The following is a 114,110-nucleotide window of genomic DNA, read 5'->3' as shown; positions in this document are numbered from 1 at the left end:
ATCGCGTTGAGGACACGGAGGCGCAGCACGCTGGCCTGGAGCAGGGAGTAGACGAGCAGGGCGCTGCCGCCCCACCCGAGGATGTCGAGCCAGTGGTCGGCGAGCCAGGTCACGCGCGGAGACTACTGCTGGCCGGCGCCGGGCGGGGCATCCACGACGAAGGGCCCTCCCGGTGGTGCCGGGAGGGCCCTCGCGATCTGGATCAGCGCAGCGTCACGGCTGCACCGAGAGCCGCATCGCCTTCGAGCGCGAGCCCTGGGTGGTCGCGTCGCCGAGGTACTTGACCCGGATGCGGTGCTTGCCCCTCTTGAGCTTGGGCAGCCTGACCGTGACCTTGCCGTTCTTGGCCGTGACCAGGGTCAGCTTCTTCAGCACCTTGGTGCGGTCCATGACCTTGATCTGGCCGACCGGGCCGGTGACTCCCGGCACCATGACCGTGATGCCGACCTTGACCCGCTTTCCCGGCTTGACCCGGGTCGCCGACAGGGTCGCAGTGGTCGTCGAGGTCATCTTGGGGACGGTCACCGCCGCCGCGGCCGCCGAGCCGTCGGTGAAGCCGGACTTGGAGGCCAGCACCGTGACGGCGATGTCCTTGCCGGCGTCCTCCGGAGTCAGGCGGTAGCTCGCCGAGTTGGCGTTCGGAATCGGCGCACCGGTCCGCAGCCACTGGTACTTGAACGTCGGCGACGGTTGCGACCAGGTGCCGGGCACTCCGGTCAGCGTGTTGCCGACCTGGGGGATGCCGGTGATCGTCGGCTGGGCGGTCGCCTGGAGCGCGCCGCCGGCCGTGGCACCCACTGCATTGCTGACGGTCACACCGTCGGTGAAGCCGGACTTCTTGCCGGTCACCCGCAGTGAGACGATCCGGTTGAAGTCGCTCACCGTCAGGACGTACGTCGTCCCGGTCGCGCCGGCGATCGGCTGTCCGTCGCGCAGCCACTGGTAGGTCGTCGACACGTCCGCCTGGTTCCAGGACGGTGGGGTGCTGGTCAGCGTGGCGCCGACGCCGGTCCCGGTGGGGGCCTGGACCTCGGGCGGTGCAGTGGCCACGAGTCGGGCGTCCACCACGAAGGACGACTGAGCCGAACCAAGCACCGTGTTGTTCGCATCGAGCGCGGTGACCTTGAACGGATAGGTGCCGGTGCTGACGTTGTTGGTCAGCGCGTAGGCCGTGGCCACGGTCTGACCGGTCGCAGCGAAGCCGCCGGCCGGCGAGCTGACCTCGACGTTGTACTTCACTGCGCCCGGGAAGTCGCGCCAGGTCAGCACCGGGCCGTTCGGCGGCTGCGCGCCGCCGGGGGCGGGGGAGGTGATCTCCAGGATCCCGGAGCCGACCGTGAAGCGGCCCACGGGATTTCCGTCCGGGTCCACGTTGCCGCCCCACGACCACGGTCCCGGGTTGCCGTCGGTGTCGATGCGCTGCACGCGCCAGACGTAGGGCGTCGGGGAGACCGGGAGCGGCACGTTGTGGGCGTACGCCGTCGTCCGGACGTTCTTGGTGAAGACGCGGTTGGCGGTGGAGAAGGTCGTGTCGTTGTTCTTGTAGACCTCGACCTTGTACTCCGCCGCGAAGGGCTGGGCCTGCCAGCGCAGGGCCACCGTGCCTGGAACGGAGGCGCCGTCCACCGGCGCTGTGAGCTCCACGCGGGGACTGCGCTTGGTGAAGGTCTTGGTCTCCGACCACGACAGCCGCCCGTCGTTGTTCGTCAGGTCCTGCGGGCTGCCCTTGGAGTCGATGGCCTGGACCCGCCAGTAGAGCGTGCCCTCGGGGTAGAGCCGATCGAAGGCGGTGTAGGTCGCCTGGTCGACGATCCTCTCGTCGACCAGCGCGGAGCCGGTGCCGAAGGACTCGACGTCGTCGACCTGGATGCGGTAGAGCATCGCCGATTGCGGGCGGTCCTCGCCGGTCTGGGCCCACTGGGTGGAACGGTTCGTGTCGAAGTAGTCGTTCCAGCTGAACGTGATCTCAGTCCTGGTGGGATCGGTGCTGGTGAGACCTTCGACCTTCGGAGAGGTCTTCGTGAAGGCGTGCTGTGCCCTGCCGATCGCCGAGATGGGGCTGGGGGCGCAGTTGTTCACCTTGCGGCACGGCCTGATGTGCCAGTAGAGAGCCTCGCCCGCCTCGGTGTCGGGATAGGTCCACCACCGGTTGTCCAGCGCGGGGGCGTACCGGGTGTTGGTCGTGGCTGGGATCGCGTTGCTGGGTTCGAGGAGGTTGGTGAAGTTCGAGTCACGGCTGACGTAGACCATGTAGTAGGACGTGTAAGGCTGCGCCTTCCACTTCAGCACCGGGGTGGTGGGCACCACGCAGGGGCCGCTGAGCGGGTTGCACGGGGTCTTGGTCGCCGGGTTGTTGGGGTCGAGCTCACGACCGCCGATGGCCAGCGCGTGCTCGGAGGTGACGTCGACCTCGGAGACGGTGAAGCGACCCTCAGGGCCTGACGCGAACTCCCCACCGCTGCTGTTGACCGCGGTGACCTGCCAGTCGTAGGTGCCCGGCAGCAGCAGCCGGTCACCGATGTCGGTCATCGCGTTGTAGGGCATCGGCTGGTTGAAGAGGTCCTGGCCAGCGGCATGGCCGAACCAGATCTGGTTCGAGTCCATCGCGTAGCCGATGTTGACCTTGTAGCGCACGGCATCCGGGTGGGGCTGCCACGTGAGCGACGGTGCGGTCTGGAACGGACCGTTGCCCGTGACGGGCCTGAGGTAGTCCCCGGAGCTGGCCGGTGGCGCGGGCGGGGTGCCAGTGACCGAGAAGCTGCGAGTGTGGCGCACGGAGCTGATGCCGTCGGCAGTCGTGGCGTTGAGCGCCCAGGTGTAGGGATTTCCCGACGCAGGGAGCGGAGTGGTGCCGTCCACCGTGTAGGAGGTGGCGTAGGTCTTGACCGTGTCGACCTGGTTGCCCTGGTTGTTGTAGACCGTGATCGAGTACGACTCGGCCCCGGGTGCGGAGTCCCAGGTGAAGGTCGGCACCGTCACAGTGGCGCCGTTGGCAGGCTCCATCCCGGTGATCTGAGCCGGGTTGTAGAGGAACGCCTCGGTATCGCTGTAGATACCCTGGATGCCAGGTATGTCACCGCCGCCCGGCTTGGTGAAGGGCCGGTCCAGCGGGCGGACGTGCCAGTAGTTGATGGTGCCGGGGGTGGGCTCACAGTCCTCGTTCTCCCGGAAGGCCGAGGGGATGCCGGTGGTGTTGATCGCGAACATCCCCGGCGTGTAGGTCGTTCCGGCAGTCCGACATGACCGGGTGGAACCCTCGGAGAATCCTGGCGTCGTGCTCACCTGCAGCTCGTACTCGGACGCGTGCCGCACGGAGGTCCACTCGAAGTAGACGGGGTTCTCCACCGTCTCGGCGCCCGGCTCCGCGGGGAAGACGGCTTGGGGCTTGTCGGGCCAGGTGCGGTTGAAGTCGTAGAGCGACGCCGTCCACGGGGTGGGCTGGTTGTCGAGGTCACGAGCCCTGACACGCCAGTAGTACTGGTCGTTGTCGTAGGACACGGGAGGTGAGTAGCGGGTGCCCTGAATGCCGGTCTCGGACTTGAGGATGTTGGTGAAGTCCTGGTTGAGGGCGACCTCGACGTCGTAGGACTTGGCGCCCGGCACAGGCTCCCAGTCGAGCACGACGTCCTGGAGCTCGAAGTTGGGGCTCGAGGGCGGCGCCGTGATGACCGGGGCTGGCAGAGGTCCGACGATGAAGCGCGAAGCCGGGCTCGGGAACGAGTTGAGCCCGGAGCCCTTGCTCGCCGTGACGCGCCAGTAGTAGTCGGCCGGGTTCGCCGTCGTCCCGGCCGGCAGTGCGTCGGGAACGACGAGCGAGGTCGAGCTCGTCGTGTAGGGCGTCGCGCCGACGAAGTCGGCGTCGCCGTCCACCTCGACGATGTAGGACGTGGCGCCCGGGGACGTCGACCAGGTCAGCAGAGGGGGCTGCGAGGGTTGCGAGAGGGTCGTGTTGTCAGCCGGGGAAGCGGGCTGCGGCACGGCCACCGCTGGGGTGCCGAACTGGGAGATCGCCCACGGCGAGTCCTCGTTGGCTGCGTTCCTGGCCCGCACCCGCCAGTACTTGTCACCCGCGGGGAGGTTGGCGGTGGGCACGTAGGTGTTGTTCACCGTGCTCACGGTGGGAGCAGGGATCGACGCGGGAGAGCCGAAGTTGGGGTCGTCATCCACCTGGAGCTCGTAGCGCGTCGCGCCGGCGACGTGGTCCCACGAGAGCACCGCCGTCGCGTCGTTGGGTTGCTGCACGGACAGCCCAGTCGGCGACGCCGGCGGGACTGCCGAGGCGTCCGCCAGGGGGCCCAGCGTGGTCAGCACCAGTGCGGCCACGGCCGACAGGCCCGTCGCGGTCCCGACGCGTGTGCGGTCAAGTCGCTGCATCATCCCGAAGATCTCCCCTGGTGGGTGTGGCTCAGACCTCGCCACGCTAGGTGTCCGAGCGCGCGGCGCGGGACGAATTCACCCGCCCCTAGTCATAAAGGACTAGTAGGTCGGACCGATCGGTCGCCGGTCGGCCGATCGCAGCCGGAGCGCTACGGTGAGGCCATGATCACCGCCATCGTCTTCGTGAAGGCCGACGTCGCGCGCATCCCCGAGGTTGCCGAGGCGATCGCCTCGCTCGACGGCGTCAGCGAGGTCTACTCCGTCACCGGCCAGATCGACCTGATCGCACTGGTGCGGGTGCGCGAGCACGAGGACGTCGCCACAGTGGTTGCTGACCAGCTCAACAAGGTCGAGGGCGTGACGGAGACCGAGACACACATCGCCTTCCGCACCTACTCGCGCCACGACCTCGAGTCCGCCTTCAGCATCGGGCTGGACTGAGGCACTCAGCGCACCGGTCGGTGAACGGGCGAAGGCAGTCGCTGCTCGTCGAAGGGCACCAGCGACAGGCGGGACTGGTGCGCGGCGTCGTAGAGCGCGAGGTGTCGGGCCGCACCGCCGAGCGGGCAGACCCACTCGCCCTCGACGTCGACGAGACGTACGCCCGGTGACTCGAGCCAGCGCAGGACCTTCTCCGACTCCTCGGCCGTCGCGGCCGGCACGGGTCCCGGAGCACCACTGACGGTCTCCGCGCTGGCGGTGAGCTCGCGGACGTACTGATGGGCGTCGGCCCCCGGCGGGATCACGCCCGCAGCCGCAAGACGACCGTGGCGCACGACGTGGACCGACCAGCGTCCGCTGTCCTCGCGGCGGGCCGCGATGATCTCCGGGCACCGGGTCAGCGCCGAGAGCCTCTGGGTGCGGGCGGCGGCGCGGACGAACGTGGCAAGCCGGTCGCGGTGGACGCCTGCCTCCTCGAACCGCTCGTGCTCGGCCAGCGCACTCATCCGGGCGTTGATCGTCTCGACGACTTCCTGCGGGCTGCGCAGCAGGGTGTCGCGCAGCTGGCGCACGACGGCGGCGTACGTCGTCTCGTCGGTCGAACCGTCACACGGGGAGAGGCACCGGCCCATCTCGGCCAGCACGCAGGCCGTGCCGGTCGGGATGCGCGGCATCCGCCCGCTGCACTGGCGGACGGGGAACGTCTCGTGGAGGGCGGCGAGGCACTTCTCGGCCGTCTTCTTGGAGGAGAACGGGCCGAGGTAGTCGGCGTCGTCGTCCAGCACGGTGCGCACCAGGGAGAGGCGCGGCCACGCCTCGCGGGTCAGCTTGAGGAAGTGGACCTTCTCGGGGAAACGCGAGCGGCGGTTGTACTTCGGTTTGTGCTCGGCGATCAGCCGGAGCTCGCGGACCTCGGCCTCCAGCGGTGTCGCGCACTCGATGCCCGTCACGGTGGCCGCCAAGCCGACCATCTCGCCCATCCGGGTGCGCGTCTCGGAGGCCGTGAAGTAGGTGCGGACGCGGGTGCGCAGGTCGCGGGAGGTGCCGACGTAGAGGACTCGTGAGCGGTCGTCGCGGAAGAGGTAGACCCCCGGGGCGTGGGGGAGCCCCTCCGCGAGGTGACGCTTGCGCCGCTGGGCGGTGCTGACGCGGGAGGAGAACGTCTGCAGCTCCTCGAGCGTGTGCACGCCGAGGCCACCGAGGCGCTCCATCAGGCCGTGCAGCACGTCGACCGTGGCCCGGGCGTCGGACAGCGCGCGGTGGTTGGGCGTCGTCGAGGAGCCGAAGAGCGCGGCCAGCGAGGACAGCTTGCAGTTGGGCGCGTCGTCGCGGGTGATCACGCGGCGGGCGAGCTTGGCGGTGTCGAGGACCTCGAGCTTCGGCCACGGCCGTCCCTGTTGACGGGCGAAGTGCTGGAGGAAGCCGACGTCGAAGGGGGCGTTGTGGGCCACCAGCACGCAACCCGCGGCGAACTCCAGGAACGCCGGCAGGGCCGACTCGATGGAGGGAGCGTCATGGACCATCGAGTTGCTGATCCCGGTCAGCACCGCGATGAAGGCGGGGATCTCCGCGTGGGGGTTGACGAGCGTCTGGAACTCACCGATCACCTCACCCCCGCGCACCTTCACCGCGCCGATCTCGGTGATCATCGAGCCGGCAGCAGCCGATCCGCCGGTCGTCTCCAGGTCGACCACGCAGAACGTCAGGTCGCGCAGGGGCCGCCCCAGCTCGTCGAAGCTGCGCTGCGCCTCCCAGCGGGACGTCTCCCGCGTCGGGCGGTGGGCGGTGGTGCTCATGGAGGACGACGCTAGACGTGGGTTCCGACAATGGCGTGACGGCGCGCGCACTACGCTGACCGTGCCCCACGTTCACGCCCGCCGACGCAGGACCCCAGCCAGAGGAGCACCCCGTGGCCGACCAGACCGCCGACCTCCGCGTACCCGCCGACGGCGAGCGGTGGCGCTGCGCCGGCTGCGGCAACCTGACCCGGTTCGACGTGACGCGCACCCGTCGCACGACCGAGTACTGGCACTTCGACCTCGCCGGTGAGCACCAGGTGGAGGAGGAGACCCTCCGCTCCGAGGAGGTCGAGGCGGTCTCGTGCCGCTGGTGCGGCCGCTCCGACGCGATCGAGGTCGTCGACCGGGCTTCGGCCGACACCATGGCCGACCCGGCTTCCGATTCCGCCGTCGGCTGACGGGTCGTCCGTGACCGACCCGGCGTCGCTGCCCGAGCGGCTCCGCCTGCGCGTGGTCGCGTTGGTGTCCGCCGTGCTGCCGTCGGTGGTGCCCGTGCCCCCGGCCTTGCGCAAGATCGCCGGCTTCGCGCCTGCGCGCCGGGCCCGGCTGGGCGGGAGCGCCATCTGGGCCGCGCTCGCCGACGACGACTTCCGACACCACGCCGCCGTCCAGGTGGCTGCACTTCCGGTTGCGGACGACGATGCCCTCGACGCCGCGGCCCGCGCCTGGCTCAGTCGCGAGGACGGTTGGGAAGCCGTCGTGGCCGACGCCTCTGCGGCCCTCTCCGACGACGAGGCCCGCGACGACCAGGACCGCGCCGAGCTGGGTCGGCTCACCGCGCAGGTGGCCGCGCTCCAGGCCGAGCTCGGGACGCTGCGGGCCCAGCACCGTGAGGAGCTCGACCGCGCCCGAGCCGACCACAAGGTGCTCCGGCAGCGGCTGGGGGAGACGCGCAGCGTGCTCCGTTCCGCGCAGGAGGAGCGCGATGCCGCGTGCGCCGAGCGCGACGAGGCCGTGGCGGCCGCCAGGACGGTGACCGCCGCAGCCGAGGCCGACGTACGCCGTCTGCGGTCCCAGCTCGACGAGGCGGAGGCCGCCGTGGCGGCGGGCCGCCGCGACACGCGCAGCGAGCGCGACGCCGCCAGCATCCGCGCCCGCCTGCTCCTCGACGCCGTCGTCGAGTCGGCCACCGGCCTGCGCCGAGAGCTCGGCCTCCCCGCAGTCGTCGGGGCGCCCGGCGACGCCGTGGAGGCGGGCCTGGCCGGGGTGGAGGCCGCTCCGACCTCGAGCGGCCCCGCCACCGCGGCGTCGCTCGAGCAGATGCTCGGCCTGCCCCGGGCCCGTCTGCTCGTCGACGGCTACAACGTGACCAAGGCCGCCTGGCCCACCGCGAGCCTGGAGGCCCAGCGCAGCCGCCTGGTGGCGGCCCTCGGGCCGGTCGTCGCCCGGTCCGGGGCCGAGACGACGGTCGTCTTCGACGCCGCCGAGTCGAGCGCGCGCACCGTCATGCCGGCGCCGCGCGGCGTGCGCGTGGTCTTCAGCCCGGAGGGCGTCATCGCCGACGACGTGATCCGCCAGCTCGTCGCGGCCGAACCGCGCGGTCGGGTGGTCGTCGTGGTGAGCGACGACCAGGCCGTGGTGCGCGACGTCGTACGCGCGGGGGCCCGTGCCGTCCCGACGTCGTCGTTGCTCGGGATCATCTGACGCCCCAGCCGGGCGGAGACACGCCGGCCGACGACACGCCGAGGACCCGCTGTCGGTGGTCCCTGTCACCGTTCAGGACATGACGACACGGATCGACTGCGACACCTGCGTGGTGCGCGGACTGCACTGCCACGACTGCGTGGTGACGGTGCTGCTGGGGCCGCCGCCGGAGCTGACCATCGACGACGACGAGAGGGTGGCGCTCGACGTGCTGGCCTCGGGTGGCCTGGTGCCGCCCCTGAGGCTGGTGGAGCCCGTGGCGAGCCCGGTCGTGGAGTCGGCCTGAGACACATCTCGTGAAGTTGGCCGAAGATTGGCGGGGCCTGCACCTCCGGTCTAAGGTGTGGGCTGACGTCCGTGGCAGTGGGTCACCAGGCCCGCGCGGGCGTCGCGCCGAGTTGTCGACCGCACCCCCGCACCACCCGTGGTCGACGAACCGGGGAACCAACCTTCCCCCTGGGGTGAATCCCCTGCAAGGCGCACGGCGCGAGCGGTGCGTGGAGCAGGGGTAGGACACGTCGTGCCGAACCCGTCAGCTCACCCGGTAGGCGTACGACACCCTGAGGGAGTACCCCCGCTCGTGGCTCACACCCGCAAGCGAGCTGGCGCGACCGTTCTCGGCCTGACCGCGATCGCCGCCATCTCATTCGTGCCCGCGACCCCCGCGCAGGCCGACCCCGACATCAAGGACGTCAAGGTCCGCGTGGACCGCCTCTACCACGAGGCCGAGGCCGCCCAGGAGCGCCTGCACGACGCGAGGCTCGACCTCGCCGACCTGCGTCGTGACCTCGCCGGGCTGCGGGCCGACCAGGAGCGCCAGGACGAGCGCCTCGACGCCGTGCGCGACCAGGTCTCCGGTGCAGTGGTGCGCCAGCTCGAGGGCGAGGGCATCTCGACCGTCGGCCAGATCGTCGTCTCCGAGGACCCCGGCTCCTTCCTCGACACGCTCTCCACGATGTCGTCCTTCAACGACCTCCAGTCCTCGCTGCTCTCCGACTACGACACCGAGCTCGAGGCCCTCGCCATCCGGCAGGAGGCGACCGACGCCCGCGCTGACGAGATCGCGGAGCTCACCGAGCAGCTGAGCACCGAGAAGGACACGGTCGACGACAAGCTGGCCGAGGCCAAGGAGCTCCTCGCCGACCTCGAGGCCGAGGAGCGCGAGCGCGTGCTCGCCTCGCGCGGCAGCTCCACCCGGGTCCCCGCCTCCGTCCCGGCCTCGGGCCGCGCCGCCGCGGCGATCCAGTACGCCATGGCCCAGGTGGGCGACGCCTACGTCTACGGCGCCATGGGCGAGAACGCCTTCGACTGCAGCGGGCTCACCATGCGGGCCTGGGCCCAGGCCGGTGTCTCGCTGCCGCACTCCTCCAGCGCCCAGTTCGGCTCCGGTCCGCGCATCGCTGCGAGCGACCTCCAGCCCGGCGACCTGGTGTTCTACTACAGCCCGATCAGCCACGTCGGGATGTACATCGGCAACGGCATGATCGTGCACGCCGCCAATCCCGGCACCGGTGTCGCTGTCGCGGGCCTCCACTCGATGCCCTACGTCGGCGCGGTCCGTCCTGGCTGACGCACCGATCTCGAAGGCCGGTCGCCCACTCTGGTGGGTGGCCGGTCTTTCGCTGTTCGTGGTGGCCGCGGTCGTGGTCGCGCTGGTGCAGGGCGGGCGCCACGACGTCGAGCCCGCGACCGTGGACGTGCCGCGGGCGAGCCCGCGCGACGCGGCCGAGGCGCTGGCGAGCCTCGTGGACGGTGTCGGGTCGCGGGACGCCGACGCTTTGGCGTCGCTCGCGCCCGCCGGGAACGCCGTCGTCGGTGAGCAGCTCGCGGGGATCGCCGGCACGGCAGCCGCCCTCGACCTGCGCGCGGTGTCGGCGCGCTACGTCGACCAGGTCGGGACCGTCGCGAGCGACGGGAGCTGGTCGGGGACCGTCGACCTCACGTGGCGAGTCGCGCGTCTCGATGCTGCACCCGCCCGGGCCGAGGTGGTCGTCACCTTCGTCCCGGACGACGGTCGGCTCGCGGTCGCCGGCTTCAGCGCCGGCGGCGCCGCGCGCGTGCCGTTGTGGCTGCGCGGCCGCCTTGCCGTGGCGACGGCGCCCGGGGTGCTGGTCATGGTGGACGGCACCGGCCGCCAGGCAGAGGCGGAGGCGGAGGCGGTGCTGCGTCGGGTGGAGCGTGGCATCGACGTCGTGCGCCGCGTGCTGCCCCAGCGCATCGATCCGGTGGTGGTCGAGGTCCCTGCCAGTGCAGGCGACCTCGACGAGACGCTCGGCGTCCGGCCCGGCACCTATGCCGGCATCGCCGCGGTGACGGCGCCGGTCGGGAAGGCCGCGGAGGGGCCGGTGCACGTGTTCGTGAATCCCGACCTCACCGCCGGCCTGCGTCGCGCGGGGGCCCAGGTCGTGATGAGCCACGAGCTGGTCCACATCGCCACCGACGCGGTCCGCAGGCCCGTCGAGCCGTGGCTGCTGGAGGGGTTCGCCGACTACGTCGCGCTCCGCGATGCTCAGCTGCCCGACCGAGTAACCCTCGGGCGGGCGATCGAGGCGGCCCGGCGCGACGGCGTACCCTCGTCGCTGCCGTCCAGGGACGACTTCGACACCCGGGCGCGCGACCTCCAGGCCCGCTACGAGGAGGCCTGGCTCGCGTGTCGCGTCCTCGCCGAGCGTTTGGGAGAGCCACGCCTGGTGGCGGCGTACGAGGGGGCCTCGCGCGGGGTGCCGCTGGACCGTGCACTGCGACAGGCCGGGCTGTCCACGGCCGAGCTGACTGCGCTGTGGCGAGCCGAGCTCCGGAGGCTCGTGGGGTGAGGCCCGGAACGCGCTGAGGGCGACCGGTGACCGGTCGCCCTCAGCGTGGTGCAGGTGGTGCTGGTGCCGTACGACCGCCGATGCAGACCTCACGCCGCTCCGGCAGTCGCGCCGGCCGGGCGTGCGCCCGACCAGGATCGTGGTGGCGGTCGTCAGCCCTTGAAGACCCCGGCCGGGATGAGGAAGAGATCGCTCACTGCCAGGCCGAAGAAGGTCACGCCAGCGATGATCACGATGGCGATCATCGCCACCATGAGGCCGTACTCGACCGCGGTGGCTCCGCGCTCGTCGCGCTCGGGTGTCCTGAACAGGATCACGATGCTTACCTCCTGTGGGAATGCGAAGGACCGGCGTCGTGGCAGTGCACGACGCCGGTCCTCCGACGTCACAGCGTCGGCTGGATCAGAGCGAGCCGGCGATGTTGTTGAACAGGGCGTTGAGGTTGTTGCCCAGGAGGGTGACGGCGCCGATGATGACGATGGCGATCAGCGCGACCATCAGGCCGTACTCGACGGCGGTGGCGCCCTCCTCCTCGTCGCGACCGATGAGCATGAGGGTGATGAACTTCTCGATCATGATGTTTCCCCTTGATGTCTGTGTGATGAGTCTCGTTCCGAGTCCACGAGGACCCGTCGAGGAAGACTCTGCCAAGATCTCGAGCTCGCCGAATCGGGTGATCGGACCCGCCTGCGTAGTCCCTTGTGACTATCTCGAGACCACCCGCGAAGGGCGGGCGCGGCACTGGTCGGAGAAGTCCGGGCGTGGGTCAGAAGCGTTGCGGCGTGGCGTGGTCGAGGAGGCCGAGCCGCATCGCCGTCACCAGCGCCTGGGCGCGGTTGGCAGCACCCAGCTTCTGGTAGATGTGGGTGATGTGGGTCTTGGCCGTGGACTCGCTCATGAAGAGCGAGCCGGCGATCTCACCGGTCCCGAGGCCGTCGGCGAGGAGCGCCAGGACCTCCGCCTCGCGACCGGACAGCCTGGGGGGTGCGGGCGAGGTCGCGCGGCGCATCACCGCCTGGCTGAGGCCGGCGCACAGGAACGTGCGGGGCGCCACCGCAGCATGCTTGGCGGCGCTGACCACCTCGGTCGCACGCGTGTCCTTGCCGACGAAGGCAGACGCCCCGGCCTCCATCGCGGCAAAGATGCGGTCGTCGCCGGCGTGCATGGTGAGCACCACCACCCCGGTGGCGTCGCTCGTCGCGCGGATCGCGCGCACGACGTCGAGGCCGCTCCCGCCCGGCATCTGGAGGTCCGTGACCACCACGTCCGGCTCGAGGTCCTTCCAGGCGGCGATGCCCTCCTCGACGCTGCCCGCCTGGCCCACCACGGTCATGTCGGCATCGCGCTCGAAGGCACGGGCGAGGCCCTGTCGGATCAGCTCGTGGTCGTCAATGAGCAGCACGGTGATGGCCATGGGCGATCTCTCCTTCGGGGGGTGCGGTCGGTGACCGCAGGCTGACGACGGTTCCGCCGTCAGGTCGTGGTGCGACGTCGAGCTGGGCGCCCACGCCGACGGCGCGCTCGCGCATGGTCTGGAGTCCCCAGTGGTGCTCGCGCGGGCCGGCGTTGCCGACTCCGTCGTCGGCCACCTCGAGCCGCAGGGACGATCCGTCGGAGTCGAGGGTGACCCAGAGGTTGTCGGCCTGCGCGTGCTTGCGCACGTTGCCGATGGCCTCCTGGGCGACCCGGAGCACCTCGGTCGCGGTCCGAGGCGGCAGGGGAGGCCCCGACTCCGCGAGTGACAGGTGGACCCGGAGCCCCGTGGCGTGGCTCACCTCGCGCGTGTAGTCGGCCAGCGATGCCGCCAGGCGTCCGTCGGTGACCTCGTGGCGCAGGTCGAAGATCGAGAAACGGATCTCCGACACCAGCCGGGTGATCTCGGCACGGAGGGCGGATGCCAGCTCGCGGGTGTGCTCCTGGTCGCTGACGGACTCGATCTCGTCGACGATGTAGCCCAGGCCGACGATCTCCTGCGCCACCCCGTCGTGCATCTCCCGTGCGATCCGGTTGCGCTCCTCGGAGGTCGCGAGGGCGCGTACCTCGTCGAAGAGCACGGCTGTGTCGAGGCGCAGGGCGAACTCGTCGGCCACCTCGACGGCGCGCTGGTCGAGCTCGGGAGTCCAGCGCGGCACGCCCACGAGGACGCAGTAGCCCAGCACCTGCTGGGAGCCGCGCAGGGGCACCACGGCTGCGCCCGGCGTGCGCTCCCGCTCCGGCAGCTCGATCTCGGCCGCCAACCGGGCGACGTCGTCGCGTCCGTTGAGCGGCCGTAGCGTCTCGTCGGGATCCACCACGAAGACGGTCGACCGCGCACACCCGGTGGCCCGCCGCATGGCGGCCTCGAGATCGCTGGCCAGGGCGGCGCTGTCGAGGCCCAGGTTGCCTGAGCTCGCCAGTCGGTGGATCCGCGCCATCAGCCGGTGCGCGGCGGCGTACGGCGCCTGTCGGGCCGCCATGGTCCGCGTGGCGCGGGACTGCAGGCTCGCGAGCAGGCCGACGCCGATGCCGATCGCGAGCCAGAGCACGGCCTCGCCGGAGCGTCGTAGCGCATCGGACGCAGGGTCGGCTGCGACTGTCGCTGCGACCGTGAGGGTCGACACGAGGGTCACGTTGAGGGTGGTGACCAGGCCGTGGCGGACTCCGGCAGCGATCGCGGGCACGGCGAGGTAGGCACCGAGGTCCGACGTCGACCGGGCGGCGACGAGCAGCGCGGTCACGGCCACCGCCTCGGCCACGGCATGCCAGTGCACCGGCCGGTTGCGGTTCATCCACTCCAGCAGCGAGGTCACGGCCGCCGCCAGTGCGAGGACCACGATGATGGGCGCGGACTGGACGAAGACTCCGTTGCTGAGCGCAGTGCCGGTGGCCAGGGCCAGGGCGAACACGCGGACGGCCGTCGTCGTGCGCCAGGCCGTCAGCGCGGGGGTGGGCGCGCTTGCCTCCTGCGTCACGGTGGGGGTCATGGGGCGGATCACATGTTCGAGAACGTCTCGGCCATCTGGATGCCGGCCGGGCCCATGATCACGATGAACAGGCAGGGCAGGATGAAGAGGACGAGCGGGATCATGATCCGCACCGGCACCTGCTGTGCCTTCTCCTCGGCCCGCTGGCGTCGCTTGGTGCGCATCTCCTGGCTCTGGATGCGCAGGACCCGGGCGATCGGGATGCCGAGGCTGTCGGCCTGCACCATCGCGCTGCAGAAGGACTTCAGGTCCGCCAGCGACGTGCGGTCGGCCATGGCCCGCATGGCGTCGGTGCGGCCCACGCCGAGCTGCATCTCCTGGAGCAGACGCGCGAACTCCTGGTTCAGCGGTCCCTCGCCGTTCTTGGCCACGCGGCTCACGGCGGCGTCGAAGCCGAGGCCTGCCTCGACGGAGATCGTCAGCAGGTCCATCGCGTCGGGGAGCGCGTTGCGCATCAGGTTCTCGCGCTTCTGGCCGGCGTTGTAGAGCAGCACGTTCGGGAGCACGTAGCCGAAGCCCGCGGCCAGGCCGGTCGCCAGCACCACGCGATAGAAGGGCCAGCCCATGCCGAGGAGGTAGAGAAAGCCGAGTCCGCCGAAGAGCGCCAGCCCGAGGACCTTGAGGCCCAGGATGCGGTTGACGTCCCAGGCCGGCGGGTTGCCCGCGATGTTGAGCCGGTACTGGACCTTGCGGGCGGTGTCGGCGCGGACCATCTTGCGGCCCAGCCCGACCATGCGCTCGCCCAGGGGTGCGATGACCCGCTCGGCGAAGGGCCGCTCGATCTCCTGCTTCAGCACGCTGGGTGCGGAGTCGAGCGCCTGCACGGCGGCGACGGAACGAGCCACGCCGCGGCGCTCGGAGGTGATCACGCCGATCACGGTGAGGGCCAGGATCATCGCGGCGCACAGCAGCGCTGCGCCGAGCATCAGGGTCATCGACATCTCAGACCTCCACCTTCGCGAGCTTCGACATGGCGAACGACCCCAGGCCGAGCAGGAACGTCGCTATGGCCAGCAGGACGAATCCCGGGACGGTCGTGTAGAGCAGGGCGATGTAGTCGGGATTGACCATCATCATGTAGAGCCCGATGAGCGGAGGCAGACCCGTCAGGATGTAGCCCGACAGTCGACCCTCGGCGCTCAGCGCCCTGACCTGGCGGCGCAGGTACTCCCGCTCGCGGAGCGTGTCGGCCACCGTGTGCAGGATCTCGGCGAGGTTTCCGCCGACCTCGCGCTGGATGCGGATCGCCATCACGATCCACTGGAAGTCCTCGCTGTCCATGCGCTGGCCCACCCCCTCGAGAGCGTCGGTGATGTCGACGCCGAGCCGCTGCTCGACGAGGGCGCGCCGCAGCTCCCCGGCCATCGGCTCGCTCCCCTCACGGACCACGCTGTCGACCGCCTGGGGGAGCGACAGTCCGGCCTGGAGGCCGCCGGCCATGAGGCCCAGTGTCTCCGCGAGCTGACCGTTGAACTTGCTGAGCCGGCGCGAGTGACGGAACTTGAGGTAGACCCAGGGAACGACCGTGCCGAGGGCGAGACCGAGGACGGCGAGTCCGGGCCCGCTGAGCACGAAGCCGACGAGCGCAGACCCCACGGCGATGCCGGCGTGCAGGAGCAGCCACTCCGACGCGGTGAGCGCGGACCCGGCTCCCGCCAGGCGCTGGGAGATGCGGGTCTCGAGGTCCGCGGAGACGACGCGGTCGGTGAGCGCGACGGCCGAGCCCTTGAGGTCCGCCGTCGCGTCCGACTTCCGCTTCCCGCCGTTGCCCTCGCCGCCGAAGTAGGCGTCGAGGCGACGGTCCGCGGACGACTTGTTGGGGCCGCCGAGGGCCACGACCAGGATGCCGCCGAAGCCGAGCGCCAGTGCGACCGCCCCGAGCATCATCCCGGGGGTGCCGACGAGAGAGCGACCGGAGTCCACGAGGTCGGGACCGGCCGGGGCGGCGCCGAGGGAGATGAAGGCCGAGTCGGTGTACGTCGCATCGGCTGCATCGACGCTCACGCCGAGGTTGACCTCGCTGGAGGCGTCCTCGGGGCGGTCGAAGGTGACCAGCAGCTGCTTGGCCAGCGCGTCGGCCTGGGCGGAGAACACCGCGGACAGGGCGTCCTGCTCGGCCGGGATCACCTGACCGCCGGTGTCCTCGGCCAGCGCCGACATGGTCTCGGCATTCTTGGGGTTCGCGAGCGACACGACGTCGACGACCACGCCGCCATCGGTGGCGTCGTTGCCGACCACGTCGAGCGTCGTCGAGCTGCTGGTGTCGCCGCCGTCGGAGAGCACGAGGAGCGAGCGCGAGCCCTCTGCGCCGACGAGGTCCAGGCCCTCGGCGATGCCGTCGTAGACGGCCGTTCCCTTGCGGAGCTCGATGTCGGCGAGGGCGGTCCGCACGGACTCGTGGTCCGTGGTGGGCTGCACCACCGTGCCGAGGTCACCGGCGAAGGCGACGAGCCCGATCCGGATGTCGTCGGGGGCGGAGGCGAGGAAGGTGTCGACGGCGCTGGTGGCCGCGGCGAACTTGTCGCCCTGGCGCATGCTGTTGCTGGCGTCGAGCACCAACACGGTCGTGCGTTCGACGTCGCCGGCCGAGATCAGCTTGGCGGTGGAGTCCACGGCCCTGCCGTCGACCTCCACCCGCACGGACGAGGCGTCCACGTCGCTGTCGCCCGGGATGCCGTCGACCGCGAGCACGAGCGACACCTGACCGTCGACGGACTCGACATGGTCGATGTTGACCTCGTCCTCGGCGTGGGCGGGGAGCGCGGTGCCGAGCGCGAGCAGCACGCCGACCGCCAGGGTTGCTGCTGCTCGGGTGGCGCGTGGCGGCCTCATCGCAGGGTTCCGCCCGTGGCGAAGATGGCGGGGTCCACGTGCACGCCGTGGTCGGTCAGGCGCTCGAGGAAGCGGGGACGCAGGCCCATGGACTTCAGGCCACCCTGGAACCTCCCGTTCTCGTCCACGCCCGCGGCGTAGTCGAACATGAACACGTCCTGGGTGGTGATGATGTCGCCCTCCATGCCGACGATCTCGGTGATCGCGGTGATGCGACGGGTGCCGTCCTTGAGACGGGTCTGCTGGATGATCAGGTCCACGGCGCTGGCGACCTGCTCGCGGATGGCGCGCACCGGCAGGTCCATGCCGGCCATGAGCACCATGGTCTCCAGGCGGGCCAGGGCGTCACGCGGCGTGTTGGCGTGCAGGGTCGAGATCGAGCCGTCGTGGCCGGTGTTCATCGCCTGGAGCATGTCGAGTGCGGCTGCGTCACGGATCTCACCGACGACCACCCGGTCGGGTCGCATGCGCAGGGAGTTCTTCACCAGGTCGCGGATGGTGACGGCGCCCTTGCCCTCGATGTTGGCGGGACGCGACTCCAGGCGCAGCACGTGGTCCTGTCCGAGCCGGAGCTCGGCCGCGTCCTCGATCGTGACGATGCGCTCGTCGTCGGGGATGAAGGACGAGAGCACGTTGAGCGTCGTCGTCTTCCCGGAGCCGGTTCCTCCCGAGACCAGGATGTTGAGGCGGCCCCGCACGCAGCCCTCGAGCAGGCCGGCCGACGCCGGGGTGAGGGTGCCGAAGTTGATGAGGTCGTCGACGGTGTAGGGGTCCTCGGAGAACTTGCGGATGGTCAGCTTGGACCCGTCGAGCGCCAGCGGCGGGATGATGGCATTGACGCGGCTGCCGTCGGGTAGGCGGGCGTCGCACATCGGGCTCGTCTCGTCGACCCGGCGCCCGATCTTGCTGACGATCTTGTCGATGGTGCGGCGCAGGTGGGCCTCGTCGGTGAACGACGTGTCCACCCGGACCAGCTTGCCCTTACGCTCCACGTAGATGTCCTGGTAGGAGTTGACCATCACCTCGGACAGGCTGGAGTCGCGCAGCAGGGGCTCGATCGGTCCGTAGCCGAGGATGTCGTCGGCGATCTCCTGCGAGACACGGGTGCGGTCGGCGGACGACATCGGGATGTCGGCGTCGGCGATGGCCGTCTGGAGGGCCAGGCGCACCTGCTGCTCGAGCTCGGACTGCGTCATGTGGGCGTCGTACAGCTTGGGACCGAGGGACTCGACGAGCCGCTGGTGCACGATCCGCTTCAGGTCCTGGAACGGGTCGGACTTGGGCGAGGCAGGCTTGCGCCGGGCCTCACCGCCCGACGGTGCGGCGGTGGTGGCGACCACGGTGGTGGGCGCGCCGGGGGCAGCGCCGGGTGCCGGCGGTGCGTCGTAGGACTCGGGTGCGCGGCCGCGTGCTGCGGCCAGTCGGTCTGTCAGGCTCACGTCAGCCCCTCCTGAGGCGGAGCCGGGAGCCGCTGGACTTCCGGCTGGACGGGTCGGCCGCGCCGTCGCCGGCGGCGCCGAGGGTGTCGGTCACGTTGCGGGAGAACGCGACCAGGGCTTTGCTGTTGGGGTGTCCGGGGTAGGCGCTGACCAGCGCCTCGCCACGGTTGACGGCTGCGAGCACCTCGCGGCTCGACACGAGCGAGCAGTCCGCCTTGAGGTCCAGGGTCTTCTCGTACTCGTCGGAGGTCAGGCCCACCTTGCCGTCAGCACGGTTCAGCACGAACTTCCACGTGGCCTTCGGGAAGTTCAGCATGTCGAGCGTGCTGGTCGCGAGCTTGAGCGCCTTCAGCGACGGGATGTCGAGGGTGCCGACCAGCACGATCATGTCGGACCGGTCGAGGGCACACAGGGCGTTGTCGTCGAAGACCCCGGAGGTGTCGACGACCACGAAGTCGACCATCCGGCGCAGCGCGTCGAGCAGCCTGCCGATGTCGTCGACCGAGGCCTGGTCGGGGGAGTCGAGGCGCACCGGCGCAGCGACGACCGACAGGTTGTCGGAGTGGTGGGTGAGGATCGTCGCGATGCCCTCGGCGTCGATGACGCCGTTGAAGCCGACGAGGTCGTTGATCGTGCGCTGCGGCGTCAGCTGGAGCATGATCGCCACGTCGCCGCTGTTGACGTCGAGGTCCACCAGGCACGTCGAGCGTCCGCTGGTGGACAGTGCCACGCCGAGGTTGGTCGCGACGAGGCTCTTGCCGACGCCGCCCTTGGTGGAGAACACCGTGATGACCTTGCCGCGCGGTGCGTCCGCCTCCGCCTGCGCGACGGCTGCGGCTTGCGCGACCTCCGCCGCGACCTCCGCCCGCGCCGTCTGCGCGGCCGCCTGCACCTCGTCCATCAGCGTCTGCCCGATGGCGTTGGCCACGCTGCGCGCACGCGCCACAGCCGTGGTGATGCCGGCGAGGTCACGCGCAGCCACGACCTCGCGCATGCCGCTGCGCAGGGCCAGCGAGAGCGTGTTGCTGTCGATGTCGTTGCGGAGCAGGATCACGCCCAGGTCCGGACGGTGCACCCGCGCCCACTGCGCCAGCTCGGCTGCCGCGTCACCCGGGACCGAGGGGCCTATGACGACGGCGAACTCGTTGGCCGTGGTGCGGATGTGCCCGTCGAGACCCTCCACGTCGGCGAAGGCCACCGACCCGTGCAGCATCGCTTGGAGGATCGCCCGTTGGGCGCCGTCGGGCTCGAGGACGGCGGTCACTGCCGTACGCCCCTGAAGAGCTCGGGGAAGATCGTGCCCAGCGTGGCGCCGGGGCCGTTCTCCACCTTGGAGTCGTCGGTGAGGAGCGCGAAGTTGAGCTCGGTGTTGCGGTCGGCCTGGATCAGTCGCTCCGCCTCGTCCTGGGTGACGGCGATGGTGAGGATCGTGCGCGCGACCTCCTCGGTGGTGGCTCCCTCCTCGCCTTCGACGGTGCGCGAGGTGACGCTGGTCGTCCCGACGCCGAGGACGGGAACCCGCGTCAGCACGATGCGGGTCACGCTGCCGAGCTTCTGCTCCTGGTTGTCCGGCAGGAGCGCGACCGGATCCAGGGCGGTGGCGAAGACCGCCACCTCGTTGCCGGGGTTGACGAAGCCGGCGACGCGCTCGAAGTCGGTGAGCTCGACCGAGATGGCCATCTTGTCGTCGGGGATGACCAGGCTCTGGGTGTCGCCGAGGCTGCCGAACTTCTTCGCGATGAGCTGCTCGCCGGGGTAGATGGTGCCGATCGCGACGAGGTCGGAGATCGAGGAGGTGGACGAGAGGCTGCCTTCGACGACGTCCGCGCGGCGGACCTCGGACTTCTCGATCTTGCCCGCCTCCTGCGCATCGGAGACCGACTCGCCGGTGTCGATCGTCTCGGTGGCGACGAGCACCTCGACCAGCTCCTGGTCCTGGGTGGCGCGGGCGTCGATGCCCTGGACGTAGAGCACGATCATGGCCGTGCCGGCGAGTGCGATGAGGGCGGCGACGAGGAGGAGTACTGAACGGCGAGCCATGGTGCGGTCCTTCGCGGGGGTCGTGGGACCCCCACGGTCGGAGATCCCGGGCGCGCAGGTGGTTCCAGGGTCATGCGTGAAATCGGCCCCGGAGCCCTCCCAGCGATGCGAATCTAGAGGCGCGTCGCAGGGGTCGCGGGCTAAACCGCACAAACCACCCGGAAGTGGCCCCCGTGCCACCCGAAATGACTATCCGGGCATGGTCATTCCCGGTGCCGGCCGCTCACCGAACGGCCCGGCTCACCCGAGGTAGAGCGCTTCGATCTCCGCACGCGCCTCGCGCACGACGACGTTGCGCTTGAGCTTCAGGCTCGGCGTCAGCTGGCCGCCGTCCTCGGTCCACTCACCCGGCAGGATCGTGAACTTGCGGATGGCCTCGGCCTTCGACACGGCCTTGTTCGCCTCGTCGACGGCGCCCTGGACGGCCGCCACGAGGTCCGGGTCGTCGAGGAGGCCGCCCACGTCGCCGGACTTGCCGTGCTGCTCGGCCCAGCCGGGGAAGGTCTCGCGGTCGATCGTCACCAAGGCGCCGATGAAGGGCTGCCCGTCGCCGACCACGAGGCACTGGTCGACCAGTGCGTGCGCCCGCAGACGGTCCTCGAGGACTGCCGGAGCGACGTTCTTGCCGCCCGCGGTCACCAGGATCTCCTTCTTGCGCCCGGTGATCCGCACGAAGCCCTCGTCGTCGACCTCGCCGACGTCACCGGTGTGGAACCAGCCGTCCTGGTCGATGGCCTCGTGCGTCGCGGCGTCGTTGCCCCAGTAGCCCGCGAACACCTGGCCGCCCTTGAAGAGCAGCTCGCCGTCGTCGCCCACGCGCACGCTGGTCCCCGGGATCGGGCGCCCGACAGTGCCGATCTTCTGGGCGTCGGGCAGGTTGACGGTCAGTGCGGCCGTGGTCTCCGTCAGGCCGTAGCCCTCCAGCACCGACAGCCCGATGCCGCGATAGAAGTGGCCGAGCCGGTCGCCCAGCGGCGCGCCGCCGGAGACGGCGTACGCGCAGCTCCCACCGAGTGCCTGGCGCAGCTTGCCGTAGACCAGCTTGTCGAACACGGCGTGCTGGGCCCGCAGGCGCAGGGGGACCTTCGTGCCGTCGAGCGCGCGCGACCAGGCGATCGCGACGTCGGACGCGCGGTCGAAGACCTTGCCGCGGCCGTCGGCGGTCGCGCGCTGGGACGCGGTGTTGAAGACCTTCTCGAACACGCGCGGGACGGCGAGGATGAAGCTGGGACGGAACTCGCCCAGGTCGGCGACCAGGTTCTTGATGTCGGAGCTGTGCCCGAGCCGGGCGCGGCTCTTCACCGCACCGATCTGGATGATGCGCGCGAAGACGTGCGCCAGCGGCAGGAACAGCAGCGTGGAGGCCTCGTCGGTGTCGAAGAGGTCGGACAGCTCCTCGACCGCGACGCCCAGCTCGAACATGAAGTTGCCGTGCGTGAGCATGCAGCCCTTGGGTCGGCCGGTGGTGCCGCTGGTGTAGATCAGGGTGGCCACGTCGCCCGGGCCAGCAGTCGTGCGCCGCTGCTCGAGGGCCTCGTCGGAGACGTCTGCGCCCAGGCGCGTCAGCACGTCGACGGCGTTGTCCTGGAGCGACCAGACGTGCTGCAGCTCAGGCAGGTCGTGGGCCTGACGCGCCTCGCGGACGCGAGCGAGGTGGTCGGGGCCCTCGGCCACGACCGCACGGGTGCCGGAGTCGTGGAGGATCCAGCCGATCTGCTCGGCCGACGACGTCTCGTAGATCGGCACCGTCACGGCACCGGCGAACCAGATGGCGTAGTCGAGGAGCGTCCACTCGTATCGGGTCTTCGACAGCAGTGCGACGCGGTCGCCCACCTCGACGCCCGCGGCGACGAGGCCCTTGGCGACCGCGCAGACCTCGTGGTGGAACTGGTCCGCCGTGACATCGATCCATCCGTCAGGAGTGGCCCGGCTGAAGACTGCCGTGGTGGCGGCCTCCCGGGCGTTGGTGACGACGTCGTCGGTGAGGTTCCCCGTCGAGGGGATGGTGAGGGAGAGCGGCGTGGAGAACTCACGCACGATGGACCTCCTAGCTGCGGCCGAGTGCGGGCACGAGCATAGGGGTGCGGCTCCGGTACTCCGCATAGCCGGGCAGCTCCGCGGCCAGCAGCGCCTCCTCGCGGCGCGCCCGCGTGACCTGCAGGACGACCAGTGCCACGAGCACGACCCACGGCCACGGGCCGGCGTGACCGAGGCACAGGCCGACGACGTTCAGCAGCTCCGCGGCGTAGAGGGGGTGACGGACGCGGGCGTAGGGACCGTGGGTGACCACCTCACGGGCCTGCGGGACCACGCTGATGTTGGTGCCGAGGGCACCCAGCGCCCACAGCATCGCGGCCAGGCCCACCCCGAGCACGACCGCCGCGAGGGACTCCCGCAGCGTGCTGGCGACCAGACCGTCGGAGACGAGGGGGATCGCGAAGGGTGCGGCGGTGCCGGCGAAGGCCACGACCCACGACGTCCAGCGGCGGTCGGTGCGGTCGGTCGGCGTGCGCCGGAGGTAGGCCCACACCAAGAGGACGTAGAACGCCATCGTCAGCACCGTGACCACCGTCGACAGCGGTGAGGTCAGCAGGTCGTCCTGCGCCAGGTGTGCGGCGTTGAGGAGGAGGAGGCAGGTGAAGAGCACGACCGCGAGGATGCGTCCGGGATCTGTTCGCCGCACAGGCTCGGTGGTGCTCACAGTGTCTACCTCTCTGGGCGGGAACGACCAGACGGAGGTTAGTGCGCTCCGACGCGGTGAGGGGACGTTTCGCCCCAGCCCGCCGCGCGATAGGTTCACCGCATGGCCGAACAGACCTCCTCGTCGATCACGATCGATGCTCCTCCGGCCGACGTCATGGCCGTCATCGCCGACTTCGAGTCCTACCCCGAGTGGGCCAAGGGCGTGCAGGTGGCCGAGGTGACCGAGGCCGGGACCGACGGCCGTGCCGAGCAGGTCTACTTCTCCCTCGACGTCTCGCCCATCAAGGACGAGTACACCCTCGCCTACGACTGGGACGCCGACCGAGAGGTCACGTGGACCCTGGTCGAGGGCAGCATGCTCAAGGCCCTCGACGGCGCCTACACGCTCGCGGACCGGGGCGACGGCAGCACCGAGGTGACCTACCGGCTCGCCCTCGACGTGAGCATCCCGCTGATCGGCATGCTCAAGCGCAAGGGCGAGAAGATCCTCATCGACACCGCGCTGAAGGGCCTCAAGAAGCGCGTCGAGTCCCTCTGACGCCCGGGTCCGGCGTGCGGATCCTCCTCTTCACCGGCAAGGGCGGTGTCGGCAAGTCGACGCTCGCCGCGGCCACGGCCTGCCGCAGCGCGGCCGCCGGCCACCGCACGCTGGTGCTGTCCACCGACGCTGCCCACTCGCTGGCCGACGCGCTCGACGTCACCGCCACGGGTGAGCCGACGGAGGCCGCACCCAACCTGTGGGTGCAGCACGTCGACGCCCAGGAGCGCTTCGAGCGCTCGTGGCGCGACATCCAGGGTTACCTGCTGAGCGTGCTCGACGTGGCCGGCGTCGATCCCGTCGCCGCGGAGGAGCTCACCGTCATCCCCGGGGCCGAGGAGGTGCTGGCCCTGCTCGAGGTCCGGGCGCAGGCGCGGACGGGGGAGTGGGACGTCCTGGTCGTGGACTGCGCCCCGACGGCGGAGACGCTGCGCCTGCTCGCGCTGCCCGAGGCGCTCGGCTGGTACATGGCGCGGGTGCTGCCCGTGGAGCGCCGGGTGGTGAAGGCCCTCAAGCCGGTGCTGACGCGTGCGGCCGGCGTCCCGATGCCCGGCGACTCGGTCTTCGACGCCATCGAGCGCCTGCACGCCGAGCTCGACGACGTACGCACGCTGCTGACCGGCCGCGACGCGTCGGTGCGCCTCGTGCTGACCCCGGAGTCGGTCGTGCTCGCCGAGGCCCGTCGTGCCTACACCTTCCTCACCCTCTTCGGCTACACCGTCGACGCGGCCGTCGTGAACCGCGTCTTCCCCGCGGGCGGGGCCGACCCCTGGCGCACGACGTGGGTCGAGGCGCAGGAGCGCGTGCTGGCCGACGCCGCGGACTCGTTCGCCGGGCTCGACCTGCGCACGTCGGTCTATCGCGACGTCGAACCGGTCGGGCACGAGGAGCTGCTCGACCTGGCCTCGGCCGTCTACGGAGGCGACGACCCGCTGTCGAGGTCGGCCCGACGCCCACCCCTGGACGTACGCCAGGAGGCCGGCGGGCGCGTCCTGGCGCTGCCCCTGCCGCTGGCGAGCCGGGACGACGTACGCCTCGCGCGCAAGGGCGACGAGCTGGTCGTCTCGGTCTCGTCGTATCGTCGCCTGCTGACGCTGCCCTCCGGGCTGGCGCGGCTCCGCGTGGCGGGGGCGCGGGTGCGGGACGGGGAGCTCCAGGTCAGGTTCGTCGACGAGGAGACCACGTGAGTGAGCCGGGGGACCCCCATGAGGTCGGGTCGTTGGGCGAGGAGGCCGCCAAGCTCCTCGGCGCCCTCTCCGGGTGGGCGCGCGAGCACGCCGGCGACGCGGGTGAACAGCTGTCCGGCCTGGCGGCGCACGCGGCCGAGTCGGCCCACGACCTCAACGACCACCTCGCCACCGGTTCCGCCGAGTGCACCGTGTGCCCGCTGTGTCGCACTGTCCATGCTGCTCGCCAGCTCGGGCCCGAGGTGACCTCGCACCTGTCGGCCGCGATCGCGTCGCTGGTACAGGCCGGCGCCGCGCTCCTGGCCACCGTCGAGCAGCACGCCACCGAGACCGAGCACGGCTCCGGCAACGGCGTCGAGCACATCGACCTCGACGACGGGTGGCCCGAGACCTCGGGCGACCCGTCGTGACGGGGTCGCTCAGCCGGTGAGGCGGGTGCGGCGCAGGCCGCCGTCGCACGATGCGCCCAGCGCGCACTCGGACTCGGCGTTCGAACCGCTGGTGCGCGTCGAGAGGTACTTGATCACCAGGTAGTTGTTGGAGTTCAGGCCAATGGGGTCGAGGCCGGCGAGGTAGGGGTTGCCCGCGCACAGCCCCGTGGTGGAGTGGTGCTTCTCCTTGGCGCTGAAGTGATAGCCGCACACGACGGCGGAGACGAGCTTGTAGACCGGGAAGACCGTGTTGGTGCCGGACCCTGAGGTGGTGTCCTCGCTGCACTGGGGTGCGACGCAGAAGACCGGGAAGATGCTGATCTTCTGGGTGTCGACGAGGTACTTCCACGAGTCGGCGATGTGGCCGGCGTCGAGGTTGCCCGGGTCACCGCTCATGCAGGTCTCCGAGCCCGAGGGCGCGTTGGGGCAGGCGTCCTCGAGCACCACGGTGAGGGAGCCCGGGGTGTTGGCGTTCGCCTGCCCGGGGATCACGGTGACGCGGTCCTGGCAGCCGTCCTTGATCTGCTGCTCGAGCAGCGTGGTGGCGCCGCCGCGCTCCTCGGGGCAGTCGAGGGTCCACCAGTTGCCGGGGCTCTTCGGCTTGGGGCACTGGGACGGCGACATGGTGCCGTTGCCGGGGTAGAAGATCTGGACGAAGGTCCCGGGAGTGCTGTTGCCGACGGCCGCGGAGCAGAGGGCGAGCGGTCGCACGTTGTCACCGGCGCCCGGAGCCACGTCGACCGTCGCCTGGGAACCACGCTTGGTCGTCACGGTCTTCGCGCCGCCGAAGACCCCGGCGAAGCTGGCCTTGGTCGTGCCGGAGTTGGCGAAGGTGACGTTGACGACCTTCAGCTTGGGGTCGCAGGTCACCTTCCAGGCGGTGGCGTCCTCGGTCCAGCTGGCGTCGGGGTAGTTGGCCTTCGCGACCTTCACGGCAGCGGCGCGCGCGGCGGCCACCGCGACGGAGTTCGAGCGGATCGCGTCGCACGAACCCGGGAACTGCGTGAGCGCCTGCGCGCCGGCGAGCGCGCCCGCGTCGGCCGCCTTCTGCAGGTTTCGGTTGCTGACGTAGGCCGCACCGAGGTCGACGGTGAAGGCCGACAGGCCGATCAGGAAGACGGCCAGGATGCCGACGAGGACCGCGACGGCCCCCTGGTCGTCACGACGCGGATCGATCACTGGTACTCGCACTGGAACTCCGCCTGACTGGAGAGGGTCACGGTCTTCGGCACGACGGAGCCGGGCAGCGGCCACGGGATGAGGAACTTCGAGGCGACGGTGGCGCGCACCACCATGTTCTGGCCGAAGGCGCTGCCCTTGCAGGTCGAGCCGACACCCGAGGGATAGGTCACCGCGAAGGCGCTGGTCTGCGACTTCGCGATCGCGGTCGAGTTCCACTGGGCGGTGGCCACGGTCACCGGGTTGTTGCCGGTGTCGACCACGCCCGCCCGCGCTCCGGCGCGCACCGAGTTGTCGAGGGCGAGCTGCTGGGCGAAGACGAGCCCGAAGTTGACGATGCCCGCGATCACCATGAGGAGGGGGATCACCACGAGCGCGAACTCCACCGCGGAGGCACCTCGCTCGGTGCGTCCGTGCGTGTGTGTGCGCCTGCGCATGGGTCCCCTTCCGCGGAACTGTCCGTCTGTCACCGTACGAGCCGGTGGTCCGGCTGTCGCTGGATTGACGGCACTCGGGGGGTCTCATGACGGAAGATGGTCAGAAGTGACTAGACCAATGACCCGATCGGCCCATGGAGCGGGTGCGCGAGGATGAGCGGCATGAGCGAGGGCGTGGTCGTCGGGGTGGACATCGGAGGCACCAAGGTGCTGGCCGGCGTGGTCGGTGCCGACGGCACGGTGTCCCGCGCCGCTCGGCGTACGACGCCGGGGCGACGGGTGGTCGCCGGCCAGGTCGAGGACGCGCTCGTCGCGGCGGTCCTCGACGCGGCGGGTGGGAGCCCGCTCGCGGGACTGGGGGTCGCCGCCGCCGGCTTCGTGGACTCCCGCGGGGAGCGGGTCATGTTCGCCCCGCACCTGCCGTGGCAGGGGGAGCCGCTGCGCGACCTGCTGGAGGCACGTCTGGGCTGCCCGGTGCGGCTCGACAACGACGCCAACTGCGCGGCCCGCGCCGAGGCCCACCACGGCGCGGCCGGGGGAGCATCGTCGGCGCTGATGATCACCATGGGCACCGGCATCGGCGGGGCCGTGCTCGTCGGCGGGGAGGTGCTCCGCGGCGCCAACGGCATGGCCGGCGAGTTCGGGCACATGCAGGTCGTCCCGGACGGCCAGCCCTGCGAGTGCGGACGTCGAGGGTGCTGGGAGCAGTACTCGTCCGGCAACGCACTCGTCCGCAACGCCCGCGCGCTCATGGCCGAGCAGCCATCGGTGCTGTCCGACATGAGCGGGGGCCACCCGGACCGCGTGACGGGACCGATGGTCACCGCGGCGGCCGAGGAGGGCGACCTGGTCGCGCGGCGGGCGTTCGCCTCAGTGGGGGACTGGCTCGGGGTGGGCGCGGCGAACCTCGTCGCCGCGCTCGACCCCGAGGTGGTCGTGATCGGCGGCGGCGTGTCGGCGGCCGGCGCCAAGCTGCTGGACCCGGCCCGGGCAGCGCTGCGGCGTACGCTCGTGGGCGCCGCGCACCGCAGTGTCCCCGCCCTCGTCGCCGCCCGTCTCGGGCCCGAGGCGGGGATGGTCGGCGCGGCGCTGCTGGTGGCCCGGTCTCAGCCGCGCGGGTAGCCCGCCACGAGCTCGAGCGCGAGCTGTTCGAGGAAGAGGCCGACGTCGGTGACGATGCCGCGGCCGCGGCTGGTGCCGTGGTCGACGATCCGGGTGACGGTCGCCGGGTCGAGGTCGACGCACACGAGCGGGACCGATGCCGGCAGGATGTTGGCCGTGGCTACCGCGTGCAGCTGCGCGGCCATCATCAGGCAGTAGCCCACGTCGCGGATCTCGGCCCGCATCGCGCGCTGGCCGGCGACCACGTCGGTGTGGACGTCGGGCAGCGGGGCGTCGTCGCGCACCGAGCCGACGAGCACGAACGGCTTCCGGCCCGTGACCAGTGCGTGCATGATCCCGCTCGTCACGGTGCCCTCGTCCACCGCCGCAGCGATCGAGCCTGCCTTGCGGATGGTGTTGAGGGCCCGCACGCGGTGCTCGTGTCCGTGATCGCCGCCCTGGGTGGACACCTCGACGCCGATGCTCGTGCCGTACAGCGCTTGCTCGATGTCGCGCGTGGCGAGTCCGTTGCCGGCGAAGAGCACGTCGACGAAGCCGGCCCGGACGAGGGCGACCAGCGCCGGGACGGCCCCGGTGTTGACCACCCCCGGTCCGACGACCCACAGCAGCCGCTTGCCGTCGGCCCGCGTCTGCCGCATGCCGTCGGCGACCTGGCGCACCAGCACAGCCTGCGGGCGCTCGCCCGCGAGCTCGGCCCCCACGGTGGCGAACGAGTCGGCCACCTCGTCGCGGCTCGGCACCGCCACCCGGATCCCGGCTGTGCCGACGACGACACGCATGCCGGTGCGCACGTCTGTCATCGGGACGGTGCGGACCCGCAGCCCCGGTGTCGAGGAGTCCACGACGAGCCCGCAGTCCATCTCGGGGTTCTCGACGTCGTGCCACGCTCCGTCGATGTGCACGCGCGTGTCGAGGTTCGTGGTGGCGTAGAAGCCGTCGGGCAGCACCCCGTCACGCTCGGCCGGGCGCGTCGACGCCTCGGCGAGGCTCATCGGGTTGACCCCACGGGTCTGCAGGCGCATCAGGAGGCGCTGGAGCGACTCGTCGTCGTCGGCCTCGACGGTGATGCGGGCGCTGCTGGGGTCGTGGGCCTCGTGACCGACCTCGAACTGGTCGAGGACGTAGTCGCCGCCGTAGTCGCGGATGTCGTCGAGGATCCGCGACAGGATGCCGGTGTCCATGAGGTGGCCCGTGACCTCCACCGTCTCCTTCGCCCCCACTGTCGTGACCCTACTCCCGGTCCGCTCCTGCGTGACCGTCCGCCGGTGGGCTGCTCCACCTGGGCGGCGAGTGCTCAGACGCGCGAGCCGTCGTCCCACGGGTCGCGCCCGCGCGGCATCTCGTGGACGAGGTAGGCGAACCCGCCGACGAACCACCCCACGAGTGCCCAGCCGACCAGGGGCGTCACCCACAGCGAGAACAGCGCGACCACCAGGGCGAGGAGGGGGGCGACGAAGACGCCTGCCCAGGCCAGCCCGCGTTGCCAGGTCCGGGGGACCGGGAAGGGCGGCGGGGCTGGAGGGCGGAAGCGCTCTGCCTCGGCGACGGCCTGCTCGCGGGCCTCGACCTCGTCGTCGTCGACGAGGTCGTCCGGGAGAGGTGCGTCGGCATCGGCGCCGCCCGGTGCCTCGGTGTCGGGGGCCGGGGAGGGGCCGGCGGACGAGGACCCGGACGCGTCGTCGTCGGGCAGGACGACGCGCTCGCCGTAGTTGTCGACGATCTCGCGCCACACCAGGTCGGTGCGGCTCTCGTCGCCTGGCGTGGTCACGCTGCCACGGTACCCGCACCCCGGAGGGACACTCGGGTGGTTTCGCACCGCGAACCTGGTCGGAAGTGGTGCACACTGTGCGCGTGAGGATCCCCTTCCGTAGCGCCCAGGAGGCGCCCCTCGACCCCGCACTGGTCGCTCCGATGTCCCGCGCCGCCAGGCCCGAGCTCACCGGCGGGCGCCGCATCGGCGTGCTGGTGCAGCACGGCTTCACCGGCAACCCGGTCTCCATGCGGCCCTGGGCCGAGGACCTCGCCGCCCGCGGCTACGCGGTGGAGATGCCGTTGCTGCCGGGGCACGGGACGCGCTGGCAGGACCTCAACAAGGTGACGTGGGCGGACTGGGTCGCCACTGTCGAGGGCGCGCTCGACAAGCTTGCGGCGGAGAACGACGCGGTGGTCGCCGTCGGGTTGTCCATGGGTGGTGCGCTGTGCCTGCGCCTGGCGGCCGACCACGGCGACCGGCTCGCCGGGATCGTGATCGTCAATGCCGCCGTCGACACGCTCCGCAAGGACGTCAAGCTGTTGCCGGTGCTCAAGCACCTCGTGCCCGGCTTCCCCGGGATCGCCAACGACATCAAGAAGCCCGGAGCGGACGAGCACGGCTACCCCACGACGCCCCTGAAGGCGGCCGCGTCGATGTTCGCCGGCTACGCCGAGCTGCGTCGCGACCTGCCCCGGATCACCATCCCGGTGCTGTTCTTCCGCTCGGCCCAGGACCACGTCGTGGACATCTCGTCCTCGCGTGCGCTCAACGCCGGCCTGTCCTCGAAGGACTTCGAGGAGCGCGTGCTCCAGGACAGCTATCACGTCGCCACCCTCGACAACGACGCCCCGCGGATCTTCGCGGAGTCGGCGGAGTTCATCGAGCGGGTCACCGCCGAGCAGCAGGGATAGTCTCGGCACGTGCTCTATTGGTTCCTGAAGTGGATCGCCCTCGGGCCGGTGCTGCGACTCGTCTTCCGGCCCAAGGCCTTCGGCGTCGACCACGTGCCGGAGGAGGGTCCGGCGATCCTCGCCAGCAACCACCTGTCGTACGCCGACTGGCTGTTCATGCCGCTCACGCTCAACCGGCGCGTCACCTTCGTGGCCAAGGCGGAGTACTTCACCTCGCCCGGCGTCAAGGGCTGGTTCCAGAAGAAGTTCTTCTCCGGCGCCGGCCAGGTGCCGATCGACCGCTCCGGCGCCAACGCAGCCGAGGGCGCCATGAGGTCGGCGATGAAGATCCTCGCCGAGGGCGACCTCTTCGGGATCTACCCCGAGGGCACCCGCTCGCACGACGGCAAGCTCTACCGTGGCAAGACCGGCGTCGCCCGGCTCGCGCTCGAGACCGGCGCACCGGTGATCCCGTGCGCGGTCGTCGGCACCGACGTCGTCGCGCCGGCGGGCAAGGTCTACGGGTCGTGGACGCGTCCGGTGGTGCGGTTCGGCAAGCCGCTCGACTTCTCGCGCTACGCAGGGATGGAGAACGACCGCTACATCCTGCGTTCGATCACCGACGAGATCATGTACGAGATCATGCGGCTCTCGGGTCAGGAGTACGTCGACCTCTACGCCAGCAAGGCCAAGGAGCTCGACAAGGAGAAGGCCCGCAAGGCTGCCGCCGAGCAGGCCGAGCGTGACAAGGCCGGCAGCGGGCCGGAGCAGAAGGCGTCCTGAGCGCCCACGGAGGGTTGCCGGCAGCCCAGCCGCGGACCGACTCGGCCTTCGCCGTCGAGGACCGGCTCTACGCGGCGCTCGCGCTGGTGCGCGTGGTGGTCACGCTGAACATGGTCGGCCTCAACGCCTACCGCCGCGACAACTTCGACCACCCCACCGTGGCCCTGGCGATCGTGGTCGCGCTCGTCGTCTGGACCGGCGCCGCCATCTGGCTCTACCACGACCGTGCGCGGCGTACGCCTGCCCTGCTGCTCGTCGACCTCGCCATCGTGCTGGCGGCGATGGCGGTGACGCCGTGGGTGAAGTCGCCCGACTTCAACGCCACCATCCCCGGGTTCTGGGTGATGGGCGCCCTGCTCGCCTGGGCCATCCACTGGCACTGGCGCGGTGGCCTGGTCGCCGCCGTCCTCATCGCGGCAGCCGACCTGCTGCCGCGCTCGGAGGTCGACCAGGGCAACTACGGCAACGTCTTCCTGATCCTCATCGGCGGGCCGATCGTCGGCTTCATGTGCGCCTCGCTCCAGCGGATGGCACGCGAGCGCGACGCCGCCGAGCGCGCGGCGGCGGCCGCGGAGGAGCGCACCCGGCTGGCGCGAGCGGTGCACGACGGGGTGCTCCAGGTGCTGGCGATGACGCAGCGGCGCGGGGCGGCGGCCGGAGGAGAGTGGGCCGAGCTCGGCAGGCTCGCGGGGGAGCAGGAGCGGAGCCTGCGCTCGCTCATCCGCCAGCAGGACACGGTGCCGCAGGTCGCGGGCGGTCGGGTCGACCTGGCCGGGGCGTTGGAGGCGATGGCGACGGCGCACCCGGTGCGGGTCGAGGTCGCCACACCGGGAGGTGCGGTGCTCGTCGACGCGCACGTGGTCTCCGAGACCGTCGCGGCCGTGCGCGCCTGCCTCGACAACGTCGCGGCGCACGCTGGCGACGGCGCGAGCGCCTGGGTGCTGGCGCAGGCGGGTCGTGACGAGATCACGGTGTCGGTGCGTGACGACGGCCCCGGCATCACCCCGGGCCGCCTCGGGCAGGCGGCGGTGGAAGGACGGCTCGGCGTGGTGTCGTCGATCACGGGCCGCATCGAGGAGCTCGGCGGCACCGCGACGGTCCAGAGCGGGTCGTGGGGCACCGAGTGGGAGCTGACGGTCCCGCTAGCGTGAACGGGTGACCATCCACCCGGGCCATCCCTTCCCGACCCCCGACGACCCCGTACGCCGCCTGCGCGGGCGGATCGGCGCAGCGGTCTCGCTCTGGACGGCCGGCACCTCCGACGACGACCGGGCCGGGCTGACGGTCTCGTCGTGGCTGGTGGCGGGTGGTGAGCCGGGTCGGGTGCTCGGCCTGCTCGACCCTGACGCCGATCTCACCGACGCGCTGCTCGGCACCGGGCGCGGGGTCGTCCAGCTGCTCGGCTGGCCGGACCGCGACCTGGCCGACGTGTTCGCGGGCACGGCGCCGGCGCCCGGGGGCCCGTGGCGGACGACGGGCTGGGAGTGGACCGACCACGGTCCGCGCCTGGCGCACGCGACCACCTGGGCCACGGTGGAGGTCGAGCAGGACGTCGCGGTCGGGTGGTCGCGGCTGGTGACCTGCGTGCTGCGCGAGGTCGTGGTCGGCGACGATGCCGATCCGCTCGTCCACCGGCGAGGACGTTACGTCCCTCCCGAGTAGGAGGTCTACGATCGTCCCGATGCCGGAGGGGGAGCCATGGTGAGGGTGATGGTGGTCGACGACCACCCGATGTGGCGCGATGCCGTCGAGCGCGACCTGCAGGCCGCCGGCCACGATGTCGTGGCGGTGGCCTCCAACGGCCGCGAGGCGATGGCGCGCTTCCCGGCGTCCGCGCCGCAGGTCGTCGTGCTCGACCTCCAGCTGCCGGACCACAGCGGGGTGCAGGTCACGAGCATGATGCTCGAGCACGACCCGACCGCGCGGGTGCTGATCCTCTCGGCGAGCGGCGAGCAGGCCGACGTCCTGGAGGCGATCAAGGCCGGTGCCACCGGCTACCTGGTGAAGTCTGCGTCCAGCGCCGAGCTCATCGACGCCGTCACCCGTGTTGCCGACGGCGACACCGTCTTCACTCCCGGCCTCGCCGGCCTGGTCCTCGGGGAGTTCCGCCGCATCGCCGACGGTCCGGCCGACGACCCGCGCGACCAGCTCACCGAGCGCGAGACCGAGATCCTCAAGATGGTCGCCACCGGCATGAGCTACAAGCAGATCGCCGCACGGCTGGTGCTCTCGCACCGCACCGTGCAGAACCACGTCCAGAACACGCTGCGCAAGCTGCAGATGAACAACCGCGTCCAGCTCACCCGCTGGGCCATCGAGCACGGCCTAGACGAGGGCCCGGCCTGACGCCGGGCCGTCTGGACGGTGTCAGCCGACGCCGGCGCTCGCTACCGGCAGCGGCGCGCTCGCCTCGGAGCTCGCCTCCGAGCTGGCAGCACTCAGGCCCAGCACCGTGAGCAGTGTGGCCAGGCACGAGAGAACGAGTCGGCGCATCTGTCTTCACCCCCTACCGCGACCCCTGATCCGGGGACTGTCTCCACCTGAACACCGGCGCAGAAGTGGCTCAACCCCGATATGGGGTACGCCCCGGGTCGGTGCGACTCTGCGGGTAGGTTGCGGCGGCAGGCGTACGGCGGCGCGGGGGAGGACGACATGGACGGCACGGCACCGGAGGACCTCGTCGAGCGCTACCTCGCCCGGATCGGCCTGGACGCCCCCCCGGCGGTGGGGCTGGCCGGGCTGCAGGAGCTGCACCGTGCGCACGTCGCCCGGATCCCCTACGACAACCTCTCCACGATGCTCGACCGGCCCGACCCGGCCGATCCGGCTTCGGCCGCCATGAGGGCGGCGTCCGGGGCGCGCGTCGGCTACTGCTTCCAGCAGAACGCCGCACTGGAGACGCTGCTGACGGCGCTGGGGTTCGCAGTGAGTCGCCGGCACGGCCACGTCTGGACGCGGCCCGAGGACGAGCTCGGCACGCGTCTCAACCACCTCGTGCTGGTCGTGTCGGGGCTGCCGGCGACCGGCAATCCCGGTGGTCACTGGTGGGCCGACGCCGGTCTGGGCGAGGGCTTCGCCGAGCCGCTGCCCCTCGTGCGGGGCGAGCACGAGGTGGACGGCTGGACCTTCCGCATCGGCGCCGGCTTCGGCGCTCAGGCCGCCGGGCGTCCCACCGGTCCTGCTGCGTGGACCTACCACCACTTCCCGGACGGGATCCTGCGCGGCGTCGTGGTGACGTCGCGCGACCACTCCGAGCACGCCGTCGCCGAGTCGCACCGCTGGTTGACCACGGCCGACGAGTCGCCCTTCCGTCGCTTCGTCGTGGTGCAGCGCATCGAGCGGGGTGTGCAGCGGGCCGTGCGCAACCTCGTGCACCACGTGACGACCCCGACGGGTCGTGAGGCGCGCGACCTGACGACGTACGACGACTGGCGCGGCGCGCTGGTCGACGACCTCCTGCTGCCCGTGGCCGACGTGACCTCGGAGGAGTGGTCCGGCCTGTGGGCGCACGCGCTGGCGTCACACCGCGCGTGGGACGAGGCGGGCCGCCCGTGACCCCGTCCTCCGTGCAGTGGCGCCGGGCGACCTCCGACGACGTGGTCGCGCTGCGCGACCTCGAGCGCGTGGCGAGCCGCGCCGGGCTCGCCCACGTCTTCGGCGACCTGCCCTACCCCGACGACGACGTGCTGGTGCGATGGGTGCTGCTCCTCGACGACCCGGAGGTCGTCGTCGAGGTGGTCGAGGGCGACGCCGGGCTCATCGCCCTGGCGGCGCACGACGGCACCAGCCTGCGCCACCTGGCCGTCCGGCCGGACCACTGGGGCAGTGGCCTGGGGCGCGAGGGCTTCGCCCGGGCCGAGGCCGCCGGTGCCCGCCGGCTGTGGGTGCTGGCGGACAACGGCCGGGCGCGGGCGCTCTACGAGTCGTGCGGGTGGCGGCCGAGCGGCGCGAGGCAGGAGTGCCCGTGGCCACCCTTCCCCACCGAGCTCGAGTACGCCGCTCCCTAGGATCGAGCCATGCCGGAGACCAGGCACGACCCGCTGCTGGAGATCGCCGACGACCTCTACGCGCTCCCGCTCGCCGACTTCACTCCCGCGCGCGACGCCCTGGCCAAGGAGCACAAGGCCGACAAGGAGCTCGCTGCGGCGGTCAGGGGCCTGCGGAAGGCCTCGGTCGCGGCCTGGGTGGTGAACCTGCTGGTCCGCCGCGATCCCGACCAGGTCGACCAGGTGCTCGCCGTCGGCGTGGCCCTGCGTGACGCCCAGGACAACCTCGACGCCGCGCAGCTGAAGGAATTCACGAAGCAGCGTCGCCAGCTGACCGCATCGGTGACCACCACCGCGCGGCGGATGGCGCGGGAGGAGGGCGTGAAGACCACCCAGACGGTGGCCGACCAGGTCGAGGCGACGCTGACCGCCGCCATGCTGGAGCCCGACGCGGCGAAGGCGGTGCGCAGCGGGCTGCTCGTCACGGCCATCTCCGCCACGGGTCTCGGCGACCTCGACCTGGGCGGTGCGGTCGCCGTGCCGGAGGCCCTCGGCTTCAGCGCCACCGCCCGACCCGCGGCCCCGCCGGACCCCGCGCGCCGGCCCCAGCTGCACGTCGTGCCCGACCCGGACGCCGACAAGAAGGCGCGGGCGGCCGCCGACGCGCGCGTCGCCGAGGCGCGCGCGGCGTTGGGGGAGGCGGAGAAGGAGCACCGCTCGACGCGTCGCGCGGTCGAGAAGCTGCGGGCCCGGACCCTGCAGCTCCAGGCGGAGATCGACGAGCTGCGCGCCCGGATGGCCGAGCTCGAGGCCGAGGTCGAGGAGGTCGACGACGAGCTCGACGAGGCGCAGGCGCTGCAGGAGGAGGCCCAGGAGGCCGTCGACGCGGCGACGGACGAGGTGGACGCCGCGCGGGCGGCGCGCGAGCGCCTGTAGCGATCGTCCTCGGCTACTCCGCCCAGCCCTTCGCGCGCTCGACGGCCCGGCTCCACAGGGCGTACGACGCGTCGAGCGCCTCGCGGTCGCCACCGGGCTCGAAGCGCCGGTCGAGCGCCCACGTGTCACGCAGGTCGTCCGTCGAGCCCCACACTCCCGTGCCCAGCCCGGCGAGGAAGGCCGCGCCCAGGGCGGTGGTCTCCACGATCTCCGGTCGCTCGACCGCCCGACCGACCTGGTCGGCCTGGAACTGGCAGAGCAGGTCGTTGGCAGCCGCACCGCCGTCGACGCGCAGCGTGGTGAGCTCCGGCAGGGTCTCCAGCACGTCCCGCACCTCGAAGGCGATGGCCTCGAGCGTGGCGCGCACGAGGTGGGCGCGGGTGGTCCCGCGCGTGATGCCGATGATCATGCCGCGCGCGTGCGGGTCCCAGTGGGGGGCGCCGAGGCCCGTCAGCGCCGGCACGAACACCACGCCGTCGGTGTCGTCGACGGTCTGCGCGATCGCGGCGGTCTCGGCTGCGTTGCCGACGATCTGCAGGCCGTCACGCAGCCACTGCACCGCCGACCCGGTCACGAAGATCGCGCCCTCGAGGGCGTACGTCATCTCACCCTCGGGGGAGCGCCAGGCGGCGGTCGACAGGAGCCCCGCGTCGCTGCGCACGACCGAGGAGCCGGTGTTGGTGAGGATGAAGGAGCCGGTGCCGTAGGTGCACTTGGACTCGCCGTCGTCGAAGCAGGTCTGGCCGAAGAGCGCCGACTGCTGGTCGCCGGCGATGCCCGCGATCGGCAGCGACAGGCCGAGGAAGGACTTCGGGTCGGTGGGCGCGACCTCTCCCCAGTTGGGGACCAGGTCGGGCAGCGCGTCGCGCGGCACGCCGAAGAGGCCGCACAGCTCCTCGGACCAGTCGCCCGCCTCGAGGTCGAAGAGCAGGGTCCGGCAGGCGTTGGAGACGTCGGTGACGTGCCAGGTGCCGCGCGTCATCCGGGCGATGAGGTAGGAGTCCACCGTGCCGACGGCGTACCGGCCCGACTGCACGAGCGCCCAGGTGTGGGGCTCGTTCTCGGCGAGCCACATCAGCTTGGTGCCGGAGAAGTAGGGGTCGAGACGGAGGCCGGTGAGCTCCGCGACGCGGTCCTCGTGGCCCTCGTCGCGCAGCCGGTCGCAGATCGAGGCCGTGCGCCGGTCCTGCCAGACGATGGCGCGGCGCGGGGAACCGAGCGTCTCGCGGTCCCAGAGCACGATCGTCTCGCGCTGGTTGGTGATGCCGACCGCGGTGAGCTCGGAGCCGTCGACCTTGCCGAGCACCTCCCGGGTGGCCTCCAGGGTGGCCTGCCAGATCTCCTCGGCCGAGTGCTCGACCCACCCCGGCTGGGGGAAGTGCTGGCGGAACTCCTGGTAGCCCTTGGCCTGGATCCGACCGTCGGAGGTGACGACCACGGCGGTGACTCCCGTGGTGCCCGCGTCGATCGCCAACACGCTCATACGGCGTCCTCCTCGCCGCGGATGATCGCCAGGATCCGCCGGTCGATCCACTCCGGGCGCGCGCCGGGGCCGACACGCATCTCGTGGTTCTGCGACCCGACCCACATGTGGAAGCTGTCCTTGCCGTCGGCCTTGGCCAGCGCCTCGAGCTCGATCATCAGCGCGTCGTCGACCGGCACCTGCTCCTCGGGGGTCGACGCGGTCAGGTAGAGCTCGTTGAGGTCGACGAGCCGGGCCAGCTCGGTGACGGGATCGGTGTGGTCGTCGACGCGCAGGTCGACCGCGACGTCGTCGTGACCGCCGTAGCCCGCCCCGTCGCGCACGACGAGCAGTGCCGCCGACTGTCGCCCGCGGCTGTCGCCGCCGGCGTCGTCGCCGGCGGCGAGCGCCTCGAGCAGGCGCCGCTCGAGCGGGTGGTCGGCCGAGGCGAGCCAGGCGCGCTCCACCGCCTCGACCACCTCGGGCCCGGTGAGGATGTTGCCCTGGATGGCGTAGCCACCGCGCTCGCCGCTGCGACCGGTGGTCCCGCCGGCCCACGCGAAGCACTCCGAGCCGGTCCACGTCGCCGCGTTGCCGTCGGAATCGACGACGCCGACCTGCCGGTGCTCGCGGTTTCCGTCCTCCTCGAGCAGCCGGTCGAGGGCGACCTGCGCGGTGGCCCCCTCGTCGAGGTGCGCGAGGGCGAGGTACTTGTAGGCGATGTTGGCGTCGGCCTGGGTGGCGATGGCGCCGACTCCTGCGGCCGCTGCCGGCACCGCGGAGCCCACGGCCAGGAACTTGGAGGCCACGGCGACGCCCCAGGACTCGCCGTCGTCGGACCGGGCCACGATCGAGAAGGTCATAGCCGAAACATAGCCGGACCCAGCGCGTCCGTAGCGGCTCCTGTGGGCGAGGATGGACCCGTGCTGACCCGTCTCGGCTTCCCCCGCGTGGGCGAGCACCGCAGGTTCGTCACGGCGATCGTCGCCGACACCGTCGGCAGCGGGTTGTTCATGCCGATGACGTTGCTCTACTTCCTCGCGATGACCGACCTGTCACTGGTGCAGATCGGGTCGGCGCTGTCGCTGTCGGCGCTGCTCACGATGCCGGGTGCCTTCGTCATCGGCAGCCTCGTCGACCACCTCGGTCCACGTCGGATGATGCTCGCGGGAAACCTCGTCCAGGCGGTCGGCATGCTGGCCTACCTCTGGGCCGACTCGCTGCTGGTGGTCGCCTTGTGGACGACCCTGCTCAACATCGGCCGCCAGGCCTTCTGGGGGTCGTTCGGCAACGTCGTCACCGCCATCTCGGCGCCGGGGGAGCGCGAGATGTGGTTCGGCTTCCTCCAGGCGGTCCGCAACCTCGGCTACTCGGTCGGCGGCGTGCTGGCCGGGGTCGCCCTGCAGATCGGCACGGACCTGGCCTACCAGTCGGTGGTGGTGCTCAACGCCCTGACGTTCGTCGTGGCCTTCGTGCTCCTGCTCGACGTGCCCGACCACCGCGTCGCGCGGGCGCACGACGCGCCCGTCGAGGGCTGGGGCGTCGTGCTGCGCGACCGGGCCTACCTCCGCCTCGTGCTCGGCCAGCTCGGCTTCGTCGCCGGGATGATGGTGCTCAACTTCGCCCTGCCGGTCTACGCCGCCGAGACCATCGACCTGCCCGGCTGGGTGGTGGGTGCGATCTTCACCCTGAACACCGCGCTCGTCGGGCTCGGCCAGGGACTCGTCGTACGCCGCATGACCGGGCGGGTACGCGCCCGGATGATGGGCCTGGCGCAGCTCGTCTTCGTCGCCAGCTACGTGCTCTTCGTCGTGGCCGGGTGGCTGCCGGTGTGGCTCGGCGTGGTGGTGATCCTGGTCGGGGCCGTGGTCTACACCTTCGGCGAGCTCACCGGTGGCCCGGTCTTCAGCGCCACCGCGGCCGAGGCCGCGCCCGACCACCTCCGCGGTCGGTACCTCGGCCTCTTCCAGCTCGGCTGGGGCCTCGGCGGCGCTGTGGCGCCGGTCTCGTTCACCTGGCTGCTCGCCCACGGCCCGACCACGTTGTGGTCGGTGCTGGCGCTCATCGCCCTCGCCAGTGCGGCGTACCTCCAGACGCTCCCGCGGGTGCTGCCCGCGGCGGGGCTGCGGGTCACCCAGCGCGTGGAGGCACCCCAGGCCTGAGCGGCCCGCCCTCAGGCCTGACCGGTGCCCGCCAGCAGCTCGGCGAACCACTCCTGCGAGTCGTCGAACGGCTTGTGCCCGGCGATCCGCTCGAACTCGATGGAGCGGAGCTCGTCACCGCGGTCCTCGTCGTGCCCGATCACGCCGGGGCGGCCCTCGAGGGCGCAGGTGACGGCCAGCTCGGCCATCTCGCGGATGAGCGCGAGGTCGGTCTCGTTGGCCGGCGCCGAGCGGGAGAAGTAGCCGGACTTCTGCACCATGTGCTTCTCGGCGCCGATCTCCCGGGAGAAGCGCTCGGCGAAGTAGCGACCGGGGTTGATGGTGTCGATCTTGACGTGGCCGAAGGGGTCGCGCCCCACGGTCTCACCGGAGGCCTCGAGGTCGGCGACGATGTCGTCGATCCCCGCGCCCTCGGCCAGGAAGATGTTGACGCAACCGATCTCGTCCATCACCGCACGCAGGCGGGTCGCCTCGGCCGCGAGGTCGATGCCGCGCTCGGGGACGTAGACCGCGTGGATCGCCCACGTGCGGGCGTCGAGGCCGATGCCGGGCAGCCACTCCTGCTCGGCGTGCCACGCCATGTAGTCGCGTGCGGCGGCCGCGGTGAGCCAGCCGCTCGCGCGCCCCATCACCTCGTGCACGATGAGCATCCGCGGGTTCGAGCCGTGCTCGGCGAGCACGTTCTGCGCGAAGCGCGAGGCCTGCTCGGCCGCGGACTGGGCGCCCAGGCTCTGCCGGATCGGGACGATGTCGTTGTCGATGGTCTTGGGAAGGCCCACGACGGTGAGCTCGGAGCCCTGCTCGCGCAGGTACGCCGCCAGGTCGGCCGCCGCGGTGTTGGTGTCGTCGCCGCCGATCGTGTGCAGCACGTCGACGCCGTCGGCCTGCAGGCGCTCGGCCGCGACCTGCAGGGCGGTCTCGGCCTCGCCGATCAGGCCGCGCCTGCGGCAGTCGTCGTCGTTGGTGAGCTTGACGCGGCTGTTGCCGATCGGGCTGCCGCCGTAGCGGTGCAGCAGGGCGGCGCCGGCCCGTTCCTCGGGCCCGATCACGACGCTGGTGCCGGTGAGCAGGCCGTGATAGCCGTGCTTGTAGGCGATGAGCTCGATGTCGGGGTCGGTGGCGTCGTAGGTCTCGATCAGGGCACCCACGGCGGAGGACAGGCACGGGGCGTAGCCACCGGCCGTCAGGAGCGCAACACGCTTCGGCATGTGAGCACAGTAGTTTGATCGATCCAAGTGTGGAAGCCCGTCCACGGGCCGCTTCGGGCCTGCGCGACACGACGTACGTCCACCCGCTCGGTGGTTGCTCCGTCCCGCACCGTCGCGACATGGTGTGCTCTCACCGTGTCGTGGCACGGACCGACCAGGGGGAGTCTCGATGAGTACGACGCAGGCCAGCCAGCACGACGTCGACGAGCCCGGGGGCTCCGACCTCAAGCGGGTCCTGGGGCCCAGGCTGCTCCTGCTCTTCATCGTCGGCGACATCCTCGGCGCCGGCGTGTACGCCGTCACGGGCCGGCTCGCCGGCCAGGTCGGGGGCATCGCCTGGTTGCCGTTCCTGGTCGCCTTCGCAGTCGCCACGGTCACCGCGTTCAGCTACCTCGAGCTGGTGACCAAGTACCCCCAGGCCGCGGGTGCCGCGCTGTATGCCCACAAGGCCTTCGGCATCCACTTCATCACCTTCCTGGTCGCCTTCACCGTGGTCTGCTCGGGGATCACCAGCGCCTCGACGTCCTCGAACCTGCTGGCGGCCAACCTGCTCATCGGCTTCGGCAACGACGACCCGAGCTCCGGCGCCGTGCTCGCGACCGCCCTGCTCTTCATGGTCGTGCTGGCCGCCGTCAACCTCCGCGGCGTCGGCGAGAGCGTGAAGTTCAACGTGGTGCTGACGCTGGTCGAGATGGTCGCGCTCGCCATCGTGATCGGGATCGGGATCGTCGTCATCGCCTCCGGCGACGGGGACCTGAGCCGCGTCACGGTCTTCGAGAGCCCGGACGACAAGGGGCTCTTCATGGCGGTCACCGTCGCGACCGCCATCGCGTTCTTCTCGATGGTCGGCTTCGAGGACTCGGTCAACATGGTCGAGGAGACCAAGGACCCGCTGCGCATCTTCCCGCGCACGATGTTCACCGGCCTCGGCATCGCGGTGGTGATCTACATGCTCGTCGCGATCTCGGTCGTCGCCGTGATCCCGCCCGGCCAGATCGCCGAGCCCACCAACGCGGAGGCGGGGATCCTGCTCGACGTGGTCAAGGTGGGCGCACCGAACCTGCCCATCGACACGATCTTCCCGTTCCTCACCGTCTTCGCGGTCGCCAACACCGCGCTCATCAACATGCTGATGGCCAGCCGGCTGATCTACGGCATGGCCCGCCAGGACGTGCTCCCGCGCTCGTTGGGCAAGGTCCTGCCGGGCCGCCGCTCGCCGTGGACGGCGATCCTCTTCACCACGCTCCTCGCGCTGGGGCTCATCAGCGTGGTCACCCTCGACTCCGAGTCGTCGGTCGTGGCCGCGCTGTCCGGCACCACGGCCCTGCTGCTGCTCGCGGTCTTCACCATCGTCAACGTCGCCTGCCTCATCCTCCGGCGCGACCCCACGCCGGACGGGGCGTTCCGGGCGCCGTCGGCGCTCCCCGTGGTCGGCGCGCTGTGCTGCGCCTACCTCCTCGGCCCGTGGGCGCGTCTCGAGGCCGACATGGTCCAGTACCGGATCGCCGCGGGCCTGCTCGCGATCGGCGTCGTGCTCTGGGCGCTCACGTGGGCGACCAACCGCGGTGTGCGGGCGAAGAAGACCGGCTTCCGCGACATCGACCACCTCGAGGAATGAGCCGGTTCGCCGCGACACCGTCGGGTCCTGTGCCCGTACGTCGGCCGCGCCGTCTACGGTTGGTCGAGTGACACGACGACCTCTCGGACCGCTCTCTGCGCTGCTGGTCGTCGGCGCGCTCTGCTGCACGATGCTCACGCCCCCGGCCGAGCCGGCCGGTGCGGCACCCGGCTCCGACTACCCCGCACCCACGATCGACACGGCGGCCCGTGCCGCGCGCGAGCGGTCCCGCGAGACCCGACGCGAGGCTCCGAGCGGGGTGGAGCGCGAGCAGGTCGTGCCCCGGGCCGAGCCGCTCGTCGAGACGAGCGCGCGCGGCCCGCGCGATCGCCCCGCTGTCCCGCCGGCGCCCGAGCTGACCGGCGGCTACCGCTTCATCTCCGCACCCGACTTCCTCAACCAGGACGTCGCCGACCTCACGGCGGACGGCCGCAAGCACTACGTCGTCGAGGCGACCGGCGAGGTCGCCAACTCCACCAACGCCTCCTACGAGACGGCGCTGGACCGGGTGCTGGACGAGATGGCCGGCCACGGCACGCGTGACGTGCTGGTCGCAGGCGACCTGGTGGAGGGTCGCTGGGGGCGCGACGACTCGAGGACCGGCGTGTTCGGCCCGGTCCGCACCCAGGCGCAGCGGCTGCGGGCCTGGCGGCGTGCCGCCGACGTCTACTACCCCGCCTGGCTCCAGCGCTTCGCCGACCACGGGCTGACGACCTACCCCGCCGTCGGCGACCACGAGGTCGGCGACGACCCGTGGCGGGTCCGCGGACGCCACCCGTGGGTCGACTTCAAGCGGCGCCACGTGCCGGAGTTCAAGAAGATCTTCGCCGACCACGCACTGAGCGGCAGCGACGGCCGACCGCGGTTCGCCGACCGGCCCCGACGCGGGCCGGCCCGGCACACGGCGTACGCCGTCCGCCTCGACGCCGACGTGCTGCTGGTGACGCTCGACGTCTTCGAGCGCCGCGGGGGGGACGTGCACATGTCCGTCGACGCCGCCCAGCTGGCCTGGCTCGAGCGCGTGCTGCGCACGGCGCGCCGTGACGAGGTGCCGTGGGTGGTGGTGCAGGGCCACACGCCGATGCCCGGCCCCGTCCGGGTCCGCAACTCCACGCACCTGGTCTACGAGGAGGGCCGGTCCTCGAGGCTGTGGCGGGCGATGGTCGACGGAGGCGTCGACGTCTACCTCAGTGGCGAGGTGCACGACCAGACCGTCCGCCAGCGCGACGGCATCCTCGAGGTCTCGCACGGTTCGCTGTTCTACCGAGGCGAGGCGTCCTACGTCCTCGGCCAGGCGACGGCGGGGCGGCTCGTCCTGGAGAACCACCAGTTCCGGGGCAAGGTGGGCTACGCCGACCGCCTGTGGACCACGTCGCGCCAGGGAGCGCCCGGGACGATCTCCTACCCGCTCCCGTCGGTCGTCACCGGCACCCTCGTCGCCAGCCGCACCCGCTCCGGCGGACTGCGGGTCGAGGACGCCGCCGGAGTCCTCGCGCCGAGACGCTGACCCTGATCGAGTCGCTCAGGGCGTCTCCGCACGGACCAGGCGCACGGCCAGCAGCAGGTCGATGAGGTCCTCGACCCGGCGGACGTCGCAGCCGGTGCGCTCGGCGATCCGGTCGAGGCGGTAGTAGACGGTGTTGGCGTGCACGTGGAGGTGCATCGCGGTGAGCTTGGCGTTCAGGTCGTGGGAGACGTAGGTGCTGAGCGTCTCGACGAGGATCCCACCGGTCGCGAGGTCCTCCTCGACGAAGGACCGCACCAGCCGCGCGTTCTTCTGGCTCGAGATGAGCAGGTCCAGGGTCGACATCTCGTCCATGGCGCGCACGCCGGGACGGCCGAGCAGCGAGCCCATCGCGGTCCGGGCGTCCTCGTAGGCCCAGGGGATCTCGCGGAACCCGGTGCGCGCACAGCTGAGCCCCACGCTGGTCAGGATGCCGTCGGCCAGGAGGGAGACGACCGCCGCCCGCACGCCGTCCACGACCTGGGTGGGGCCGTGGGGTCCCACCGGCAGCAGTGCGACCACCTCGTGGTGGCGCGCGACGACCATGCCCCGGCCGGCGACCGTGAGCGCCGCCCGCAGCCTGGCCCGCTGCTCGGTCCCGACCACCTTCGAGGGCAGGGTCGCCACGAGGGCGACGAGGGGCTCGTCGTCGGACAGGCCCATCTGGGCCAGCGCCAGCTGGCGCTCCTCCACTGTCGGCGGCTTCCCGGCGAGCAGGTCCTCGAGGAGGTCGCGGGCCAGGCGGGCGGAGTCGGCGAGCTGGTACTGCTGGGCCTCGAGGTACGCCTCGGCCGCGGCGGTGCTCCCGACCTCGATGGTGCGCATCACCTGGTTGACGAGCAGGAGCGCGGCGTCCTTGGTCGAGGGCCACTCGTTGACGCCCGCGAGGATGTCGTCCCACAGGGTCAGCTGGCCGACGCGGAAGGCCTTCATGAAGTCGGACAGGGTGATCCCGAGCTCGACGCGGCGCATCGCGTGCTGCCCGCTCCAGGGGAAGTCCGACCGGAGCGGATGGCGCCGCTCGTTGACGCTGGCGAGGAACGCGGCGAAGACCTGCCGGCAGTGGGCCTCGACGTCGTCACGCAGTCCCGCGTCAGCACGGGCGCCGTAGGCCGGCACCTGGTGCCAGATCGTGTTGGTCGCGTCGTGCGCGATCACCGACTCGCGCCGCTGGACCCACTGGGCGAGCTTGTCCGCGCCGTGGGCCTCGCCGGCCAGCGCCACCGTCCCGTTCGTCACCGAGTCTCCCCTCGAGCTGGTCGCCCATGGTGACCTGCCGATCGCGGTTGCGCCACCCCCGCGCCACCTTGTGGTCCGGCCACAGGCCAGGCGGTCGTGACTTTGGGCCGACGACCAGTGACATCAACGGCGAAGCGGGTCCACGATGTGACTGTCGTCACTTCGCCCCTCGGAAGGAACCCGGTCCACGATGCTCTCCGCCCGCAACCTCGAGGTCGTCTACGACGACGTCGTCCTGGCCCTGCGCGGCGTGAGCATCGACGTGCCCGAGGACGGCATCGTCGCCCTCCTCGGCTCCAACGGGGCCGGCAAGACGACCCTCCTGCGCGCCCTCACCGGGCTCCTGGACATCCACCAGGGCGAGGTCGCCAAGGGGCGCGTGACCCTGGACGACCAACCGATCCACCGGATGAGCCCCGAGCGGGTCGTCCGGCACGGGGTGCGCCAGGTGCTCGAGGGCCGTCGTGTGTTCGTGGAGCTCAACGTCGAGGAGAACCTCAAGGTCGGCGCCCACACCGCCCGCTCGCGCATGGCGGACAACCTCGAGCGGGTGTACGCGTTGTTCCCGGTGCTGGGCGACCGACGGGCCGCGACCGCGGGCTACCTCTCCGGCGGTGAGCAGCAGATGCTGGCGATCGGGCGCGCGATGATGTCCGAGCCGCGCTACCTCCTCCTCGACGAGCCCACCCTGGGCCTGGCGCCCAAGATGGTCGAGAACATCCGCGACGTGGTGCTCGAGATCAACAAGGGCGGCACCGCAGTCCTGCTGGTCGAGCAGAACGCCACCATGGCCCTCTCGATCGCCCACCACGGCTACGTGATGGAGACCGGACGGGTGGTCCTCGACAAGCCGGCCGCCGCGTTGTTGAACGACGACGACGTGCGCGAGTTCTACCTCGGCCTCCATCCCGGTGAGGACGGCCGCAAGTCCTTCCGCGACACCAAGCACTACCGGCGCAAGAAGAGGTGGTCGGCATGACGGACCAGGCGGCGCACGCCGCACCCGTGGCCCGGCTCGACGACGTGCACCTGTCCTTCGCCGGCGTGAAGGCCGTCAACGGTGTGAGCTTCGAGGTGCGCCCCAGCGAGCTGTTCGCCATCATCGGTCCCAACGGTGCCGGCAAGACGTCGCTGTTCAACGTGCTCTCCGGCGTCTACCGGCCGCAGCAGGGCTCGGTGGAGTTCATGGGCGAGAGCATCCTGGGTCGTCGTCCGCACCGGATCGCCGCCATGGGGATGGCCAGGACGTTCCAGAACATCGCACTGTTCGAGCACCTCACGGTGCTCGACAACCTCATGCTGGGCCGGCACCAGCACATCACCTACGGCTTCCTCCAGGCCTTCGCCTGGGTGGGCACGGCCCGCCGCCAGGAGGTCGAGCACCGGCAAGCGGTCGAGGAGATCGTGGACTTCCTCGAGCTCGCACAGTGGCGCAGCATGCCGGTCGGGCTGCTGCCGTACGGCGTGCAGAAGCGCGTCGAGCTCGGCCGGGCGCTCGCCATGGAGCCCAAGCTGCTGCTGCTCGACGAGCCGGTCGCCGGGATGAACCAGGAGGAGACCGAGGACACCGCCCGCTTCGTCCTCGACATCCGAGACGAGCTCGACGTCCCGATCATCATGGTCGAGCACGACATGGGCCTGGTCATGGACCTCGCCGACCGGGTGCTGGTCGTCGACTTCGGCACTCCGATCGTCACGGGCACGCCCGACGAGGTGCAGCGCCACCCCGACGTGGTGCGCGCCTACCTCGGCAGCGAGGTGGGGTCGTGACCAGCCCCGTCACCCGGATCCGCGCCCACGCCGAGTCGATGCCCGACGCGGTGGCGCTGCGCGACAAGCACCTCGGGGTCTGGCGGGAGTGGACCTGGGCGACCTACTGGGAGCACGTCCAGCTGGCGGGCCACGCCTACCTCGCCCTGGGCGTCGTGCCTGGCGACCGCGTCGCGATCCACTCCGAGAACCGGCCGGAGTGGCTGATCTGCGACATGGGAGCGTTGGCCGCCCGCGCGGCGTCGGTGGGGGTCTATCCCACGAACCCCGCCGCCGAGGTCGGCTACCTGCTCAACGACTCCGGAGCCAAGGTGCTCGTCGCGGAGGACCAGGAGCAGGTCGACAAGGCCTTCTCGGTGCTCGACCAGGCGCCGAACCTGGTCCGCGTCGTCTACCTCGAGCCGCGGGGCATCCGTCACCGCTACGACAGCGAGCTGCTGCTCTCGTGGGAGGACTTCCTCGACCTCGGTCGCGACCACCGGGAGTCCCACCCGGACGCGCTCGCTCGTGCGCTGGCCCAGCAGGAGCCCTCCGACCTCGCCACGCTGATCTACACCTCCGGCACCACGGGCCCCCCGAAGGGCGCGATGCTCACGGTCAGCAACGTGGAGTGCGCGATCGAGGTCCTCGTCGAGCAGGGCGCCTTCACCGACCCGCCGCCCGGGCCGGGGGACCTGACCCTGTCCTACCTGCCCCTGGCCCACGTCGCGGAGCGGATCTTCTCCACCTGGTTCAACGCCGCCGCGGGGACGCAGGTCAACTTCGCCGAGTCCATCGAGACGGTCCCTGTCAACCTCCGCGAGGTGCAGCCCACGATCCTGTTCGGCGTGCCCCGCATCTGGGAGAAGCTGCTGGCCGGCGTGGAGACGCGGCTGTCCGGCGCCTCCTGGCTCAAGCGCACGGTGTCCAGGTTCTGGCTGGGCGTCGCCGAGGACATCGGACAGCGCCTGGTCGCGCAGGGCGGCGTGCACAGCACGTCGACGCGCCTGCGCTACGCCGTGGGCTACGTGTTCTTCTACCGCGCGCTCAAGGACCGCCTGGGCATGCGGAAGGTCCGCTACGCCGCGTCCGGGGCTGCCCCGATCGCACCGGAGGTCCTGCGGTTCTTCATGGGGATCGGGGTGCCGATGCACGAGGTCTACGGGATGACGGAGAACACCGCGGTCGCCACCGGCAACCGCCCGGGCCGGATCCGCCTCGGCACCGTGGGCGAGGTGCACCCCGGCACCGAGCTGCGGATCGACGAGGAGACGGGGGAGATCCTCACCCGCAGCGGGGCGACCTTCGCGGGCTACTGGCAGCGCGAGGAGGCGACCCGGATGGCGCTGACCCCGGACGGGTGGCTGCACACCGGCGACGTCGGCGAGTGGGTCGAGGGGACGCACGTGAAGATCACCGACCGCATGAAGGACATCATCATCACCGCGGGCGGCAAGAACATCTCGCCGTCGATGATCGAGAACGAGCTCAAGGCCTCGCCCTTCATCCGGGAGGCGATCGTGATCGGCGACGGCCGCAAGTTCCTCACCGCGCTCATCGGCATCGAGCTCGACACCGTCGGCGAGTGGGCGCAGCGCCGCCAGCTCGGCTACAGCACCTACCGCGACCTGAGCGCCAAGCCGGAGGTCGTGGAGCTGGTCTCCGGCGTGGTCGACGCGGTCAACGCCGACCTGTCGCAGGTGGAGCGCATCAAGGCCTTCCGGCTGCTGCCCAAGGAGCTCGACCACGAGGACGGTGAGCTGACCGCCACGCAGAAGGTCAAGCGCTCCGCGATCTCCCAGATGTTCGAGGACACCGTCAGCGACATGTACACCGGAGCGACACGATGACCCAGTTCCTGGAAGTGGTCCTGCGCGGGCTCGGTTCGGGCTCGATCTACGCGTTGCTGGCCCTCGGCTTCGTGATCATCTACAAGTCCACCGGCGTGATCAGCTTCGCCCAGCCCGCGATGATGCTGACCGGCGCGACGATCACCAGCTACGTGGGTCCCGCCCTCGGCGTGATGCTCTTCACCGGCTTCTCCTTCTTCGTGTCGGTGGCCGTCGCGGCGCTCCTCACCGCGGTCCTCGCGCTGGTGATCGAGCGGGGTGCGATCCGGCCGATGGTCGGACGCCCGGCGTTCGTGGTGGCGATCATCACCATCGGCATCGACATCGTGGTCCGCGTGGTGACCAGCGGCTTCATCGGCCTGGGCGCCCGCAACATCCCCAACCCGTGGGGCCTCGAGCGGGTCGAGCTGGCCGGCCTCCGGGTCCAGGAACGGCACCTGGTGTCGCTGGCGACGCTGGCCCTCGTCGTGGCGGTCCTCTTCTGGTTCTACCGCTACACACGCCACGGCCTCGCCATGCGGGCCGCCGCCTTCGACCAGGAGGCAGCGCTCACCCAGGGCGTCAGCGTCGGCAGCGTCTTCGCCCTGTCGTGGGCCATGGCGGGTGCCCTCGCGGCGGTGGCGGGGTCGCTGCTCGCCATCTCGGCGGGTGTCGACCGGCAGATCTGGATCGTGGCGCTCGTGGCGCTCCCCGCGATCATCCTGGGCGGGCTGGACTCGCTCGAGGGAGCCGTGGTCGGCGGCCTCGCGGTCGGGGTCGTGGAGGCCCTGGTCGGCACCTACCAGCGCGACTACGCGCCGTGGCTGGGCGACAACTTCGCCGTCGTCTCGCCCTACGTCCTGATGCTGCTGGTGCTGCTCGCCAAGCCCTACGGCATCTTCGGAACACCGGAGGTGAGGCGCGTATGACCACTCTCTCGACGGGCTCGGACCGGGCCCCCCGTCAGGCTGCGACCCGCGCGCGACGCGGCGCCCGGCTGTCCGGACGACCCCAGCTCTACCGGTCGTACGCCCAGGAGCTGGCCCTGTTCAACACCCGGCCCAAGCGGATCTGGGTCGGCATCATCGTGCTGGCCGCCCTCGGGCTGTCGCAGATGCTGACCGACAACCACCTCAACACCCTGGCGCTGGCGTACGCCTTCGCGATCGGCGCTCTCGGTCTCAACATCATCACCGGCCTGGCCGGGCAGGTGTCCCTGGGCCACGCCTTCTTCCTCGGTGTCGGCGCCTACACGGCGGCGGCGATCTCCGGTGACCCGGACGGTCGCACGATCGGCTTCGGCATCACCAACATCCTCGTCTGGCTGCCCGCCGCCGGTCTCGTGGCCGGCCTCGCGGGTGTGCTGGTGGCGCCGTTGGCGACGCGGCTGCGAGGGCTCTACCTCGCGATCGTCACCCTGGGGCTGGTGTTCATCGGGGAGCACCTGTTCCGCGAGTGGAGCGACCTGACCGGTGGCGCGGGCGTGGGTCGTGAGGCGGCCGTGCCGGAGCTGTTCGGCATCGAGTTCGCCCGCGACGGCGACTACCTGACCTCCGACCAGAAGTTCTACCTGCTGATGCTCGTGCTGCTGCTGGTGTTCGCGCTGGGTGCCCGCAACCTGGCGCGCTCGCGCACCGGGCGGTCCTTCGCCGCGGTCAGGGACCGCGACATGGCCGCGGAGATGATGGCCATCAACCTGCCCCGCGCCAAGACCGTGGCCTTCGCGATCTCCTCGTTCTACGCCGGCTGCTCGGGCGCGCTGATCTACAGCATCATCGGGTTCTTCGAGCCGTCCAGCTTCGGGCTGCTGCTGTCGGTGCAGTTCATCGCGATGGTGCTGATCGGGGGAGCGGGCACGGTCAGCGGGGCCGTCATGGGTGCGCTGTTCATCACCCTCCTGCCCACCCTGACGCGCGAGCTCCCGGCGTACCTGCCCTTCATCTCGGGCCAGGTCACCGACACCCCCAACGTCTTCCAGCTCGAGCAGGTCCTCTACGGCCTGCTCATCGTCGGCTTCCTGCTGTTCGAGCCACGCGGGCTCTTCGGCATCTGGATCCGGATTCGCAACTACTGGAAAGGCTGGCCCTTCAGCTACTGAGCGGCCGGACACACACAAAGGAGAGCACCGTGAAGTCAAGGAAGTCCGCAGTGCTGCTGGTCGCGCTGGCGCTGCTCGCCACCGGTTGTCGCGGTGGCGGGGAGGCCGACGGGGGATCATCGGACGTCAGCGCGCCGGGGGTCACCGACGAGGCGTGCCCCGATGCGGTCAACGCCGACAACGGGTGCATCTACCTCGGCACCATCTCCGACCTGACCCAGGGTCCGTTCGCCCCGCTGGGCGTGCCGATCACCGAGGCGCAGGCCGCCTTCTGGAACCGCGTCAACGAGGACGGCGGCATCGGTGGCTACGACATCGACGTCACCAAGTACGTCAAGGACAACCTCTACAACCCGCAGACCCACCAGCAGGTCTACGGCGAGATCGAGGGCGAGGTGCTGGCGCTCGCGCAGACGCTGGGCTCGCCGACCACGCTGGCGATCATCCCCGACATGGACCGCGACGAGATGGTCGGCGCCCCGGCGTCGTGGACCTCGCTGTGGGCCTTCGAGGACGCGATCTTGGAGTCGGGCGCGAACTACTGCGTCGAGGGGATGAACGCCGTCGACTACATGGTGGCGGAGAACGACATCTCCTCGGTGATGGCGGTCGGCTTCCCCGGTGACTACGGCGGTGACGGAGCGGCGGGGGCCGAGATCGCTGCCGAGGCCAACGGGATCAAGTTCACCGGGGTCGAGACCGCACCCGGCCAGGAGTCCCAGGCGGGCGCCATCAGCGCCATCGTGAAGCAGAAGCCCGGTCTCGTGATCCTCGGGACCGGCCCCACCGAGACGGCGGTCATCGTCGGTCAGGCGGCCGCGCAGGGCTTCACCGGGAAGTTCATCGGCCTCGGCCCGACCTGGAACCCGGCGCTGCTGGAGACCCCGGCCGCCCCGGCGCTCGAGGCGCTCTACATGCAGTCCGGCTACTGGGGACCCTTCGGCACCGACACGCCCGGCCACCAGGCCATGCGCGACGCGCTGGGCGACGTCGCCCAGCCCAACGACGGCTACACGGCCGGCTGGGCGTGGTCCTATCCGTTGAAGGCGGCGCTGGAGGAGTGGCTCGAGGGCGACTACGACAAGGACCGTGCCGGCCTGCTCGAGGCGGTGCAGTCGCTGGAGACGATCGACTACGAGGGGATGCTCCCGGAGGAGGCCGGCAACAGGACCGGTGACCCGGACGAGACGATCTTCCGCGAGTCGGTGCTGAGCAAGGTCGACCCGTCCGCGCCGTCCGGCGTGACCATCGTCGAGGACTTCGGCGCCGGCCCCACGGTGTCCGAGCACACCTTCGAAGGCGCGTGCTTCGAGGGCTGATCCGACGTCGGGCAGAGCCCCTGCCCGGACCCTGACCGCCCGGAGAGCGGTCAGGGTTCGGGTGCGGGCGCTCCGCCGCCGTACCCTTGCGGGGTGAGTGCCATCCCCACCCTCGAGCAGCTGCACGCGCTCGGGCCCCACCAGCAGCCCACCTACCCCGACGCCGGGGCGGTCGATGCTGCCGTGGCCCGACTGAGGACCGCGCCGCCGCTGGTGTTTGCGGGCGAGTGCGACGACCTCACCGCGAAGATCGCCGCGGTCTCCCGCGGGGAGGCGTTCCTGCTCCAGGGCGGTGACTGCGCCGAGACCTTCGCCGGCGTCACGGCGGACAACGTCCGCAACAAGCTGCGGGTGCTGCTCCAGATGGCCGTCGTGCTGACGTACGCCGCCTCGGTGCCCGTCGTGAAGCTCGGCCGCCTCGCGGGGCAGTACGCCAAGCCGCGCAGCAGCGACTTCGAGACCCGTCCGTCGCCCGACGGCCCGGTGACGCTGCCGGCCTACCGCGGCGACGCGGTCAACGGCTACGACTTCACCCCCGAGGCCCGGGTGCCGGACCCGCAGCGCCTCGTCGACGTCTACAACTCCTCGGCCGCCACGCTCAACCTGGTGCGCGCGTTCGTCACCGGCGGTTACGCCGACCTGCGGCAGGTGCACACCTGGAACACCGACTTCGTGCAGTCCTCGCCCTTCGGCCAGCGCTACGAGGCGATGGCCGACGAGATCGAGCGCGCCCTGACCTTCATGAAGGCCATCGGCGCCGACCCCGACGAGTTCCACCGCGTCGACTTCCACTCCAGCCACGAGGCGCTGCTGCTGGAGTACGAGCAGGCCCTGACCCGCATCGACTCGCGCACCGACGAGCCCTACAACGTCTCGGCCCACTTCGTGTGGATCGGCGAGCGCACCCGTCAGCTCGACGGCGCCCACGTCGAGCTGCTGTCGAAGATCAAGAACCCCATCGGCATCAAGCTCGGGCCCACCACGACCCCGGACGACGCGCTGGCCTACTCCGCGCGCCTCAACCCCGACAACACCCCGGGCCGCCTCACCTTCATCACCCGCTTCGGCGCCGGCAAGATCCGCGACGGCCTCCCCGCGCTGGTGGAGAAGGTCACCGCCGAGGGCCTCAACGTGGCGTGGGTCTGCGACCCGATGCACGGCAACACCTTCGAGGCGTCCTCGGGCTACAAGACCCGGCGCTTCGACGACGTGATCGAGGAGGTCCAGGGCTTCTTCGACGTGCACCGCAGCCTGGGCACCTGGCCCGGTGGCGTCCACGTCGAGCTCACCGGTGACGACGTCACCGAGTGCGTGGGCGGCGGCGAGGAGATCGACGAGGCCGGCCTGGCCAACCGCTACGAGTCCGTGTGCGACCCCCGCCTCAACCGGGTCCAGTCCCTCGAGCTCTCCTTCCTCGTCGCAGAGATGCTCCGCAAGGCCTGAGCCCGCCCGGTCTGGGCGCCGAGCGGTGCGTGAGGCAGGTTCTACGAGTTCGGAAGATGTCTGGCTCACCGCTGCCCGACTGGCCGGCGTACGAGCGGTGCGTGAGGCAGGTTTCGCGGGCTCGGAAGATGTCTGGCTCACCGCTGCCCGGCGGGGCGGCTCCGCCGTGCCACGGGTAGGTTCGCCCCGTGATCGACCTGCGCTCCGACACCCTCACCCGTCCGACCGAGGCGATGCGGGCCGCGATGGCCCGCGCCGAGGTCGGCGACGACGTCTACGGCGAGGACCCGACGGTCACCGCCCTGCAGGAGCGGGTCGCCGGCCTGTTCGGCCACGAGGCCGCACTCTTCACGCCGACGGGGTCGATGGCCAACGTGCTCGCCGTCGCCTCCGTCGTGCAGCCGGGCGAGGAGGTGCTGTGCGAGTCGTCAGCCCACATCGCCCGCGCCGAGCTGGGCGCACACGGCGCGATCAGCGGCATCACGATGCGTACGTGGACCGGTGAGCGCGGCCGCCTCGACCTCGCGGCGATCGACGGCCTCCATGCGCCCGACATGGGGCCGTTCTTCGTGCGCACGGCCGCGGTGTCGGTCGAGAACACGCACAACTTCGCGGGCGGCACGGTCGTCGCGATCGACGACCTGCGCGACCTGCGCACCTGGGCTGACACGACCGGCACGCGGGTGCACCTCGACGGAGCCCGGCTGTGGAACGCCCACGTCGCCACCGGGACGCCGCTCGCGGACTACGGCCGGATCGCCGACGTCCTCGCGGTCTGCCTCTCCAAGGGCCTCGGCGCGCCGGTGGGCTCGCTCATGGTCGGGTCGGCCGACGCGATCGCCCAGGCCCGCGTGCGGCGCAAGCGGATGGGCGGCGGCATGCGCCAGGTCGGCATCCTGGCTGCGGCCGGGGCGTACGCCCTCGAGCACCACGTCGAGCGGCTGGCCGACGACCACGCCCACGCCCGGCTGCTGGGCGAGGCGCTGGGCCTCGACCCGGCCGACGTCGACACCAACATCGTGGTCGTCGACCGGCCCGACGCGGCATCGTTCGTGGCGCGCGCCGGCGAGGAGGGCGTGCGGATCGCGGCGGTCGGTCCCCGCGCCGTACGCCTGGTGACGCACCTCGACGTGTCGCGGGCCGACGCCGAGCGGGCCGCAGTGGTGCTCAGCCGGCTCGTCGCCCGATGACGGTGACCTCGCTGATCGCGGTGTAGTCACGACCGAGGTTGCCGCTGCCCGGCGGCGTGACCGACGTGATGGTCACGGTGAGCGTCGACGTCTCCACCGGCGGCACCTTCATCCGCTGCATCGCCGGCCGCTCCGCGAATGTCTGCTCGACCTCGGTGCCGTCGTCGAAGGTCCACGTGACCGACAGGATGCGACGGTTGTTGGGGTACCAGTCGACGCCCGCGACCTGCTTGGCGTAGCCGTTGATCAGCCCGACGCGGTTGATCACCCCCGGCTCGGCGAGGGTGATGACGACCTGCTGTCCGGTGGCGTCTCCGGCGGTGCGCCACGCCGTGGCCGGGTTGCCGTCAGCCATCTGGGAGGCCTCGTAGGCCACCAGGGTGCCGTCGAGGTCCGTGGTGGCGGGAGCCGTCGCGGGCACCTTGAAGGTCGCGGAGTCCGCGAGGTCGAGGCGCTTGCCGATGCCTCTCGGGACGTCGGAGGCGGAACCGGACGGGTCCTCCTCGGCCGGGGTGGTGGCGCTCGACGCGCCGGTCTCGGGATCGGCCGCGGTGGCGTCGCCGTCGGTGCCGAAGACGCGGATCAGCACCACCGCCAGGACCATCAGCGCGACGGCGAACGCGACCCAGACCGCCCACGCCCACCCGCGCACCGGGTCGTCGGCCGTGGGGTCGTCGACCTCCTCGTAGGGAAGCAGGTCGTCCCGGGGGTCCCACGTGCTGCTGCGCGCCGGACGTTCGTCGGGAGGCGGAGACTTGTCGGGCGGAGGCTCGACGCGCGGGGCCTCGACGGGGCCGGTCGGCGGGACCGGGGTGGGGTCAGCCGCCTGCACCGGAGCGGGGGCCGGGTCGGCCGGGGGCGGGGGAGCAGGCGCCGGGGCACCGATGGGGTGCCCGCAGTTGAGGCAGAACCGGCCCACGCCGAGCTCGGCCCCGCACGCCACGCATCTGTCCACGGCCCCACCCTAGGCGGGCGGATCCACCGCGTCCGCTGGTCTGCGGACGTCGGGACGGCGCGGCCGGGCCTCAGACCGCGATGTGGGGGACCTCGCCCTCGACCGCGCGCCGGGGTGCGAGCTCGACGGTCAGCATCGCGACGAGCACCATCGACCCGCCCAGCAGCAGGCGTGTGGTGACGTCCTCCCCGCCCAGCCAGACGGCGAAGAGCGAGGCGAAGACCGGCTCCATGCTCATGATGATGGCGCTGCGGGTGGGTGGCAGGTGGGCCTGCGCCCAGGTCTGTGCGAGCAGCCCGAGCGCACCGACGACGACGGCCATGTAGGCGACCGAGACCCAGTCGCTCGTGCGGTCGGGGAGCACGATGCCGTCGTGAGCGGTGGCCAGGGTGCAGATCAGCGCGATCACGATGATCTGGAGGATCGTCATGCCGACCGCGTCCTGGGCCGTCGACCACGCGCCGAGCCCCACGATGTGCAGGGCGTAGAGGACCGCGGAGGCCAGCGTGATGAGCTCGCCGTAGCCGATGCTGAAGCCACGCAGGGCCAGCACGCCGAGCCCGATGGTGGCCAGCAGCACGGCGGCCCACGTGACCGGCGGGATCCGGGTGCGCAGGATGGCGGCTGCGAGCAGCGGGGTGAAGACGACGTACAGACCGGTGACGAAGCCGCTGATGCTCGCCGGCGTGTGCGCGAGGCCGGCGGTCTGCAGGATCTGCGCGATGCCGTAGAGCACCCCCAGCACGACGGCGTGACGGCGCACCACCGGCGAGAGCCGACCGACCGCGCGGGGTGCGACGAGCAGCAGCACGACCGCGGCGATGCTGAACCGCACGGCGAGGAAGTCGAGCGTCGGCACCCGGTCGAGGAGGTCCTTGATGAGGAAGAACGTCGAGCCCCAGCAGGCCGCGATGGCCAGCAGTGCGGCCGCCGCGAGCAGGGTCGTACGCCGGGTCTGCTCGTGCTCCACGGAGGAAGGCTAGGACCTCAGATGAGGAACAACGTGATCGTCGAGCCCTTCGGCACCGACTGCCCGGACCCGGGGTCGGAGCTGAACACGAAGCCGAGGCCGAGGTACCCGTCGGCCTCGTCGGTCTCGACGTCGAAGCCGAGCCCCTCGAGCAGCGACGTCGCGGCCTCGACGCCCATCGCCCGCACGCGCGGGACCTCGACGAGCTCGGGGCCCTGGGAGACGACGAAGGAGACGGTGTCGCCGCGGAAGAGGGTGCCGCCGGTGGGGTCCTGGGAGATCACGAAGCCCTCGGGCACGGTGTCGCTGAACTCCTCCCCGGCGACGCTCACCTCGAGACGCCGTGCCTCGAGCGCCTCCCGGGCATCGTCGAACGACTTCCCCGTGAAGTCCCTGACCTCGATCGGCTTGCGGCCGCGGCTGAGCACCAGGTCGACGACTGCACCCGGCTTGAGCGTGGTGCCCGCCTTCGGCGAGGTGCGGATCACCTGCCCCTCCGGCACGGTCTCGCTCCACCTGCCCCGGCTCTCGCCGAAGACCAGGTTGGTCGCGGCGAGCGCGTCCTGTGCCTGGTCCTCGGTGCTTCCCTCGAGGACCGGCACGTCGTAGCGCTCCGGTCCCAGGGAGAGGACGAGCGCGACGGTGCCTCCGCTGAGGACCCGGTCGCCCGGTCCCGGGTCGGTGCCGATCACCAGGCCCGGCGCGACGTTCTCGGAGTAGGCCGGCTCGCCCTCCTCGACCTCCAGCCCGGCTGCTTCGAGCTCCGCTGTCGCGGCGGCCCGGTCCAGGTTCAGCACCGCGGGGGTCGTGGTGTAGCGCGCCCAGCCGAACCAGTAGGCGCCGAGGCCGATGCCGGCCACGAGGAGCAGTGCGAGCAGCAGGAGGACCGGTCCCTTCGCCGAACGGCGCCGCGCCGTCGTCGCGACGGGCGCGACCCTGGACGGAGCCCGTGCCGGTGCAGGGCGCGGAGCGGGAGCAGGAGGCTGCGTGGGCCCAGGAGGGGCGGTGGCGGTCATCGGCTCGGTCACCGGCGCGGCGACAGGGGCAGTGGCGGTCGGCACGAGGTGGCGCTCGAGCGCGGTCGTGCGGTCGGGGCTGCCGTCGTCGACCAGCCCGGAGTCGCGGGGGTCGACCTCGGTCAGCAGCGCGAGCGCGCCGGCGTCGAACGGCTCGGGGGTGGTGTCGTTGCCGACCGGGTCGGCGTCGTCGGCGTCGGGCGTACGCCGGGGGAGCAGGTCCGCGGTGAGCTCGGGGTCGGCGGCCAGGCCCTCGCGCAGTGCCTGCTCGACCCGGTGCAGCTGGTGCAGCAGCACGCCTGCGTCGGCTGCGCGGTGCTCGCGGTCGCGCGAGGTGGCGCGGGCGACGAGCGCGTCGACGTAGTCGGGGATGCCGGGCTGTCCGTCCGAGGGCATCGGCACGTCGTGGTGGACGTGGCGGTAGGCCACCTGGATCGGCGACTCGCCCTCGTGGGGCTTGCTGCCGGTCAGCAGCTCGTAGAGCACGACGCCGGCGGCGTAGACGTCGGCACGCGCGTCGGCCCGGCCGTCGACGACCAGCTCGGGCGCGAGGTAGGAGACCGTGCCGATGAGCACGCCCCCGGTTGCGGTGTGCTGGGTGTCGGCGCTGACGGCCTTGGCCAGTCCGAAGTCGGCGACCTTGACCCGACCACCATGGGCCTCGTCGGCGATGAGCACGTTCTCCGGCTTGACGTCGCGATGGATCAGGCCGGCCCGGTGGGCGGCCGCGAGGGCGGAGACGACCGGCTCGAGCAGCGCCAGCGCCCGGGCCGGCGGCATCGGCGCCTCCTTGCGGATCACGTCGCGCAGGGTGTGCCCGGGGACGTACTCCATGACGAGGAAGACGGTGTCCTGCCCGTCGGAGGTGTCGTCGCCCTGGTCGTAGACGCCCACCACGTGCGGGTGGTTCAGCCGGGCGGCGGCGCGGGCCTCGCGGACGAACCGCTCCGCGAACTCACGGTCGTCGCCGAGGCCGGGGTGCATCACCTTGACCGCGACCGTGCGGTCGAGGCGGGTGTCGGTGGCCTCGTAGACACTGGCCATGCCACCGCGCGCGATGCGGGGGCCGATGCGATAGCGGCTGTCCAGCAGCCGGCCGACCAAGGGGTCGCGGGAGCCGCCGGACGCAGCCGCGCGGGCGTGCTCGGATGGCTCCACTGCTCGACCTCCAGCGCCGGATCGCACAAGCGGACGGGGAAGGATCCGGCCCCCTCATCGTACGGAAGTGCGGGGCGCGGCCACGCGCAGGCACGGGCCCGGGCGTGGCGCGCTCCGCCCGGCCTGCCACGCTCAGGAGGGCGGGCGGCCGTCCTCGAGGCGGCGCTTGATGGCCTCGACGTTGTCGACGTAGGTCCGGGTCTCGTCGTAGAGCCCGTGGCGCTGCACCGCGCCGAGGCCCTGGTAGTAGGCGCCGATCTTGTGCGTACGCCGCTGCGTGTGTGCCGAGAGCACCTTGAGCAGCAGCACGCCGGCCTGCGCGTTGTCGCCGAGCTTGCGCAACCGCAGCGGCCGTCCGGCGTACTGCTCCATCCAGCGCGCGGTCGACGGCAGCACCTGCATGGCACCGATGGCGTTGGCGCTGGAGACCACGCCCGTCTGCCAGCCGGACTCCTGCCACGACACGGCCAGGGCGAGCTGGGGATCGACGCCGTGGCGACGCGCGGCGCCCGCGACCACCCGCCGGACCTTCTCCCGGTCAGCGTCCGGGTGCTGCCACATCGCGGTGCCCCGGCCGCCGTCGCGGCCGCCGCCGTCACGTCCGCCGCCGGTGCGACCCACCACGGGGATCTCGATCCGGTCACCGGCACGCAGCGCCGCGCGGCCGTCGAAGTGGTTGTGGGCGACGATCTCGGCCGTCCACGCGTGGAAGCGCACGGCCAGCCCCGACGCGGTGTCGCCGGGCTGGACGACGTAGGACCGCAGGGTCCGGTCGGCGGGCAGCCGCTCGTGGTCGGCACGGGCCGGTGCCGCGGTCAGCACGGTGGCGAGCGAGGCGGCGAGGACGCCGACGGCCGTGGCGAGCGCGCGGGTCCGGGCTCGGTCACGTCGGGGGTGGTGATGTCGGGGGTGGTGATGTCGGGCGTGGTCTGCTCGGGGCACAGGGTCGCTCCTCGTCCCGTCCGCTGCGCCCGGGGCACGAGGTCCCGGGAGGGAAGCGCGCGAACGAAGCAGTCGACGCTAGCGACCGGCGTACGACGAACGCGAACGGCGGCCGGGCCGGGCGTGTCGCCCGATCCCGGCCGCCGTGGCGGTGTCGCGTGGTGCGGCAGCGGGTCAGCAGGCGCCGTTGAAGGTGCTGAGCTCGAGCTGCGGGGCCTTGATCGACTTCTCGTTGGGCGCGCGCATCGACCAGTAGCGCATCCAGTCCATCTGCATCCGCGCCGGGTCCATCTTCTTGCCACCCTTGGCGCGCAGCTCGAACTTCAGCTGGCGCGGCACCGGGTCCAGCGCGTCGGCGCGGCGCTCGGTGTTGATGACGTGTCCGTCGACGAACCAGGAGATGTGGTCCTGGGCGACCTCGACGGCGTAGGTGTGCCAGCGGTCGTTGCGCAGGTGCCGGCCGAGGAAGCCGCGGTAGGAGCTGTTCGGGAGCGTGTGGACGTAGGACTTGACGGTGTTCGTGCCGAGGGTGAAGTTCTCGATGCCGATGTCGCGCCCACCGCAGTGCTGGTCGCGGGTGCCGCCGGGGACGAGCTCGGTGACGACCTTGAAGGGCTTGCCTCCCTTGACCTTCGACATGGTGCGGGCCCGCATCCGGATCTCCCAGCGGCCGTAGGTGTGGCCCTTGAGGTCGAGCGTCGCGGAGACGCTGCCGCGCCGGGTGCTCATCAGCGTGAGCATGCCGTTCTGGGTGCGGACGACCCCGCGGCCCTTCTTCTTCCAGAAGGCCGGCTTGGGGCCGATGAACTCCTGGCGGAACACGCCGTGCTGGTACCAGCCGAACGTGTTGCCCGCGTGGACCGGTCCCGGGGCACCGTCGTAGTGGTCGGCCGAGGCGGGCGCGACGACGGGGGAGAGCGTCAGGGCGAGCAGGCCCACGAGGGCTGCGGCGAGGGCAGATCGGAGGGGGTGCATCCACGACACGCTACGGATCCGGTGCCGGAAGCGACAACTCCGCCCGCGGTCCGCCGGTGCGCCGCGACTCACCGCCCGCGACCCTCCTCGCCTAGGCTGCGGGCATGAGCGAGCACAGTGAGCCAGGCACCCCGGGCACGAGTGACGTCCCCCTCGCCGAGCGTGACCTGGCCGCCCTCGTGACGGAGTGGCTGGACTGGGGCCAGGTGGCGGCGCTGCTCGGCGTGACGCCGGCCAAGGTCCGCACGATGATCCGCGAGCACGAGCTGGCCGCCGCCGTGCCCCGGCCGGGCGCGGGGCCGTGCGTGCCGGCCGACTTCTTCCAGGACGGGCTGATCGTGAAGGGTTTGCCGGGCCTCCTCACGTTGCTGCACGACCACCGCTTCGACGACCGCGAGTGCATCGCGTGGCTCTTCACCGACGACGACCTCCCGGGGCGTCCGATCGACGCGCTGCGCGAGAACCGCGGCAGCGAGGTCAAGCGGCGCGCGCAGGTGCTGGAGTACTGATGCCTGCCTCGGCCGCACGGCAGCGCTACCGGTGGGTGGTGCTGCTCGCGGCGGCCGCGATCCTGCTGGTGTCGATGTTCATCCCGGCCGACCGGGACGGCACCGACCCCAGCGCGGGCGACGCGCCGTCCTCGTCGAAGCCGTTGCCCCGGCTGGACGACGCGGCCTCCGACGCCCCCACCACCTTCCCGTCCACCGGCTCGGCGAGCGGGCTCCCGCTCGTCCGGCTCGCCGACCTCCCGCCGGAGGCTTCCCGGACGATCGACCTGATCGAGGCTGGTGGGCCGTTCCCCGAGCCCGAGCACGACGGCGGGGTGTTCGGCAACCGCGAGGAGCTCCTTCCCGACCAGCCGAGCGGCTACTACCGCGAGTACACCGTGCCGACGCCCGGCTCGTACGACCGTGGTGCGCGCCGCATCGTCGCAGGCTCGCCCGGCGAGTACTACTGGACCGACGACCACTACGGCTCGTTCTCCCGCGTGGAGGTGGGCTCGTGAGCGGGCTCGCCGCGGTGCTGGCCGGGCGCGTGGCACCCGGGATCCACCGGTGGCACGGCGCGTTCGACGCCGCCGACGTACGCCACAGCGTCGAGCACGCCGGGTGGGGCTTCGCCCACGTCGACGGCTGGACCGGCGCGGACTCCAAGGCCCACTTCCTCGACGCCGTCGGTGAGGCACTCGACTTCCCCGGGCACTACGGCCGCAACTTCGACGCCCTCGCCGACTGCCTGCACGACATCGGCGCCGGTCGCGAGGGGGTCGTGCTGCTCTGGGACGGGTGGGCCACCCTGGCCCGCGCCGACGAGCGGGCCTTCAGCATCGCCCTGAGCGTGCTGGGGTCCCGGGTCAACGACGACCGGGGCGTGCCGTTCACGGTGCTGCTGCGCGGCGAGGGCCCGGTGCTCCCCGGGATCACCAGCCTCGACTGAGGTCCCTCAGCGACTCAGACGGTGCGCTGGGTCGCCGCGGCCGCGAGCTCGGTGAGCACCACGCGGGCCTCGTCGTCGATCTCGGCGGCCTGCAGCGTCTCGACGGCGTGCTCGGCCAGCGAGCCGATCACCGCCTCGACCTGCGCGCGGGCGCCGGAGTCCTCGATGATGGCGCGCAGCTCCTCGACGTCGGTCGCGCCGAGCGGGGTGCCGAGCGCGTCGTCGAGGCGCCGGGCGGCCGCCGGGGGAGCGGCGTCGAGGGCCAGGGCGACGAGCACCGTGCGCTTGCCCTCCACGAGGTCGTCGCCGGCCGGCTTGCCGGTCTCGGCCGGGTCGCCGAAGACGCCGAGCACGTCGTCGCGCAGCTGGAAGGCCTCGCCGAGTGGCAGGCCGAAGCGGCCGAGCTGCTCGAGCTGCGCGGCGGTGGCGCCGGCGAGGCCGGCACCGATGTGGAGGGGGCGCTCGATGCTGTACTTCGCGGACTTGTAGCGCAGCACGGTCATCGCCGTGTCGACGTCCGCGTGGCCGCGGGCCTGGACCGACACGTCGAGGAACTGCCCCGCGATCACCTCGGTGCGGCAGAGCTCGAGGAGCGTCACGCCGGCGGCGACCTCGTCCGCCGCGAAGCCGGAGCCGCGCAGCAGGTCGCCCGACCAGCCGAGCAGCAGGTCGCCGAGCAGGATCGCAGCGGCGGCGCCGTACTGCTCGGGACCTCCTCGCCAGCCGGCCGCGCGGTGCTCGCCCTCGAAGGCGCGGTGCGTCGCCGGACGACCACGCCGGGTGTCGGAGGCGTCCATGAGGTCGTCGTGGACGAGCGCGCTGGCGTGCAGCACCTCCAGCGACGCGCACGCGCGAGCCAGCGCGGCGGCGTCGGCGACGTCGGACCGCACCGCGCGGTAGCCCCAGTGGCAGAAGGCGGCACGGAAGCGCTTGCCGCCGCGCACCGCCGTACGCGCCTCGTCGATCAGGCGGCCGGCGTCGGGGCCCAGCGGCGCGAGCTCGGCGGCGCGTCGGTCGAGGAAGTCATCCAGCACCTGCTGGACCTGGTCGCGGAAGGGTGCGGGATCCCAGGTCGTCACGTCGTGGAGCCTAATCAGTGGACAAGGGCACCAGCGCATCGCGGGGCTCCGTAGGCTTGCGCCCATGAGCGACGGACGGGGCCTGAGCATGCGCGACCTGCTCGCGCGCGGCGAGCGGTCCTTCTCCTTCGAGTTCTTCCCGCCGAAGGACGAGGCCGGTGAGGAGCAGCTCTGGCAGGCCATCACCGACCTCGAGCCCTACGGGCCGACCTTCGTCTCGGTGACCTACGGCGCCGGCGGCACCACACGCGACCGCACCGTCGCCATCACCGAGAGGATCGCGCGCGAGACCAGCATGCTGCCGGTCGCGCACCTGACCTGCGTCGGTCACACGGTCGGGGAGCTCACCACCATCCTCGACGACCTCAGCCGGGCCGGCGTGCACCACGTGATGGCGCTGCGCGGGGACCCGCCGAGCGGTCCCGGGAGCCCCTGGACGCCGACCGAGGGCGGGCTGACCTACGCCAACGAGCTGGTCGCGCTGATCCGCGAGCGGGCCGACATGCGCATCGGGGTGGCGGCCTTCCCCGAGGGCCACGTCGACGCGGTCGACCTCGAGACCGACGCGCGCGTGCTCAAGGCCAAGCACGACGCCGGCGCCGAGTTCGCCGTGACCGACATGGTGCTGCGCGCCTCCGACTACGTCGGCCTGGTCGAGCGGGCGCGAGCGGTGGGCGCCGACCTCCCGATCATCCCCGGCATCATGCCGATCCTGAACCTCCGCTCGATGCAGCGGATGGTGGAGTTCTCCCGCCGCCAGCTGCCCGAGGAGATCACCACCCGGCTCGAGCCGCTCGCCGATGAGCCCGAGCGGCTGCGGGCCGAGGGCATCGCGATCGCGACCGAGCTCTGCCGCGACCTGCTCGAGGCCGGCGCCCCGGGCCTGCACTTCTACACCCTCAACCGGTCGAAGGCGACGCGCGAGATCTTCGCCAACCTGCGCATCACGGTCTGACCCGGCGCCGCCACGGCCCCGGCTACGGTGGCTCGCATGATGACCGTCACCGTCACGGGGACCGGCACCGTCCGCGTCGCGCCCGACAGCGCCGTCGTCCGGCTGTCCGCGGTCGCCCGCGGCGCCGGCGTCGCGGAGGCCTACGACACCATGTCGTCAGCGGCCGGCGCGGTGGTCGAGGTGGCACGGCGCCACACCGAGCAGCGCCGGATCGCCTCCACGGGGATCACGGTGTGGCCCTGGCACGACCACTCCGGCACCCGCCTGGGCTACGAGGCCCGGCACACCTTCGCCGTCGGGTGCGCCGACCTGTCGGCGGCGGGCGCGATGCTCGGCGAGCTCGCGGCCGAGGTCGGCGACGCCCTCGCGGTCGACAGCGTCGGGCTCGAGGTCACCGAGGACCACGGCGCGGGCGACAAGGCGCGCGAGGCGGCGTTCCACGACGCCCGAGACCGTGCGGCGGCCCTCGCCCGGATGGCCGGTGGCGGCCTCGGTGCGGTGCAGACGATCGTCGAGGGCGACGCGACGCAGGGCGGCCCGCAACCGCTTGCCCGGATGGCGATGACCCACGACGCCGGCGCGATCGAGCCGGGCGAGGCGACGGTGACGAGCACCGTCACGGTCGTGTGGGAGCTCGCCCACTGACGGCTCTCGTCAGGCGCGGCCGACCACTGCGGCGACCAGCGCGGCGCTGAGGCCGGCGAAGGGGAGTCCCGACCCGGTGGTCGCGTGCGCGCCGGCGGTGAGCACGCCCGGGATCGGCGTACGCGGCCCGAGCCGGTCGCGCGACGTGCGCGGCCCCTGCCACAGCACGCCCCACGGCGACCCGCCCCACTCCTCGACGAGGTCACGGGGGCTGCGGTCGACGCGCGCGACGACCTGCTTGCGCACGTCGACGCCCTGCCGGGCCAGCGCCAGCAGCACGTCCTCGGCGATGCGGCCGCGCCCCAGCACCGTCCAGGCCGCGGCGCCGTCGGGTGCCCGGCCCCCCGTGCGCACGACCAGCAGCGGGTCGCCGTGCACCACCACCTCGCTCGGCAGGTCCGGGACGTCGCCCGCCAGGCCGACGTGGCAGACCACGGGCGGCATCGCCGGCATCGTGCGCCGGACGTACGACGCCAGGGAGGGCAGGCGGCGCGGGTCGATCGCCACCACGACGTGGTCGGCGTCCAGCTCGCCGTCGGTGGTCCGCACGGCCGCCACCCGACCTTCGCGCACGACGAGGTCGAGTGCCTCGGTGCGGGTCAGGACCGTGACGCCGCGCAGCTCGAGCCGCGCGGCCATCGCGGTGCCGAGCGCGGCCAGGCCGCCCGGGACGGTCCAGGCCCCGAAGCGCTGCTCGAGGTAGGTGTCGACACCGGCGTGCACCGGTGCGTTGCGCGGCTCGTGGCCCGCCATCACCACCCGGTGTCCGGCGACCAGCCGCAACCGCTCGTCGCGGAAGGCCCGGCGCAGCCGCCTGTCCAGCGACTCGCGCCGCCCGAGCAGGTCGATCAGCTCGCGCGGCGCGACGTCGGCGTCGAAGGGCCGCTCGAACCACTCCTTGCGCAGCAGCTCCCACGCCTCGCCGTACGACGCCACGTGGTCGACCCACTGCTGGCCCAGGCCCGGCCCGAGGCCCTCGAAGGCAGCCAGCTGGGCGGCGCGTGACCCGCCGGGCACCCGGACCGACGACCCGTCGCGGAAGCGGTGCTCGCGGACCGGGTCCAGCGGCTGCAGGTCGAGCTCGCGCTCCAGCGGACGGCCCGACTTGCGGAACAGGTCGCGGACCACGGCGGGCAGCAGGGTGCTCGCAGGGCCGGCGTCCCACGTGAAGCCGTCGTGCTCGACCGAGGTCAGGGCACCGCCGAGGTGGTCAGCGCGCTCCAGGAGGATGACGTCGTGGCCCACCTTGGCCAGCCGCGCACCCGCCGCCATGCCGCCGAACCCGCCACCGACCACCACCACGCGCGCCACGGGTGAACCCTAGGCGACCGGCCCTCCGATGGCAGTGCGTGTCGTGCCCGCCTTCCACCGACGCCAGCCGCGGCGGATCAGGCGCGAGAGGAAGAACAGCATCACGAGCCCGAGCAGGAGCAGCACGCCGGCCACGGCGGCCGCCGCCCGCGGGTGCTCGAGCGAGAACCACACCACGGTCAGGACCGCGGCGTCCTCGGTGAGGCTGGCCAGGATGTTGGTCGCGGGCTCGGGCGAGGTGTTGATCGCCAGCCGCCCGCCGGCCTTGGCGAGGTGGCTGAGCAGTGCGGTGCCGCCACCGACGACGCCGAGGACCGCCTGGTCGAGCGACGAGGCCTCGCCGGCCAGCAGCACGCCGATCACGGCGCCCGCGGTGGGGCGGATCGCCGTGGAGATCGCGTCCCAGGTGGAGTCGATGTAGGGGATCTTGTCGGCGATGAACTCCATCGCGTAGAGGAAGCCCGCGACCGCCAGCACGTCCCACCGCCCGAGCGCGTCGGGGATCTCCGCGACCGTGCCGACCCGGTCGGCGATGCCGAGGACGAGGACGACGAGGTAGGCGTTGATGCCGCTCGCCCATCCGCTGGAGAAGGTCAGGGACAGCGCGTCCACGGGTCAGGCACCGTCCTGCGGGCTCGGGTCGGCCTCGACGTCCACCTCGACGGCTCCCGTCATCGTCACGAGCTCGTCGTACGTCGTGGGGAAGACCGCGGCAGGATGGCCCGCCGCAGCCCAGACCACGTCGTGGCGGCGCAGCCACGGGTCGATCCAGGTGCGGACCGGCTCCGGGTGGTCGATGGGGGAGACGCCGCCGATGACCTGTCCGGTGTGGCGGCGCACGAACTCGGGGTCCGCGCGCTTCAGCCGACCGACACCGATCCGCCGCGCGAGCGCCGCGGTGTCGACGCGGTGCGCCCCCGACGTGAGGACCAGGACCGGCTCGCCGCCGGCGTCGAACAGCAGGCTGTTGGCGATGGCGCCCACCTCGCAGCCCAGTGCCGCCGCGGCAAGTGCCGCAGTGTGGGCGCTGTCGGGCAGGATGACCACGTCACCCGTCCCGCCGCGCCGGGTGAGCTCGCCTCGAAATGAGGTGATCGATGTGTGCTCGGTCGACATGACGCGAGCCTAGCGACGACAACCGATGAGCTTCAGGAGTGATGCATGGCGCGCGACGTGCCCCGGTCCGTGACCAACAGCGTGCGAGTGCTGGGCCTGATCGTGGCCACCTCGGGGGTGATCACCCTGCTGACCTGGCTGATGCGCGACGAGGTGATCCTCGGCTGGGCCCAGGGCAACCCGACGGCACAGGAGCTGCTGGCCCAGGGCGGCATCGAGCAGCTGCGCGACGACCCGATCGTGCCAGGCTTCGTGGCGCTGGCGGTGGTGGCGTTCATCGGCTTCGCCCTGCTGGCGGTGGTCCTCGCCTCGTTCTTCCTCGGCGGCCACGCCTGGACCCGTCCGGTGCTCACCGCGACCGCGGGCGTCGGCGTTCTGGTGGGGGCGGTCTGCCTGGACTCCCACCTCCCCACGATCTTCGTGGTGCTGTCGGCGCTGGTCATCCTCGAAGGACTGGTGCTCTCGTTCTTCCTCTGGCAGCGCGAGACCACGGCCTACCTCCGGCGCGCCTGAGCCTCGCCCGCCTGCCGGCTCCACCCGCTCCTTGGGCGATCCCTCGAGCGACTCCTCGCCCGCTCTTGACGCGTTGTCGGTGGGGAGGAGTAACGTTCGGGGTGTTCGAACAGATGTTCGATGCGACCCGGGTGGCGGTGACCTCGACCCCCATCTCCGCCCGGGTCGGCCCCGGGGTCGACGGAGTGCGAGGAGGCGTGATGAGGCAGTACGACCCCGTCGAGGTGCGACGCGGCGAGGAGCAGGACCCCGACCAGTTCCTGTGGCGCGGCCGCCTGTGGAAGGTGCGCTCGGTGCTCGCGCACCGGGTGGAGACAGGCCCGTGGTGGCAGGGCGCGGCCGACGGCGACGGCGCGGCCAGCCACCCGCTGGCCGAGCGGGAGCTGTGGCGGGTGGAGGCCGGACGCGGTGCCTCGCCCGGCCGTCGTGTGCCCGACGAGGAGTCCCCGCCAACCTGCGGCGTGTTCGACCTGTCCTTCGACTGGACCGACGGGCGCTGGCAGCTCGTCGGCTGCCCGGACTGAGGCGTCGACATGGACCACACCCTGAGCCCCCACCTCGTCCCCGCGTCCGCCCACTCCTACCTCCAGCGCTCGGCCACCTCGCTCCACGACGCGATCACCGCGCGCGACGTGCCCACCCGCTATGCCTGCGCCCACGTCGCCGCGCTGTGTGCAGCGGCCGCACTGCTTGCGGCGCGAGCCAAGCCGGCGCCGCGGGGCCGACGGCAGAAGAACGCCTGGGTCCTGCTCGCCGAGGTCGCGCCCGAGCTCACCGAGTGGGCGAGCTTCTTCGCCTCCGGTGCCGCCAAGCGCGCCGCCGCCGAGGCGGGCTCGACCCGTGCCGTCAGCGAGCGCGAGGCCGATGACCTGGTGCGCGACGCCGACCGGTTCCTGGCCGTCATCGAGCAGGCGCTCGGCCTGGTGCCGCACGCCAGCGTGGCGTGAGGTGGCGCCGGCGGCCCGGCAGGTTCGCGGGCCGGCCTCTCGCGCAGCCTGGGGCACCGCAGCCCCGGGAGCCCGGGACGAGCCCGGCCGCGGTGACGCTCCCACTAGGGTTGCCCCCATGCCGCAGCCCTCTGCCAGCTCCTCCGCCAGCGAGCGTCGTCAGTCCGTGCGGACCGGCGTGGTCTGGGACGGTGTGCGCCGCGTGCTCGACGCGCCCGGTGCCTTCCCCGAGCAGCAGGCGCGGATCATCGACGTGGGCGGTGGCACCGGCGGCTTCGCCGTGCCCCTGGCCGAGCTGGGACATGCCGTCCAGGTCATCGACCCCAGTCCCGACGCGCTGGCCTCGCTGGACCGCCGCGCTCGCGAGCGGGGCGTCGCCGATCGGGTCACCGGGCAGCAGGGCGACCTGTCCGACCTGCGCGGGCTCGTCGAGGACGCCGACCTGGTCCTGTGCCACGGCGTGCTCGAGATGGTCGATGATCCCGCGGCGTCGTTGTCCGCGATCGCCGGGGTGCTTCGTCCCGGGGGCCACCTCAGCCTCCTCGTCGCCCAGCGCCACGCCGCCGTCGTGGCCCGCGCGATGGCCGGCCACTTCCAGGCCGCGCGCGAGCTGCTCGACGGCGACCACGCCTCCGCCGGTCGCAGCGGGCACCGCTTCACCCACGACGAGGTCGTCGACCTGCTCGTGGGGGCCGGCATGCAGCCCGCCGCCGTCCAGGCCGTGCGGGTCTTCGCCGACCTCGTCCCCGGGAGCCTTCTCGACCTCGAGCCCGGCGCGTCCGCGGCGCTGGTCGAGCTCGAGCGCGCCGTTGCCACCCGTCCGGAATACCTTCCCCTCGCCGCGCAGCTGCACGTCATCGCCTCTCGCTGAGCGGCCTGCGGCCGGGGGCGCCCGGTGACCGACACCCCGCTGCTGCACGTGGACATGGATGCGTTCTACGCCTCCGTCGCCCTGCGCGAGCGCCCCGACCTCGTGGACCAGCCCGTCGTCGTCGGCGGCAGTGGGCGCGGGGTGGTGCTGGCCGCCAACTACGTCGCCCGCCGCTACGGCGTCCGCTCGGCCCTGCCGATGACCCGCGTACGCCGCCTGTGCCCGCACGTCGTGGTGCTCGCGCCCGACTACGCCACCTTCACGAGCGTCTCGGCCTCGGTCATGGAGACCTTCCGCGAGGTCACGCCCCTGGTGGAGGCGCTGTCGCTCGATGAAGCGTTCCTCGACGTGCGGGGGTCCGCGCGGCGCCTCGGCTCGCCTCGGCAGATCGCCGAGCGGCTGCGCTCGATGATCCACGACGAGCAGGGCATCACCTGCTCGGTCGGCGTCGCGGCGTCGGTGTCGGTGGCGAAGGTCGCCAGCCGCCGCGCGAAGCCTGACGGGATCGTCGTGGTGCCCCCGGCGGAGCTCACGTCCTTCCTCCACCCGCTCGACGTGGGCGAGCTCTACGGCGTGGGCGAGAAGACCCGGGCGCTGCTGCACCGGTTCGGCTTCCTCACTGTCGGCGACGTGGCACACACGCCGCTCGCCACCCTCCAGGCCGCGGTGGGCGCGCACCTCGGGCGCCAGCTCCACCACCTCGCTTGGGGCACCGACCGTGGCGAGCTCACCGTCCGGTCCGGGACCTACGAGCCGGAGCGCTCGATGGGCGCCGACGAGACCTTCGCCCGCGACACCGACGACCGTGAGGTGGTCGTCCGCGAGCTCCTGCGGCTCTCGGCGCGGGTGGCCGGACGGATGCGCTCGGCCCGGGTGGCCGGGCGGACGGTCACCCTCAAGGTCCGCTTCTCCGACTTCACCACCATCACCCGCTCGCGCACGCTGGCCGAGGCCACAGACGTCACCGTCGAGATCCACCGCACTGCGACCCACCTCTACGACGCCCTCGGCCTCCAGCGAGCCCGCCTGCGCCTGGTCGGCGTACGCGTGGAGGGGCTCGTGCCTCGCGCGACGGTCCACCACCAGCTGGCGCTCGGGGAGCCCGAGCGAGGGTGGGCGGAGGCCGACCGCGCGGTCGACCGGGCGACTCGCAGGTTCGGCGCCGCCGCGGTGCGTCCGGCGAGCCTCGTCCGTCGGGACTGACCGCTCGTACGGCGCCGGAGTGACCCCCGACGGACGGTTCGCATGTCCGGGTCAGGGGAATTTCACCATCACGCCTACCGTAGGTGCAGGACCGTGCCTAGACTTGAGGCACGAGGTGAGGAGGAACCGTGGAGCTCTCCGAGGAAGAACTGCGACTGCTCGAGCAGATGGAGCGCGCGCTCGTCGAAGAGGACCCCAAGTTCGCCTCGACCCTGCGCGGCACCTCGTTCCAGCGCGCCGCCCGTCGCCGCATGGTGCTCGGTGGCGGCATCCTCCTCGTGGGCGTCGGCGCGCTCATAGGGGCCGTGCTCCTCGGTGACAACCCGCTGGTCCGCACCGGTCTGGGCGTCCTCGGCTTCGTCGTGATGCTCGGTGGCGCGATCCTCGCGCTGACCTCGTCGCGCCATCCCGGCCAGTCAGCACCGAAGGTGCGCGCCTCGGGCAAGTCCGGCTTCGGCGTCGTCGACGGCGGTCGTCAGCACCGCCCGGGTCGTGCGGGCCGCCAGCGCTCCAGCGCTCCGTTCATGGAGCGCATGGAGGAGCGGTGGCGCCGTCGCCGCGAGCGCGGCGTCTGAGACTCGCCGACCGGGCGGTTCCTCGCGCCGGAGCTCGCTGACCGGGCCGTTCGTGGCGCAGATCCGCGCCGACCGGGCAGTTCCTCGGTGCTGGACCCACTGACCGGGCGGTTCCTTCGCGTCCGTAGGCCGAGCCCTGGAGTACGAGGACGTGCCCGCTCGGCACCTCCCCGCGCGAGGAAGTGCCCGCTCGGCACCTCCCAGCGCGAGCAAGTGCCCGCTCGGCACCTCCCAGCGCGAGGAAGTGCCCCCTCAGCCGACGAGCTGGTCGACCGTCCGGCCGGTCTCGTGGTCCGGGGTCTGGGTCCGAGCCACCCCGGAACGGCTGCGCGGGCGCCAGGTGCTGCGTCGGCCGACGACCGAGGCCGGCCACCACGAGGCACGACGGACCTCGCGCGGCGTGACGCCGGCGACCAGCGCCTGCTCCACCAGCTCCGCGTCGTGGGCGTGCTGGGCGGCGGTGAAGGACTCCGGGTCGCGGGCGTAGCGGCTGCGCTCGAGCGCGACGACGAGCCGGTCGAGGGCTTGCGCCGCGTCAGGCGCCTGCTCACGGCCGCGTCGTGGACGGTCCGGCCGGTCGCGACCCACCGCGGGGGTGGCGAGGAGTCCCCCCAGCCAGTCACCGACGCGCCGGGGTGAGCGGCCCACGGGCCAGTCGTGGCCGAGGTCGCGGGTGACGGCGCGCAGCTCGACCCAGAGGTCCTCGACGTCACCGGCGAGCCGGCGGCGACGGCGGGCGTCGCGCACCAGTCGCGGGGTCAGCAGCACCAGGGCCAGCAGGGCGAGGCCCAGCGCGGACGCGATGATCGGCACCCACGGGATCGAGGTGGTGTCCGCGTCGGACGCGCCCGTGTCGGCGCTGGGCTCGTCGCCGCGCTCGGGGAGCAGCTCGGTGGAGCGGCTCGCGCTGGGGCTGGGGCTCTCGGTGACGGCCTCGAACTCGGCTGCGGTGTAGGCGGGCGGCTCGCTGGCGCGTGCCTGCGGCGTGGGCTCGAAGCGCACCCAGCCCGACCCGGGGAAGTAGAGCTCCGGCCACGCGTGCAGGTCGTGGGAGGAGAACTCCCACGCGCCGTTGGTCGACCTGTCCGGAGCCAGGAAGCCGACCGCAACGCGGCTCGGGATGCCGATGACGCGCGCCATGATGGCCATCGAGGCGGCGAACTGCTCGCAGTAGCCGACCCGGTCGTCGAGGAGGAACGCCCGCAGGTCCGCCCCGCCGCTGCCGGCCGACTCGGCCTGCGCGACGTCGTATCGGAAGCCGCCGTCTTCGCGGAACCACTGCTGCAGCAGCTGGGCCTTCTGGAAGCGGGTCTGGCCGTCCGCGGTCACGGTCGCGGCCAGGCGCTCGATCTCGTTGTTGAGCGACGACGGCACGTCGGTGAAGGTGCCGGCCACGCTGCCGGCTCCCGACACGGCGTCATTCATCGCCTGGGCGTCGTAGTCGAGCTGGACGCCCGTGAAGTCGTAGGTGCGGTCGGCGGTCGTGACCTCGTCGCGCGCACCGATGAAGTCGCGTGTGTTGACGTCGTAGCGCCAGTCGGTTCCGGCCGCGATGCGGCTCACCTGCGCGGTGGTCGGCAGCCAGGTGGACTCGAAGTCCGGCCCGATGCGGACGTCGTACTTGTGCTCCTTGCGCGCCACGGCCGGGCTCACCCCGTCCAGGGGCGGGAGGGCGCCGGTGGCGGTCTGGGTGTCGGGGATCTCACGGTCGCCCGGGGTCCACGACTCGCCGTTGAAGCGGGTCAGCACCGAGAGGCGCAGGTAGGTCGGCCGCGGTCCGGCGGTGGTCACCCAGAGCAGGGGGATGTCCCGGCCACGGCTCAGGTCGCGGCGCAGGTCCACCATCGGGTCCTGCACCTCGACCTCGCGGGTGCCGGGGCCGTTGCCGTCGAAGACGCTCATGCTCATCGTGGGCACGGCCGCCGGCACGACCACGGCCAGCGCGATCGCGGCGGCCCCCAGGGCGATGGCGGTGTTGCCGATCGCACCGGTGCGGACCGAGAAGGACGACCGGTCCGCCTCGGGCGAGCGTCCCCAGCTGGTGACGTGGTCGCTGTGCTGGAGGAAGACGAGGGTGAGGAAGAGGGCCGCGACAGCGGCGAAGAGCCACCACGAGACGGCCTCGCCGGTGACCGCCACCGGGAGGGTGTACGCCGCCAGCAGCACGAGTCCGGCCACCGGTGCGCGGCGCAGGGTGCAGGCGATGACGTCGACGAGGAGCACGACGAGCGTGCCGCCGATCAGCAGCAGCGGGTGCACCGGCGGCACGCCGAGCTGCACGGGTGCGGCATAGCTGCGCGAGCTCTCCAGCGCACCGTCGAGGGCGAGGAGGAAGGCGTCGACGTTGGCGGGCGTGGGCAGGGGCGAGCCCGTGGTGGTGCCGAGGACGAGCAGCGCGCCGAGCACGACCTGCGCGGCGACGATCGCCGCAGCGGGGAGTCGCGCCCAGCGGGCGAGGGCTCCGCCTCCGGACAGGACGACGCCGATCATCAGCAGCGGGATGCCGACGCGCGCGAAGCCGGCGGTCAGCACGCTCCACGAGAGCACCGTGACCCACGCGGCGAGGAGGGCGATCCCCGCGATCCGGAGCTGGTGCGGCAGCGTGCTCCACGACGACCTCATCGGGCGGCTCCTGCCGGTGCGACGGCACGGCTCTGCATCATCCCGAGCTCCTGCCACGAGGTGTCGAGGCGGTCGCGCGGGCCGAGGGTGACCGAGCGCCACCCGCTGGCGGTGAGGTGGGTGGTCGCGCCGACGCCGGGATGCACGGGCAGGTGGGGCGCCCAGGCGTCGACGTCGAGGGCGATGGCCAGGCTCGACGACGCGTGGTGCTGGAGCCGGCGGAGGAATGGTAGGTCGCGCTCACCGAGGCCACCGAAGACCCCGATCGTGAGGCCCCCGTGGCCGGGTTCGGCGAGCCACTGGGTGTCGGGAGCGGGGGAGTGGTCGAGCTGCACGACGGCCAGCGCCTCCAGCAGCGGGATGGTGCTGGCCTCGGCGGTCTGGGAGTGCCACTGCGTCTCGCGGCTGTCGCCGGACGCGGTGACCAGGCGGACGGTGTAGCCGTGGTGGGCCAGGTGGACCGCGATCGAGGCGGCGGCGGACACGGCCCCCTCCAGCGAGCTCGCCGCGCCCTGCCCGCGGTGCGAGGTGCCGCGGTTGTCGAGGAACACCGTCGCGCGTGACTGCCAGGGCTGCTCCTCGCGGCGCACCATCAGCTCACCGGTGCGCGCCGAGCTGCGCCAGTGCACGCGCCGCAGGTCGTCGCCGCGCCGGTACTCGCGGACGGTGACGTCCTCGGCGCTGCCGGTGGCGAAGGCACGCGGACGGTTGTCGCCCGAGCCCGTCCAGGCGCCGCCCATGGGGATGCTCGGCAGCGGTATCGTCCGCGGGGTGACGGTGAGGCGGGTGGTGGCGTGGAACGTGCGCCCGAGCTCGACGAGCCCGAACGGGTCGGTCACCCGCACCGACATCGGACCGATGTCGAACTGGCCGCGCAGCTCCGAGCGGACCTGGTAGGTCGCGTGGCGGCGCCACCCGTGGCCCAGGCCCTCGAGCACGAAGCGCGGTCGGGTGCCCAGGACGTAGGGGAGCCGCTCCTCCAGCAGCAGCACGCCTGTGGGGGTGCGCGACTCGTTGGCGACGGTGAGCTCGACGGTCGCGGGCTGGCCGGCGACGACGAGCTGGGGGGAGACCGTGCGGACCAGCGCGAGGCGGTAGCGCGAGCGCCCGACCCACCACGCGGTCAGCAGCGGCAGGACGGCGACCAGGACGCCGATGCGGACGACCGAGGAGTGGCCGACCACGATGGCCGCCACGATCGTGGCGGTGCCGGCGGCCAGGAACGCCCGTCCGCGGACGGTCAGGGCAGCGAGCGCCTCACGCACGGCTGGGGGCGTCGGGGACGGGGACCGACTCGATGATCCCCGACAGGATCGCCGCAGTGGTGCGCCCGCTCATCGTCGCCTCGACGTTGGGCAGGAGGCGGTGTGCGAGCACCGGCGAGGTGATCCCGTGGATGTCGTCGGGCAGGACGTAGTCGCGGCCCTGCGTCGCCGCGACCGCCTTGGCGGCGCGCACCAGGTGGAGCGTGGCGCGCGGTGAGGCGCCGAGGTGGAGGTCGTTGCTCGTGCGGGTCGCGGTGGTCAGCGCGACGGCGTAGCGGTGGACGGCCGAGGAGACGTGGACCCGGCCGACGATCTCGATCACCTTGCGCAGCTCGCCGGAGTCGGTCACCGGCTCGAGGTCGTCGAGCGGATTGTGGGCGGTGTGGCCCTCGAGCATCGCGATCTCGGCGGCCTCGACGGGGTAACCGACCGAGACCCGCGCCATGAAGCGGTCGCGCTGGGCCTCGGGAAGGGCGTAGGTGCCCTCCATCTCGATGGGGTTCTGGGTGGCGATGACCATGAACGGCTTCTCGAGCGTGTAGGTCGCGTTGTCGACGGTGACCTGTCGCTCCTCCATCGCCTCGAGCAGCGCGGACTGCGTCTTGGGGGAGGCGCGGTTGATCTCGTCGCCGACCACGATGTTGGCGAACACGCCGCCGGGGCGGAACTCGAACTCGCGGGTGTCCTGGTTGAAGACCGAGACGCCGGTGACGTCGGAGGGCAGCAGGTCCGGGGTGAACTGGATGCGTCGCACCGAGCAGTCGATGCTGCGCGCCAGCGCCTTGCTCAGCTGGGTCTTGCCCACGCCCGGGACGTCCTCGATGAGCAGGTGACCCTCGGCGAGCAGGACCACCAGGGCGGCGTTGACGACGTCGGGCTTGCCCGCGATCACGCGCTCGATGTTCTGGCGTACGGCGCCGGTCACCCGGCGCACTGTGTCCAGGTCAGGCGCCTGCCCGGTTGCCCCAGTGGTCACGTCGTGCCATCCCCTCGTTCGGTCGCCACCACGGTATGTGGTGCGCGCAACATACTCGTCCACAGCGACGGCACGCGGGGCTGAAAGCCGCTTTCCCCACTTCCCACCACCCGGTGCGCCCACCTTCCCCCACCGGCGCTCCACCGGAGCCGTCCGGAGGCCCGGAACCGACCGATCTGAGCGTGGAACCGCCGTGCCGCGCGCTCCGCGCCGGGAGTCGTACGCCGACCGCCCGCCGCAGCGACGAGGCGGGAGATCTCCGAAATTCCCGTGTGGGACACGCTCGATCTGGTTGACGGTGGAGCGAAGTGGAGTACTGTGGTGCGAAGTGGGGGACAGGGTCGATCTGCCCGCCGAGCAAGGGGAGGTGCCGGATGTTCTTCGGCACCTACACGCCCAAGCTCGACGAGAAGGGCCGGCTCTTCCTCCCGGCGAAGTTCAGGGACGAGCTGACGGAGGGACTCGTGGTGACCAGGGGACAGGAGCGCTGCCTCACCGTCTGGTCGCTGGAGGACTTCGGCCGGCTCACCGATCGGCTCCGCGAGGCGCCGGTCACGCAGAAGAACACCCGCGACTACGTCCGCATGCTGTTCGCCGCCGCCAGCCAGGAGGTGCCGGACAAGCAGGGACGCATCAACATCCCGGCTCCCCTGCGGGAGTACGCCTCGCTCCGCAAGGAGTGCGTCGTCATCGGGTCGATGAACCGGATCGAGATCTGGGACCCGACCGCGTGGGCGACCTACTCCGAGGAGCAGGAGCAGAAGTTCTCCGAGCTCAGCGACGAGGTCTTCCCCGGCATCTGAGCGACACCGACACCCGCAGCACCGCACCTCCAACTCCACAGCTGACGTCGCGACCCGTATCACCAGGTCTCGAGCCCGCTCCCTCGCGTGGCCATCTGGGGCACTTCCCCGGCACCAGAGGGCCTCCCCAGAGCAGGGAGCGGGCAGGGACCTGGTGCGGCGGCTCGCCCCGTGCCACACCGCGGGGAGTGTCAGCCGCACCGCCAACTCCGCCAGCACCCGTCAGCCAGCACGCACCAGCACCACCGAGCACCAGTGGGGTCGAGACCATGAGCAGCACCCAGCCCTTGGGACGCACCGCGGCGACGCCGCTGCGGGTGCGCGACCAGGCGCGCGAGGCAGCTGCCCTGATCGCCTTCTCGGCGGCCACGGCCTCCTGCCTCGCGGTGGCCCTCCTGCTGCTCACCCGCCTGGGCTCGCAGGGCTGACTCGATGATCACTCCCAGCCACGCCCCGGTGCTGCTCGACCGGGTCGTCGCCCTGCTGGCGCCTGCTCTCGAGGAGCCCGGCTCGGTCTACGTCGACTGCACGCTCGGCCTCGGCGGCCACAGCGAGGCGGTCCTCGAGCGCCTCCCGCACGCCCGGGTCGTCGGCATCGACCGCGACCCCGAGGCGCTGCGGATGTCCTCGGAGCGACTGGCCGCCCACGGCGACCGCTTCACCGCCGTCCACGCCGTCTACGACGAGCTGCCCGAGGTGGTCGGCTCCCTGGGCCTGGACCACGTCGACGCGGTCTTCTTCGACCTCGGCGTCTCCTCCATGCAGCTCGACGTGCGCGAGCGTGGCTTCGCCTACTCCGAGGACGCGCCGCTCGACATGCGCATGGACCCCACGACGGGCCCGACCGCGGCGGACCTGCTCAACACCGCGACCCCGCAGGAGCTCACCCGCATCCTGCGCGAGTACGGCGAGGAGAAGTTCGCCAGCAAGATCGCCCGCGAGGTCGTACGCCGCCGCGAGTCCGCGCCGTTCACCACGAGCGCCGACCTCGTCGAGCTGCTCTACGCGACCATCCCCGCCCCGGCCCGGCGTACGGGCGGTCACCCGGCGAAGCGCACCTTCCAGGCCCTGCGGATGGCGGTCAACGACGAGCTCGCCGTGCTGCGCCGAGCCGTCCCCGCCTCCCTCGAGGTGATCGGGGTCGGCGGTCGCGTGGTCGTGGAGTCCTACCACTCGCTCGAGGACCGGCTGGTCAAGCGCGCCTTCGCCGACGCCACCCGCCTCGACGTGCCGCACGACCTGCCGTTCGTCCCCGAGGGTGCCGAGCCCGCCCTGCGTCTGGTCACCCGGGGCGCGGAGCAGGCCGACGAGCACGAGATCGCCGAGAACCCCCGGGCCGCCTCCGTCCGGCTGCGCGCCGTCGAGCGCGTGCGTCCCACCTCACGCCCCGCCTCCCGCTTCCTTCCCCCTGGAGCCGTCAGATGAGCAGTCCCGTCCCGCAGCCCCGGACCCGCGTCACCCGGATCGCCCAGGAGGCCGTCGACAAGGCGCGCCTCTCGGTCGTCCCCCGGGTCCGCACGCGCGCCCCGCGGGTGCCGTTCGTGACGCTGGTCAGCCTGGTGCTGGTCGGCGGCATCGTCGGACTCCTCCTCTTCAACACCTCCATGCAACAGGCGTCCTTCACGGCCGCGGCGCTGGAGACCCAGGCCGACACCCTCGCCGGGCGCGAGCAGACGCTGCGCATGGAGCTCGACGAGCTCCGCGACCCGCAGCGCGTGGCGATGCAGGCTCAGCAGATGGGCATGGTGATCCCGCCGGCCCCCGTCTTCCTCGACCTCGAGACCGGGAAGACCAGCGGGGTCCGCACGCCCGCCACGAAGGACGACGCGATCCAGCTGGTCCCACCCGCCCCGCCCATGCCCGCGGTGCTCGCGCCGGCGCCGACGGTCGTCGAGGTCCCGGCGGCAGCGGCCTCGGAGCCGGTGGTGGGCGAGCAGGCCCAGGCCGCCGAGCGCCGGACGAAGAACCGCGACCGGTGACGGCGCGGTCCCACGGATCCACGCCACACCACCCATAGATTTGCTGTCAGGCACCGGAGCAAGCGCCGGGGCCGGGAACGAGGGAGACCAGTGCCGAGCAACCGCGCCACCGGCCACGGCAAGCGCGGCGCCTCACGCGGAGCGCCGATGGTGCGACTGCGCATCGGCTTCGTCCTCATCGCCATCGTCCTGTCGTTCTTCGGCGCGCGGCTGGTCCAGCTCCAGGGCGTCGACCCCCAGGCGTACGCGCTGCGCGCCGCCGCCGAGGGTGCCGCGCGGGTGACGCTGGTCGCCGAGCGCGGTGACATCCTCGATCGCAACGGCATCCCGCTGGCGGACTCCATCAAGGGCAAGATGGTCGTCGCGGACCCCGCGCTCACCGCCGACCGCGCCCCCGAGATCGCCCGGCTGCTGTCGGACCGGTTGTCGATCGACTACTTCCGGACCCTGACGGCCCTGCGGGGCCGCCAGGAGGGCAGCCGCTACGAGTACGTCGCGCGCCGCGTCCCGAGCACGCTCGCCAGTGACACCCTCGCCGAGATCGACGCGGCCGGCTTCTCCGGCATCAGCCTGCAGGACGACCCGATCCGCGACTACCCGGCCGGTGACGTCGCCGCCAACCTGCTCGGCTACATGGGCACCGACGAGCCGCTGGGCGGCTTCGAGCGCACCTTCGACGAGCAGCTCGCCGGCGTCGACGGCGAGGCCACCTGGCAGTCCACGTCCGGCAGGGGCATACGCATCCCGCTGCGCGAGAGCACCCTCAAGGCCGCGCAGAACGGCGCTCCGCTGCGCACCACCCTCGATCGCGACCTGCAGTGGTTCACCCAGAAGGTGCTCGCCGAGTCGGTCCAGCGGTACCGCGCCGAGAGCGGCAGCGCCATCGTGATGGACACCCGCACCGGCGAGATCCTCGCCCTGGCCGACGTGCCCACCTTCGACGCCAACGAGCCGTCCGAGGCCGACGAGGAGGACCTCGGCTCACGCGCGATGAACGACACCTACGAGCCGGGCTCGGTGCAGAAGGTGCTCACGGCCGCCTCGCTCATCGACGCCGACAAGGCCTTCGCCCGCCAGAAGTTCAAGGTGCCGGGCAGCCTGCCGCGCCAGGACCGGGTCATCGGGGACTGGTTCGACCACGGCAACATCCGCCTCACCCTGGCCGGCATCATCGCCAAGTCGTCCAACATCGGCACGGTCCTGGCCGCCGACGCGTTCTCCCCGGTCGAGCTGGTGTCCTACCTCCGGCGCTTCGGCCTGGGCCAGCGCACCGACATCGGCGTGCGCGGCGAGACGGCCGGCATCCTGACCGCCGGCGAGGCGATGACGTCGCAGACCAAGGACCGCGTCGCCTTCGGCCAGTCTCTGTCGGTCAACGTCGCCCAGATGGCGGCCGCGGTCAACACCATCGCCAACGGTGGCGTCCTGGTCTCCCCGAGCATCATCGCCGGATCCGCGGTCACCGACGACGGGACGACGGTGGGCACCGACGTCGCCACCCGCACCCGCGTCGTCAGCAAGCAGGCGGCCCGCGCGACCGCGAAGATGATGGAGAAGGTCGTCGACCCCGAGGACGGCGTCGCCCCGGCCGCCCAGGTCCCGGGCTACCTCGTCGCCGGCAAGACCGGCACCGCCCAGCGCGTGGCCCCCGACTGCGGCTGCTACGACGGCAGCACCACCGTCTCGTTCGGTGGCTTCGCCCCGGCCGACGACGCTCGCTTCACCGTCTACGTCGTCATCCACGCGCCCAGGGTCGACGGGGGCGGCGGCTCGATCAGCGGCCCGGTCTTCTCCCGGATCATGGGCTACGTGCTGGGCCGCTACGGCGTGGAGCCCACCGGTGGGAAGCCGTCGCGTCTGCCTGTCGAGTGGTGAGTCGATACGCTCGCTCGGTGGACCATCCAGTCGACCAGCCTGCCGAGGCGAGGAGTGCCACCCGGCCCCTTCTGCCCCCGGCGACGCCCGCCACGGAGCTCGCCGCGTGGCTCGCGACCCTGACCGACGTGGACGTCCACGGCGATCTCGGCACACCGGTGTCCGGCGTCTCCCTCAGCACCGACCGGGTCCGGCCCGGTGACCTGTACGCCGCGCTCCCGGGCACGCGTGCCCACGGCGCGACCTTCGCCGGCCAGGCGCTCGACGCGGGTGCGGTCGCGGTGCTCACCGACCCGGCCGGGCTCGACCTGCTGCCACCGCGCACGCCGGCGATCGTCGTGGCCGACCCGCGCCTCGTGCTGGGACGTCTCTCCGCACGGGTCTACGGCGACCCCGCTCGCGGGCTGCGCGTCATCGGCGTCACCGGCACCCAGGGCAAGACCACCACCACCCGCATCCTCGAGCAGGGACTCACCGCCTCCGGCGTGACGTCGGCCGTGATCGGCACGGTCGGCACCCGCATCGCCGGGCACGACGTGAAGACCCAGCTCACCACTCCGGAGGCGCCGGACCTGCACGGGCTCTTCGGGGTGATGCGCGAGCACGGGGTGGACGCCTGCGCGATGGAGGTGTCCAGCCACGCGCTCGTCCTCGGCCGGGTCGACGGCGTGGTCTTCGACGTCGCGACCTTCCTCAACCTCGGGCGCGACCACCTCGACTTCCACAGCGACCTCGACGACTACTTCGCCGCCAAGGCCGGCCTCTTCACCCCCGAGCGGGCGACGGTGGGCCTCACCAACGTCGACGACGAGTTCGGCCGCCGGTTGCTCGAGGTGGCGACGATCCCCATGTCGACCTACTCCTCCCGCGGCGCCGACGCGGACTGGCGTGCGGTCGACGTCGCGCTGACGCCTGCGGGTGCCACCTTCACGGTCGTCGGGCCGGGCGTCGAGGTGCCGGCCGCGATCGGCATCCCGGGGGAGTTCAACGTCTCCAACGCCCTCGCCGCCATCGCGTCCGCCGCCCTCGCCGGTCTCGACGCGCGTGCGGTGGCCGACGGCATCGCCGGCGTCAGCGGGGTGCCCGGTCGGCTCGAGCCGGTGGCGGCCGGCCAGGACTTCACCCTGGTCGTCGACTACGCCCACAAGCCCGACGCGCTCGAGGCCGTGCTGACCACGCTGCGTCCGCTGACCGAGGGACAGGTGATCGCTGTCGTCGGCGCCGGTGGCGACCGCGACACCCTCAAGCGGCCGCTGATGGGCGAGATCGCCTCACGCCTGGCCGACGTGCTGGTCGTGACCGACGACAACCCGCGCACCGAGGACCCCGCCGCCATCCGCTCTGCCGTGCTCGAGGGCACCCGCGCCGGTGCGGCCGAGGTGCTCGAGATCGGTGACCGCCGCGAGGCGATCCGCGAGGCCGTACGCCGTGCCGCCCCCGGAGACGTCGTGCTGGTCGCCGGCAAGGGCCACGAGAGCGGCCAGGAGGTCCACGGGGTGGTGCACCCCTTCGACGACCGCGTGGTGGCCCGCGAGGAGATGGTGTCCCGGGAGGACCTCCGATGATCGAGATGACCCTGGCCGAGGTCGCCGATGTCGTCGGGGGCACCGCGCACGGTGACGCCGTCGTCACCGGCGGCGCCTTCCTCGACACCCGCACCCCGGAGCCCGGCGGCCTGTTCGTCGCCCTTGCCGGCGACCGCGTCGACGGGCACGACTTCGCCGCGGCGGCGGGGGAGGCCGGTGCCGTGGCCGTCCTCGGCAGCCGCCCCACCGACCTGCCCACCGTCGTGGTCGGCGACGTGACCCTCGCGCTGGGACTGCTGGCGCGCCACGTCGTGGATCGCCTGCCGGACGTGGTCGTGCTGGCGATGACCGGCTCCCAGGGCAAGACCGGCACGAAGGACTACCTCGCCCACCTCCTCGCCGAGTCCGGCCCGACGGTCGCCACCCGCGGCAACTTCAACAACGAGCTCGGGGTGCCGCTGACGGTGCTGCGCGCCACCTCCGAGACCCGCTTCCTCGTGGTGGAGATGGGCGCGCGCGGCGTCGGCCACATCGCCCGGCTGTGCGAGATCGCGCCGCCGCACGTGGCTGCGGTGCTCAACGTCGGCACCGCCCACATCGGCGAGTTCGGCAGCCGTGAGGCGATCGCCGAGGCCAAGGGCGAGATCGTCGAGGCCCTCGCGGGCGACGGCACCGCGGTGCTCAACGCGGACGACGACCTCGTGCGCGCGATGGCCGCCCGCACCTCCGCAGGCGTGACGACGTTCGGCCTCGACGGGGCGGACGTCGCCGTCAGCGAGGTCACCACCGACGAGATCGGCCGCCAGTCCTTCGAGCTCGTCCACCGCGGGTCGGGCGCCACCGTCCACCTCGCCCAGGTCGGCGCCTTCCAGTGGCGCAACGCCGCGGCCGCCGCGGCCATGGCGCTCGCGGTCGGGCTCGACCTCGACACCGTGGCCGACGCGCTCGGCGACGCCGAGCCCGCGAGCCGGTGGCGCATGGAGGTCGGTGAGCGTGCCGACGGCCTGGTCGTGCTCAACGACTCCTACAACGCCAACCCCGAGTCGGTCCGCGCCGCGCTCGACACGCTCGCCGGCATCGGCGCGCGCACCGGCCGGCGTACGGTCGCGGTGCTGGGGGAGATGCTCGAGCTCGGCGACGGTGCCCGAGCGGCCCACCACGACGTCGGGGCGTACGCCGCCGAGGTCGGCGTCGACGTGCTGGTCACGGTCGGCCCGGCCGCGGACCCCATCCGCGAGGGTCACGACGCCGCCCGGAGCGGGGGAGTGAGCATCCCCACGGCGGGGCGTGACGCGGCCGTCGACTGGCTGCGGCACAATGTCTCGGCTGCTGATGTCGTCCTGGTGAAGGCATCACGGGGGGCGGCGCTGGAACTGATCGCCGAGGAGCTCCTCCCGCCGGAGGACGAAGGGAGTCGCACCAGATGAGAGCCATCCTGTTCGGAGGAGGACTCTCCCTGCTGATCTCCCTCCTCGGCACGCGCTACGCCATCCGGTTCTTCACGCGCCAGGGTTTCGGCCAGCCGATCCGTGACGACGGCCCCACCACCCACCACGTCAAGCGCGGCACCCCGACCATGGGCGGCGCGGTGATCATCCTGGCCACCGTCGTCGGCTACTTCGCCGCCAAGCTCATCACCGGTCAGGCGCCCACGGCCTCGGCCCTCCTGCTGCTCTTCCTGCTCGTCGGGATCGGTGCGGTCGGCTTCCTCGACGACTTCCTCAAGGTCAGCCGCCAGCACAACCTCGGCCTGCGCAGCCGCGCCAAGATGATCGGCCAGACCGTGGTCGGGCTGGTCTTCGCCTACCTCGCGCTGTCGCCGGTGCTCGAGGACGAGCGCGGCTGGCGACCGGCGTCGGACCACCTGTCGTTCATCCGCGACTACGAGGGCTTCGCCCTCCCCACGGTCGCGGCGATCCTGCTGATCTGGCTCATCGTCACCGGCGCGAGCAACGCGGTGAACCTCGCCGACGGCCTCGACGGGCTCGCCGCCGGTGCCTCGATCCTGGTCTTCGCCGCCTACACGCTGGTCAACATCTGGCAGAACAGCCAGTCGTGCGCGCTCGAGGCCGGCCCGAAGTGCTACGAGGTGCGCGACCCGCTGGACCTCGCGGTCGTGGCCGCGGCGATCACCGGAGCCTGCTTCGGCTTCCTGTGGTGGAACGCCTCCCCCGCCCAGATCATGATGGGTGACACCGGCTCCCTCGCCCTCGGCGGCGCGATGGCCGGCTTCGCGATCATGACCCGCACCGAGCTCCTGCTCGTCGTCATCGGCGGGCTCTTCGTGGCCATCACCCTGTCGGTGATGATCCAGGTCTCGGTCTTCAAGCTCAGCCGCGCCAGCGGGCTGGTCCGGTCGGTCTTCAAGATCCAGGCCGGCCACCGCGTCTTCCGGATGACGCCGCTGCACCACCACTTCGAGATGCTCGGCTGGGAACAGGTCACCATCGTGATCCGCTTCTGGATCGTCACCGGCCTCGCGGTCGCCACCGGCCTCGGCATCTTCTACGCCGAGTGGGTCGCAGGCGTTGGCTGACGACGTGACGGGGGTCGACCGGCTCGGCAGGACCAGCGACTGGTCCGGCGTACGCGTCGTGGTCGCGGGCTTCGGCGTCTCCGGCTACGCCGCCGCCGACAACCTGCTCTTCCTCGGGGCCCAGGTCACCGCGCTCGACGAGACCACGAGCGAGGAGAAGGCCGAGAAGGCCCAGCTCCTCGAGACGCTCGGGGCCACCGTCCGTCTCGCGCCCGGGGCCACCGACGTGCTGCCCGAGGACGTCGACCTCGTCGTGACGTCGCCCGGCTGGAGCCCGACCGCGCCGCTCCTCGCGCGGGCGGCCGAGCGCGGCGTCCCGGTCTGGGGCGAGGTGGAGCTCGCGTGGCGCCTGCGCGATCTTGCGCACCCGGCGCCGTGGCTCGCGGTCACCGGCACCAACGGCAAGACCACGACCGTGCAGATGCTGCAGTCGATCCTCACCGCTGCCGGCTTGCGCGCCGCAGCGGTCGGCAACGTCGGACTGCCGATCGTCGAGGCCGTGATGGACCCAGAGCCCTACGACGTGCTCGCCGTGGAGCTCTCCAGCTTCCAGCTCCACTACACCCACTCGATGTCCGCGGAGTCGGCCGTCGTGCTCAACCTCGCCGAGGACCACCTCGACTGGTACGCCGACGAGCCGGGCGCGCCGTCGGGCGTCCCGACCGGCATGGAGCGCTACGCCGCCGACAAGGCGCGCATCTACGAGCGCGTGCAGCGCGCCTGCGTCTACAACCTCGCCGACCCCGCCACCGAGGCGATGGTGCGCGAGGCCGACGTGGTCGAGGGCGCACGGGCCGTCGGCTTCACCCTGGGCACCCCCTCGTCGGGCGACGTCGGGATCGTCGACGACCTCCTGGTCGACCGCGCGTTCATCGAGGACCGCGGCTCCAGCGCCGCCGAGCTCTGCACCCTGGCCGACCTGGCCTCGCCCGCGCCCCACTTCGTCGCCAACGCGCTGGCCGCGGCGGCGCTCGCGCGGGCCCACGGCGTGAGCCAGCAGGCGGTGCGCGACGGGCTGCGCGCCTTCCGCCCCGACGGGCACCGCATCGCCCACGTCGCCGAGTCGCAGGGGGTGACCTGGATCGACGACTCCAAGGCCACCAACCCGCACGCAGCGCAGTCCTCGCTCGGGGCCTTCGAGCACGTCGTCTGGGTCGCCGGCGGACTGGCGAAGGGTGCCCGCTTCGACGACCTGGTGCTCGCCGCCCGCGACCGGCTGCGGGGAGTGGTGTTGCTCGGTCGCGACCGTGCGGTCATCGCCGACGCTCTTTCGCGACACGCGCCCGATGTGCCCGTCATCGACGTGGGCGCGGACGAGACTGGTGCTCCGATGGAGCGCGTGGTCGACGCGGCAGCCGGGCTCGCCAGGTCCGGTGACACGGTGCTGCTGGCGCCGGGATGCGCATCCATGGACATGTTCCTCAACTACGGCGCGCGCGGCGACGCGTTCGCAGACGCCGTGCACTCCCACATCGCCCGCCACGACCAGACCTGACGCCATCCGGAGGGGAGCCGCGACGATGACCACCGCGAACCCCGAGGACGTCGCCGTCGGCCCCGACGCCTCCGCCGCCGGGGTGCGGGCGCCGCTGGGCTCCGGGATCGCCGCCGCGTGGCGGTGGAGCCGCGACGCGGTCGCCTCGACGACGGGTGCGGTGCGTGACGCGCTGGAGAAGCCGCTCGCCTCCTACTACCTGCTGCTGGGCTCGTCGGCACTGCTGCTCACCATCGGGCTCATCATGGTGCTGAGCGCGTCCAGCGTGCGGTCGTTCCTCCTCTACGACGACTCCTACGCCGTGGTGAAGCGCCAGCTGCTGTGGGTGGCCATCGGTCTCCCGTGTGCGTGGGTCGCCTCTCGCCTGCCGATCAAGCACGTGCGTCGGCTGGCCTATCCCGGCTTCCTGCTGACCCTGGTGCTGCTCGCTCTCGTGGCCCGCTTCGGCGTGCTGATCAACGGCAACAAGAACTGGCTGGCGATCGGGCCCTTCACCATGCAGCCCGCCGAGGTCGCCAAGCTCGCCATCGTGCTGTGGGCCGCCAACATCTACGCCCACAAGGAGCGCCGCCTGCGCGAGCTCCACCACCTCCTCGTGCCGGTGGTGCCCGGGCTCTTCGCCGTCATCGGTCTCGTGCTCGTCGGTCGTGACCTCGGCACCGCGATGGTCCTCGCGGCGATCCTGCTCGGCATGCTCTGGGTGGTGGGCGCCCCGATGCGGCTCTTCGGACTGAGCCTGTCGGTGCTCGGCGTCGCCGGGGTCGCGCTCGCTGCGACCGACGGTGAGCGACTCCAGCGCATCACGCACTTCACCGATCCGTTCAAGGACTACACCGACGCCGGCTGGCAGCCCGCGCACGGCCTCTACGCCCTCTCCAGCGGCGGCTGGCTGGGACAGGGGATCGGCGCCTCGACGCAGAAGTGGGGCGACCTGCCCGAGGCCCACACCGACTTCATCTTCGCGGTGCTGGGCGAGGAGCTCGGCCTGGTCGGCACGCTGCTGGTCATCGCGCTGTTCTTCACCATCGCCTATGCCGCGATCCGCGTCGCGCTCACCACGCAGGACCCGTTCGTGCGCTACGCGACCTTCGGCATCGTGGTCTGGCTGCTCGGTCAGATGATCATCAACGTCGGCATGGTGCTGGCCGTCCTGCCCGTCATCGGCATCCCGCTGCCGATCGTCTCCTACGGCGGCTCGGCCCTGCTGCCGTCGCTGGTCGCGCTCGGACTGGTGATCGGCTTCGCCCGCCGCGAGCCCGAGGCGGCGGCCGCGCTGGCGGCGCGCCGGCGCAACCGCTCCGCGGGACTGTCCGCTGCGACCCACTCCGACCCGCATCGCTAGATTTGCCCTGATGCGCGTACTCCTCGCCGGCGGCGGCTCCGCCGGTCACACCTCGCCCCTGCTCGCCACCGCCGACGCCCTGCGTCGCCTGGACCCGGCGACGGAGGTGACCTGCCTCGGCACCCGAGAGGGCCTGGAGGCCCGACTGGTGCCGGAGGCCGGCCTGCCGCTCGAGTTCGTGCCCCGAGTCCCGCTGCCGCGCCGCCCGAGCGCCGACCTGCTCCGTACGCCGACCCGCCTCCGCGCCGCGCGCGCTGCCGCCCTCGAGGTGGTCGACCGGGTGCGTCCCGACGTCGTCGTCGGCTTCGGCGGCTACGTCTCGGTCCCCGCCTACCTCGCCGCGCGCAAGCGCGGGCTGCCCATCGTGGTCCACGAGGGCAACGCGATCCCCGGCATCGCCAACAGGCTGGGCGCGCGCATGACCCAGCACATCGCGACCAGCTTCCCCGGAACCGACCTGCCGCACGCGGTCTGCACCGGCCTGCCCGTCCGACGGCTCGTCTCGACGCTGGACCGCGGCGCCCTGCGCGGCGAGGCGCTCGCGTCGTTCGGACTCCGTGACGACCTGCCCACCCTCGTGGTGACCGGCGGCTCGCAGGGTGCCGCCCGGATCAACGCCGCGGTCTCCGGCGCCGCGCCCGCGCTCGCCGCGGCCGGCGTCCAGGTGCTCCACATCGTCGGGCCGAAGAACGAGCTCGAGGTCGCCTCGGGGGAGGTCCCCTACGTCGTGGTCGGCTACGTCGACCGGATGGACCTGGCCTACGCCGCCGCGGACGCGGTGCTGTGCCGCTCCGGCAGCAACACCGTCACCGAGGTCTCCGGTGTCGGCCTGCCCGCGATCTACGTCCCGCTCCCGATCGGCAACGGCGAGCAGGCGCTCAACGCCCGTCCCGTCGTCGACGCCGGCGGCGGCCTGATGGTCGCCGACGCCGCCCTGACGCCGGAGTGGGTCGCGGCGAGCGTGCCGGGGTTGATGACCGACACCGCCCGACTGGAGGCGATGGGGACTGCGGCCCGGGGGGTGATCCCCCTGGACGCCGACGAGCTGCTCGCGCGGATGATCCTCGACGCCGCTGGATCGGGAGCGCACTCGTGAGGATCCCGGTCCCCGACGAGATCCTCCCCGCCGCCGAGCTCGGACGCGTCCACTGCGTCGGCATCGGTGGGGCGGGCATCTCCGCGATCGCCCGCATCATGGCCGCCCAGGGCGTGCCGGTGACGGGCAGCGACGACCACGACACCCCCTTCCTGCCCGCGCTGCGCGAGCTCGGGGTCACCTGCCACCGCGGCTACGACGCCGCCCACCTCGGAGACGCCGACACGCTCGTGGTGACCACGGCCGCCCGCGAGGACAACCCGGAGGTCCTCGAGGCCCGGCGCCGCGGCCTGCGGATCCTGCCGCGCTCGGCCGGGCTCGCCGCCGTGATGGCCGGCTCCCGGGTGCTCGCGGTCGCCGGCACGCACGGCAAGACGACGACCACCGGACTGCTCACCTCCGCCCTGCTCGCCGCCGGCGTCGACCCGTCGTACGCCGTGGGCGGGGTGCTGACCGCGACGGGGCGCAACGCCGACGCGGGCAGCGACGACCTCTTCGTGGCCGAGGCCGACGAGAGCGACGGCGCCTTCCTGGTCTACCGGCCCCACGCCGCGATCGTCACCAACGTCGAGGCCGACCACCTCGACAACTGGGGCACCGAGGAGGCCTACCACCGCGCCTTCGACGACTTCGCCGACACCATCGACCGCGCCGGCTTCCTGGTGTGCGTCGTCGACGACCCGGGCGCCGCGCTGCTGGCCGGCCGGACGCGGGACGCGGGTCTCGAGGTCGTCACCGTGGGGGAGTCCGACGACGCGGACCTCCGCATCGAGGGCCTCACCCTCGACGGGTCGACGTCGGTGTGCCGCGTCCTGCGCGACGGTGCGGAGCTCGGCGAGCTGCGCCTGCGCATCCCGGGTCGCCACTACGTCCTCGACGCCGTCGCGGCCCTGGCCATGGGCCTGCGTCTCGGCTGCGCCTTCGACGACCTCGTCGCCGGGCTCGGCGCCTTCACCGGCACCGGCCGCCGCATGGAGCTCAAGGGCGAGGCCGCGGGCGTGCGGGTCTACGACTCCTACGCCCACCACCCCGTCGAGATCAGCGGTGACCTCGAGGCGGCTCGCGCGCTGGCCGGGGAGGGACGCGTCGTCGCGGCCTTCCAGCCGCACCTGGTCTCCCGCACCCGGATCTTCGGCGAGGCGATGGGCGTGGCGCTGGGGGCGGCCGACGAGGTCGTGGTGCTCGACGTCTACGTCGCCCGCGAGGAGCCCGACGCGGCCGTCACCGGACGACTCGTCGCCGACGCCGTCCCGCTCCCGGCCGAGCAGGTCGCCTACGTCGACGGGCTGACGTCCGCGGCCCGCGCCCTCGCCGAGCGGGCCCGTCCCGGCGACCTCGTGATCACGCTGGGCGCCGGCGACATCACCGGCGTCGGGCCGCAGGTCCTCGACCTCCTCGGGGGTGCGTGAGTGGAGCGCGAGGAGCGCACCTCGCAGCGCACCCGCCGCCGCTTCGCACGCCGTCAGTGGGCCCGCCGCTGGCTCTCGCTGCGCTACGTCCTCGCAGCCGTCGCCGTCGTGGCGCTGCTCGCCTCGTCGGTCTGGCTGGTCTTCTTCTCCGCGACCCTGCAGGTGCAGAAGGTCGAGGTGGTCGGCAACGACCTGCTCAGCGACGCCCGGGTCCGTGAGATGGCGGACCTGCCGCTGGGGGAGCAGCTCGCCCTCGTCGACCTCGACCGCGCAGACGCACGTGTGGGGTCGCTGGCCGAGGTCCGCTCGGTCGACGTCACCCGCGCCTGGCCCGACGGCGTACGCATCGAGGTGGTGGAGCGCACGGCGGTGGCCGTCGTCGACGTCTCCGGACGCCTGCGCGGGCTCGACGCCGACGGCGTGGTGTTCCGCGAGTACGGCACCGCGCCGAAGGGCATGCCGCGCGTCCGCCCCGGAGCCGCGGCCGGCGCCGACGCGCTGAAGGAGGCCGCGACCGTCGTCTCGGCCCTGCCGCAGGACCTCGCCTCGCGCGTCGACCACGTCGAGGTGGCCACGGTCGACCAGATCACCCTGGTGATGCGCGACCAGCGACGGGTGGTGTGGGGGAGCGCGGAGGAGTCGGCGCTCAAGGCCCAGGTGGTCGACCGGCTCCTGGCCGCGCAGGAGGCGTCGGTGTACGACGTCAGCGTGCCCGGCAACCCGACGATCCGCTGAGCATCCGCCGCCCGCTGAATCACCCAGATTGGTGGGCGTGTCCACCGGTGTTTCGGCGTGCCCGCTGCCTAGGGTCTAGCGAAAGGCGAGGTTGACATAACTATAACCCTCAGGTTCACGGTTAGGGTTCCGCGGATCCCGAGGGCAGCAGTCGAGCAACCCGTCACCAGAACTTTCTCAGCACACCTCTCAAGGAAGGCCCCGGAGCCGTGGCAGCAGCGCAGAACTACCTGGCGATCATCAAGGTCGTGGGCATCGGTGGCGGTGGCGTCAACGCCGTCAACCGGATGATCGAGGTCGGCCTCAAGGGCGTCGAGTTCATCGCGATCAACACCGACGCCCAGGCACTCCTCATGAGCGACGCCGACGTCAAGCTCGACATCGGCCGCGAGCTTACCCGCGGCCTCGGTGCCGGCGCCAACCCCGACGTGGGCGCCAAGGCGGCCGAGGACCACGCCGACGAGATCGAGGAGGTCATCAAGGGCGCCGACATGGTGTTCGTGACGGCCGGCGAGGGTGGTGGCACCGGCACCGGCGGCGCTCCCGTGGTGGCGCGCATCGCGCGCTCGCTGGGCGCGCTGACCATCGGCGTCGTGACCCGTCCGTTCGCCTTCGAGGGCCGTCGTCGCGCCAACTCCGCGGAGGAGGGCATCAGCCAGCTCCGCGAGGAGGTCGACACCCTCATCGTGATCCCCAACGACCGGCTGCTCTCGATCACCGACCGCAGCGTGTCGATCCTCGATGCCTTCAAGCAGGCCGACCAGGTGCTGCTGCAGGGTGTCTCGGGCATCACCGACCTGATCACCACGCCCGGCCTGATCAACCTCGACTTCGCCGACGTGAAGTCCGTCATGGCCAACGCCGGCTCGGCCCTGATGGGCATCGGCTCGGCGCGTGGCGAGGACCGTGCGGTCGCCGCGGCCGAGATGGCCGTCTCGAGCCCGCTGCTCGAGGCGAGCATCGAGGGCGCCCACGGCGTGCTCCTGTCGATCGCCGGCGGCTCCGACCTCGGCCTGTTCGAGATCAACGAGGCCGCGGCGCTGGTCTCGCAGGCCGCGCACGCCGAGGCCAACATCATCTTCGGTGCCACCATCGACGACGCGCTCGGTGACGAGGTGCGGGTGACCGTGATCGCCGCCGGCTTCGACGGCGGCATGCCGAAGCGACGCTCCGACGGCAACGTGCTGCGCCAGGGTCAGCCCGCCCAGACGCAGGAGCAGACCCGCGCGGCCGCCCAGCAGCTGGCCGGAGGTCCGTCGACGCCATCCGGCCAGGGTGCTGGACAGCAGGGTCAGGGCCGGCCCGCGGCCCCCGCCCAGACGACGTTCGCCCCCTCGGCCCCGTCCCAGCAGTCCGCACCGTCACAGTCCTCCACCCCGTCCTCGGCGGCTGCCCCCGCACAGCCGCGCCAGCCGCGCCAGGTGCAGTTCGACGACGACGACCTCGACGTGCCCGACTTCCTCAAGTGAGCACGTGAACCTGCGCCATCGCGACCGGATCGAAGGCGACCTCGTGATCGAGGTCGCCTTCACCGACGTCTCCCTCAGCCTCGGCGAAGCAGCCGAGCCGGCCGTCCGTGGCACGGCACTGCGCCTGGTCGCGGAGGAGTCCGGCGCGATCCCGGTGCTCATGCACCAGGTGCACGGTGCCGGTGTCGAGCTGGTCGAGGCCCCGGGCGTCGCGCCCACCTGCGACGCCCTGGTCACCTCGCAGCCGGGCGTCGCCCTGCTCGCGCGGGCTGCCGACTGCGTCCCGGTGCTGCTGGCCGACCCGGCCTCCGGCTGGATCGCCGCGGTGCACAGCGGGCGCCCCGGCCTTGCTGCCGGCGTCGTCCCGACCACCATCGCCCGCCTGCGCGCGCACGGTGCGGACCCGAGCGTGGCCTGGATCGGACCCCACGTGTGCGGCGCCTGCTACGAGGTCCCGGCAGACCTGCAGGACGAGGTGGCCGCCGTCGTGCCGGAGTCCCGCTCCACCACCTCGTGGGGCACTGCGGCGCTCGACCTCGGGGCCGGTGTCCGCGCGCAGCTCGCCTCCGCGGGCATCACCGACGTCCGCTCCGTCGACGCCTGCACCCGCGAGGACACCTCGTGGCCGTCCCACCGGCGCGACGGCGCTGCCTCCACCCGCTTCGCCGGCGTCATCTGGAGCCACCCGTGAGCGCCCGCGCGGAAGAGGTCGCCGCCCGCCTCGAGGACGTACGCCGTCGCATCCGTGATGCCTGCGCCGAGGCCGGGCGACCGGACGACGACGTGTCGCTCGTCGTGGTCACCAAGTTCTTCCCCGCCTCCGACGTGCGGCTGCTGGCCGACCTCGGCGTCACCGACGTCGGCGAGAACCGCCACCAGGAGGCCGAGGCCAAGGAGCGCGAGTGCGCGGACCTGGGCCTGCGCTGGCACTTCATCGGAGGCCTCCAGTCCAACAAGGCCGCGGCCGTGGCGTCGTACGCCGACGTGGTGGAGTCGCTCGACCGCCGCAAGCTCGTCACGCCGCTCTCGCGCGGCGCCGGTGCGCGCGGGCAGCAGGTCGACGTGCTCCTCCAGGTCAGCCTCGACCCGCCGGGGGCGGGTCACCGTGCCGGTGTCGACCCCGACGACCTGGCGGCGCTGGCCGACGCGGTGGGGGAGTCGACGGACCTGCGGCTGCGCGGGCTGATGGCCGTGGCGCCGCTCGGGGAGGACCCCGCGGAGGCCTTTGCGCGCCTGGCGCGGATCCGCGCCACCTTCCTCGAGGCCCACCCCGACGCCACCGTGCTGTCCGCGGGGATGAGCGGCGACCTCGAGCAAGCCATCCGCCACGGCGCGACACACGTGCGTGTCGGGTCCGCGGTCCTCGGTGAGAGGCCCGCGGTCAAGTAGTGTCCACATCAGTCAAGCGGCGCCCGGACCCGGGCGCCCGGTCTACCGGAGGATCTGTCTCATGAGCGGCGCGATGCGCAAGATCGGCGAGTACCTCGGCCTGCTCGAGGACACGGGCCACTACGACGACTACGACGGCGACACCGAGACGACGACCCAGGAGGCTGTCGACCAGCGTCCGGTCACGCGCGAGCGTCGCCCTGCCCCCGTGTCCGACCTCGCCGAGCGCCGTCGTCCGGCGCCGGTCCAGACAGGAGTCGTGGCTGAGTTGAGCCGCATCACCACCCTGCACCCCCGCAACTACAACGAGGCCCGCCTCATCGGTGAGAACTACCGTGACGGCACACCCGTGATCATGAACCTCAGCGAGATGGACGACAACGACGCCAAGCGCCTCGTCGACTTCGCCGCCGGCCTCATCTTCGCCACCCGAGGCACGATCGAGCGCGTGACCAACAAGGTCTTCCTGCTCTCGCCGCCCAATGTCGCGGTCTCGGCCGAGGACAAGCAGCGGATCGCCGAGGACGGCTTCTTCAACCAGAGCTGAGGCAGTCTCTACCCGTGTACTACTTCGGCCTCACCCTCTACGTCGCCCTCTACCTGTTCATCGCACTGCTCTGGATCCGGTTCATCGTGGACTGGGTCCAGGTCTTCGCGCGGCAGTGGGAGCCCCGTGGTCCCCTGCTCGTGGCGCTGGAAGGTGTCTACTCCGCGACGGACCCGCCGATCATGGCGTTGCGCCGCGTGGTGCCGCCGCTGCGGATCGGCTCGGTCGCCCTCGACCTGAGCTTCATCCTCGTGCTCGTCACAGCCTGGCTGCTGCTGAGGGTGGTCGCCACTCTCTTCCTGTCGGCCTAGGCTGAACCATCCGCCACACGGGTCACTGTGCCCCGTGGATCCCCGGGCGCTATTGTCTCCTGACAGCAGAGCCACCGTGATATCGATCGTGAAAGTTTGGGTGAGGTCATGCCGCTGACGCCTGAGGACGTGAGCAACAAGCGCTTTACGCCCGTACGCCTCCGTGAGGGCTACGACATGGGCGAGGTCGACCAGTTCCTCGACGAGGTCGAGGCTGAGCTCGCGCGGCTCACCAAGGAGAACGACGACCTGCGGTCGAAGCTCTCCGCCGCCCAGTCCGGTGCGTCCGCTCCTGCACCCGCGACCACGTCGTTCGCGCCGGCGGCACCCGAGCCGGAGCCGGAGCCCGAGCCGGAGCCCGAGCCCGAGCGCGCCGCCCCGGCGGCCGTTGCCGCCGCGCCGGTCCAGACGGCTCGCGTCAGCAACATCGCCGACGCGTCCAACGCCGCAGCCCGCCTGCTCGAGATCGCCACGCGCAACGCCGACGAGCTCGTCGAGGACGCGAAGAACGAGGCCGACCGCATCGTCGGCGCCGCGCGCACCAAGGCCGAGCGCCTCGAGGCCGAGTCGAAGACCAAGGCCGACCGCATGGAGGCCGACGCCCGCCAGCGTTCGCAGATGCTCGACTCCGAGACGGCCGAGCGTCGCCAGCAGATGTTCGGTGACCTGGAGAAGGAGCGCGACAAGCTCAACAGCGACGTCGAGACCCTCCGCCAGTTCGAGCGCGAGTACCGCTCCCGCCTGAAGACCTACTTCACGCAGCAGCTGGAGGCCCTGGCCAACGGCAGCGAGAGCCAGGCTCCGGTCGACAGCTCGAGCGCGCCGAAGCGCCTGCGCTCGGTGCTCGGCGACGACGAGAGCTGAGCAGGCCACGCAGGCTCGCACACGCCTGTGAACAGGAGGACGGTCACCCGAGAGGGTGGCCGTTCTCGCATTTCGGCGAGCCAGTGTTGGAACCCCCGTCCCCAGCGGCTAACCTCCCTGCCACGTGTGGCTCCCGCCACACCCGATGCATGGCTGGAGGCCCTCGGAGATGGCTGGCACGCGCAAGTCCCTGGCCGGCACTGCCGCGGCCGCTGCCAAGCGGGTGATCGGTCGCCGCGGCGCCGCGCCCGAGGCCCCCACGCAGGAGAAGGCCGCGCCGGCGAAGAAGTCCGCCGCGAAGAAGGCGGCACCGGCCAAGAAGGCGGCACCGGCCAAGAAGGCGGCACCGGCCAAGAAGGCGGCACCGGCCAAGAAGGCGGCACCGGCCAAGAAGGCGGCACCGGCCAAGAAGGCGGCACCGGCCAAGAAGGCGGCTCCCGCGAAGAAGGCTCCTGCCACGAAGTCCGCTTCCACCTCCTCCCCGACCCCGAAGGCTGCTCCTGTGACCAAGGCCGTTCCCGCGTCCGCCGAGAAGGCTGCGCCCGTGAAGAAGGCCCGCAAGGCCACCCCTTCGACCCTTGTCGTGCTCGAGGGCGAGGACGCCTGGACCCGTGCCGAGCTCAACGAGGTCGTCAAGGACCTGCGCGAGCACCGCGAGCGCCTGGCGACCTCGGTGGACCACGCCGAGGAGGAGCTGGCGCGCCTCATGCGCGACGCCGGCGACGGTGCGGGCCACGACCAGGCGGACGTCGGCGCCACCAGCTTCGAGCGTGACCACGAGCTCACCGTCCTGGCCAAGGAGCGCGAGACCCTGGGGCAGCTCGACCGGGCCCTGGCCCACATCGACGACGGCACCTACGGCGTCTGTGACTCCTGCGGCAACCCCATCGGCAAGAATCGGTTGATGGCGGTGCCCCATGCCACACTGTGCCTGTCATGCAAGCAGCGCGAGGAGCGTCGCTGAGTTCCAGCGACACAGTCCAGGACGACCCGTCCCGTCGACGTCCCCGCGCCCTCCTGCTGTTCGCCTCCGTCGCGCTGGTGACGTACGCCCTCGACCTGGGGTCCAAGCAGTGGGCGCTCGCCGAGCTCGCCGACGGTGACATCTCGCTGCTGGGCGACTGGTTCGTCCTCCACCTGACGTTCAACCCCGGCGCGGCGTTCAGCACCGGCACCGACTTCACGATCGTCTTCACCGGCCTCGCCGTGGTCGCGGTCGTGGTCGTCCTGTGGCTGAGCCGGCGCATCGCCAGCACTGGATGGGCGCTGGCCCTGGGCTTCCTGCTGGGTGGCGTCGCCGGCAACCTCACCGACCGTCTGGTGCGCGACCCCGAGCCGCTGCACGGCCACGTCGTCGACTTCCTGATGCTGCCCAACTGGCCGGTCTTCAACATCGCCGACATCTGCATCAACGTCGCAGCCGGGCTGATCATCCTGCAGACCTTCCGAGGGATCGCCCTCGACGGCACCCGGGAGTCCGACGCATGAGCACCCACACCGAGCAGCGCACGGTGCTGGTGCCCGACGGTCTCGCGGGGGAGCGCGTCGACGCCGCCATGGCGCGGATGTTCGGGTTCTCCCGCACCAAGGCCGCCGACCTCATCGCGCAGGGCCACGTGCTGGTCGACGGCTCGGACGTCGGCAAGAGCGACCGGGTCCATGCCGGCGCCATGCTCGACGTCACCATCCCGGCCGAGCGCGACCCGCTGGAGGTGAAGGCGGAGATCGTCGAGGGCATCCGGATCATCCACGACGACGACGCCATCGTCGTGATCGACAAGCCGGTCGGCGTGGCCGTGCACCCGTCCCCGGGCTGGCGCGGACCGACCGTCGTGGGTCACCTCGCCGGCGCCGGCTTCCGCATCTCCACATCCGGGGCGAAGGAGCGCGAGGGCATCGTCCAGCGGCTCGACGTCGGCACCTCCGGCGTCATGGTCATCGCCAAGTCCGAGCGCGCCTACTCGGTGCTCAAGAACGCCTTCCGCCACCGCACGGTCGACAAGACCTACCACGCGCTCGTGCAGGGCCACCCCGACCCGCTGGCCGGCACGGTCGACGCCCCGATCGGTCGCCACCCGCAGCACGACTACAAGTTCGCCGTGATGGGCGACGGTCGCCACAGCATCACCCACTACGAGACGCTCGAGGCCCACCGGTTCGCCAGCCTCCTGGAGGTCCACCTCGAGACCGGGCGCACGCACCAGATCCGGGTGCACATGAGCGCGCTGAAGCACCCCTGCGTCGGCGACCTGACCTATGGCGCCGACCCCACCCTCGCCAAGCGCGTGGGGCTCGAGCGCCAGTGGCTGCACGCCATGCGCCTCGGCTTCGAGCACCCCGAGACCGGGGACCACGTCACCTACGAGTCCACCTATCCCGACGACCTCGCGCACGCGCTCGAGGTCATCCGTGATGAGCACTGAGCCGGTCCTGCGTCCGGCCACGGCCGCTGACCTGCCGGCACTCGCCGAGGTCCACCTCGCCGCCCGTGCGGCCGCGGGTCCGGCGTTCCCGCCTGCGGTGCACCCCGACGACGAGGTGCGCGCCTGGGTCGCCGGTTGGGACCTGACGGCGTACGACGTCCGCGTGGCCGAGCTCGACGGCCGCGTCGCCGGCTACTCCCGGGCCACACCCACCTGGCTCGACGACCTCTACGTCGCCCCCGGCGTGCAGGGCCGGGGAGTGGGCACCGCGCTGCTGCGCGACGTGCTGGCGGGGCATCCCGACGGCGTCGGCCTGTGGGTCTTCGAGTCCAACCATCCCGCCCGTGACTTCTACGCCCGCCACGGCTTCGTCGCCCTCGAGCGCACCGACGGGTCGGCCAACGAGGAGCGTGCGCCCGACATCCGGCTCGTGTGGCCCGGCAGCGACCCGGTGGCCTGCCTCCGCACGATGATCGACGAGGTCGACCTGTTGCTCGGCGACGTGCTCGCCCGGCGTACGGCGCTCACGCGGGCCGTGCAGGCCGTCAAGCCCACCGGCGCCCGCGACCCCCGCCGCGAGGCCGAGATCGCCCGGCGGGTCGCCGAGGTCGTCCCCGAGCTCGGCCAGGAACGCGTGGCGCGCATCGTCGACGTCATCATCACCGAGTCCCTCGACGCCGCCCGCTGACGTGCTGCCGCGTCCCGGGGAGGTCCTGCACTTCAGCGAGGACCCCGCGATCGAGCGGTTCGTGCCCCACGTCGCAGCGACGGCGCAGCAGCCGGAGGCAGGAGCATGATGGTGCCGTGCTGCTCCACGACGACGTGATCGCCGAGTACCTCGACTTCGCCGACTACGCGGCCGGCGACTCGCCCTGCTTCGAGGAGTGGGCGCGCGGCGTCGCGGACGACCCCGAGGTGCTGGCCTGGCTGGGCACGCTCCCGACGATCAAGCGCCAGCCCAACCTCGTCTTCGCGGCCGCCCGCTGGCACGGTGCTCCCGCGCCCGGGCCGTACGCCGGCCTGCGCCGGGTGCTGCTCGAGCAGGAGCCGGACGTGCGTGCCACCGTCATGGCCCGCGCCACCCAGACCAACGAGGTGGGCCGGCTCGCCACGCTCGTGCCCGTGCTGACGCTCGTGGAGGGCCCCCTCGCGCTCGTCGAGGTCGGTGCGAGCGCCGGCCTGTGCCTGTTCCCCGAGCGCTACGACTACGAGTGGCCGCCGCTGGGCGGGCTGCGGGGGAGCGGCGGGCCGGTGCTCACCGCGCGGGCCGGCGGAGCGCTGCCGGTGCCCGTCCGGCACCCGGCGGTGACCTGGCGCGCCGGGATCGACCTCAACCCCCTCGACGTGGCCGACCCCGACGCGACGGCGTGGCTGGAGAACCTGGTCTGGCCCGAGCAGGACGAGCGGCGCCGGCGCCTGCGGGCAGCGATCGACGTGGCCCGAGCCGACCCACCCCTGCTGGTGCGCGGCGATCTCCTCGACCGGCTGCCGGACCTGCTGGAGCAGGCGGCTCCCCACGGCACCCCGGTCGTCCTCCACTCCGCCGTCATCGCGTACCTCGACGAGCCCGGACGACGCCGCTTCCACGTGCTGATGGCGGACCTCGTCGCGGCCGGACGGTGCCGCTGGATCAGCAACGAGGGACCACGCGTGCTGCCGGACGTGACCGGTGGCCTCGCGGTCCCGCCCGGACGCTTCGTGACCGCGCTCGACGGCGTGCCGGTAGCCCTCAGCCACGGCCACGGCCACGCCCTCGACTGGCTCTGAGTCGACCCGTCGCAGGGCCGGGTGTCCTGTCGGTGGGGCCGTGCACACTGACGTAGGCTGACGGCCTTCCCCCATCTGGACACGAGGGCTGAGCAGTCAGCGCGACCCCCCAGAAACGACACCGTCAGCGACTCCTCGAAAGGTGCGGAAGTCTCCTCCATGTCGGCCGGCTCATCCTCACGCTCCTCGGACAGCTTCGTGCACCTGCACGTCCACACCGAGTACTCCATGCTCGACGGGGCGTCGCTGCTCGACGGCCTCTTCAGCCGCACCAGCGAGCTCGGCATGCCGGCGATCGCGATGACCGACCACGGCAACCTCCACGGTGCCTACGACTTCTACTCCAAGGCCCGCAAGCACGGCGTGAAGCCGATCATCGGCATCGAGGCCTACCTCACCCCGGGCACCCAGCGCGGTGAGCGTCGCCGGGTGCGGTGGGGCCAGGGGGACCTGGCCGAGGAGGGCGGCAACGACGTCGCCGGCGGCGGGGCCTACACCCACATGACGATGTGGGCCGAGAGCACCGAGGGCATGCACAACCTGTTCCGGCTCTCGTCGCGCTCCAGCCTCGAGGGCTACTACTTCAAGCCCCGGATGGACAAGGAGATCCTCGCCGAGCACAGCAAGGGCCTCATCGTCAGCACCGGCTGCCCCAGCGGCGCGATCCAGACGCGGCTGCGCCTGGGCCAGTACGACGAGGCAGTCCGCGAGGCCGCCGAGCTCCAGGACATCTTCGGCCGCGACAACGTGTTCCTCGAGCTGATGGACCACGGCATCGACATCGAGAAGCGCGTGCGCGACGACCTGCTGCGGCTCGGCAAGCAGATGGGCCTGCCGCCCATCGCCACCAACGACTCCCACTACAACAACCCCGAGGACGCCGCCGCCCACGACGCCCTCATCTGCGTCGCGTCCGGCAAGCGGCTCTCCGACACCAACCGGCTCAAGTTCGACGGCGGCGGCTACTACATCAAGTCGGCCGCCGAGATGCGCGAGCTGTGGGGCGACCGCTTCGGGATGCCCGAGGCGTGCGACAACACCCTAGCGATCGCCGAGCGCTGCGAGGTGGAGTTCACCGAGTCCACCGGCGGCTACATGGCGCGCGCCGACGTGCCGGCCGGCGAGAGCGAGGAGTCGTGGTTCCGCAAGGAGGTGTGGCGCGGCATCGAGGCCCGCTACCCCGGTGAGCTGACGACCCAGGAGGTCCGCGAGCGGGTCGAGATGGAGCTCGCGATCATCTCCCAGAAGGGTTACTGCGGCTACTACCTCGTGGTCGCCGACTTCATCAACTGGGCCAAGGACAACGGCATCCGCGTCGGACCCGGGCGTGGCTCGGGCGCGGGGTCGATCGCGGCCTATGCACTGCGGATCACCGACCTGTGCCCGCTCGAGCACGGACTGTTCTTCGAGCGGTTCCTCAACCCCGAGCGCCCCTCGATGCCCGACTTCGACATCGACTTCGACGACGCCCGTCGCGGCGAGGTCATCCACTACGTCAGCGAGAAGTACGGCGCCGACCGGGTCGCCCAGATCGCGACGTTCGGGCGGCTCAAGGCCAAGGCCGCCATCAAGGACGCCGCCCGCGTCCTCGACCACGGCTTCGCGATCGGCGACCGCATCACCAAGGCCTACCCGGCCGACGTGATGGGCAAGGGAGTCGCGCTCAAGGACATCTTCAACGCCGACCACAAGCGCTACAACGACGGCGGCGAGTTCCGCGCGCTGCACGGCCAGGACCCCGACGTCCGCACCATCTACGAGACCGCCGTCGGTCTCGAGGGCCAGATCCGCAACTGGGGTGTGCACGCCGCCGGCGTGATCATGTCGAGCGAGCCGCTCATCGACATCGTGCCGATCATGGCCAGGCCGCAGGACGGTGCGGTCATCACCCAGTTCGACTACCCGATGTGCGAGTCGCTCGGCCTGGTCAAGATGGACTTCCTCGGCCTGTCCAACCTCCGCATCCTCGACGACGCGATCAGCAACATCGAGGTCAACCGGGGCGAGACGGTCGTCCTGGAGGAGCTCGGCTTCGAGGACCGGGCGACCTACGAGCTGATGGGCCGCGGTGACACCCTCGGCGTCTTCCAGCTCGACGGCTCGGGCATGCGCTCGCTGCTCCGCTCGCTGCAGCCCGACGCCTTCGCCGACATCACGGCCGTCAGCGCCCTCTACCGCCCCGGCCCGATGGGCGCCGACTCCCACAACAAGTACGCCCGCCGCAAGAACGGTCGCGAGGCGATCGAGCCGATCCACCCGGCGCTCGCCGAGGCGCTCGAGCCGGTGCTGGGGGAGACCTACGGCCTCATCGTCTACCAGGAGCAGGTGATGGCGATCGCGCAGGTGCTCGCCGGCTTCACCCTGGGGGCCGCCGACAACCTGCGCCGCGCGATGGGCAAGAAGAAGAAGGAGGAGCTCGACAAGCAGTACGCCGGGTTCCAGGCCGGCATGCTCGAGCGCGGCTTCCCGCAGGTCGCGATCGACAAGCTGTGGGAGATCCTGCTCCCCTTCTCCGACTACGCCTTCAACAAGTCGCACTCCGCCGCCTACGGCGTCATCACCTACTGGACCGCCTACCTCAAGGCCAACTACCCCACGGAGTACATGGCCGCGCTCCTCACCTCGGTGAAGGACGACAAGGACAAGATGGCGATCTACCTCAACGAGTGTCGCCGGATGAAGATCCAGGTGCTGCCGCCCGACGTCAACGAGTCCCACGCCAACTTCACCCCGGTCGGCACCGACATCCGCTTCGGCCTCACCGCGGTGCGCAACGTCGGCAGCAACGTCGTCGACGGCATCGCCGCCGCCCGCGAGGAGAAGGGCCGCTACGCCGACTTCAACGACTTCATGGAGAAGGTCCCCGCGCTGGTGTGCAACAAGCGCGTGGTCGAGTCGCTGATCAAGTCCGGGGCCTTCGACGACATGTCGCACAAGCGGCGCGCGCTGGTGGCGGTGCACGAGACCGCGGTCGACCAGTTCGTCGACCTCAAGAAGAACGAGGCCATCGGCCAGGACTCCCTCTTCGGCGGCCTGAGCGAGGACGACGCCGGCTTCGGGGTGAGCGTGACCATCCCCGACATCGACGACTGGGACAAGATGACCCTGCTCGGCCACGAGCGCGAGATGCTCGGGCTCTACGTCTCCGACCACCCGCTCCTCGGCCTCGAGCACGTCCTGTCCCAGGGGACCGACTGCACCATCGGCCAGCTGATGCTCGACGAGGACCGCCCCCACGGCGCCACCCTCACGGTCAGCGGGCTCATCACCTCGGTCGCGCGCAAGATCACCAAGCGCGGTGACCCGTGGGCCACCATCACGCTCGAGGACCTCGACGGCGCGATCGACGTGCTCCTGTTCCCGAGCGCCTACACCCTCGCGTCCACGCTGCTGGTCGAGGACCAGATCGTGCGGATCAAGGGCCAGCTCTCGCGCGACAAGGACCAGCCCGAGCTGCGCGCCCAGGAGGTCAGCGCCCCCGACCTCACGCAGGGCCCCGCCGGTCCGGTCGTGATCAGCCTCCCGTCGACCCGCTGCACCCCGCCGGTCGTCGCCCAGCTCCGCGACGTCCTCGGCACGCACCCCGGGATGACCGAGGTCCAGCTGCGCCTGCTGACCCGCAGCTCCACCAAGGTGCTGCGCCTCGACGACAACCTCCGCGTCAGCCCCAGCCCCGCGCTCTTCGCCGACCTCAAGCAGCTGCTCGGACCGGGGTGCCTGACCGGATGAGCGACCAGGTGGTCGTCGAGCAGGAGAGACGCGGAGCGGCAGGAGCGCTCGGTCGTCTGGGCGTCCTCGTCGCGGTGTTCGTCGCCGCGGGCGCGGGCGCGGGCGTGGTCTGGGAACGGCTCTGGGACGCGCCCGGAGGCCTGACCTACCAGGGCCAGTGGTACCTCGAGCCCGCCGGCCCCGACGTGTCCTTCGAGGGCGTCGCGCTCTTCGTCCTCATCGCCTTCCCGCTGGGACTCGTGCTGGCCGCCCTGGCCGGGCTGCGGCGCGGCCACGAGGTCGTGACCCTCGTCGGCGTGCTCGCCGGTGCGTCGCTCGCCTCCGTCGTGATGTACGCCGTCGGCAGCGCCCTGGGACCGGCCGATCCGCAGGCACTGGCGGCGGCCGCACCGGACTACACCCCGCTCTCGGGCAGCCTCGCACTCACTGCTCCGGACCTCGATCGGGAGCCGTGGCTCTCGACCGCGCTGGTCGCCTTCCCGGCGGGCGCGATGGCTGGTCTGGTCGGCACCTACCTCTTGGGAAGTCGGGGCCTGTGACGGCCCTCGCGCGGGTAGGCTGATCCGCGACCACACTGGTAGTCCCGAGCACCTCGGGACGCTGCGACGGGGGAGCGGGAGCAAGATGAGCACGTCACCGGGTGGACCGGAGTACCTCGAGGGATCGGGGCCGGCCACGACCGCCCCCGACAACGACAACGACAGCGACAACCGCAAGCGGCTGATCGCGCTCGGCGCCATCGTCGCCGGCGGCGCGGTCGTCGCCGGCGGCGCCTGGGCGGCCACCAGCTTCTTCGCCACCGGCGAGCAGCCCGCCGAGGCACTGCCCGCCTCGACCGTCGCCTACATGAGCGTCGACCTCGACCCGAGCGGCGGGCAGAAGATCGAGGCGATCCGGACGCTGCGCAAGTTCCCGGCCTTCACCGACGAGATCGACCTCGAGACCGACGACGACCTCCGCGAGCGCCTGTTCGAGGAGATCACCTCCTCCGGCGAGTGCGAGGGCCTCGACTACGCCGCGGACGTCGCGCCGTGGCTGGGTTCGCGGGCGGCGGTGGCAGCCGTCGACCTCGGTGAGGACCAGCCCGCGCCGGTCGCAGTGGTCCAGGTGACCGACTCGGGCGCGGCCGAGCAAGGGGTCCAGACCCTGGTCGACACCTGCGGCAGCGGGGCCGAGGGCAGCGACGAGGGCAGCGAGAGCGGCGACGTGGGCGGCTGGGCCGTCGAGGGCGACTGGCTGGTGCTGGCCGAGACGGACGAGATCGCCGACCAGGTGGTCGAGGCCGGTGGCTCCGGCACCCTCGCCGACGACGCGGCGTACGGGAAGTGGACCGGCGAGGCCGGGGACGACGGCTTCATGACCTTCTACGTAGCCAAGAGTGCTGCGCAGTACCTCGGCGACATCGCCGGGCTGGGCGCACCGCTGACCGGGATGTCGCCAGGCTTCACGGGCGGGTCGGACGACGCGTTCGACCAGGACTGCCTCGACGCGGCCACCACGTCCGAGGAGTTCGAGGCCTGCTTGGCGGAGATGAGCGACCCGTCCTCCGACGCCGGGTCCGCCTCGGGCGAGGTGCCGCCGGAGGTCCAGCAGATGATCGACGACTTCGACGGCATGGCCGCCACCGTCCGTTTCGACGACGGGTCGGTCGAGGTCGAGTACGCCGTGTCCAACTACCAGCCCGACATGACGCAGTTCATCGACTCCGACGTGGGCGCCTCGATGGTCGCCGACCTGCCCGACGGCACCGTGGCCGCGCTGGGCTTCTCCCTCGAGGAGGGGTGGGCGGAGGCGTTCGTCGACTACATCGAGACCACGCTGCCCGACGGCGACTCGTCGATCGACGACGGGATCGCCGAGCTGGAGAGCGAGACCGGGCTCGAGTTCCCGGAGGACCTCGAGACGCTGATGGGCGAGGGCGTGACGATCTCCCTCGGCGAGGGCATCGACCCGGACGCGATCGCCAACGGCGGTCCCGGAGAAGTTCCTGCCGGCATCACCGTCAAGGGTGACGCCGAGGAGATCCAGGCCGTGCTCGACAAGATCAGCGACCAGGTGCCGTCCGAGATGGCCGACCTGATGAGGGTGACCGAGGGCGACGGCTACGCCGTCCTCGCGTTCCAGGACGACTACCGGGCCCAGCTGGAGTCGGGCGGAGACCTCGGGGGCACCGACGACTACGGCAGGGTCGTGGAGGACGGCGACGCCCAGTCGGTGTTCTACGTCAACTTCGACGCCGACGAGAACTGGCTGGTCCGGGTCACCGACGACATGCCCGAGGTCAGCGAGAACCTCGAGCCGCTCTCGGCCTTCGGGATCAGCAGCTGGGTCGACGGCGACGTGCTGCACGGCCAGCTGGAGCTGACGACCGACTGAGTCGCCGCGTCCTTCCTCAGCGACCGATGGTGGCGGTCACCGCACCGGTGACCGCCACCAGGTCGCACGGGGCGAGCTCGAGGTCGAGACCGCGGCGCCCACCCGAGACCAGGATCGTGCCGTGCTCGAGCGCGGAGGCGTCCAGCACGGTCGGGTGGGGGCGCTTCTGGCCGATGGGGGAGATCCCTCCCGCGACGTAGCCGGTGGCCCGCTCGGCGGCCGCGACCTCGGCCATCGCCGCCTTGCTCCCGCCGAGGGCGCGCGCCAGCGCCTTCAGGTCCAGCTGCCCGGAGACCGGGACGATGCCGACGACCAGCCGGCCGTCGAGCGTGGCGAGCAGCGTCTTGAAGACCCGCGCCGGATCGACGCCCAGCGCCTCGGCCGCCTCGAGCCCGTACGACGCTGCGCGGGGGTCGTGCTCGTAGGCGCGCACCTCGAAGGCGATGCCCGCGGCGCCCAGCGCCACCGTGGCCGGGGTGCCGCCGGGAGTCTTGCGTTTCGCCACGGCTGCTCACTCCTCGCGTTCGTGATGGTGGATTTCGAAGCGCTCGGCCGGCTTCGTTCCTCAGCCGCGTCGCTTGCTCGATCTGGCCGCGCCCACGCGCCGCGCTCGTGCCTCACGCGCCACTGCGCGTCTCAGTTCGGCGACCACGCGGTGCGCGCGACCTGGGTCGCGGGCAACGACGGGATGACGTTGATCGCGCGGAGCTCCTCGGTGAGCAGGCGCGTCACCAGCTGGAGCCGCTCGGTGGCGTCGGGCGCCTCGAGCAGCGACTGGCGCTCGGCCATCGGCAGCGGGGTGAGGGCCGACAGCGTCCAGGCGAGGTAGTCGGGGTCGCGCGGCAGCGTGCCGCTGAACGGGTCGCCCTGGAGCTCGGTCATCGCCGCCCGGAACGCCGTGAAGGTCGAGCGCGCGCGGTCGAGCACGTCGATGGGCACCTCGACCTCGGGCTCCGGCATCACCGCGACCATGCCCTGGGGGAACTCGTCGCCGCGCGACATCTCCTCCAGCTTCAGCCGTTCGCGCGCGACCGCGACGATGTCGAAGGTGCCGTCCTCCCGGCTGTCGACCTCGGTGAGCTGCAGCACGCACCCGACCCGGTAGACCGACTGGGCACCGTGGTCGCCGACCTCGTAGCCCTCACGGATCGCCACGGTGCCGAAGACCCGCGCTGCAGGGTCGTCCACCGTGAGCAGGTGCCGCACGAGCATCCGGTAGCGGTCCTCGAAGACGTGGAGCGGCAGGCTCATCCCCGGGAACACCACGGTGTTCAGCGGGAACATCGGCAGCGGGTCGCTCACGTTGCGAGACTAGCCGGGCGTGTCCACCCGGCACCCGCGACTTCGGTCCGACCCGCCGGGGAACCTAGACTCAGGGCCATGTCCCTCATCCGCCGCATCGACCTGCGGGACGCCGACCGGGCGTCCGTCGACTATCGCGCGAGCGTGCCTCGCGCCGAGTTCGACGTCGAGGCCGCGACGCATCAGGTGCAGCCGATCATCGACGCCGTCCGGGCCCGGGGTGTCGAGGCGATCACCGAGTTCTCCGCCCGGTTCGACGGCGTCGAGACCAAGGACATCACCGTGCCGCGCGAGGCCGTCAGGGCCGCGCTCGACGAGCTCGACCCGGGCGTCCGCGCCGCGCTGGAGGAGTCGATCCGACGGCTGCGGATGACGTCGGAGGCCGAGCTCGAGCACGACGTGACCAGCGAGGTCGCGCCCGGCGCGACCGTGACCCACCGCAAGGTGGCCATCGACCGCGTCGGCCTCTACGTCCCCGGCGGGCTCGCACCGCTGGTGAGCAGCGTCGTGATGAACGTCGTGCCCGCCCAGGTCGCCGGGGTGCGCTCGATCGCCCTTGCCAGCCCGCCGCAGGAGTCCAACGGCGGTCTGCCGGAGCCCGCGATCCTGGCCGCGTGCGCGCTGCTCGGGATCGACGAGGTGTACGCCGTCGGGGGCGCGCAGGCGATCGCGATGTTCGCCTACGGTGCCGGTCCCTGTGAGCCGGTCAACCTGGTGACGGGTCCCGGCAACATCTACGTCGCGGCGGCCAAGCGGCTGCTGCGCGGCGTGGTGGGTATCGACTCCGAGGCAGGGCCCACCGAGATCGCGATCCTGGCCGACGACAGCGCCGACCCGGCGTACGTCGCGGCCGACATGGTCAGCCAGGCAGAGCACGACCCGATGGCCGCCTCCGTGCTGGTCACCGACTCGCTCGCCCTCGCGGACGCGGTCGAGGCCGAGCTCGACAAGCAGGTCCACGCGACCCGTCACACCGAGCGGATCCTCACTGCGCTCAGCGGTCGCCAGTCCGCCATCGTGCTGGTCGGTGACATGGACCAGGGCGTCGCCGTCGTCGACGCCTACGCCGCCGAGCACCTCGAGATCCAGACCCGCGACTCCGCCCGGCACGCCGCGCGCGTGCGCAACGCGGGCGCGATCTTCGTCGGCCCGTGGTCCCCGGTGTCCCTGGGCGACTACTGCGCCGGCTCCAACCACGTGCTGCCCACCGCCGGCTGCGCCTGCCACTCCAGCGGGCTGTCGGTGCGCGCCTTCACCAAGTCGGTCCACGTCATCGACTACTCGCGTGAGGCGCTCGCCGAGGTCGCCGACCACGTGGTGGCGCTGTCGGGGGCCGAGGACCTGCCCGGCCACGGCCAGGCGGTCAGCGTCCGGTTCGACGCCGAGCCCACGCAGCCGTGACCGGCCGGTTCCCACCCCTGCGCGAGGAGCTGCAGGGGATCGAGCCCTACGGCGCGCCCCAGCTCACGCTGGAGCAGGCGCCGGTGCAGCTCAACGTCAACGAGAACCCCTACGGGCCCTCGCCGGAGGCCGCGGCCGACATCGCACGTGCGGTCGGTGAGGCGGCGGTGACGCTGAACCGCTACCCCGACCGTGAGTTCGTCGAGCTCCGCGAGGCGCTGGCGGCGTACCTCAACACGTCGGGCGGCTCGGGCATCACGCCCGGCATGGTGTGGGCGGCCAACGGGTCCAACGAGGTGATGCTGCAGCTGTTGCAGGCCTTCGGCGGTCCGGGACGCGTCGCGCTGTCCTTCGCGCCGACGTACTCGATGTATCCCGAGTACGCCCGCGACACCATGACCGAGTGGGTGGCCGGCCACCGCGCCGAGGACTTCTCCCTCCACCTCGACGTCGCGCGGGAGCTGGTCCTCGAACGCAAGCCGTCGGTGGTGCTGCTGCCGAGCCCGAACAACCCCACCGGCACGGCCCTCCCGCCCGAGGCGGTGTCCATGCTCTGCGAGGCCGCTGCGACCTACGAGCCCGGAGGACTGGTGGTCGTCGACGAGGCCTACGGCGAGTTCCGCCGCGCCGGTACGCCGAGCGCGCTGGAGCTGCTGCCCGAGCACCGCAACCTCGTGGTGACGCGCACGATGAGCAAGGCATTCGCGCTGGCGGGCGCCCGGCTGGGCTACCTCGCGGCGGACCCCGCCATCGGTGACGCGATCCGGGTGGTGCGGCTGCCCTACCACCTCTCGGCCGTCACCCAGGCGACCGCGCTCGCCGCGCTGCGCCACGCCCCGGAGCTGCTCGGCCGGGTCGACGACCTGCGCGCCGAGCGCGACGCGACGGTGACCTGGTTGCGCGAGCAGGGCTTCGAGGTCGCCGACTCCGACGCCAACTTCGTGCTGTTCGGCCGCTTCGGCGACCGGCACGCGGTCTGGCAGGGGCTGGTCGACCGCGGGGTGCTGATCCGCGAGACCGGTCCCGAGGGCTGGCTGCGCGTCTCGGTCGGCACGCCCGACGAGATGGCAGCATTCAGGAAGGCACTGATGGACGTGACCATCGACGCGAACGAGGAGCAAGCATGAGCCGCACCGCCAGGATCGAGCGCACCACCAAGGAGTCGAAGGTGCTCGTCGAGGTCGACCTCGACGGCACCGGCCGCTCCGAGGTGTCCACCGGCGTCGGGTTCTACGACCACATGCTCGACGCCTTCTCGCGCCACTCGCTGACCGACCTCGTCGTGCGCACCGAGGGCGACACCCACATCGACGCCCACCACACCGTCGAGGACACCGCGATCGTGCTCGGCCAGGCGCTGCGCGAGGCGCTGGGCGACAAGTCCGGCATCCGCCGCTTCGGCGACGCGACCGTGCCGCTCGACGAGGCGCTCGTCCAGGCCGTCGTCGACGTCTCCGGGCGCCCCTACTGCGTGCACACCGGCGAGCCCGAGGGCCAGGTCTACGTCGCGATCGGCGGCACCGGTGCGGCGTACCAGGGCTCCCTGACCCGCCACGTCTTCGAGACCATCTCCTTCCACGCCCACCTCGCGCTGCACGTGCGTGTGCTCGCCGGCCGCGACCCCCACCACCTCGTGGAGGCGCAGTTCAAGGCGTTCGCCCGGGCGTTCCGCGACGCGGTCGCGATCGACCCGCGGGAGACGGGCGTGCCGTCGACCAAGGGCAGCCTGTGACCCCTGACGTCGTCGTCCTCGACTACGGCTCGGGCAACCTCCGCTCGGTCGTGCGGGCCGTCGAGCGCGCCGGTGCCGAGGTGACTCTCACCGGTGACTTCGAGACCGCACTCGCGGCCGACGGCCTCGTGGTCCCCGGCGTGGGGGCGTACGCCGCCTGCATGGAGGGCCTGCGTGCCATCAAGGGCGACCGCATCATCGGGCGCCGGCTCGCCGGTGGCCGGCCGGTGCTCGGCATCTGCGTCGGCATGCAGGTGCTCTTCGCCGGTGGGGTGGAGCACGGCGTCGAGACCGACGGATGCGACGAGTGGCCCGGCCTGGTCACCCGCCTCGAGGCCGACGTGGTGCCGCACATGGGTTGGAACACCGTCGAGGTGCCGTCCGGGTCGCGGCTCTTCAGCGGCATCGAGGACGAGCGGTTCTACTTCGTGCACTCCTACGCCGCGCGGTCGTGGGACCTGGTCACCAACGACCGGACCCGCGCGCCGCTGGTGACGTGGGCCGAGCACGGGGGGGACCGGTTCGTGGCGGCGGTGGAGAACGGGCCGCTCGCGGCGACGCAGTTCCACCCCGAGAAGTCCGGCGACGCGGGCGCGGAGCTTCTCAAGAACTGGGTCGCGTCGCTGCGCGCCTGAGATCTGGTGCCGTCCTCCGGTCTGCACCAGTGGTCGCGGCGCGCCGTGGCGTGCCACAGTGTCGTGCGTGTCCAAGGTCGCAGTGGTCGGAGCCGGAGCGGTCGGGACCGCCATCGCCTATGCGGCACAGATCCGTGGCACCTGCCGTGAGCTCGCACTGTTCGACCTCAACGCCGCCAAGGTGCGCGCCGAGGTGCTCGACCTCAACCACGGCCTCCAGTTCACCCCGATGGCCCGCATCACCGGCAGCGACGACCTCGAGGTCTGCGCCGGGGCGGACGTCGTCGTCATCACGGCCGGCGCCAAGCAGGACCCCGGCCAGACCCGCCTCGACCTCGCCGCGGCCAACGTGGCGATGTGCCGCGAGCTCGTGCCCGAGCTCGTGCGCCTCGCGCCCGGCGCGCTGCTGCTGGTGGTGACCAACCCGGTCGACGTGGTGACCTACGCGGCGCTGGAGTTCAGCGGCCTGCCGCCGCACCGGGTCTTCGGCTCCGGCACGGTGCTCGACTCCTCCCGGTTGCGTTTCCTCATCGCCGAGCACACCCGCGTGGCCGTGCAGAACGTGCACGCCTACATCGCCGGCGAGCACGGCGACTCCGAGGTCCCGCTGTGGTCCACCGCCACCATCGGGGGCGTGCCCGTGACGGACTGGGAGGGCAACGGCGTACGCACCCTCGACGAGGAGGTGCGCACCCGCATCCACCACCAGGTGGTCTCCTCGGCCTACGAGATCATCGCCGGCAAGGGCGCCACCAGCCTGGCGATCGGCCTGGCCGTCTCCCGCGTCCTCGAGGCGGTGCTCGACGACGAGCACCGGGTGCTGCCGGTGACCTCACGCCTCGACGACGTGCACGGGCTCGCCGACGTCTGCCTGTCGATGCCGTCGGTGGTCGGGCGCAACGGCATCGAGAGCGTGCTCGCCACCCCGTTGAGCGACGACGAGCTCGAGGCGCTCACCTCGTCGGCCGCTGCGGTCACGGCCGTGGCGCGAAGCCTGGGCCTCTAGTCCGACGCGCTCTGGCCCGACGCGCTCCGGTCCGACTCGGCGAGCGCCTTCAGCGTGAGCAGCTGTTTGCGGGCCATCACCAGGTCGCCGACCGACAGCACTGGCGCGAGCACGCGGTGGGTGCGCGCGGCCACCTTCAGCAGCAGCCGGGTGCCAGCGGCCCCCGGCACGACTGCGTACGACATGTACGCCGACATGATCCGCGCCGTCATCTCGCGTCCGGGGTCGACAGCCAGCACCTGACCCTGGTCGATCCCGAAGGCGCGGGTGAACGGGGCGCCGGGGGAGGGCTCCGGCACGTCGCGCAGCTCGCGCGGCGAGCGGCGCCCGAGGTTGTCGACGAGGTCGTAGGAGTACGGCGCGATCCGCACCTGCCGCAGCCGCGCCCACACCTTGTCCGGCTCGGCGTGCACGGTGACGCCCCGCCATGCCTGGAGCGTGGGATCGGTGACGAGCGCGTCGCATCCGTAGCGCCGCTCGACCTCGGCCTGCGTCACTCCCCATCGATCGCCGATCACGCTGCCACGCTAGTCGGGACGCCCCACCGAGATTCGAGACCGTCGTGCTCCATCGGTGGTCGAGTGGCCGAGCGAGGCGTACCGCGACCCCGCCCCGCTGTCAATGACGTCCGTCAGTTTTAGACGCCCCGCTGTCGGACCCCTTCTCTAGACTCGAACGCATGATCGAGGAACTGGAAGCGGGTGCAGAGGCCGGGGCAGACGCCCTCGGCCCCGCAGCCCTGCTCGCCTCGATCAAGGCCTCCCGCTCCATCGAGAACACCGAAGCCGCACGGCAGCTCGACCTCGCCGCCCGCTGGGCCGACCTCCACCCACCCGAGTCCATCCACGCCGCCGCCTCGTTCACCGTGCCGGGGTGTGAGCACGAGGAGCCCATCGCCGGACCGGGCACCCCGCTGGTCGCGGAGTTCTGCGTCGCCGAGCTCGGCACCGTCCTCGGCATCACCAGCGTGTCGGCGAAGAAGCTCATCGGCCACGCCCTCGAGCTCCGCCACCGCCTTCCACGACTCTGGGCACAGGTCCACGCCGGACGCGTCCCGGCCTGGCGCGCCCGGGCGGTCGCGGAGGCGACCATCCACTCCACTCCCGCGTTGACGGTCGAGGCAGCGCGGTTCGTCGACACCCAGGTCGCCGCAGTCGCGGGGAAGATCGGTCCCGCGCAGCTCGACCGGCTGGTCGCCGAGACCATCAAGAGGTTCGACCTCGCCGGTCAGGATCCGGCAGCTGATCCGGAGGACGGGTATCTCCATGTCGACCCGCGCCACGTGACCATCCACGACCAGGACGTCCACTTCGCCGGCACCGTGCGGCTCGAGGCGGAGGTCGACCTCGCCGACGGACTCGACCTCCAGCGGGCGCTCGCCCACGGTGCCGCGACCCAGAAGGCCCTCGGCTCGCACGAGTCGCTGGACGCCCGCAGGGCCAAGGCGCTGGGCGACCTCGCCCGGACGCAGACCGCGCTCGACCTGCATGGCAGTGGTCTCGAGGCTCGTTCCGCTCGCACCTCAACCACCGAAGACGGGTCGGACTTGCCCACCGCCCGGGAAGTCGTGCTCCACGCTCACTTCGACGCCACCCTGTCCGGCGACACCACGATCTTCGGACCGACCGGACGGCTCGAGGAGGGCCAACGCCTCCTCCTGCTCGACCAGCTCAGGTCCTGGTGCGGCGACTCCCGCACCAAGATCACCGTCAAGCCGG

111 protein-coding genes and 1 riboswitch (2 of these 112 cut by a window edge) are annotated in these 114,110 nt (G+C 72.0%); of the genes, 73 read left to right on the top strand and 38 right to left on the bottom strand.

Features of this window, described 5'->3' with window-relative positions:
* Positions 1-113, bottom strand: partial view of a hypothetical protein gene (locus K4G59_RS03990; RefSeq protein ID WP_231249480.1) — the 5' end (the start) only. Its footprint begins 511 nt before the window's first position; only the first 113 of its 624 coding nucleotides appear in the window; the start codon lies at positions 111-113; its stop codon lies off the left edge, out of view.
* A gap of 100 nt (positions 114-213) precedes the next feature.
* On the bottom strand, positions 214-4,374 hold the full coding sequence (locus K4G59_RS03985) for an Ig-like domain repeat protein (protein WP_231249478.1): 4,161 nt from the start codon (positions 4,372-4,374) through the stop codon (positions 214-216).
* Between the two features lie 165 nt (positions 4,375-4,539).
* On the opposite strand from K4G59_RS03985, the gene K4G59_RS03980 reads away from it, so the two are divergent.
* A complete protein-coding gene (locus K4G59_RS03980; protein ID WP_231249477.1) occupies positions 4,540-4,818 on the top strand; it encodes an Lrp/AsnC family transcriptional regulator in 279 nt (92 codons plus the stop codon).
* 5 nt (positions 4,819-4,823) lie between these two features.
* On the opposite strand, the gene K4G59_RS03975 is transcribed toward K4G59_RS03980, so the two are convergent.
* Positions 4,824-6,614 (bottom strand): DEDD exonuclease domain-containing protein, encoded by a 1,791-nt coding sequence (locus K4G59_RS03975; RefSeq protein ID WP_231249475.1) that lies wholly within the window; start codon positions 6,612-6,614, stop codon positions 4,824-4,826.
* Between the two features lie 113 nt (positions 6,615-6,727).
* Between K4G59_RS03975 and K4G59_RS03970 the strand changes: the two genes are divergently transcribed.
* From K4G59_RS03970 to K4G59_RS03950, 5 genes are all read left to right on the top strand, one after another.
* Positions 6,728-7,015, top strand: a complete 288-nt coding sequence (locus tag K4G59_RS03970) for a hypothetical protein (protein WP_231249474.1) — start codon at positions 6,728-6,730, stop codon at positions 7,013-7,015.
* Between the two features lie 10 nt (positions 7,016-7,025).
* A complete protein-coding gene (locus K4G59_RS20365; protein WP_231249472.1) occupies positions 7,026-8,261 on the top strand; it encodes an NYN domain-containing protein in 1,236 nt (411 codons plus the stop codon).
* 79 nt (positions 8,262-8,340) lie between these two features.
* Positions 8,341-8,547 (top strand): hypothetical protein, encoded by a 207-nt coding sequence (locus tag K4G59_RS03960; RefSeq protein ID WP_231249470.1) that lies wholly within the window; start codon positions 8,341-8,343, stop codon positions 8,545-8,547.
* Positions 8,548-8,679: 132 nt separating this feature from the next.
* Positions 8,680-8,809: riboswitch (cyclic di-AMP (ydaO/yuaA leader) on the top strand.
* A gap of 32 nt (positions 8,810-8,841) precedes the next feature.
* Positions 8,842-9,831: a C40 family peptidase gene (locus K4G59_RS03955; protein ID WP_231249469.1), complete on the top strand. Its 990-nt coding sequence runs from the start codon at positions 8,842-8,844 to the stop codon at positions 9,829-9,831.
* 37 nt (positions 9,832-9,868) lie between these two features.
* Positions 9,869-11,074: a hypothetical protein gene (locus K4G59_RS03950; RefSeq protein WP_231249468.1), complete on the top strand. Its 1,206-nt coding sequence runs from the start codon at positions 9,869-9,871 to the stop codon at positions 11,072-11,074.
* 152 nt (positions 11,075-11,226) lie between these two features.
* Here K4G59_RS03950 and K4G59_RS03945 read toward each other — a convergent pair whose 3' ends face one another.
* From K4G59_RS03945 to K4G59_RS03895, 11 genes are all read right to left on the bottom strand, one after another.
* The gene (locus K4G59_RS03945; RefSeq protein WP_231249466.1) at positions 11,227-11,391 is read right to left on the bottom strand and encodes a Flp family type IVb pilin; all 165 of its coding nucleotides are present in this window, start codon (positions 11,389-11,391) and stop codon (positions 11,227-11,229) included.
* Between the two features lie 85 nt (positions 11,392-11,476).
* On the bottom strand, positions 11,477-11,650 hold the full coding sequence (locus K4G59_RS03940) for a Flp family type IVb pilin (protein WP_231249465.1): 174 nt from the start codon (positions 11,648-11,650) through the stop codon (positions 11,477-11,479).
* Positions 11,651-11,840: 190 nt separating this feature from the next.
* A complete protein-coding gene (locus tag K4G59_RS03935) occupies positions 11,841-12,488 on the bottom strand; it encodes a response regulator transcription factor (RefSeq protein WP_231249463.1) in 648 nt (215 codons plus the stop codon).
* Positions 12,463-14,037 carry a sensor histidine kinase gene (locus K4G59_RS03930; RefSeq protein WP_231249462.1) on the bottom strand — a complete coding sequence of 525 codons (1,575 nt, stop codon included), beginning with the start codon at positions 14,035-14,037 and terminating at the stop codon, positions 12,463-12,465. Before K4G59_RS03930 ends, K4G59_RS03935 begins: the two co-directional genes overlap by 26 nt.
* A gap of 8 nt (positions 14,038-14,045) precedes the next feature.
* Positions 14,046-14,978: a type II secretion system F family protein gene (locus tag K4G59_RS03925; protein WP_231249460.1), complete on the bottom strand. Its 933-nt coding sequence runs from the start codon at positions 14,976-14,978 to the stop codon at positions 14,046-14,048.
* Position 14,979: 1 nt separating this feature from the next.
* On the bottom strand, positions 14,980-16,869 hold the full coding sequence (locus K4G59_RS03920) for a type II secretion system F family protein (RefSeq protein WP_231249459.1): 1,890 nt from the start codon (positions 16,867-16,869) through the stop codon (positions 14,980-14,982).
* Positions 16,866-18,308, bottom strand: a complete 1,443-nt coding sequence (locus K4G59_RS03915) for a TadA family conjugal transfer-associated ATPase (protein WP_231249458.1) — start codon at positions 18,306-18,308, stop codon at positions 16,866-16,868. Before K4G59_RS03915 ends, K4G59_RS03920 begins: the two co-directional genes overlap by 4 nt.
* 1 nt (position 18,309) lies before the next feature.
* The gene (locus tag K4G59_RS03910; RefSeq protein WP_231249456.1) at positions 18,310-19,572 is read right to left on the bottom strand and encodes a CpaE/TadZ family protein; all 1,263 of its coding nucleotides are present in this window, start codon (positions 19,570-19,572) and stop codon (positions 18,310-18,312) included.
* Positions 19,569-20,348: a Flp pilus assembly protein CpaB gene (gene cpaB, locus K4G59_RS03905; RefSeq protein WP_231249454.1), complete on the bottom strand. Its 780-nt coding sequence runs from the start codon at positions 20,346-20,348 to the stop codon at positions 19,569-19,571. Before cpaB ends, K4G59_RS03910 begins: the two co-directional genes overlap by 4 nt.
* Before the next feature lie 240 nt (positions 20,349-20,588).
* Positions 20,589-22,385, bottom strand: coding sequence for an AMP-dependent synthetase/ligase (locus K4G59_RS03900; protein WP_231249453.1), 1,797 nt, complete (start codon positions 22,383-22,385; stop codon positions 20,589-20,591).
* A gap of 10 nt (positions 22,386-22,395) precedes the next feature.
* Complete coding sequence (locus K4G59_RS03895; protein ID WP_231249451.1) at positions 22,396-23,049, bottom strand: methyltransferase family protein; 654 nt, start codon at positions 23,047-23,049, stop codon at positions 22,396-22,398.
* A 102-nt stretch (positions 23,050-23,151) separates the two neighbouring features.
* Between K4G59_RS03895 and K4G59_RS03890 the strand changes: the two genes are divergently transcribed.
* The 3 genes from K4G59_RS03890 to K4G59_RS03880 are packed head-to-tail and all read left to right on the top strand — an operon-like array spanning position 23,152 to position 25,186.
* On the top strand, positions 23,152-23,589 hold the full coding sequence (locus tag K4G59_RS03890) for an SRPBCC family protein (RefSeq protein ID WP_231249450.1): 438 nt from the start codon (positions 23,152-23,154) through the stop codon (positions 23,587-23,589).
* A 14-nt stretch (positions 23,590-23,603) separates the two neighbouring features.
* Positions 23,604-24,776 carry an ArsA family ATPase gene (locus K4G59_RS03885; RefSeq protein ID WP_231249448.1) on the top strand — a complete coding sequence of 391 codons (1,173 nt, stop codon included), beginning with the start codon at positions 23,604-23,606 and terminating at the stop codon, positions 24,774-24,776.
* A complete protein-coding gene (locus K4G59_RS03880; RefSeq protein WP_231249446.1) occupies positions 24,773-25,186 on the top strand; it encodes a hypothetical protein in 414 nt (137 codons plus the stop codon). The genes K4G59_RS03885 and K4G59_RS03880 overlap by 4 nt, the downstream gene beginning before the upstream one ends.
* 9 nt (positions 25,187-25,195) lie before the next feature.
* Here K4G59_RS03880 and K4G59_RS03875 read toward each other — a convergent pair whose 3' ends face one another.
* On the bottom strand, positions 25,196-26,386 hold the full coding sequence (locus tag K4G59_RS03875) for a pilus assembly protein TadG-related protein (protein WP_231249445.1): 1,191 nt from the start codon (positions 26,384-26,386) through the stop codon (positions 25,196-25,198).
* Positions 26,383-26,823, bottom strand: coding sequence for a TadE/TadG family type IV pilus assembly protein (locus tag K4G59_RS03870; RefSeq protein WP_231249443.1), 441 nt, complete (start codon positions 26,821-26,823; stop codon positions 26,383-26,385). The genes K4G59_RS03875 and K4G59_RS03870 overlap by 4 nt, the downstream gene beginning before the upstream one ends.
* A gap of 162 nt (positions 26,824-26,985) precedes the next feature.
* On the opposite strand from K4G59_RS03870, the gene K4G59_RS03865 reads away from it, so the two are divergent.
* Positions 26,986-27,945 (top strand): ROK family protein, encoded by a 960-nt coding sequence (locus K4G59_RS03865; RefSeq protein WP_231249441.1) that lies wholly within the window; start codon positions 26,986-26,988, stop codon positions 27,943-27,945.
* Here the strand turns inward: K4G59_RS03865 and K4G59_RS20360 are convergent.
* Complete coding sequence (locus K4G59_RS20360; RefSeq protein WP_231249439.1) at positions 27,930-29,165, bottom strand: ornithine cyclodeaminase family domain; 1,236 nt, start codon at positions 29,163-29,165, stop codon at positions 27,930-27,932. The genes K4G59_RS03865 and K4G59_RS20360 overlap by 16 nt on opposite strands.
* A 74-nt stretch (positions 29,166-29,239) precedes the next feature.
* Entirely contained in the window at positions 29,240-29,713 is a 474-nt protein-coding gene (locus K4G59_RS20355; RefSeq protein WP_231249437.1) for a hypothetical protein, read from the bottom strand.
* Positions 29,714-29,796: 83 nt separating this feature from the next.
* Between K4G59_RS20355 and K4G59_RS03850 the strand changes: the two genes are divergently transcribed.
* The 5 genes from K4G59_RS03850 to K4G59_RS03830 are packed head-to-tail and all read left to right on the top strand — an operon-like array spanning position 29,797 to position 33,717.
* Positions 29,797-30,609, top strand: coding sequence for an alpha/beta hydrolase (locus tag K4G59_RS03850; RefSeq protein ID WP_231249435.1), 813 nt, complete (start codon positions 29,797-29,799; stop codon positions 30,607-30,609).
* Positions 30,610-30,618: 9 nt separating this feature from the next.
* Positions 30,619-31,371, top strand: coding sequence for a lysophospholipid acyltransferase family protein (locus K4G59_RS03845; protein ID WP_231249433.1), 753 nt, complete (start codon positions 30,619-30,621; stop codon positions 31,369-31,371).
* Positions 31,372-31,385: 14 nt separating this feature from the next.
* Positions 31,386-32,522, top strand: coding sequence for a MacS family sensor histidine kinase (gene macS / locus K4G59_RS03840; protein WP_231249431.1), 1,137 nt, complete (start codon positions 31,386-31,388; stop codon positions 32,520-32,522).
* Between the two features lie 4 nt (positions 32,523-32,526).
* Positions 32,527-33,033, top strand: coding sequence for a flavin reductase family protein (locus K4G59_RS03835; RefSeq protein WP_231249430.1), 507 nt, complete (start codon positions 32,527-32,529; stop codon positions 33,031-33,033).
* Between the two features lie 36 nt (positions 33,034-33,069).
* Positions 33,070-33,717, top strand: a complete 648-nt coding sequence (locus tag K4G59_RS03830; protein ID WP_207081875.1) for a response regulator — start codon at positions 33,070-33,072, stop codon at positions 33,715-33,717.
* Between the two features lie 21 nt (positions 33,718-33,738).
* Here K4G59_RS03830 and K4G59_RS19835 read toward each other — a convergent pair whose 3' ends face one another.
* Positions 33,739-33,864 (bottom strand): hypothetical protein, encoded by a 126-nt coding sequence (locus K4G59_RS19835; protein ID WP_269209626.1) that lies wholly within the window; start codon positions 33,862-33,864, stop codon positions 33,739-33,741.
* 159 nt (positions 33,865-34,023) lie between these two features.
* Here K4G59_RS19835 and K4G59_RS03825 point away from each other — a divergent pair, with 159 nt between their 5' ends.
* Genes K4G59_RS03825 through K4G59_RS03815 form a run of 3 tightly spaced genes read left to right on the top strand, consistent with a single transcriptional unit; the run spans position 34,024 to position 36,293 of the window.
* The gene (locus K4G59_RS03825; RefSeq protein WP_231249428.1) at positions 34,024-34,926 is read left to right on the top strand and encodes an arylamine N-acetyltransferase family protein; all 903 of its coding nucleotides are present in this window, start codon (positions 34,024-34,026) and stop codon (positions 34,924-34,926) included.
* Positions 34,923-35,378 carry a GNAT family N-acetyltransferase gene (locus tag K4G59_RS03820; RefSeq protein ID WP_231249427.1) on the top strand — a complete coding sequence of 152 codons (456 nt, stop codon included), beginning with the start codon at positions 34,923-34,925 and terminating at the stop codon, positions 35,376-35,378. The genes K4G59_RS03825 and K4G59_RS03820 overlap by 4 nt, the downstream gene beginning before the upstream one ends.
* Before the next feature lie 9 nt (positions 35,379-35,387).
* The gene (locus K4G59_RS03815) at positions 35,388-36,293 is read left to right on the top strand and encodes a hypothetical protein (protein ID WP_231249425.1); all 906 of its coding nucleotides are present in this window, start codon (positions 35,388-35,390) and stop codon (positions 36,291-36,293) included.
* A 13-nt stretch (positions 36,294-36,306) separates the two neighbouring features.
* Here K4G59_RS03815 and glpK read toward each other — a convergent pair whose 3' ends face one another.
* Together glpK and K4G59_RS03805 are read right to left on the bottom strand one after the other, a co-directional pair.
* On the bottom strand, positions 36,307-37,776 hold the full coding sequence (glpK, locus tag K4G59_RS03810) for a glycerol kinase GlpK (RefSeq protein WP_231249423.1): 1,470 nt from the start codon (positions 37,774-37,776) through the stop codon (positions 36,307-36,309).
* Entirely contained in the window at positions 37,773-38,618 is an 846-nt protein-coding gene (locus tag K4G59_RS03805; RefSeq protein ID WP_231249421.1) for a DUF1028 domain-containing protein, read from the bottom strand. Before K4G59_RS03805 ends, glpK begins: the two co-directional genes overlap by 4 nt.
* Positions 38,619-38,678: 60 nt before the next feature.
* Between K4G59_RS03805 and K4G59_RS03800 the strand changes: the two genes are divergently transcribed.
* Entirely contained in the window at positions 38,679-39,917 is a 1,239-nt protein-coding gene (locus K4G59_RS03800) for an MFS transporter (protein WP_231249420.1), read from the top strand.
* Positions 39,918-39,928: 11 nt separating this feature from the next.
* Here K4G59_RS03800 and K4G59_RS03795 read toward each other — a convergent pair whose 3' ends face one another.
* Positions 39,929-41,125 carry a pyrophosphate--fructose-6-phosphate 1-phosphotransferase gene (locus K4G59_RS03795; RefSeq protein WP_231249418.1) on the bottom strand — a complete coding sequence of 399 codons (1,197 nt, stop codon included), beginning with the start codon at positions 41,123-41,125 and terminating at the stop codon, positions 39,929-39,931.
* A 169-nt stretch (positions 41,126-41,294) separates the two neighbouring features.
* Here K4G59_RS03795 and K4G59_RS03790 point away from each other — a divergent pair, with 169 nt between their 5' ends.
* A complete protein-coding gene (locus K4G59_RS03790) occupies positions 41,295-42,743 on the top strand; it encodes an APC family permease (RefSeq protein WP_231249417.1) in 1,449 nt (482 codons plus the stop codon).
* A 67-nt stretch (positions 42,744-42,810) separates the two neighbouring features.
* The gene (locus K4G59_RS19830; protein WP_308189341.1) at positions 42,811-44,250 is read left to right on the top strand and encodes a metallophosphoesterase family protein; all 1,440 of its coding nucleotides are present in this window, start codon (positions 42,811-42,813) and stop codon (positions 44,248-44,250) included.
* A gap of 15 nt (positions 44,251-44,265) precedes the next feature.
* Here the strand turns inward: K4G59_RS19830 and K4G59_RS03780 are convergent, their stop codons facing one another.
* Complete coding sequence (locus K4G59_RS03780) at positions 44,266-45,486, bottom strand: PucR family transcriptional regulator (protein WP_231249415.1); 1,221 nt, start codon at positions 45,484-45,486, stop codon at positions 44,266-44,268.
* 190 nt (positions 45,487-45,676) lie between these two features.
* On the opposite strand from K4G59_RS03780, the gene K4G59_RS03775 reads away from it, so the two are divergent.
* The 8 genes from K4G59_RS03775 (at position 45,677) to K4G59_RS03740 (ending at position 55,114) form a co-directional block, all read left to right on the top strand.
* Positions 45,677-46,465: an ABC transporter ATP-binding protein gene (locus K4G59_RS03775; protein ID WP_231249413.1), complete on the top strand. Its 789-nt coding sequence runs from the start codon at positions 45,677-45,679 to the stop codon at positions 46,463-46,465.
* Positions 46,462-47,256 carry an ABC transporter ATP-binding protein gene (locus K4G59_RS03770; RefSeq protein ID WP_231249411.1) on the top strand — a complete coding sequence of 265 codons (795 nt, stop codon included), beginning with the start codon at positions 46,462-46,464 and terminating at the stop codon, positions 47,254-47,256. Before K4G59_RS03775 ends, K4G59_RS03770 begins: the two co-directional genes overlap by 4 nt.
* Positions 47,253-49,085 (top strand): AMP-dependent synthetase/ligase, encoded by a 1,833-nt coding sequence (locus K4G59_RS03765; protein WP_231249410.1) that lies wholly within the window; start codon positions 47,253-47,255, stop codon positions 49,083-49,085. The genes K4G59_RS03770 and K4G59_RS03765 overlap by 4 nt, the downstream gene beginning before the upstream one ends.
* Positions 49,082-49,993 carry a branched-chain amino acid ABC transporter permease gene (locus K4G59_RS03760; RefSeq protein WP_231249409.1) on the top strand — a complete coding sequence of 304 codons (912 nt, stop codon included), beginning with the start codon at positions 49,082-49,084 and terminating at the stop codon, positions 49,991-49,993. The genes K4G59_RS03765 and K4G59_RS03760 overlap by 4 nt, the downstream gene beginning before the upstream one ends.
* Positions 49,990-51,162 (top strand): branched-chain amino acid ABC transporter permease, encoded by a 1,173-nt coding sequence (locus K4G59_RS03755; protein WP_231249407.1) that lies wholly within the window; start codon positions 49,990-49,992, stop codon positions 51,160-51,162. The genes K4G59_RS03760 and K4G59_RS03755 overlap by 4 nt, the downstream gene beginning before the upstream one ends.
* Positions 51,163-51,191: 29 nt before the next feature.
* Positions 51,192-52,481 (top strand): ABC transporter substrate-binding protein, encoded by a 1,290-nt coding sequence (locus tag K4G59_RS03750; protein ID WP_231249405.1) that lies wholly within the window; start codon positions 51,192-51,194, stop codon positions 52,479-52,481.
* A 93-nt stretch (positions 52,482-52,574) separates the two neighbouring features.
* A complete protein-coding gene (locus tag K4G59_RS03745; protein WP_231249404.1) occupies positions 52,575-53,924 on the top strand; it encodes a class II 3-deoxy-7-phosphoheptulonate synthase in 1,350 nt (449 codons plus the stop codon).
* Between the two features lie 188 nt (positions 53,925-54,112).
* Positions 54,113-55,114, top strand: coding sequence for a threonine aldolase family protein (locus tag K4G59_RS03740; RefSeq protein ID WP_231249402.1), 1,002 nt, complete (start codon positions 54,113-54,115; stop codon positions 55,112-55,114).
* Here the strand turns inward: K4G59_RS03740 and K4G59_RS03735 are convergent.
* The 5 genes from K4G59_RS03735 to K4G59_RS03715 form a co-directional block, all read right to left on the bottom strand.
* Positions 55,092-56,069, bottom strand: coding sequence for an NADase-type glycan-binding domain-containing protein (locus tag K4G59_RS03735; RefSeq protein ID WP_231249400.1), 978 nt, complete (start codon positions 56,067-56,069; stop codon positions 55,092-55,094). The two genes, K4G59_RS03740 and K4G59_RS03735, sit on opposite strands and share 23 nt — an antisense overlap.
* A 70-nt stretch (positions 56,070-56,139) precedes the next feature.
* Complete coding sequence (locus tag K4G59_RS03730; RefSeq protein ID WP_231249399.1) at positions 56,140-57,039, bottom strand: DMT family transporter; 900 nt, start codon at positions 57,037-57,039, stop codon at positions 56,140-56,142.
* Between the two features lie 17 nt (positions 57,040-57,056).
* Entirely contained in the window at positions 57,057-59,213 is a 2,157-nt protein-coding gene (locus tag K4G59_RS03725) for a Stk1 family PASTA domain-containing Ser/Thr kinase (RefSeq protein ID WP_231249397.1), read from the bottom strand.
* A 132-nt stretch (positions 59,214-59,345) separates the two neighbouring features.
* Positions 59,346-60,155, bottom strand: a complete 810-nt coding sequence (locus tag K4G59_RS03720; protein ID WP_231249396.1) for a lytic transglycosylase domain-containing protein — start codon at positions 60,153-60,155, stop codon at positions 59,346-59,348.
* 174 nt (positions 60,156-60,329) lie between these two features.
* Entirely contained in the window at positions 60,330-61,130 is an 801-nt protein-coding gene (locus tag K4G59_RS03715) for a glycoside hydrolase family 16 protein (RefSeq protein WP_231249395.1), read from the bottom strand.
* Between the two features lie 104 nt (positions 61,131-61,234).
* Between K4G59_RS03715 and K4G59_RS03710 the strand changes: the two genes are divergently transcribed.
* Genes K4G59_RS03710 through K4G59_RS03700 form a run of 3 tightly spaced genes read left to right on the top strand, consistent with a single transcriptional unit; the run spans position 61,235 to position 62,567 of the window.
* Entirely contained in the window at positions 61,235-61,639 is a 405-nt protein-coding gene (locus K4G59_RS03710; RefSeq protein ID WP_231249394.1) for an Rv2175c family DNA-binding protein, read from the top strand.
* Positions 61,639-62,136, top strand: coding sequence for a guanyl-specific ribonuclease (locus K4G59_RS03705; RefSeq protein WP_231249385.1), 498 nt, complete (start codon positions 61,639-61,641; stop codon positions 62,134-62,136). Before K4G59_RS03710 ends, K4G59_RS03705 begins: the two co-directional genes overlap by 1 nt.
* Complete coding sequence (locus tag K4G59_RS03700; protein ID WP_231249384.1) at positions 62,133-62,567, top strand: barstar family protein; 435 nt, start codon at positions 62,133-62,135, stop codon at positions 62,565-62,567. The genes K4G59_RS03705 and K4G59_RS03700 overlap by 4 nt, the downstream gene beginning before the upstream one ends.
* A gap of 14 nt (positions 62,568-62,581) precedes the next feature.
* On the opposite strand, the gene K4G59_RS03695 is transcribed toward K4G59_RS03700, so the two are convergent.
* Positions 62,582-63,646, bottom strand: a complete 1,065-nt coding sequence (locus K4G59_RS03695) for a polyprenyl synthetase family protein (protein WP_231249382.1) — start codon at positions 63,644-63,646, stop codon at positions 62,582-62,584.
* Between the two features lie 64 nt (positions 63,647-63,710).
* Here K4G59_RS03695 and metF point away from each other — a divergent pair, with 64 nt between their 5' ends.
* Positions 63,711-64,601 carry a methylenetetrahydrofolate reductase [NAD(P)H] gene (metF, locus tag K4G59_RS03690; protein WP_231249381.1) on the top strand — a complete coding sequence of 297 codons (891 nt, stop codon included), beginning with the start codon at positions 63,711-63,713 and terminating at the stop codon, positions 64,599-64,601.
* A 36-nt stretch (positions 64,602-64,637) separates the two neighbouring features.
* On the top strand, positions 64,638-65,246 hold the full coding sequence (locus K4G59_RS03685) for an SIMPL domain-containing protein (protein WP_231249379.1): 609 nt from the start codon (positions 64,638-64,640) through the stop codon (positions 65,244-65,246).
* Positions 65,247-65,255: 9 nt separating this feature from the next.
* Here K4G59_RS03685 and K4G59_RS03680 read toward each other — a convergent pair whose 3' ends face one another.
* Genes K4G59_RS03680 through K4G59_RS03670 form a run of 3 tightly spaced genes read right to left on the bottom strand, consistent with a single transcriptional unit; the run spans position 65,256 to position 67,673 of the window.
* A complete protein-coding gene (locus K4G59_RS03680; protein ID WP_231249378.1) occupies positions 65,256-66,557 on the bottom strand; it encodes a phytoene desaturase family protein in 1,302 nt (433 codons plus the stop codon).
* Between the two features lie 9 nt (positions 66,558-66,566).
* Positions 66,567-67,169, bottom strand: a complete 603-nt coding sequence (locus K4G59_RS03675; RefSeq protein WP_231249376.1) for a DUF4126 domain-containing protein — start codon at positions 67,167-67,169, stop codon at positions 66,567-66,569.
* A 3-nt stretch (positions 67,170-67,172) separates the two neighbouring features.
* Positions 67,173-67,673, bottom strand: coding sequence for a YbaK/EbsC family protein (locus K4G59_RS03670; RefSeq protein ID WP_231249374.1), 501 nt, complete (start codon positions 67,671-67,673; stop codon positions 67,173-67,175).
* A 45-nt stretch (positions 67,674-67,718) separates the two neighbouring features.
* On the opposite strand from K4G59_RS03670, the gene K4G59_RS03665 reads away from it, so the two are divergent.
* The 6 genes from K4G59_RS03665 (at position 67,719) to K4G59_RS03640 (ending at position 71,782) form a co-directional block, all read left to right on the top strand.
* Positions 67,719-68,186 carry a hypothetical protein gene (locus K4G59_RS03665; RefSeq protein ID WP_231249373.1) on the top strand — a complete coding sequence of 156 codons (468 nt, stop codon included), beginning with the start codon at positions 67,719-67,721 and terminating at the stop codon, positions 68,184-68,186.
* Positions 68,187-68,386: 200 nt separating this feature from the next.
* Positions 68,387-68,710, top strand: coding sequence for a DUF6504 family protein (locus K4G59_RS03660; protein WP_231249372.1), 324 nt, complete (start codon positions 68,387-68,389; stop codon positions 68,708-68,710).
* 9 nt (positions 68,711-68,719) lie between these two features.
* A complete protein-coding gene (locus K4G59_RS03655) occupies positions 68,720-69,133 on the top strand; it encodes an SAV_6107 family HEPN domain-containing protein (RefSeq protein WP_224278269.1) in 414 nt (137 codons plus the stop codon).
* Positions 69,134-69,251: 118 nt separating this feature from the next.
* Complete coding sequence (locus K4G59_RS03650) at positions 69,252-70,004, top strand: class I SAM-dependent methyltransferase (RefSeq protein ID WP_231249370.1); 753 nt, start codon at positions 69,252-69,254, stop codon at positions 70,002-70,004.
* A gap of 24 nt (positions 70,005-70,028) precedes the next feature.
* On the top strand, positions 70,029-71,207 hold the full coding sequence (gene dinB / locus K4G59_RS03645; RefSeq protein WP_231249369.1) for a DNA polymerase IV: 1,179 nt from the start codon (positions 70,029-70,031) through the stop codon (positions 71,205-71,207).
* A gap of 128 nt (positions 71,208-71,335) precedes the next feature.
* The gene (locus K4G59_RS03640; RefSeq protein WP_231249361.1) at positions 71,336-71,782 is read left to right on the top strand and encodes an SCO2097 family morphological protein; all 447 of its coding nucleotides are present in this window, start codon (positions 71,336-71,338) and stop codon (positions 71,780-71,782) included.
* A gap of 252 nt (positions 71,783-72,034) precedes the next feature.
* Here the strand turns inward: K4G59_RS03640 and K4G59_RS03635 are convergent, their stop codons facing one another.
* Genes K4G59_RS03635 through K4G59_RS03625 form a run of 3 tightly spaced genes read right to left on the bottom strand, consistent with a single transcriptional unit; the run spans position 72,035 to position 76,645 of the window.
* On the bottom strand, positions 72,035-74,404 hold the full coding sequence (locus K4G59_RS03635; protein ID WP_231249360.1) for a transglutaminase TgpA family protein: 2,370 nt from the start codon (positions 74,402-74,404) through the stop codon (positions 72,035-72,037).
* Positions 74,401-75,669, bottom strand: coding sequence for a DUF58 domain-containing protein (locus K4G59_RS03630; RefSeq protein WP_231249359.1), 1,269 nt, complete (start codon positions 75,667-75,669; stop codon positions 74,401-74,403). The genes K4G59_RS03635 and K4G59_RS03630 overlap by 4 nt, the downstream gene beginning before the upstream one ends.
* A complete protein-coding gene (locus tag K4G59_RS03625; RefSeq protein WP_231249357.1) occupies positions 75,662-76,645 on the bottom strand; it encodes an AAA family ATPase in 984 nt (327 codons plus the stop codon). The genes K4G59_RS03630 and K4G59_RS03625 overlap by 8 nt, the downstream gene beginning before the upstream one ends.
* A 374-nt stretch (positions 76,646-77,019) precedes the next feature.
* Between K4G59_RS03625 and mraZ the strand changes: the two genes are divergently transcribed.
* From mraZ to K4G59_RS03490, 27 genes are all read left to right on the top strand, one after another.
* Positions 77,020-77,448, top strand: coding sequence for a division/cell wall cluster transcriptional repressor MraZ (gene mraZ / locus K4G59_RS03620; protein ID WP_056607086.1), 429 nt, complete (start codon positions 77,020-77,022; stop codon positions 77,446-77,448).
* A 269-nt stretch (positions 77,449-77,717) separates the two neighbouring features.
* The gene (locus K4G59_RS03615; protein ID WP_231249356.1) at positions 77,718-77,876 is read left to right on the top strand and encodes a hypothetical protein; all 159 of its coding nucleotides are present in this window, start codon (positions 77,718-77,720) and stop codon (positions 77,874-77,876) included.
* 4 nt (positions 77,877-77,880) lie between these two features.
* Positions 77,881-78,873 (top strand): 16S rRNA (cytosine(1402)-N(4))-methyltransferase RsmH, encoded by a 993-nt coding sequence (rsmH, locus tag K4G59_RS03610; protein WP_231249355.1) that lies wholly within the window; start codon positions 77,881-77,883, stop codon positions 78,871-78,873.
* Positions 78,870-79,427 carry a cell division protein FtsL gene (gene ftsL, locus K4G59_RS03605; RefSeq protein WP_231249353.1) on the top strand — a complete coding sequence of 186 codons (558 nt, stop codon included), beginning with the start codon at positions 78,870-78,872 and terminating at the stop codon, positions 79,425-79,427. The genes rsmH and ftsL overlap by 4 nt, the downstream gene beginning before the upstream one ends.
* Before the next feature lie 90 nt (positions 79,428-79,517).
* Entirely contained in the window at positions 79,518-81,302 is a 1,785-nt protein-coding gene (locus tag K4G59_RS03600; protein WP_231249352.1) for a peptidoglycan D,D-transpeptidase FtsI family protein, read from the top strand.
* A gap of 17 nt (positions 81,303-81,319) precedes the next feature.
* A complete protein-coding gene (locus tag K4G59_RS03595; protein WP_231249351.1) occupies positions 81,320-82,867 on the top strand; it encodes a UDP-N-acetylmuramoyl-L-alanyl-D-glutamate--2,6-diaminopimelate ligase in 1,548 nt (515 codons plus the stop codon).
* Positions 82,864-84,255, top strand: coding sequence for a UDP-N-acetylmuramoyl-tripeptide--D-alanyl-D-alanine ligase (locus K4G59_RS03590; protein WP_231249350.1), 1,392 nt, complete (start codon positions 82,864-82,866; stop codon positions 84,253-84,255). The genes K4G59_RS03595 and K4G59_RS03590 overlap by 4 nt, the downstream gene beginning before the upstream one ends.
* A complete protein-coding gene (gene mraY / locus K4G59_RS03585) occupies positions 84,252-85,364 on the top strand; it encodes a phospho-N-acetylmuramoyl-pentapeptide-transferase (RefSeq protein WP_231249349.1) in 1,113 nt (370 codons plus the stop codon). Before K4G59_RS03590 ends, mraY begins: the two co-directional genes overlap by 4 nt.
* 4 nt (positions 85,365-85,368) lie before the next feature.
* Complete coding sequence (gene murD / locus K4G59_RS03580) at positions 85,369-86,859, top strand: UDP-N-acetylmuramoyl-L-alanine--D-glutamate ligase (protein WP_231249348.1); 1,491 nt, start codon at positions 85,369-85,371, stop codon at positions 86,857-86,859.
* A gap of 25 nt (positions 86,860-86,884) precedes the next feature.
* Positions 86,885-88,201: a putative lipid II flippase FtsW gene (ftsW, locus tag K4G59_RS03575; protein WP_231249347.1), complete on the top strand. Its 1,317-nt coding sequence runs from the start codon at positions 86,885-86,887 to the stop codon at positions 88,199-88,201.
* Positions 88,202-88,211: 10 nt separating this feature from the next.
* The gene (murG, locus tag K4G59_RS03570) at positions 88,212-89,297 is read left to right on the top strand and encodes an undecaprenyldiphospho-muramoylpentapeptide beta-N-acetylglucosaminyltransferase (protein ID WP_231249346.1); all 1,086 of its coding nucleotides are present in this window, start codon (positions 88,212-88,214) and stop codon (positions 89,295-89,297) included.
* A complete protein-coding gene (gene murC, locus K4G59_RS03565; protein ID WP_231249345.1) occupies positions 89,294-90,706 on the top strand; it encodes a UDP-N-acetylmuramate--L-alanine ligase in 1,413 nt (470 codons plus the stop codon). Before murG ends, murC begins: the two co-directional genes overlap by 4 nt.
* Positions 90,707-91,441 carry a cell division protein FtsQ/DivIB gene (locus K4G59_RS03560; RefSeq protein WP_231249343.1) on the top strand — a complete coding sequence of 245 codons (735 nt, stop codon included), beginning with the start codon at positions 90,707-90,709 and terminating at the stop codon, positions 91,439-91,441.
* 209 nt (positions 91,442-91,650) lie between these two features.
* Positions 91,651-92,910: a cell division protein FtsZ gene (gene ftsZ, locus K4G59_RS03555; RefSeq protein WP_231249342.1), complete on the top strand. Its 1,260-nt coding sequence runs from the start codon at positions 91,651-91,653 to the stop codon at positions 92,908-92,910.
* 4 nt (positions 92,911-92,914) lie between these two features.
* The gene (locus K4G59_RS03550) at positions 92,915-93,601 is read left to right on the top strand and encodes a purine nucleoside phosphorylase YfiH/LACC1 family protein (protein ID WP_231249338.1); all 687 of its coding nucleotides are present in this window, start codon (positions 92,915-92,917) and stop codon (positions 93,599-93,601) included.
* Complete coding sequence (locus K4G59_RS03545; protein ID WP_231249337.1) at positions 93,598-94,299, top strand: YggS family pyridoxal phosphate-dependent enzyme; 702 nt, start codon at positions 93,598-93,600, stop codon at positions 94,297-94,299. The genes K4G59_RS03550 and K4G59_RS03545 overlap by 4 nt, the downstream gene beginning before the upstream one ends.
* A gap of 61 nt (positions 94,300-94,360) precedes the next feature.
* Entirely contained in the window at positions 94,361-94,846 is a 486-nt protein-coding gene (locus tag K4G59_RS03540) for a cell division protein SepF (protein ID WP_231249336.1), read from the top strand.
* Between the two features lie 14 nt (positions 94,847-94,860).
* Positions 94,861-95,157, top strand: coding sequence for a YggT family protein (locus tag K4G59_RS03535; protein WP_231249334.1), 297 nt, complete (start codon positions 94,861-94,863; stop codon positions 95,155-95,157).
* A gap of 108 nt (positions 95,158-95,265) precedes the next feature.
* The gene (locus K4G59_RS03530) at positions 95,266-96,021 is read left to right on the top strand and encodes a DivIVA domain-containing protein (protein WP_231249333.1); all 756 of its coding nucleotides are present in this window, start codon (positions 95,266-95,268) and stop codon (positions 96,019-96,021) included.
* 169 nt (positions 96,022-96,190) lie between these two features.
* A complete protein-coding gene (locus K4G59_RS03525) occupies positions 96,191-96,985 on the top strand; it encodes a TraR/DksA C4-type zinc finger protein (RefSeq protein ID WP_231249330.1) in 795 nt (264 codons plus the stop codon).
* Positions 96,958-97,509 (top strand): signal peptidase II, encoded by a 552-nt coding sequence (lspA, locus tag K4G59_RS03520; protein ID WP_231249329.1) that lies wholly within the window; start codon positions 96,958-96,960, stop codon positions 97,507-97,509. Before K4G59_RS03525 ends, lspA begins: the two co-directional genes overlap by 28 nt.
* Positions 97,506-98,444, top strand: a complete 939-nt coding sequence (locus K4G59_RS03515; RefSeq protein WP_231249328.1) for an RluA family pseudouridine synthase — start codon at positions 97,506-97,508, stop codon at positions 98,442-98,444. The genes lspA and K4G59_RS03515 overlap by 4 nt, the downstream gene beginning before the upstream one ends.
* Entirely contained in the window at positions 98,434-99,132 is a 699-nt protein-coding gene (locus K4G59_RS03510; protein WP_231249327.1) for a GNAT family N-acetyltransferase, read from the top strand. The genes K4G59_RS03515 and K4G59_RS03510 overlap by 11 nt, the downstream gene beginning before the upstream one ends.
* Positions 99,133-99,248: 116 nt before the next feature.
* The gene (locus K4G59_RS03505) at positions 99,249-100,211 is read left to right on the top strand and encodes a DUF2332 domain-containing protein (RefSeq protein WP_231249325.1); all 963 of its coding nucleotides are present in this window, start codon (positions 99,249-99,251) and stop codon (positions 100,209-100,211) included.
* A gap of 159 nt (positions 100,212-100,370) precedes the next feature.
* On the top strand, positions 100,371-103,940 hold the full coding sequence (gene dnaE / locus K4G59_RS03500; RefSeq protein WP_231249324.1) for a DNA polymerase III subunit alpha: 3,570 nt from the start codon (positions 100,371-100,373) through the stop codon (positions 103,938-103,940).
* Positions 103,937-104,479 (top strand): hypothetical protein, encoded by a 543-nt coding sequence (locus K4G59_RS03495; RefSeq protein WP_231249323.1) that lies wholly within the window; start codon positions 103,937-103,939, stop codon positions 104,477-104,479. The genes dnaE and K4G59_RS03495 overlap by 4 nt, the downstream gene beginning before the upstream one ends.
* An 85-nt stretch (positions 104,480-104,564) precedes the next feature.
* A complete protein-coding gene (locus tag K4G59_RS03490; RefSeq protein WP_231249322.1) occupies positions 104,565-106,316 on the top strand; it encodes a DUF3352 domain-containing protein in 1,752 nt (583 codons plus the stop codon).
* A 16-nt stretch (positions 106,317-106,332) separates the two neighbouring features.
* Here K4G59_RS03490 and ybaK read toward each other — a convergent pair whose 3' ends face one another.
* Together ybaK and K4G59_RS03480 are read right to left on the bottom strand one after the other, a co-directional pair.
* Positions 106,333-106,821 carry a Cys-tRNA(Pro) deacylase gene (ybaK, locus tag K4G59_RS03485; protein WP_231249321.1) on the bottom strand — a complete coding sequence of 163 codons (489 nt, stop codon included), beginning with the start codon at positions 106,819-106,821 and terminating at the stop codon, positions 106,333-106,335.
* 131 nt (positions 106,822-106,952) lie between these two features.
* On the bottom strand, positions 106,953-107,618 hold the full coding sequence (locus K4G59_RS03480) for an LON peptidase substrate-binding domain-containing protein (protein WP_231249320.1): 666 nt from the start codon (positions 107,616-107,618) through the stop codon (positions 106,953-106,955).
* A gap of 78 nt (positions 107,619-107,696) precedes the next feature.
* Between K4G59_RS03480 and hisD the strand changes: the two genes are divergently transcribed.
* The 5 genes from hisD (at position 107,697) to K4G59_RS03455 (ending at position 112,392) form a co-directional block, all read left to right on the top strand.
* Entirely contained in the window at positions 107,697-109,019 is a 1,323-nt protein-coding gene (gene hisD / locus K4G59_RS03475) for a histidinol dehydrogenase (RefSeq protein ID WP_231249319.1), read from the top strand.
* Positions 109,016-110,146 carry a histidinol-phosphate transaminase gene (locus K4G59_RS03470; RefSeq protein WP_231249318.1) on the top strand — a complete coding sequence of 377 codons (1,131 nt, stop codon included), beginning with the start codon at positions 109,016-109,018 and terminating at the stop codon, positions 110,144-110,146. The genes hisD and K4G59_RS03470 overlap by 4 nt, the downstream gene beginning before the upstream one ends.
* On the top strand, positions 110,143-110,751 hold the full coding sequence (hisB, locus tag K4G59_RS03465) for an imidazoleglycerol-phosphate dehydratase HisB (RefSeq protein ID WP_207081809.1): 609 nt from the start codon (positions 110,143-110,145) through the stop codon (positions 110,749-110,751). The genes K4G59_RS03470 and hisB overlap by 4 nt, the downstream gene beginning before the upstream one ends.
* Positions 110,748-111,386: an imidazole glycerol phosphate synthase subunit HisH gene (gene hisH, locus K4G59_RS03460; RefSeq protein WP_231249317.1), complete on the top strand. Its 639-nt coding sequence runs from the start codon at positions 110,748-110,750 to the stop codon at positions 111,384-111,386. Before hisB ends, hisH begins: the two co-directional genes overlap by 4 nt.
* Before the next feature lie 67 nt (positions 111,387-111,453).
* Complete coding sequence (locus tag K4G59_RS03455; protein WP_308189338.1) at positions 111,454-112,392, top strand: L-lactate dehydrogenase; 939 nt, start codon at positions 111,454-111,456, stop codon at positions 112,390-112,392.
* Here K4G59_RS03455 and K4G59_RS03450 read toward each other — a convergent pair.
* Entirely contained in the window at positions 112,389-112,910 is a 522-nt protein-coding gene (locus K4G59_RS03450; protein ID WP_231249315.1) for a hypothetical protein, read from the bottom strand. The two genes, K4G59_RS03455 and K4G59_RS03450, sit on opposite strands and share 4 nt — an antisense overlap.
* 161 nt (positions 112,911-113,071) lie before the next feature.
* On the opposite strand from K4G59_RS03450, the gene K4G59_RS03445 reads away from it, so the two are divergent.
* Positions 113,072-114,110: the 5' portion of an HNH endonuclease signature motif containing protein gene (locus K4G59_RS03445; protein WP_231249313.1), read on the top strand. 401 nt of this gene lie beyond the right edge of the window; the window shows 1,039 of its 1,440 coding nt (coding positions 1-1,039); it begins with the start codon at positions 113,072-113,074; its stop codon lies beyond the right edge, outside the window.

It is taken from the genome of Nocardioides furvisabuli, from assembly GCF_021083185.1.
Lineage (GTDB): Bacteria > Actinomycetota > Actinomycetes > Propionibacteriales > Nocardioidaceae > Nocardioides > Nocardioides furvisabuli.
Note: the sequence above shows the minus strand (reverse complement) of the source record. Positions and strands in the feature narration are given on the sequence as shown.

Excerpts from the sequence above, each read along its gene's own strand:
- K4G59_RS03985 (WP_231249478.1), bottom strand. The coding sequence starts at position 4,374 with ATGCAGCGACTTGACCGCACACGCGTCGGGACCGCGACGGGCCTGTCG.
- K4G59_RS03980 (WP_231249477.1), top strand. The coding sequence starts at position 4,540 with ATGATCACCGCCATCGTCTTCGTGAAGGCCGACGTCGCGCGCATCCCC.
- K4G59_RS03975 (WP_231249475.1), bottom strand. The coding sequence starts at position 6,614 with ATGAGCACCACCGCCCACCGCCCGACGCGGGAGACGTCCCGCTGGGAG.
- K4G59_RS03960 (WP_231249470.1), top strand. The coding sequence starts at position 8,341 with ATGACGACACGGATCGACTGCGACACCTGCGTGGTGCGCGGACTGCAC.
- K4G59_RS03940 (WP_231249465.1), bottom strand. The coding sequence starts at position 11,650 with ATGATCGAGAAGTTCATCACCCTCATGCTCATCGGTCGCGACGAGGAG.
- K4G59_RS03935 (WP_231249463.1), bottom strand. The coding sequence starts at position 12,488 with ATGGCCATCACCGTGCTGCTCATTGACGACCACGAGCTGATCCGACAG.
- K4G59_RS03930 (WP_231249462.1), bottom strand. The coding sequence starts at position 14,037 with ATGACCCCCACCGTGACGCAGGAGGCAAGCGCGCCCACCCCCGCGCTG.
- K4G59_RS03925 (WP_231249460.1), bottom strand. The coding sequence starts at position 14,978 with ATGTCGATGACCCTGATGCTCGGCGCAGCGCTGCTGTGCGCCGCGATG.
- K4G59_RS03920 (WP_231249459.1), bottom strand. The coding sequence starts at position 16,869 with ATGAGGCCGCCACGCGCCACCCGAGCAGCAGCAACCCTGGCGGTCGGC.
- cpaB (WP_231249454.1), bottom strand. The coding sequence starts at position 20,348 with ATGGCTCGCCGTTCAGTACTCCTCCTCGTCGCCGCCCTCATCGCACTC.
- K4G59_RS03890 (WP_231249450.1), top strand. The coding sequence starts at position 23,152 with ATGGCCGAACAGACCTCCTCGTCGATCACGATCGATGCTCCTCCGGCC.
- K4G59_RS03870 (WP_231249443.1), bottom strand. The coding sequence starts at position 26,823 with ATGCGCAGGCGCACACACACGCACGGACGCACCGAGCGAGGTGCCTCC.
- K4G59_RS03865 (WP_231249441.1), top strand. The coding sequence starts at position 26,986 with ATGAGCGAGGGCGTGGTCGTCGGGGTGGACATCGGAGGCACCAAGGTG.
- K4G59_RS03830 (WP_207081875.1), top strand. The coding sequence starts at position 33,070 with ATGGTGAGGGTGATGGTGGTCGACGACCACCCGATGTGGCGCGATGCC.
- K4G59_RS19835 (WP_269209626.1), bottom strand. The coding sequence starts at position 33,864 with ATGCGCCGACTCGTTCTCTCGTGCCTGGCCACACTGCTCACGGTGCTG.
- K4G59_RS03825 (WP_231249428.1), top strand. The coding sequence starts at position 34,024 with ATGGACGGCACGGCACCGGAGGACCTCGTCGAGCGCTACCTCGCCCGG.
- K4G59_RS03815 (WP_231249425.1), top strand. The coding sequence starts at position 35,388 with ATGCCGGAGACCAGGCACGACCCGCTGCTGGAGATCGCCGACGACCTC.
- glpK (WP_231249423.1), bottom strand. The coding sequence starts at position 37,776 with ATGAGCGTGTTGGCGATCGACGCGGGCACCACGGGAGTCACCGCCGTG.
- K4G59_RS03805 (WP_231249421.1), bottom strand. The coding sequence starts at position 38,618 with ATGACCTTCTCGATCGTGGCCCGGTCCGACGACGGCGAGTCCTGGGGC.
- K4G59_RS03795 (WP_231249418.1), bottom strand. The coding sequence starts at position 41,125 with ATGCCGAAGCGTGTTGCGCTCCTGACGGCCGGTGGCTACGCCCCGTGC.
- K4G59_RS03790 (WP_231249417.1), top strand. The coding sequence starts at position 41,295 with ATGAGTACGACGCAGGCCAGCCAGCACGACGTCGACGAGCCCGGGGGC.
- K4G59_RS03775 (WP_231249413.1), top strand. The coding sequence starts at position 45,677 with ATGCTCTCCGCCCGCAACCTCGAGGTCGTCTACGACGACGTCGTCCTG.
- K4G59_RS03770 (WP_231249411.1), top strand. The coding sequence starts at position 46,462 with ATGACGGACCAGGCGGCGCACGCCGCACCCGTGGCCCGGCTCGACGAC.
- K4G59_RS03760 (WP_231249409.1), top strand. The coding sequence starts at position 49,082 with ATGACCCAGTTCCTGGAAGTGGTCCTGCGCGGGCTCGGTTCGGGCTCG.
- K4G59_RS03755 (WP_231249407.1), top strand. The coding sequence starts at position 49,990 with ATGACCACTCTCTCGACGGGCTCGGACCGGGCCCCCCGTCAGGCTGCG.
- K4G59_RS03715 (WP_231249395.1), bottom strand. The coding sequence starts at position 61,130 with ATGCACCCCCTCCGATCTGCCCTCGCCGCAGCCCTCGTGGGCCTGCTC.
- K4G59_RS03710 (WP_231249394.1), top strand. The coding sequence starts at position 61,235 with ATGAGCGAGCACAGTGAGCCAGGCACCCCGGGCACGAGTGACGTCCCC.
- K4G59_RS03705 (WP_231249385.1), top strand. The coding sequence starts at position 61,639 with ATGCCTGCCTCGGCCGCACGGCAGCGCTACCGGTGGGTGGTGCTGCTC.
- metF (WP_231249381.1), top strand. The coding sequence starts at position 63,711 with ATGAGCGACGGACGGGGCCTGAGCATGCGCGACCTGCTCGCGCGCGGC.
- K4G59_RS03685 (WP_231249379.1), top strand. The coding sequence starts at position 64,638 with ATGATGACCGTCACCGTCACGGGGACCGGCACCGTCCGCGTCGCGCCC.
- K4G59_RS03670 (WP_231249374.1), bottom strand. The coding sequence starts at position 67,673 with ATGTCGACCGAGCACACATCGATCACCTCATTTCGAGGCGAGCTCACC.
- K4G59_RS03665 (WP_231249373.1), top strand. The coding sequence starts at position 67,719 with ATGGCGCGCGACGTGCCCCGGTCCGTGACCAACAGCGTGCGAGTGCTG.
- K4G59_RS03660 (WP_231249372.1), top strand. The coding sequence starts at position 68,387 with ATGAGGCAGTACGACCCCGTCGAGGTGCGACGCGGCGAGGAGCAGGAC.
- K4G59_RS03655 (WP_224278269.1), top strand. The coding sequence starts at position 68,720 with ATGGACCACACCCTGAGCCCCCACCTCGTCCCCGCGTCCGCCCACTCC.
- K4G59_RS03650 (WP_231249370.1), top strand. The coding sequence starts at position 69,252 with ATGCCGCAGCCCTCTGCCAGCTCCTCCGCCAGCGAGCGTCGTCAGTCC.
- K4G59_RS03635 (WP_231249360.1), bottom strand. The coding sequence starts at position 74,404 with ATGAGGTCGTCGTGGAGCACGCTGCCGCACCAGCTCCGGATCGCGGGG.
- mraZ (WP_056607086.1), top strand. The coding sequence starts at position 77,020 with ATGTTCTTCGGCACCTACACGCCCAAGCTCGACGAGAAGGGCCGGCTC.
- K4G59_RS03615 (WP_231249356.1), top strand. The coding sequence starts at position 77,718 with ATGAGCAGCACCCAGCCCTTGGGACGCACCGCGGCGACGCCGCTGCGG.
- rsmH (WP_231249355.1), top strand. The coding sequence starts at position 77,881 with ATGATCACTCCCAGCCACGCCCCGGTGCTGCTCGACCGGGTCGTCGCC.
- ftsL (WP_231249353.1), top strand. The coding sequence starts at position 78,870 with ATGAGCAGTCCCGTCCCGCAGCCCCGGACCCGCGTCACCCGGATCGCC.
- K4G59_RS03590 (WP_231249350.1), top strand. The coding sequence starts at position 82,864 with ATGATCGAGATGACCCTGGCCGAGGTCGCCGATGTCGTCGGGGGCACC.
- mraY (WP_231249349.1), top strand. The coding sequence starts at position 84,252 with ATGAGAGCCATCCTGTTCGGAGGAGGACTCTCCCTGCTGATCTCCCTC.
- ftsW (WP_231249347.1), top strand. The coding sequence starts at position 86,885 with ATGACCACCGCGAACCCCGAGGACGTCGCCGTCGGCCCCGACGCCTCC.
- murG (WP_231249346.1), top strand. The coding sequence starts at position 88,212 with ATGCGCGTACTCCTCGCCGGCGGCGGCTCCGCCGGTCACACCTCGCCC.
- K4G59_RS03540 (WP_231249336.1), top strand. The coding sequence starts at position 94,361 with ATGAGCGGCGCGATGCGCAAGATCGGCGAGTACCTCGGCCTGCTCGAG.
- K4G59_RS03530 (WP_231249333.1), top strand. The coding sequence starts at position 95,266 with ATGCCGCTGACGCCTGAGGACGTGAGCAACAAGCGCTTTACGCCCGTA.
- K4G59_RS03525 (WP_231249330.1), top strand. The coding sequence starts at position 96,191 with ATGGCTGGCACGCGCAAGTCCCTGGCCGGCACTGCCGCGGCCGCTGCC.
- lspA (WP_231249329.1), top strand. The coding sequence starts at position 96,958 with ATGCAAGCAGCGCGAGGAGCGTCGCTGAGTTCCAGCGACACAGTCCAG.
- K4G59_RS03515 (WP_231249328.1), top strand. The coding sequence starts at position 97,506 with ATGAGCACCCACACCGAGCAGCGCACGGTGCTGGTGCCCGACGGTCTC.
- K4G59_RS03510 (WP_231249327.1), top strand. The coding sequence starts at position 98,434 with ATGAGCACTGAGCCGGTCCTGCGTCCGGCCACGGCCGCTGACCTGCCG.
- dnaE (WP_231249324.1), top strand. The coding sequence starts at position 100,371 with ATGTCGGCCGGCTCATCCTCACGCTCCTCGGACAGCTTCGTGCACCTG.
- K4G59_RS03495 (WP_231249323.1), top strand. The coding sequence starts at position 103,937 with ATGAGCGACCAGGTGGTCGTCGAGCAGGAGAGACGCGGAGCGGCAGGA.
- K4G59_RS03490 (WP_231249322.1), top strand. The coding sequence starts at position 104,565 with ATGAGCACGTCACCGGGTGGACCGGAGTACCTCGAGGGATCGGGGCCG.
- hisD (WP_231249319.1), top strand. The coding sequence starts at position 107,697 with ATGTCCCTCATCCGCCGCATCGACCTGCGGGACGCCGACCGGGCGTCC.
- hisB (WP_207081809.1), top strand. The coding sequence starts at position 110,143 with ATGAGCCGCACCGCCAGGATCGAGCGCACCACCAAGGAGTCGAAGGTG.